This is a genomic window from Methanosphaera sp. WGK6, assembly GCF_001729965.1.
Classification (GTDB): Archaea; Methanobacteriota; Methanobacteria; order Methanobacteriales; family Methanobacteriaceae; genus Methanosphaera.
In genome coordinates this window covers 57,672-173,014 of sequence record NZ_JRWK01000001.1, presented here as the reverse complement: position 1 = coordinate 173,014, position 115,343 = coordinate 57,672, and the positions used below count along the sequence as shown (strand labels likewise).

Annotated in this window: 107 protein-coding genes, 2 tRNA genes and 1 pseudogene (2 of these 110 cut by a window edge); 65 read left to right on the top strand and 45 right to left on the bottom strand. The window is 27.4% G+C overall.

Annotation, left to right across the window (positions count from 1 at the left end; all coding sequences use genetic code 11):
- From NL43_RS00865 to NL43_RS00815, 11 genes are all read right to left on the bottom strand, one after another.
- Positions 1-417, bottom strand: the 5' portion of a protein-coding gene (locus tag NL43_RS00865; RefSeq protein ID WP_069592085.1) for a hypothetical protein. The gene continues 96 nt to the left of window position 1, outside the view; 417 of the gene's 513 nt are visible here — the first part of the coding sequence; the start codon lies at positions 415-417; its stop codon lies off the left edge, out of view.
- 176 nt (positions 418-593) lie between these two features.
- Positions 594-2,210: a thermosome subunit alpha gene (gene thsA, locus NL43_RS00860; RefSeq protein ID WP_069592084.1), complete on the bottom strand. Its 1,617-nt coding sequence runs from the start codon at positions 2,208-2,210 to the stop codon at positions 594-596.
- Between the two features lie 298 nt (positions 2,211-2,508).
- Positions 2,509-5,757, bottom strand: a complete 3,249-nt coding sequence (locus tag NL43_RS00855) for a hypothetical protein (protein ID WP_069592083.1) — start codon at positions 5,755-5,757, stop codon at positions 2,509-2,511.
- A gap of 27 nt (positions 5,758-5,784) precedes the next feature.
- The gene (locus tag NL43_RS00850) at positions 5,785-6,348 is read right to left on the bottom strand and encodes a phosphatase PAP2 family protein (RefSeq protein WP_069592082.1); all 564 of its coding nucleotides are present in this window, start codon (positions 6,346-6,348) and stop codon (positions 5,785-5,787) included.
- A gap of 38 nt (positions 6,349-6,386) precedes the next feature.
- Positions 6,387-7,439, bottom strand: a complete 1,053-nt coding sequence (gene asd, locus NL43_RS00845; protein WP_069592081.1) for an aspartate-semialdehyde dehydrogenase — start codon at positions 7,437-7,439, stop codon at positions 6,387-6,389.
- Between the two features lie 10 nt (positions 7,440-7,449).
- A complete protein-coding gene (gene dapB, locus NL43_RS00840) occupies positions 7,450-8,271 on the bottom strand; it encodes a 4-hydroxy-tetrahydrodipicolinate reductase (RefSeq protein ID WP_069592080.1) in 822 nt (273 codons plus the stop codon).
- 13 nt (positions 8,272-8,284) lie between these two features.
- A complete protein-coding gene (gene dapA, locus NL43_RS00835) occupies positions 8,285-9,178 on the bottom strand; it encodes a 4-hydroxy-tetrahydrodipicolinate synthase (RefSeq protein ID WP_069592079.1) in 894 nt (297 codons plus the stop codon).
- Complete coding sequence (locus tag NL43_RS00830; protein WP_069592078.1) at positions 9,175-10,401, bottom strand: aspartate kinase; 1,227 nt, start codon at positions 10,399-10,401, stop codon at positions 9,175-9,177. Before NL43_RS00830 ends, dapA begins: the two co-directional genes overlap by 4 nt.
- A 195-nt stretch (positions 10,402-10,596) precedes the next feature.
- Positions 10,597-10,779: a 30S ribosomal protein S17e gene (locus tag NL43_RS00825; protein WP_069592077.1), complete on the bottom strand. Its 183-nt coding sequence runs from the start codon at positions 10,777-10,779 to the stop codon at positions 10,597-10,599.
- 39 nt (positions 10,780-10,818) lie between these two features.
- Positions 10,819-11,109, bottom strand: coding sequence for a chorismate mutase (locus tag NL43_RS00820; protein WP_069592076.1), 291 nt, complete (start codon positions 11,107-11,109; stop codon positions 10,819-10,821).
- Between the two features lie 9 nt (positions 11,110-11,118).
- The gene (locus tag NL43_RS00815; RefSeq protein WP_069592075.1) at positions 11,119-12,036 is read right to left on the bottom strand and encodes a shikimate kinase; all 918 of its coding nucleotides are present in this window, start codon (positions 12,034-12,036) and stop codon (positions 11,119-11,121) included.
- A 213-nt stretch (positions 12,037-12,249) separates the two neighbouring features.
- Here NL43_RS00815 and NL43_RS00810 point away from each other — a divergent pair, with 213 nt between their 5' ends.
- The 5 genes from NL43_RS00810 (at position 12,250) to NL43_RS00790 (ending at position 17,475) form a co-directional block, all read left to right on the top strand.
- On the top strand, positions 12,250-12,504 hold the full coding sequence (locus tag NL43_RS00810) for a thioredoxin family protein (protein WP_069592074.1): 255 nt from the start codon (positions 12,250-12,252) through the stop codon (positions 12,502-12,504).
- 159 nt (positions 12,505-12,663) lie between these two features.
- Positions 12,664-13,764, top strand: coding sequence for a cobalt-precorrin-5B (C(1))-methyltransferase CbiD (gene cbiD, locus NL43_RS00805; RefSeq protein WP_069592073.1), 1,101 nt, complete (start codon positions 12,664-12,666; stop codon positions 13,762-13,764).
- A 19-nt stretch (positions 13,765-13,783) separates the two neighbouring features.
- Complete coding sequence (locus NL43_RS00800; RefSeq protein ID WP_069592072.1) at positions 13,784-14,848, top strand: glycosyltransferase family 4 protein; 1,065 nt, start codon at positions 13,784-13,786, stop codon at positions 14,846-14,848.
- A gap of 54 nt (positions 14,849-14,902) precedes the next feature.
- Positions 14,903-16,987 (top strand): DEAD/DEAH box helicase, encoded by a 2,085-nt coding sequence (locus tag NL43_RS00795; RefSeq protein ID WP_069592071.1) that lies wholly within the window; start codon positions 14,903-14,905, stop codon positions 16,985-16,987.
- Between the two features lie 5 nt (positions 16,988-16,992).
- A complete protein-coding gene (locus NL43_RS00790; protein ID WP_069592070.1) occupies positions 16,993-17,475 on the top strand; it encodes a DUF2115 family protein in 483 nt (160 codons plus the stop codon).
- A gap of 366 nt (positions 17,476-17,841) precedes the next feature.
- Here the strand turns inward: NL43_RS00790 and NL43_RS00780 are convergent, their stop codons facing one another.
- Positions 17,842-18,147: a DUF2098 family protein gene (locus tag NL43_RS00780; RefSeq protein WP_069592068.1), complete on the bottom strand. Its 306-nt coding sequence runs from the start codon at positions 18,145-18,147 to the stop codon at positions 17,842-17,844.
- A gap of 38 nt (positions 18,148-18,185) precedes the next feature.
- Positions 18,186-18,803, bottom strand: a complete 618-nt coding sequence (locus NL43_RS00775) for an L-threonylcarbamoyladenylate synthase (protein WP_069592067.1) — start codon at positions 18,801-18,803, stop codon at positions 18,186-18,188.
- Positions 18,804-18,867: 64 nt separating this feature from the next.
- On the opposite strand from NL43_RS00775, the gene pgsA reads away from it, so the two are divergent.
- The 10 genes from pgsA to cca all read left to right on the top strand — a co-directional run bounded on the left by pgsA (position 18,868) and on the right by cca (position 26,931).
- The gene (gene pgsA / locus NL43_RS00770) at positions 18,868-19,446 is read left to right on the top strand and encodes an archaetidylinositol phosphate synthase (protein WP_069592066.1); all 579 of its coding nucleotides are present in this window, start codon (positions 18,868-18,870) and stop codon (positions 19,444-19,446) included.
- Between the two features lie 161 nt (positions 19,447-19,607).
- Positions 19,608-19,850, top strand: a complete 243-nt coding sequence (locus NL43_RS00765) for a DUF357 domain-containing protein (protein WP_069592065.1) — start codon at positions 19,608-19,610, stop codon at positions 19,848-19,850.
- A 1-nt stretch (position 19,851) separates the two neighbouring features.
- Positions 19,852-21,090 carry an NAD(P)/FAD-dependent oxidoreductase gene (locus tag NL43_RS00760; RefSeq protein ID WP_158005532.1) on the top strand — a complete coding sequence of 413 codons (1,239 nt, stop codon included), beginning with the start codon at positions 19,852-19,854 and terminating at the stop codon, positions 21,088-21,090.
- Positions 21,090-21,617: a class I SAM-dependent methyltransferase gene (locus NL43_RS00755; protein ID WP_069592063.1), complete on the top strand. Its 528-nt coding sequence runs from the start codon at positions 21,090-21,092 to the stop codon at positions 21,615-21,617. Before NL43_RS00760 ends, NL43_RS00755 begins: the two co-directional genes overlap by 1 nt.
- Positions 21,618-21,790: 173 nt before the next feature.
- Positions 21,791-22,585 carry a 2-amino-3,7-dideoxy-D-threo-hept-6-ulosonate synthase gene (locus NL43_RS00750; protein ID WP_069592062.1) on the top strand — a complete coding sequence of 265 codons (795 nt, stop codon included), beginning with the start codon at positions 21,791-21,793 and terminating at the stop codon, positions 22,583-22,585.
- A gap of 13 nt (positions 22,586-22,598) precedes the next feature.
- Positions 22,599-23,678 carry a 3-dehydroquinate synthase II gene (locus NL43_RS00745; protein WP_069592061.1) on the top strand — a complete coding sequence of 360 codons (1,080 nt, stop codon included), beginning with the start codon at positions 22,599-22,601 and terminating at the stop codon, positions 23,676-23,678.
- Between the two features lie 85 nt (positions 23,679-23,763).
- The gene (gene thpR, locus NL43_RS00740; protein ID WP_069592060.1) at positions 23,764-24,318 is read left to right on the top strand and encodes an RNA 2',3'-cyclic phosphodiesterase; all 555 of its coding nucleotides are present in this window, start codon (positions 23,764-23,766) and stop codon (positions 24,316-24,318) included.
- A 9-nt stretch (positions 24,319-24,327) separates the two neighbouring features.
- Positions 24,328-24,882 carry a UbiX family flavin prenyltransferase gene (locus NL43_RS00735; protein ID WP_069592059.1) on the top strand — a complete coding sequence of 185 codons (555 nt, stop codon included), beginning with the start codon at positions 24,328-24,330 and terminating at the stop codon, positions 24,880-24,882.
- A gap of 36 nt (positions 24,883-24,918) precedes the next feature.
- The gene (gene cbiT / locus NL43_RS00730) at positions 24,919-25,494 is read left to right on the top strand and encodes a precorrin-6Y C5,15-methyltransferase (decarboxylating) subunit CbiT (protein WP_069592058.1); all 576 of its coding nucleotides are present in this window, start codon (positions 24,919-24,921) and stop codon (positions 25,492-25,494) included.
- 57 nt (positions 25,495-25,551) lie between these two features.
- Positions 25,552-26,931 (top strand): CCA tRNA nucleotidyltransferase, encoded by a 1,380-nt coding sequence (cca, locus tag NL43_RS00725; protein WP_069592057.1) that lies wholly within the window; start codon positions 25,552-25,554, stop codon positions 26,929-26,931.
- Here cca and priS read toward each other — a convergent pair.
- Positions 26,928-27,902, bottom strand: coding sequence for a DNA primase catalytic subunit PriS (priS, locus tag NL43_RS00720; protein WP_069592056.1), 975 nt, complete (start codon positions 27,900-27,902; stop codon positions 26,928-26,930). The two genes, cca and priS, sit on opposite strands and share 4 nt — an antisense overlap.
- On the bottom strand, positions 27,892-29,256 hold the full coding sequence (gene priL / locus NL43_RS00715) for a DNA primase large subunit PriL (protein WP_069592055.1): 1,365 nt from the start codon (positions 29,254-29,256) through the stop codon (positions 27,892-27,894). Before priL ends, priS begins: the two co-directional genes overlap by 11 nt.
- Before the next feature lie 265 nt (positions 29,257-29,521).
- Between priL and metG the strand changes: the two genes are divergently transcribed.
- Genes metG through NL43_RS00695 form a run of 4 tightly spaced genes read left to right on the top strand, consistent with a single transcriptional unit; the run spans position 29,522 to position 34,627 of the window.
- A complete protein-coding gene (gene metG / locus NL43_RS00710) occupies positions 29,522-31,549 on the top strand; it encodes a methionine--tRNA ligase (protein ID WP_069592054.1) in 2,028 nt (675 codons plus the stop codon).
- On the top strand, positions 31,546-33,153 hold the full coding sequence (locus NL43_RS00705) for a DUF530 domain-containing protein (protein WP_069592053.1): 1,608 nt from the start codon (positions 31,546-31,548) through the stop codon (positions 33,151-33,153). The genes metG and NL43_RS00705 overlap by 4 nt, the downstream gene beginning before the upstream one ends.
- A 19-nt stretch (positions 33,154-33,172) precedes the next feature.
- On the top strand, positions 33,173-33,673 hold the full coding sequence (locus tag NL43_RS00700) for a helix-turn-helix domain-containing protein (protein WP_069592052.1): 501 nt from the start codon (positions 33,173-33,175) through the stop codon (positions 33,671-33,673).
- A complete protein-coding gene (locus tag NL43_RS00695) occupies positions 33,674-34,627 on the top strand; it encodes a glycosyltransferase 4 family protein (protein WP_069592051.1) in 954 nt (317 codons plus the stop codon).
- Positions 34,628-34,647: 20 nt separating this feature from the next.
- On the opposite strand, the gene NL43_RS00690 is transcribed toward NL43_RS00695, so the two are convergent.
- Together NL43_RS00690 and NL43_RS00685 are read right to left on the bottom strand one after the other, a co-directional pair.
- Positions 34,648-35,115: a class III signal peptide-containing protein gene (locus tag NL43_RS00690; RefSeq protein ID WP_069592050.1), complete on the bottom strand. Its 468-nt coding sequence runs from the start codon at positions 35,113-35,115 to the stop codon at positions 34,648-34,650.
- A gap of 40 nt (positions 35,116-35,155) precedes the next feature.
- Positions 35,156-35,500, bottom strand: a complete 345-nt coding sequence (locus tag NL43_RS00685; protein WP_143741300.1) for a hypothetical protein — start codon at positions 35,498-35,500, stop codon at positions 35,156-35,158.
- 200 nt (positions 35,501-35,700) lie between these two features.
- On the opposite strand from NL43_RS00685, the gene NL43_RS00680 reads away from it, so the two are divergent.
- Positions 35,701-36,243 carry a hypothetical protein gene (locus NL43_RS00680; RefSeq protein ID WP_069592048.1) on the top strand — a complete coding sequence of 181 codons (543 nt, stop codon included), beginning with the start codon at positions 35,701-35,703 and terminating at the stop codon, positions 36,241-36,243.
- Between the two features lie 23 nt (positions 36,244-36,266).
- Here the strand turns inward: NL43_RS00680 and NL43_RS00675 are convergent, their stop codons facing one another.
- Positions 36,267-37,463: an MnmC family methyltransferase gene (locus NL43_RS00675; RefSeq protein WP_069592047.1), complete on the bottom strand. Its 1,197-nt coding sequence runs from the start codon at positions 37,461-37,463 to the stop codon at positions 36,267-36,269.
- Between the two features lie 256 nt (positions 37,464-37,719).
- Here NL43_RS00675 and NL43_RS00670 point away from each other — a divergent pair, with 256 nt between their 5' ends.
- Both NL43_RS00670 and NL43_RS00665 read left to right on the top strand, forming a co-directional pair.
- The gene (locus NL43_RS00670; RefSeq protein WP_069592046.1) at positions 37,720-38,334 is read left to right on the top strand and encodes a hypothetical protein; all 615 of its coding nucleotides are present in this window, start codon (positions 37,720-37,722) and stop codon (positions 38,332-38,334) included.
- 141 nt (positions 38,335-38,475) lie between these two features.
- On the top strand, positions 38,476-39,546 hold the full coding sequence (locus NL43_RS00665; protein ID WP_069592045.1) for an NUDIX hydrolase: 1,071 nt from the start codon (positions 38,476-38,478) through the stop codon (positions 39,544-39,546).
- Positions 39,547-39,579: 33 nt separating this feature from the next.
- Here the strand turns inward: NL43_RS00665 and NL43_RS00660 are convergent, their stop codons facing one another.
- The 5 genes from NL43_RS00660 to NL43_RS00640 all read right to left on the bottom strand — a co-directional run bounded on the left by NL43_RS00660 (position 39,580) and on the right by NL43_RS00640 (position 44,159).
- Positions 39,580-40,215: an exopolysaccharide biosynthesis protein gene (locus tag NL43_RS00660; RefSeq protein ID WP_069592044.1), complete on the bottom strand. Its 636-nt coding sequence runs from the start codon at positions 40,213-40,215 to the stop codon at positions 39,580-39,582.
- Positions 40,216-40,312: 97 nt separating this feature from the next.
- Positions 40,313-41,200, bottom strand: a complete 888-nt coding sequence (gene pdxS / locus NL43_RS00655; RefSeq protein ID WP_069592043.1) for a pyridoxal 5'-phosphate synthase lyase subunit PdxS — start codon at positions 41,198-41,200, stop codon at positions 40,313-40,315.
- 90 nt (positions 41,201-41,290) lie between these two features.
- Positions 41,291-42,229 carry a carbohydrate kinase family protein gene (locus tag NL43_RS00650; protein ID WP_069592042.1) on the bottom strand — a complete coding sequence of 313 codons (939 nt, stop codon included), beginning with the start codon at positions 42,227-42,229 and terminating at the stop codon, positions 41,291-41,293.
- A 19-nt stretch (positions 42,230-42,248) separates the two neighbouring features.
- Positions 42,249-43,133 (bottom strand): formylmethanofuran--tetrahydromethanopterin N-formyltransferase, encoded by an 885-nt coding sequence (locus tag NL43_RS00645; protein ID WP_069592122.1) that lies wholly within the window; start codon positions 43,131-43,133, stop codon positions 42,249-42,251.
- Between the two features lie 9 nt (positions 43,134-43,142).
- Positions 43,143-44,159 carry a hypothetical protein gene (locus tag NL43_RS00640; protein WP_084790309.1) on the bottom strand — a complete coding sequence of 339 codons (1,017 nt, stop codon included), beginning with the start codon at positions 44,157-44,159 and terminating at the stop codon, positions 43,143-43,145.
- Positions 44,160-44,274: 115 nt separating this feature from the next.
- On the opposite strand from NL43_RS00640, the gene NL43_RS00635 reads away from it, so the two are divergent.
- Genes NL43_RS00635 through NL43_RS00610 form a run of 6 tightly spaced genes read left to right on the top strand, consistent with a single transcriptional unit; the run spans position 44,275 to position 50,425 of the window.
- On the top strand, positions 44,275-44,703 hold the full coding sequence (locus tag NL43_RS00635; RefSeq protein WP_069592040.1) for a DUF1616 domain-containing protein: 429 nt from the start codon (positions 44,275-44,277) through the stop codon (positions 44,701-44,703).
- 37 nt (positions 44,704-44,740) lie between these two features.
- The gene (locus NL43_RS00630; RefSeq protein ID WP_069592039.1) at positions 44,741-45,688 is read left to right on the top strand and encodes an NAD-dependent epimerase/dehydratase family protein; all 948 of its coding nucleotides are present in this window, start codon (positions 44,741-44,743) and stop codon (positions 45,686-45,688) included.
- A gap of 43 nt (positions 45,689-45,731) precedes the next feature.
- Positions 45,732-47,018 (top strand): flippase, encoded by a 1,287-nt coding sequence (locus NL43_RS00625; protein ID WP_069592038.1) that lies wholly within the window; start codon positions 45,732-45,734, stop codon positions 47,016-47,018.
- A gap of 36 nt (positions 47,019-47,054) precedes the next feature.
- Positions 47,055-48,206, top strand: coding sequence for a UDP-galactopyranose mutase (gene glf / locus NL43_RS00620; RefSeq protein ID WP_069592037.1), 1,152 nt, complete (start codon positions 47,055-47,057; stop codon positions 48,204-48,206).
- 56 nt (positions 48,207-48,262) lie between these two features.
- Positions 48,263-49,714 (top strand): flippase, encoded by a 1,452-nt coding sequence (locus NL43_RS00615; protein WP_069592036.1) that lies wholly within the window; start codon positions 48,263-48,265, stop codon positions 49,712-49,714.
- Positions 49,715-49,720: 6 nt separating this feature from the next.
- Entirely contained in the window at positions 49,721-50,425 is a 705-nt protein-coding gene (locus NL43_RS00610; protein ID WP_069592035.1) for a glycosyltransferase, read from the top strand.
- Here the strand turns inward: NL43_RS00610 and NL43_RS00605 are convergent.
- The gene (locus NL43_RS00605; RefSeq protein ID WP_158005531.1) at positions 50,422-51,090 is read right to left on the bottom strand and encodes a V4R domain-containing protein; all 669 of its coding nucleotides are present in this window, start codon (positions 51,088-51,090) and stop codon (positions 50,422-50,424) included. The genes NL43_RS00610 and NL43_RS00605 overlap by 4 nt on opposite strands.
- Before the next feature lie 329 nt (positions 51,091-51,419).
- Here NL43_RS00605 and NL43_RS00600 point away from each other — a divergent pair, with 329 nt between their 5' ends.
- On the top strand, positions 51,420-52,433 hold the full coding sequence (locus NL43_RS00600; protein WP_069592033.1) for a phosphorylcholine transferase LicD: 1,014 nt from the start codon (positions 51,420-51,422) through the stop codon (positions 52,431-52,433).
- Positions 52,434-52,441: 8 nt separating this feature from the next.
- On the opposite strand, the gene NL43_RS00595 is transcribed toward NL43_RS00600, so the two are convergent.
- The gene (locus NL43_RS00595; RefSeq protein ID WP_069592032.1) at positions 52,442-53,059 is read right to left on the bottom strand and encodes a bifunctional 2-polyprenyl-6-hydroxyphenol methylase/3-demethylubiquinol 3-O-methyltransferase UbiG; all 618 of its coding nucleotides are present in this window, start codon (positions 53,057-53,059) and stop codon (positions 52,442-52,444) included.
- A 299-nt stretch (positions 53,060-53,358) separates the two neighbouring features.
- On the opposite strand from NL43_RS00595, the gene NL43_RS00590 reads away from it, so the two are divergent.
- The 10 genes from NL43_RS00590 to NL43_RS00545 all read left to right on the top strand — a co-directional run bounded on the left by NL43_RS00590 (position 53,359) and on the right by NL43_RS00545 (position 66,041).
- The gene (locus NL43_RS00590; RefSeq protein WP_069592031.1) at positions 53,359-54,357 is read left to right on the top strand and encodes an NAD-dependent epimerase/dehydratase family protein; all 999 of its coding nucleotides are present in this window, start codon (positions 53,359-53,361) and stop codon (positions 54,355-54,357) included.
- A gap of 75 nt (positions 54,358-54,432) precedes the next feature.
- Positions 54,433-55,662: a glycosyltransferase gene (locus NL43_RS00585; protein ID WP_069592030.1), complete on the top strand. Its 1,230-nt coding sequence runs from the start codon at positions 54,433-54,435 to the stop codon at positions 55,660-55,662.
- 31 nt (positions 55,663-55,693) lie between these two features.
- On the top strand, positions 55,694-56,827 hold the full coding sequence (locus NL43_RS00580) for a glycosyltransferase (protein WP_069592029.1): 1,134 nt from the start codon (positions 55,694-55,696) through the stop codon (positions 56,825-56,827).
- A 2-nt stretch (positions 56,828-56,829) separates the two neighbouring features.
- Positions 56,830-58,020 (top strand): glycosyltransferase, encoded by a 1,191-nt coding sequence (locus NL43_RS00575; protein ID WP_069592028.1) that lies wholly within the window; start codon positions 56,830-56,832, stop codon positions 58,018-58,020.
- A gap of 118 nt (positions 58,021-58,138) precedes the next feature.
- Positions 58,139-58,822, top strand: a complete 684-nt coding sequence (locus NL43_RS00570; RefSeq protein ID WP_069592027.1) for a glycosyltransferase family 2 protein — start codon at positions 58,139-58,141, stop codon at positions 58,820-58,822.
- 72 nt (positions 58,823-58,894) lie between these two features.
- Positions 58,895-60,052, top strand: coding sequence for a glycosyltransferase family 4 protein (locus tag NL43_RS00565; RefSeq protein ID WP_069592026.1), 1,158 nt, complete (start codon positions 58,895-58,897; stop codon positions 60,050-60,052).
- 146 nt (positions 60,053-60,198) lie between these two features.
- A complete protein-coding gene (locus NL43_RS00560; protein ID WP_069592025.1) occupies positions 60,199-61,317 on the top strand; it encodes a glycosyltransferase family 4 protein in 1,119 nt (372 codons plus the stop codon).
- A complete protein-coding gene (locus NL43_RS00555) occupies positions 61,314-62,504 on the top strand; it encodes a glycosyltransferase family 4 protein (protein WP_069592024.1) in 1,191 nt (396 codons plus the stop codon). Before NL43_RS00560 ends, NL43_RS00555 begins: the two co-directional genes overlap by 4 nt.
- A gap of 12 nt (positions 62,505-62,516) precedes the next feature.
- Entirely contained in the window at positions 62,517-64,910 is a 2,394-nt protein-coding gene (locus NL43_RS00550) for a DUF2206 domain-containing protein (RefSeq protein ID WP_069592023.1), read from the top strand.
- Positions 64,911-64,925: 15 nt separating this feature from the next.
- Positions 64,926-66,041: a glycosyltransferase family 4 protein gene (locus NL43_RS00545; RefSeq protein WP_069592022.1), complete on the top strand. Its 1,116-nt coding sequence runs from the start codon at positions 64,926-64,928 to the stop codon at positions 66,039-66,041.
- Between the two features lie 45 nt (positions 66,042-66,086).
- On the opposite strand, the gene NL43_RS00540 is transcribed toward NL43_RS00545, so the two are convergent.
- From NL43_RS00540 to NL43_RS00520, 5 genes are all read right to left on the bottom strand, one after another.
- On the bottom strand, positions 66,087-68,132 hold the full coding sequence (locus NL43_RS00540) for an Ig-like domain-containing protein (RefSeq protein WP_084790304.1): 2,046 nt from the start codon (positions 68,130-68,132) through the stop codon (positions 66,087-66,089).
- Positions 68,133-68,345: 213 nt separating this feature from the next.
- On the bottom strand, positions 68,346-69,305 hold the full coding sequence (locus NL43_RS00535) for a glycosyltransferase family 2 protein (protein ID WP_069592020.1): 960 nt from the start codon (positions 69,303-69,305) through the stop codon (positions 68,346-68,348).
- A 1-nt stretch (position 69,306) separates the two neighbouring features.
- Entirely contained in the window at positions 69,307-70,551 is a 1,245-nt protein-coding gene (locus tag NL43_RS00530) for a glycosyltransferase family 4 protein (RefSeq protein WP_069592019.1), read from the bottom strand.
- Between the two features lie 87 nt (positions 70,552-70,638).
- Positions 70,639-71,544, bottom strand: coding sequence for a glycosyltransferase family 2 protein (locus tag NL43_RS00525; RefSeq protein ID WP_241776191.1), 906 nt, complete (start codon positions 71,542-71,544; stop codon positions 70,639-70,641).
- A 55-nt stretch (positions 71,545-71,599) separates the two neighbouring features.
- Positions 71,600-71,854 carry a hypothetical protein gene (locus NL43_RS00520; protein ID WP_069592017.1) on the bottom strand — a complete coding sequence of 85 codons (255 nt, stop codon included), beginning with the start codon at positions 71,852-71,854 and terminating at the stop codon, positions 71,600-71,602.
- A 127-nt stretch (positions 71,855-71,981) separates the two neighbouring features.
- On the opposite strand from NL43_RS00520, the gene NL43_RS00515 reads away from it, so the two are divergent.
- Complete coding sequence (locus NL43_RS00515; RefSeq protein ID WP_069592016.1) at positions 71,982-73,091, top strand: glycosyltransferase; 1,110 nt, start codon at positions 71,982-71,984, stop codon at positions 73,089-73,091.
- A 31-nt stretch (positions 73,092-73,122) separates the two neighbouring features.
- On the opposite strand, the gene cobI is transcribed toward NL43_RS00515, so the two are convergent.
- Entirely contained in the window at positions 73,123-73,818 is a 696-nt protein-coding gene (cobI, locus tag NL43_RS00510) for a precorrin-2 C(20)-methyltransferase (RefSeq protein ID WP_069592015.1), read from the bottom strand.
- A gap of 227 nt (positions 73,819-74,045) precedes the next feature.
- On the opposite strand from cobI, the gene NL43_RS00505 reads away from it, so the two are divergent.
- The gene (locus tag NL43_RS00505) at positions 74,046-75,797 is read left to right on the top strand and encodes a helicase C-terminal domain-containing protein (RefSeq protein ID WP_069592014.1); all 1,752 of its coding nucleotides are present in this window, start codon (positions 74,046-74,048) and stop codon (positions 75,795-75,797) included.
- 23 nt (positions 75,798-75,820) lie between these two features.
- Here the strand turns inward: NL43_RS00505 and NL43_RS00500 are convergent, their stop codons facing one another.
- Complete coding sequence (locus NL43_RS00500; protein WP_069592013.1) at positions 75,821-76,987, bottom strand: aspartate aminotransferase family protein; 1,167 nt, start codon at positions 76,985-76,987, stop codon at positions 75,821-75,823.
- Positions 76,988-77,185: 198 nt separating this feature from the next.
- On the opposite strand from NL43_RS00500, the gene NL43_RS00490 reads away from it, so the two are divergent.
- Complete coding sequence (locus tag NL43_RS00490) at positions 77,186-77,617, top strand: peptidylprolyl isomerase (protein WP_069592011.1); 432 nt, start codon at positions 77,186-77,188, stop codon at positions 77,615-77,617.
- Between the two features lie 109 nt (positions 77,618-77,726).
- On the opposite strand, the gene NL43_RS00485 is transcribed toward NL43_RS00490, so the two are convergent.
- The 5 genes from NL43_RS00485 to purD all read right to left on the bottom strand — a co-directional run bounded on the left by NL43_RS00485 (position 77,727) and on the right by purD (position 82,958).
- Complete coding sequence (locus tag NL43_RS00485) at positions 77,727-78,650, bottom strand: DNA glycosylase (RefSeq protein WP_069592010.1); 924 nt, start codon at positions 78,648-78,650, stop codon at positions 77,727-77,729.
- A 42-nt stretch (positions 78,651-78,692) separates the two neighbouring features.
- Positions 78,693-79,619 (bottom strand): hypothetical protein, encoded by a 927-nt coding sequence (locus tag NL43_RS00480; RefSeq protein WP_069592009.1) that lies wholly within the window; start codon positions 79,617-79,619, stop codon positions 78,693-78,695.
- A gap of 8 nt (positions 79,620-79,627) precedes the next feature.
- Complete coding sequence (gene hisF, locus NL43_RS00475) at positions 79,628-80,452, bottom strand: imidazole glycerol phosphate synthase subunit HisF (protein WP_069592008.1); 825 nt, start codon at positions 80,450-80,452, stop codon at positions 79,628-79,630.
- Positions 80,453-80,536: 84 nt separating this feature from the next.
- Entirely contained in the window at positions 80,537-81,442 is a 906-nt protein-coding gene (argF, locus tag NL43_RS00470) for an ornithine carbamoyltransferase (protein ID WP_069592007.1), read from the bottom strand.
- Between the two features lie 199 nt (positions 81,443-81,641).
- Positions 81,642-82,958 (bottom strand): phosphoribosylamine--glycine ligase, encoded by a 1,317-nt coding sequence (purD, locus tag NL43_RS00465; protein ID WP_069592006.1) that lies wholly within the window; start codon positions 82,956-82,958, stop codon positions 81,642-81,644.
- Positions 82,959-83,240: 282 nt separating this feature from the next.
- On the opposite strand from purD, the gene ilvB reads away from it, so the two are divergent.
- The 4 genes from ilvB to ilvN (NL43_RS00445) are packed head-to-tail and all read left to right on the top strand — an operon-like array spanning position 83,241 to position 87,629.
- Entirely contained in the window at positions 83,241-84,914 is a 1,674-nt protein-coding gene (gene ilvB / locus NL43_RS00460) for a biosynthetic-type acetolactate synthase large subunit (RefSeq protein ID WP_069592005.1), read from the top strand.
- Between the two features lie 3 nt (positions 84,915-84,917).
- Complete coding sequence (gene ilvN / locus NL43_RS00455) at positions 84,918-85,418, top strand: acetolactate synthase small subunit (protein ID WP_069592004.1); 501 nt, start codon at positions 84,918-84,920, stop codon at positions 85,416-85,418.
- Between the two features lie 29 nt (positions 85,419-85,447).
- Entirely contained in the window at positions 85,448-87,127 is a 1,680-nt protein-coding gene (locus NL43_RS00450) for an acetolactate synthase large subunit (protein ID WP_069592003.1), read from the top strand.
- 1 nt (position 87,128) lies between these two features.
- Positions 87,129-87,629 (top strand): acetolactate synthase small subunit, encoded by a 501-nt coding sequence (ilvN, locus tag NL43_RS00445; RefSeq protein ID WP_069592121.1) that lies wholly within the window; start codon positions 87,129-87,131, stop codon positions 87,627-87,629.
- Between the two features lie 15 nt (positions 87,630-87,644).
- Here ilvN (NL43_RS00445) and NL43_RS00440 read toward each other — a convergent pair whose 3' ends face one another.
- Positions 87,645-88,325 (bottom strand): Dna2/Cas4 domain-containing protein, encoded by a 681-nt coding sequence (locus NL43_RS00440; protein WP_069592002.1) that lies wholly within the window; start codon positions 88,323-88,325, stop codon positions 87,645-87,647.
- Positions 88,326-88,512: 187 nt separating this feature from the next.
- Between NL43_RS00440 and ilvC the strand changes: the two genes are divergently transcribed.
- Entirely contained in the window at positions 88,513-89,505 is a 993-nt protein-coding gene (ilvC, locus tag NL43_RS00435; RefSeq protein WP_069592001.1) for a ketol-acid reductoisomerase, read from the top strand.
- A gap of 113 nt (positions 89,506-89,618) precedes the next feature.
- Complete coding sequence (locus tag NL43_RS00430; RefSeq protein ID WP_069592000.1) at positions 89,619-90,629, top strand: methanogenesis marker 12 protein; 1,011 nt, start codon at positions 89,619-89,621, stop codon at positions 90,627-90,629.
- A gap of 10 nt (positions 90,630-90,639) precedes the next feature.
- Here the strand turns inward: NL43_RS00430 and surE are convergent, their stop codons facing one another.
- Complete coding sequence (gene surE / locus NL43_RS00425; RefSeq protein ID WP_069591999.1) at positions 90,640-91,410, bottom strand: 5'/3'-nucleotidase SurE; 771 nt, start codon at positions 91,408-91,410, stop codon at positions 90,640-90,642.
- Positions 91,411-91,564: 154 nt separating this feature from the next.
- On the opposite strand from surE, the gene NL43_RS00420 reads away from it, so the two are divergent.
- Positions 91,565-92,419: a restriction endonuclease gene (locus NL43_RS00420; protein ID WP_069591998.1), complete on the top strand. Its 855-nt coding sequence runs from the start codon at positions 91,565-91,567 to the stop codon at positions 92,417-92,419.
- A 163-nt stretch (positions 92,420-92,582) separates the two neighbouring features.
- Here the strand turns inward: NL43_RS00420 and NL43_RS00415 are convergent.
- Positions 92,583-92,654: transfer RNA gene (locus NL43_RS00415), tRNA-Val, on the bottom strand.
- Positions 92,655-92,709: 55 nt separating this feature from the next.
- Positions 92,710-92,781 (bottom strand) — tRNA-Val (locus tag NL43_RS00410).
- Between the two features lie 173 nt (positions 92,782-92,954).
- Between NL43_RS00410 and NL43_RS00405 the strand changes: the two genes are divergently transcribed.
- From NL43_RS00405 to NL43_RS00395, 3 genes are all read left to right on the top strand, one after another.
- Complete coding sequence (locus NL43_RS00405; RefSeq protein ID WP_069591997.1) at positions 92,955-93,521, top strand: hypothetical protein; 567 nt, start codon at positions 92,955-92,957, stop codon at positions 93,519-93,521.
- A 659-nt stretch (positions 93,522-94,180) separates the two neighbouring features.
- A complete protein-coding gene (locus NL43_RS00400) occupies positions 94,181-95,101 on the top strand; it encodes a branched-chain amino acid transaminase (protein ID WP_069591996.1) in 921 nt (306 codons plus the stop codon).
- Between the two features lie 210 nt (positions 95,102-95,311).
- Positions 95,312-96,145, top strand: coding sequence for an undecaprenyl-diphosphate phosphatase (locus tag NL43_RS00395; protein WP_069591995.1), 834 nt, complete (start codon positions 95,312-95,314; stop codon positions 96,143-96,145).
- A gap of 20 nt (positions 96,146-96,165) precedes the next feature.
- Here the strand turns inward: NL43_RS00395 and NL43_RS00390 are convergent, their stop codons facing one another.
- Complete coding sequence (locus tag NL43_RS00390; protein ID WP_069591994.1) at positions 96,166-97,773, bottom strand: bifunctional N(6)-L-threonylcarbamoyladenine synthase/serine/threonine protein kinase; 1,608 nt, start codon at positions 97,771-97,773, stop codon at positions 96,166-96,168.
- 154 nt (positions 97,774-97,927) lie between these two features.
- Between NL43_RS00390 and cobT the strand changes: the two genes are divergently transcribed.
- The 10 genes and pseudogenes from cobT (at position 97,928) to NL43_RS00340 (ending at position 109,953) form a co-directional block, all read left to right on the top strand.
- Positions 97,928-99,001 carry a nicotinate mononucleotide-dependent phosphoribosyltransferase CobT gene (cobT, locus tag NL43_RS00385; RefSeq protein ID WP_069591993.1) on the top strand — a complete coding sequence of 358 codons (1,074 nt, stop codon included), beginning with the start codon at positions 97,928-97,930 and terminating at the stop codon, positions 98,999-99,001.
- A gap of 87 nt (positions 99,002-99,088) precedes the next feature.
- Positions 99,089-99,641: pseudogene (locus NL43_RS00380) on the top strand (XTP/dITP diphosphatase).
- A 96-nt stretch (positions 99,642-99,737) separates the two neighbouring features.
- On the top strand, positions 99,738-100,139 hold the full coding sequence (locus NL43_RS00375; protein ID WP_069591992.1) for a 30S ribosomal protein S15: 402 nt from the start codon (positions 99,738-99,740) through the stop codon (positions 100,137-100,139).
- Positions 100,105-101,475 (top strand): DHH family phosphoesterase, encoded by a 1,371-nt coding sequence (locus NL43_RS00370; RefSeq protein WP_069591991.1) that lies wholly within the window; start codon positions 100,105-100,107, stop codon positions 101,473-101,475. Before NL43_RS00375 ends, NL43_RS00370 begins: the two co-directional genes overlap by 35 nt.
- A gap of 21 nt (positions 101,476-101,496) precedes the next feature.
- On the top strand, positions 101,497-102,693 hold the full coding sequence (locus tag NL43_RS00365; RefSeq protein ID WP_305791257.1) for an aconitase X catalytic domain-containing protein: 1,197 nt from the start codon (positions 101,497-101,499) through the stop codon (positions 102,691-102,693).
- 105 nt (positions 102,694-102,798) lie between these two features.
- Positions 102,799-105,048 carry a DEAD/DEAH box helicase gene (locus NL43_RS00360; RefSeq protein WP_069591989.1) on the top strand — a complete coding sequence of 750 codons (2,250 nt, stop codon included), beginning with the start codon at positions 102,799-102,801 and terminating at the stop codon, positions 105,046-105,048.
- 18 nt (positions 105,049-105,066) lie between these two features.
- Entirely contained in the window at positions 105,067-107,880 is a 2,814-nt protein-coding gene (locus NL43_RS00355; protein ID WP_069591988.1) for a DUF3427 domain-containing protein, read from the top strand.
- Between the two features lie 67 nt (positions 107,881-107,947).
- Entirely contained in the window at positions 107,948-108,682 is a 735-nt protein-coding gene (locus NL43_RS00350; RefSeq protein WP_069591987.1) for a tRNA (adenine-N1)-methyltransferase, read from the top strand.
- Between the two features lie 27 nt (positions 108,683-108,709).
- Positions 108,710-109,624 carry an aspartate carbamoyltransferase gene (gene pyrB, locus NL43_RS00345; protein WP_069591986.1) on the top strand — a complete coding sequence of 305 codons (915 nt, stop codon included), beginning with the start codon at positions 108,710-108,712 and terminating at the stop codon, positions 109,622-109,624.
- 8 nt (positions 109,625-109,632) lie between these two features.
- Entirely contained in the window at positions 109,633-109,953 is a 321-nt protein-coding gene (locus NL43_RS00340) for a cupin domain-containing protein (RefSeq protein WP_069591985.1), read from the top strand.
- Positions 109,954-110,009: 56 nt separating this feature from the next.
- Here NL43_RS00340 and NL43_RS08110 read toward each other — a convergent pair whose 3' ends face one another.
- From NL43_RS08110 to NL43_RS00330, 3 genes are read right to left on the bottom strand one after another with little or no spacing between them, the layout of a single operon-like run.
- Positions 110,010-110,228 carry a cobalamin biosynthesis protein gene (locus NL43_RS08110; protein ID WP_241776190.1) on the bottom strand — a complete coding sequence of 73 codons (219 nt, stop codon included), beginning with the start codon at positions 110,226-110,228 and terminating at the stop codon, positions 110,010-110,012.
- A 22-nt stretch (positions 110,229-110,250) separates the two neighbouring features.
- On the bottom strand, positions 110,251-111,000 hold the full coding sequence (locus tag NL43_RS00335; protein WP_084790299.1) for a cobalt-precorrin 5A hydrolase: 750 nt from the start codon (positions 110,998-111,000) through the stop codon (positions 110,251-110,253).
- Positions 111,001-111,018: 18 nt separating this feature from the next.
- Positions 111,019-111,978: a cobalamin biosynthesis protein gene (locus NL43_RS00330; protein ID WP_069591984.1), complete on the bottom strand. Its 960-nt coding sequence runs from the start codon at positions 111,976-111,978 to the stop codon at positions 111,019-111,021.
- A 767-nt stretch (positions 111,979-112,745) separates the two neighbouring features.
- Between NL43_RS00330 and NL43_RS00325 the strand changes: the two genes are divergently transcribed.
- The 3 genes from NL43_RS00325 to NL43_RS00315 form a co-directional block, all read left to right on the top strand.
- On the top strand, positions 112,746-113,897 hold the full coding sequence (locus NL43_RS00325) for a Cdc6/Cdc18 family protein (protein ID WP_069591983.1): 1,152 nt from the start codon (positions 112,746-112,748) through the stop codon (positions 113,895-113,897).
- Positions 113,898-114,443: 546 nt separating this feature from the next.
- Entirely contained in the window at positions 114,444-114,749 is a 306-nt protein-coding gene (locus tag NL43_RS00320) for a hypothetical protein (protein ID WP_069591982.1), read from the top strand.
- 461 nt (positions 114,750-115,210) lie between these two features.
- On the top strand, positions 115,211-115,343 hold the beginning of the coding sequence (locus NL43_RS00315; RefSeq protein ID WP_084790298.1) for a UPF0147 family protein. It continues 134 nt past the right edge of the window; only the first 133 of its 267 coding nucleotides appear in the window; the start codon lies at positions 115,211-115,213; its stop codon lies beyond the right edge, outside the window.

The following is a 115,343-nucleotide window of genomic DNA, read 5'->3' as shown; positions in this document are numbered from 1 at the left end:
ATGCCCAGGAGCTTCAACTTCCATAGCATATCCATCAAATAATAATAATTTAACTTCAAGTAATGTAAAAAATTCAGAGGTTAAAGTCATTGCTAAATTTAAATACATTTCAGAATCATATACAGGATCCATTAAAAGACATTCCACCATTTCTTTTGTTTCTAAAAATAGTGGAAATTCATGAGATATTAAATCATTAGCCTGTAAATTATCGGCAATTTTATCAAAGGAATCTAAAATTAAATCCACTACTTCTCTTACAATTATTGTTGAAAGTCCTTTTTGTGAGGAACTACCCATATTCAAAAAAGTAACTGGAGTTACTATTTTTAAAGATTCAATTAAACTTACAACTAATTTCTTATATTCTGTTAAATCTCCAAAGAGCATGTCATTAAAATCTAAAATTTTATCCACAATAAATCCTCCTCGATTATATTCAGAAAATAATTCTGATTAAATAAGTATTTGTTAAAAATAAAATATAATAGTATAGTTAATAAAAAAAAAGAAGTTCATGAAATTCATGAACTTTTCCAAATAAGAATCAATATAACTTTGATATTAATCAAGATAAATCTAGATTAACCTAATTACATTGGAGGCATTCCGCCCATACCCATATCAGGTGCACCGCCAGCTGCTGCAGCTGCTCCTTGACTGGATGAAGCTATTACATCATCAATTCTTAAAATCATTTCAGCTGCTTCTGCTGCAGATTGAATAGCTTGTTTTTTAACTCTTTGAGGTTCAATAACTCCAGCTTCTTTCATGTCAGTTACTCCACCTTCAAATACATTTAATCCCATGTATAATGATTCTTCATGTGCTGCTCTTAAGTCTACTAAAGAATCTATACTATCAAGACCTGCATTTTCTGCAAGTGTTCTAGGAACAACTTCTAATGCTTCTGCAAATGCAGTTACTGCTAATTGTTCTCTTCCACTAATAGTTTCTGCATAGTCTTTTAATCCTTTTGCAATAGCTACTTCAGGAGCTCCTCCACCAACAACTACTTTTCCATCTTCTACTGTGGATGCTACTACTCCTATTGCATCATCTACTGCTCTTTCAATTTCATCAACTACATGTGAAGTTGAACCTCTTAATAATAAAGTTACTGCTTTAGGATCTTTACATTCTTTTACAAAAATCATGTCATCACCAGATACTTTATCTTCAGCTACAGATCCTGCATCTCCTAAATCTTCTGCAGATAAATCTTCAATGTTTGTTACAATTTTTGCACCAGTTGCTTTAGCTAATTTTTCCATGTCAGATTTTTTAACTCTTCTTGCTGCTAAGATTCCTGCTTTTGCTAAGTAGTGTTGTGCTAAGTCATCAATTCCTTTTTGACAGAAGATTACATTTGCACCTGCTTCTACTATTCCATCAATCATTTCTTTAATCATGTTTTCTTCTTGTTCGATGAATGCTTGCATTTGTGCTGGGTCAGTTATTCTAATTTCTGCATCTACTTCTGTTTCTTTAACTTCTATTGCACTATTAATTAATGCGATTTTTGCATCTGCAATATTTGTTGGCATACCTGGATGTACTCTTTCTTTGTCTATGATTACTCCTGATACTAATTCAGAATCTTCGATTGCTGCTCCATCTTTGGATTCAATTTTTATTTGTTCAGCATCTACTTTACCATCTTCTTCTACTTGGTTTACTGCACCTACTATGAGTTCTGCTAAAGGTCCTCTTGCTTTTTCGGTTCCTTTTCCAGTCATTGCAGTCATAGCAACTTTTAGAAGTGTGTCTTTATCAGATGAGTCTATTGAAATTTGATCTAATATTTCAATTGCTTTTAATGCTGCTTGTCTGTATCCTAAGGATATGATTGTTGGGTGAATTTCTTGGTCTAATAAATCTTCGGATTTTTTGAGTAATTCTCCTGCAATAATTACTGCAGTTGTTGTTCCATCTCCAACTTCATCTTCTTGTGTTTTTGCAACTTCTACTAACATTTTTGCTGCTGGGTGTTCAATATCCATTTCTTTTAATATTGTTACACCATCATTAGTTACTACAATATCTCCTAATCCATCTACAAGCATTTTGTCCATTCCTTTAGGACCTAATGTTGTTCTTACGGTTTCTGCTAAAACTTTACCAGCTAAAATATTGTTTCTTTGTGCATCTCTTCCTAAGTTTCTTGTTGTTCCTTCAGGTAAGATGATTAATGGTTGTTGTTGTGCCATATTATTACCTCTAATTTTTTATTATAAATTTATTTTTTTTCTAAGTATGATTTTAAAATCATGACTTTTTTTAGTTTAAATTGTTTCATTAAAATATAATTTTTATATCAGTCTATATTCATTACTGAGTTTGATTTAATATAAATACTTTACTATATTTTTCTGTACTGAATACAGAAAAAGATTTGGATAATAAAATTAGTTTAACAATATAACAAAAATATTTAAAAAAAGTATTAAATTATATAATTTTTTTAAAATTAATAAAACCGAAAAAGAAAGAAAAATAGTAGATTAATTATTCAGATGAATTTGTTTTTACCCAAATAATCCTATCACCATCACGTGCTCTTTGATAATATCCTCGTTTTTCTAGTGCTTTGAGTGTTTTAGCAAAATTTTCTTTTTCAAGATCCATAAATCCTAAATCCATCAAATAATCATATAACTCTGTTGCACTTTTTGCATCAGGTACTAATTGATAAATTTGAGATTGGAAACTAGTTAAACCAGGTAATGGTTTAATTACCATTTTATCAAAGTATTCCTTGTACTGAGTGAAATTTGAAATTTGTTCATCTTTATCACTAATTTGTTCAGATAATTTATTAATTTCTTGAATTTTCTTTTCATTATCTTCTTTCAATAACTCTGCCTTTTGAAGATCCGCAGTTAAGGAAGTTATTTGTTGTTCATAATCTGATTTCATATCTGCTTTTTCTAATTCTAACTCACGTAAACGTGGTTGTAAATCTTTAAGTTTATCTAATTCTGTATTTTTATCAGAGAGTAATAACTTATGATCTTCTATTTCTTTATTTTTACGTTCAAGAATATCTTTTAATTCATTGATATGTGTTTGATCATTAGCAAGTTCATCAATATTTTCTTGAAGTTGTTTTTCATTATTCTCTAATTTTTCATTGATAGATTTAATTAAATCATCTTTTTGAGATAACTCCGTAGATAATGCATCCATTTCAACTAATTTTTTATTAGAATCAGCCATATCCACTTTAAGATTTTTTATTAAGCTTTCTTTTTCAGATAAATTAGATTTTAATTCTAAGAACTCTTCATCTTTAAGTTTTAATTTATTTTCTAACCTACCTACTCTTTCATTAATTTCACTGATTAATTCATCTTTTTTAAGTAATGTATCATCCTTAGATTGTATAATTTCTTCAGATTGTATATATTGGTCTTCTTTATCTCGTAATTTAGATTTTACAACATCTAATTCATCACCTAAAGAGACAATATTTTCATTTAATTCCTCAATTTTATAGTTTCTTTGATTTATCAATGAATTTAATTTATTAATTTCTTGATCTTTTTCTTGATTAGCTTCATTATATGTTTCTTTTAATTTGAAAATTTCATCATCTTTAGCTTTAAGTTTATCATCCACAACAATAGAACTTTCAGATAATTGATCATTTAATTGTTTTATTTTCTCTTGAGATACTTGAACATTATTTCTTAAATCATTTATATCATCATTTTTAGATGCTGATTCTTGTTCTGCTGTTTTAAGTAATTTTTTTAGTTGAGATATTTCAATATCTTTTAACTCCAATTTTTGTGGTAATGCTGCTAATTTATCATTTTTATCTTGAACTGTTTTTTTAAGTTCATTTAATTGATCAGCATTATTTATTTTAGAATCTTGATAATTCTTTTTAAGAGTTTCATATTCTGAATCTTTTTCTTCAACTAATAACTTAAGATTATTATTTTCTTGTTCTAATTGATTTATAGATTTATTTTTTTCATCCAATGTCTTTTCAAGATATTCATTTTCAGAAAGTATTTTTTCATTATCATTTGTAAACTTAGTTAAACCTTCATTTAATTCAGTTATCTGAGAAGAAGTTGTTCTTTTTAATTGATTATATTCTAATTTAAGTTTATCATATTCAGCATCCTTATCATATAACTGTTTTTTTGTAGCTTTAAGTTCATCATTTAAATCTAAATTATTTGTTTTTTCATCAAATGTTGAAGAATCAATTTTTAATTTCAAATCAGAAATTTCATTATCTTTTTCAGATAATAATTGTTCTAAACTATCTACTTTAGAATCAATTACATTTTTATCTGTGGTTAAAGATTTTATAATCGTATCTTGTTCATTTAATTTTTCTTTAGTTAAAGATAATTCTTCCCCTACAGATTTATTTAATTTTTCTAAATCACTATAATTAGATTCTAATACTTCATATTTAGCTAAAGTTTTGCTATGTTCTTCTTTTAATGCAATATAATCATTATTTTTATCAATTAAGTCTTTTTTAATTGATTCATTATCCGAATTATTTACATGTTCATCAGATGCAGGTATTTCCTGGAATTTTTCAGTTAATTCTGTAATTTCTGCAGTTAATGATACTATTTTAGTATTAGCTTCTTTTAATTCTTGTTCTTTACTAGATAATTCTTGTTTTAGTATTTTAGTTTCTTCAACTACATTATTATCTTCAACATGTCCTTGATTAAGAGTTGATTTTAGTTTGGCGTTTTCATTTTTCAACTCATTAATTTGAAGTTCAGTTATCCTACTAGAATCTTGTAATCGTTGATAATCTGCTTTTAATGATATTAATTCATCTGATTTTTTTGTAAAATCATCTATTAAAGAATTAATACTATTATCAGAACTAGAAGATACTATATTATCTTTTTCACGTAAATCCTTATTCTCTTGTTCAAGTTGAATAATTTTATTATTGAGTTCATTTACATCAAAATTTTGAGAGCTATTACTTAATTCTAAATTAGTTTTTTCTAAATCTATTATTTTTTGTTCTAAATCATCTATTTTTGATTCATATTCTGTTGTATCAACATTAGAAGAAGCATTGTTTAATTCTTCAATCTGTTCTTCGTATTTTTTAATTTTTTGATCTCTTGATGTAACTTCTCTAGTCAATTGATTTTTTAATGTAGGAATTTCTTTTAATTCTTCATTTTGTCTATCAATAACAGATTTTAGTTGAGTTATTTCAGTTTGAGATGGTTCGTATGATGATTCTTTTTTTAATTTTTCATTTTCTATTTTTAATAGATCTATTTCTTCTTTAAGTTCTTTAGTAAATACATCGTCAACATTACCTTCAACTTCTTTTAAATCAGATATAGTTTGATTTTTTGATGCTACAGTTAGTTCTAGTTCTTTTATTTGATCTTTATATTCTTGAATTACATCTTGGTCTTCAAATGAAAGTACATCATTCTTCAGTTGAGATTCCATTTCTTTTATTTTTAAATCTTTTTCTTTAAGTTGAGTGTCTTTTTCCTGTAATTGAAGTTCTTTTTCTTTTAAGCTAGTTTCCTTTTTACTTACTTCATCGGTAAGTTCACCTATTTTTGCTTGTAAAGTTGAACTATTATTCTCTGTTTGTATTAAAAGATTTTTTACTACTTCATTTGTTTTAATATCTTTATTTTCATCGTTCAATTGTTCTTTAAGACTATTAATCTCTTTAAAACAAGATTTTACTAGTTCTCTCAATTCTTCTGATTCAACATCCTTTAAAAACGCCATAGTGATCACTATTTATATATATTAAATTTAAACTTTTAAAGTTTTTCTACTATTTTTAATAAAATTCATAATTTTTGTATTTTTAAATAAGTATTCGCATAAATAAGATACAATTATTCCTAATAAAAAGCCAACAAACACATCTGAAGGATAATGTACACCTAAATATAACCTAGATAATGCAACTAATATAGGTAATATCATAAAAAATCCCAAATACCCATAATTTCGACCTAATGTAAATGCTAAAGCACTAGCCATTGCAGTATGACCTGATGGAAAAGAAGGATCCGTACCTCTACTAAGAACAATTAATGAAGATAAATCCTGATAAGGCCTAGGTCGTAAAATAATATACTTAATAATTTGTGTAAAAACAAATGTTAATAATAAAGTTACTACTAATATTTTAGCCACTCTTTTTTCTTTTTCATTACCAAACAAATATAAAATTAAGGCAATGAAAAGCCCAGTATCTAATACTCCAAAATATGTTATAATTAAAGCTAGATTATTTAAGAAAAAATTATGAAAAGATAAATTAACAAGTTCTAAGAGTTTTATATCCCAAGAATATAAAATAGAAAACATGATACCACCATGCAGAAAAGAAGAAAAAGGAAATAAAATTATAAATATAATTTTGAAATTAGTTGAGCATTTAAAATTGAAGCTCCTGCAGCTCCACGAATAGTATTATGACCAACTAATGAATATTTAAAACTGTTTTCGAATACATCTTCACGTACTCTTCCTACAGATACACTCATTCCATGACCTGCATCCCTATCCATACGAGGTTGTGGTCTATCAGTTTCTTTTCTAACAATGACTGGTTGTTCTGGTGCAAATGATAATTCTTCTTTTTGAGGTATTCCTTTAAATGTAGACATTGTTTTTTCTATATCCTCTACTGTTAAATCATCATCTTCAAATTCTATTGCAACAGATTCAGTATGACCATCAACAACACCTACTCTATTACAGGAAGCACTAAGTGGGAAATTTGCTTTTTCTACAAGCCCCCCATTAACTTTTCCAAGTAAATGTAATGTTTCAGATTGCATTTTTTCTTCCTCACCACCAATAAAAGGAATAATATTATCAAGAATACCCATTGATGGAACACCATTATAGCCAGCACCACTTACTGCTTGCATTGTAGTAACAGATACACGTTTAAATGTATATTTATCAAATAATGGTTTTAAAGTTAAAGTTAATGCAATTGTTGAACAATTTGGATTTGTTACAATACATCCATCCCATCCCATGACATCTTTCTGTGTTTCCATCATTTCAAGATGTTCAGGATTTACCTCTGGAATAACTAAAGGAATATTTTCTTTCATACGATTAACACTAGCATTTGATGCAACAATAAATTTTTCTGCAAAAGCAGCCTCTACAGGTTCTGCTAATTGTGCAGGTAAAGAAGCAAATACAAAATCTACATCATCACTTATCTCATTAGGATCAGTATTTACTATTTTCATATCCCTTACTTCTTCAGGTATTGGAGTTGTTTGATGCCATGTTACAGCATCTTCATATCGTTTACCTGCAGATTTTTCTGAAGCAGCAACATTTACTATATTGAAATCAGGAATTTGGGATAATAATTGTATAAAACGTTGCCCCACCATTCCTGTTGCACCTAACACACATACATTTCTTACCATTTTTACACCATTATAATCCTAATACATCAAACATGTCTGCAATGTTTTTGTCTTGTTTATCATTTTGATAATTAATAGCTCGTATAACTCCATTAACAAATGCTTGTCTTGTTGAAGCTCTGTGAATAACTTCTATTCTTTCACCATCACCAGCAAACATAACCGTATGATCACCAACTATATCTCCACCACGTACAGCATGGATTCCAATTTCATCTTTTGGACGTTTCCCAACCATACCTTCCCTTCCATAACATGCTGTTTCTTTAAGATTTAAATCAAGATTTTCTGCTACAATTTCTGCTGCTCTTTTAGCTGTTCCGGATGGGGAATCTTGTTTATTATGATGATGTGCCTCAATAATTTCTACATCATATTCCTGACCTAATATTTTTGCAACTTGCCCTACTATTTCAAAAAATACATTTACTCCTGTAGCCATATTAGGTGAAATAACTGCTTTTACATTATTTTCTTTAATTGCTGTGTGCATTACTTCTAATTGTTCATCAGTTAAACCAGTAGTTCCAACTACAACATTTACTCCACATTCAGCACATATTTTAACTGTTTCTACTGCTGCTGAAGCTATTGTAAAATCCACTAATACATCAGGTTGAACTTTTTCTAATTCTGCTTTTAAATCTTGTGAACCAATTATTTTTACACCCATAGTTCCAAGACCTATCTGTTCTCCTAAATCTTTACCCGCTAATTGAGAATTAGGTATTTCTATTCCCATTACTACTTCCATATTTTCTTGTGATTGTACTGTTTTAACAATTTTAGAACCCATATTTCCAGCACAGCCAGTTACTGCTACTTTTATCATGTTTTCATCTCCATTATATTAAATTATGTTCTTTTAAAGCTTTTTTAAGAATTACTTCGTTTTCATCACTCATTTCATTAATTGGCATTCTTAATCCGCCCACATCATTACCCATTAATTTTAATGCTCTTTTTGTTGGTGCAGGACTTGCTTCTATGAATAATACATCCATTATATTAAATAATTCATTTGATAAAGATTGTGCTTTAGTATAATTTCCATTTAATGCACTATTTACTAAATCAGATGTTTTATCAGGTAAGATATTTGCAACTACACTGATTACTCCTCTAGATCCTTGAGCAATCATAGGCAATATTAATGAATCATTACCAGATAATACTGAAAAGTTATCTAGTAAATTATTTTTATCAAGTAAACTGAATAAATGAGCTAATCTATTTAAATCAGGATTTGCTTCTTTAATTGCAACTATATTATCTAATTTTGCTAAATCCGTAATTGTATCTACTGATAAATCAACTCCTGTTCTTGAAGGTACATTATATGCAATTATAGGTATATTTGTAGAATCATTTAGGAATTTGAAATGATTATATAACCCACTTTGTTGAGGTTTATTATAGTATGGTGTTATAACTAATGCACTGTCTGCTCCTGCATCTTCAGAGTATTTTACTAAATCTAATGCTTCTGATGTAGCATTACTTCCTGCACCAGCTATTGTTGTAACTCTACCATCTGCTTGATCTACCATTATATCAATTACTTTTTGATGTTCAGAATGAGTTAATGTTGCAGATTCACCAGTTGTTCCTGCAGCAACAATACCGCTAACTCCACCTGCTATTAAAAAATCAATGAAACTTCTATATTTTTCTTCATCAATATTATTATTTTTATCAAAAGGTGTTATCATAGCAACATGTGTTCCATCTAAATTCATTGTAAAGTCTCCTTAATTAATTTATGTGCTTTATCACCATCATCCCAGTCAACAAATACTACAACTGCTGTTTGACTAGATGATAATTCAACTATATTAATATTATTTTCATGTAATGGTTTTGTTATGCTTGTTATTATGCCTGGAGTATCAATAAAATCATGACTTACTACTGAAATCATTGCAATTTTCTGTCCTAAAGATATTGAACTTAATCTATCGCCTCGTATAACTAAATCATGCAATACTTCATGAGCTTTTTCTGCATCCTTTTCACTGAAGAATAAGGTTATAGAACTCTCACCAGTAGATATTCCATAAATACTTAAATTATTTTCAGATACCTTTTCTGTAACATTAGCAATTATACCTTGTTTATTCATTAAATCTTCGCCAACAACAGCTAATACTGATAATTTTTCTTCTAATTTTGTTATAGTTATAACATCTTCTTCTGAATGAGACGGTCCTATAATATCAGTCCCCTGTACTCTTAAATCACCATATTCAAAACTAATTATCTTCGCTTTTATATTTGGATCCTTATATCTTAATGCATTAGGATGAAGTACTTGTGCTCCATAATTTGCTAAGTCAATCATTTCTTCTACAGTAATTTTATCTAATTTTCTAGCTGTGTTTAATTTACGTGGATCAGTAGACATTACACCCTTTACATCAGTGACTATTATAACCTCATCAGCACCTATACAATGCCCTAATAAAAATGCAGATACATCACTTCCACCCCTACCCAGGGTAGTTACTACACCTTCAAGGTCTCTTCCAAGGAATCCGCAGACTACTGGTATAATACCTTGATTTAATAATTTTACTATGTGTTCTTTTGCTTGTTGTGCTGTCTTTTTCTTATCAATTTTTGCATTTAAATAATTACTATCTGTAATTACTGGCCATTTTTCACTAAATGGATCAATGTATTCTGCTTTAACACCTAATGATTCAATTGTTGCTGCCATTATACGTACACTTTGCATTTCACCCATAGCTAGAATACCTGCTAATTGTTTTTCTGTTACTGTATCACCTATGGATTCATTTACTAATTTTATAGATTCATCAGTAGTCTTATTAATTGCAGAAACTACTACTACTACTTGATTTCCTTGCATGTATTCATTAACAACTGAATTTGCTGCTTTTTTAATTCTTTCACCAGTACCTACTGATGTTCCACCAAATTTCGCCACAACTATTCCCATAAATTCACCTTTTTAATATAAGTAATCTGTTTTTTGACAGGTTATTCTGACAATAAAGTTATTCTTATAAAATATATATGATTTATTTAGTATTAAAAAATATGCAATTTGATAAAATAAGTTTAAATAATTAAATAAAAATTTCAAAAAGTAGATTATTAAAATTTAAAAAAAAGTTAAAGGTCAACAATATAATTATTGTTGTAATAAATGAGTAGCATATCCAGCAATTTGGTTTCTTAAGTGTTTTGTGGATACTGTTGAGTATTCAGCTACTACTTGTTTGTTGTTTTCAAAATCATTATTAAATTTATCACCGTGTAATTCTAATAATTCTTTTGCTGTTCTTTTAACAAATGTAGTTCTTATGTTTCCCATAATCATACCTCCATATTTTAAATATAATAAAAATTAACGTTAATTTAAATATTTTTTCTGCTCTTCTTTACTTATTGTAGCTAATAAATCAAAAATTTCAAGAACTTTTTCTTTATTGATTTCAATATTAACTAATTTTTCATTAATTTTCTCATGAATAATATTTTCTCTAGCAGAATCCAGTAAATCTTTATTAAGACTTTGTTTAGATTTTGCTATATTATAAGAAAGAGATGTACGTTCAATAATTAAATTGAGTATTTGTTCATCTAATGCATCTAGTTTATCTCGAGATTCATTTAATAAATTTTCTGCTTCTTTCTTATCCATATTACCACATTATTTAATAACTACAGCTCCCTCATTATCTGGTTCGGTTTCTATTAATCTACCAGGATACTTTGAAAGTGCACTTTTAATCTCATCAATATCCATTGAGTCATCCACTAAAATAGAGTATGCAGACCCAGTTCCAGATAATCCTGCAGCATTAGCTCCTGATTTTAATGCATCTATTGAAATTTGACTATCCAAATTTAATGCAGCACAATATAAAAAGCCATTTAATGTAAGAGCTTGTTCAATATTCTTATTTATAGCATTGGAAAATGCTATTTCCACAAGTGGTGCTAATGTTTTCATCGCATTAACATCAGACTGTGCAGTATATAAAGATTTGTTTGGGATATATATTAATACTTTCGAATAATCAACAATATAATCATATAAAATTTTTCTCTCATAATTATCAGTTATTTTCCAACCGCCATAAAATGAAGCAGATGCATCATCATAAGATCCAGTTTTAGTAACTCCTACTTCTAAAGAAGCATCAATTCCAATATTAAGGATATCCTCATCAGTAATTAAAACATCATCCCTAGTCATATTAGCTTCTTCCAATAATGCTAATAATACAGCATATACAACCGAATTAGAAGCAGCACTACTACTTGATAAACCAGAACCTGGAGGAATATCCGATTTAGTTTCTACTTTTAAACGAATATTTTTTAAATTAAAATTATCACATTCATTTAACTTATCATAAACCATCTTCACACATAAATCCATAAGAGATGTATCCATATCAGGACTATCTAAACTTTCGCATATTGCTTCTATATCTTTTGATGTATTATAATCTAATACATAAGCATCTGCAGTTACATATAATTTTATTCCGAAAGCAGAACCTTTACCTGTACTTATTGCATTAATTACTGTTGCTGATGCTGGAGAACGTACTTTAACCATTGTATCACATCATTTTATTATATACTATTTAATATCTTTTTTAAGACACATTTATTTATCCATTTTCCATACAGATTTAAAAAAAATAACAAGAAATCACCAAATAAATATTAAATTAGAAAAAATAATAGGACAATATTTAAATACTTTAAAAGTATTTATTATCAACCATAGCAATAAAATAAATAAACCTATCAAAAAGAGGTAATTATTATGACTATAAAATTAGAAGTATTTACATCACAAAGTTGTCCATACTGTCCTATGGCAATAGATGCAGCAGAAAAAGCAGTAGAAGAACTAGGAGATGTTATTGAATTTGAACACCTTGATGTTAATGAAAATATGTCAAAAGTAAGAGAACTTCAAATAATGTCTGTACCTACCGTCGTAATTGACAATGAAGTAGCATATGTCGGAGCACCAGAAGCTGCCGAATTAATTGCAACACTAAAATCAAAATTATAATAGAATAACCTACTTTTCTTTTTTTATCTTTTTAAGTAATCTTTAGAATATTTCCACCGTTTTATATTATATTACCAACATAAATTTAGCTAATTAAAAACAATATACTTATAGAACAAATATTAATAAAAATTTGAATTTTATTATGGAGGAATCAAAATAGAACATCATAAAAATTCAAGTGAAAAATCTGGAATTACAACAGGCAGTGTTGCCACTGCAGCTAGTGTTGCAGCAATACTTAAACTTACAGATAACGCTCCAGAAATAGTTCAAATTTCAGCACCTAATGATGAATTAACTGTTGAAATTGAAGAAACTATCCTACTTACTGAAAATAAAGCTAAAGCTATTGTTAAAAAACCAACATATAATGATCCCGATGTAACAAGAGGAATTAAGATAATATCCGAAGTTACTCTAACCAACTCTGCAGGTGAAATAGAAATTACAGCCGGAGAAGGTGTGGGTAAAATCACCAAACCGGGACTTCAAATACCTGTAGGTGAATATGCAATAAACCCTGTTCCACGTAAAATGATTAAAAATAATGTTAAAAAATATTTACCAGAACATAAAGGTGCAATTGTTAAAATTTCAATACCTGAAGGCAAAAATATTGCTCCAAAAACTATGAATAGCAGACTGGGTATTATTGATGGAATATCCATACTTGGAACTACAGGTATTGCTAGACCCATGTCTTCTAAGGCATATACTGACTCTTTACGAGTACAAATAGATGTTGCAATTGCCAATGGTTATAAAGATTTACTATTTGTTCCAGGGAATATTGGAACAAGAATTGCAAATGAAAAAATAGAAATTGAAGAAGATCAAATTATTGAAATGAGTAATTTTGTAGGTTACATGCTAGAAGAAGCAGAAAAAACAGGAAAAATTAATTCAATCACTATTTTTGGTCATGCTGGAAAATTAATTAAAATAGCAGCCGGAATATTTAATACTAAACAGAGTGTTGCTGATGCTAGAAGAGAAATTATGACAGCATATACATCATTAATTGGAGCAGATACATCAACATTACAAGACATATATAATTGTATTACAACAGAAGATGTTATTAAGATTTTAGATGAAAATAATCTTACGATTCCAGTATTTGAATTAATTGCAGATAAAATCATTGAATTATGTAATCTTAAATACAATATTGAATTTCACGCAGTTATTGTAAAAATGAATGGTGAAATATTAACACCATCAAAAATGAAAGATGTCCCATTTAAATGGAAATAATACAATGAAGTGATATTTTATGAATATATGCATAATAGGCCAATATCCCCCACAAGTTGGTGGTATTGCAACATACACAAAACAATTAAGTGATAAACTAGAAGAAGAAGGACATAATGTATATATTTTAACATATCCTCAAAATATTAAAAGAAAAAAAAATATATTTGAAGCTAAAACTATTAATATTCCAATAATTAGAGGCATTAGTTTCATTTTATCCAGTTATAGCCTATTAAATCAAATTATTGAAAAATACGATATTGATATTGTACATGCAAACTATATAATTCCCCCAGGATTAATAGCCTCATTAATGCATAAAAAAGATGTGAAAATAGTTGTAACTACACATGGATCAGATATAAACATACTACCATCAAATAAAATAATAAAACCACTCATCAAATATACTTTAAAACATTCAGATAATATCTATTTTGTAAGTGAAAAATTAGAAGAAAAGGCATTAGCACTAAACATACCTCAACTTAAAGAAAAATCCAAATTAACTCCAAATACTGTGAACATTCATAAATTCAAACCTATTAAAGAAAATGAAAAAAAACTAAATAAACAATACCACAACCCCTTAGTCATATTTATAGGAAATCTTGTGAAACAAAAGGGATTAATATATTTATTAGAAGCTAAAAAAATAGCAAAAACGAAATATGATTTACTTATATATGGAGAGGGTCCTGAAAAAAAATTATTAGAAAAATATATTCAAGAAAATAAACTAGAAAATACATACTTAATGGGAAAAACAACTACCCCTGAAAAAATAATTCCAGAATCAGATGTCATGGTACTACCTTCCATATCCGAAGGAGCAAGTATTGTTGCACTAGAAAGTATGTCTTGTGGTAAACCTCTTGTAATAACAAATAGTGGTAATATTTCTTCAATTATAACAAACAACGAAACGGGAATAATAGTACCTATAAAAAATCCATCAAAACTATCCGAAGAAATAGATAAACTAATAAAAAACAAAGAAAAACGTGAAAACATAGGCAAAAATGCGAGAAAACTAATTATAGAAAAATATTCTCAAATGAAAATCCCTTACCTTGAGTAAGATTTAGAAAGAAATGAATGATAAAATAACTTTAAAAAAAAGAGAGAGTAACTCATGAGAACAATACATCCCGAAATTCAAAATATTATGCAAAAATGTTATCCATTTATAAAAGAATATAATCCAGCCCAACAAGCAGTTATAGATTCAGGATATCTGGAAAACAATGAAAACTATATTATATCAATACCAACAGCAAGTGGAAAAACTGTTTTAGGAGTATTAGCTGCATTAAAAGTATTAATACAAGGCGGAAAAGTAATTTATGCAGTTCCCCTAATTTCATTACAAAATGAAAAATATAAAGAATTTAAAGTATTTGAACAATTTGGATACAAAGTAGGTAAACATCCATCACGTTCAGACATATCAGTCATGGTTTTTGAATCATTTGATGCATTAACCAGATTTTCAAGAAATATGATAAATGAAATTGATTTAGTTATTTTAGATGAATTTCATATGATTGGCGACTATTCACGAGGTCCTACAATAGAATGTGCAATAACTAGAATAAAAGAACATAATAAAGGTATGCGTATTATAGCACTATCTGCAACTCTACAAAACATGGACGAAATGTCACACTGGTTAGAAGCAGAAGTTGTAACACATGATTATAGACCAGTTCCATTACATAAAGAAGTTCTATGTGCCGAGGAATATGGTACTAAAGACAAAAATAACCTAGTATTTAAAATATTAAACGATTCTTTAGACGATTCATCACAAATGCTAACTTTTGTATCAACCAGAAGATTTACAGAATCTTTAGCTCAAAATATGGCTAAAAAAATATCTAAAAAAATACCTGATGCTAGAAAAGAAATATTTAATGAAATTGCTGAATCCATACTTGATGTTCCCAGAAGAAGTAACTCACAACCAACAGAAGTTTGTTATAAATTAGCAGAATGTATCCAAAATGGAATAGCATTTCATCATGCAGGATTATTTGATAAACAAAAAGAAATTATTGAAGAAGAATTTGTTAATGGAAATCTTTTAATGATTACAGCTACACCTAGTTTAATGTATGGAGTCAATTTACCATCAAAAAATGTTGTTATTAGAGATTATACACGATGGACTGACCAAGGACAAACTAATATCCCTGTATTTGACTATGAACAAATGTCTGGACGAGCAGGAAGACCTGGTTTTGATACAGAAGGATATTCTTATCTTTTAGCAAAAACATATGATGAAGCATTTAACCTTGATGAATATTATATTCATGGAGAAATTGAAGTAACAAATTCTAAATTAATAGATAATGAAGACGCGGTATTAAAACAAATTATTACCCAAGTATCAAGTGGATTTGCAAAAGATATTGAAGACCTTATTGATTTCTTTAATAAAACATTTTATGGATTTCAAATATCCCCTACATACAATACTATGAGTTTTGGGTTTTCTGATGAATCCATAAAATATGAAATATCCAGTGCTTTAGAATATTTAATACATAATGGTATTATACGTTTAAGTCCTTCAGGATTACAAACAACACCACTTGGTACTCTTATTTCAAGAAATAACTATGAAGTTAAAACTGCAGTAAAATTAAAAGACTATTGTAATATGATGGGTGATGAATTTAATATAGGTTCATTGATATATGAAATATCAAAGACACATGATATGCCTAAAATAAATACTAAATTTAAGGCAAATAAAGATAATATTAAAGAAGTTTTAAGTAACCAAGAAGTATTTGTTAGTTTCATATCGAACAGTGAATCTACAGCTGCAAGCTTATTAGAATGGATTAATGAAAGAAAAGAGTATGAAATTGAAAATTATCTTAAAGTATATGCTGCATCTACAAGAAGAGCTAGTTATGAAGCGGCAAATCTTGTTAAATATTTCTATGACATATGTGATGTATTAGGAAATTATAAATTCTTAACAGAAATAGATAAACTTAGTTCTAGATTATATTATGGTGTTAAAGAAGAATTACTTCCATTAGTAATTGGTATAAAACGTTTAGGACGACAACGTGCCCGTGTATTAATAAATACTTTTGGAAATAATTTAGCTAATGTTCAAACGAATGAATTAACCCATATTGATGGTATTGGTGAAAAAACTGCAGAAAAAATCATAGAATTCTACAAAAATAAGGAGTGATGAATATGGAAAAAATTTATGCAAATATGGAACGAAATGAATTACATAAAATGTTAAAAGAAGAAGTTAAACCAATTAGTTTAGAAGAACTATATGCATTATCAACTAAATTTAATGAAGATATTAAATATTTACCACGTGAATATAAGAAAAAATATGTAGAATCTGTTCTTAACGTGATTATTAGTAGATTTGCAATGTTAAAAAATGGTAAAAGAAATTTTGAAGGTAAGTTAACTGAAGAAGAAGCAAATAACATTAATACATTACTTAAACCTAATGATGATATTCTAGAATATATACTAAATATAGTTGTTGTATATGCAACATACCTCATACAAAGACCAGTTCACCTTCCAGGTACTGTATTCCCTGGTGCTGTCAGCATATATTCTGATGGTGAAAATTATTACTGTCCTGTAAAAAAATATCACATAAATAATGAAAAAGCTGTGTGTAGATATTGTATTGCTAGAACTACTGAATAAGTGATATTATGCCTCGAAAAATAGATTTTTTTTGAAGAACAAAACAAGAAAAATAAATCTATTCATGATGAATTAATTAAAAAAGGATTAATTACTCTTAATAACACTTTGAAAAGTGAAGAATATAACTTAAACAATTTAATTTCTGAAACATCACTTTGTTCTACATATCATGATTTAATAAATCCTAAAGATAAAATAAATTCAAAATATCAAAAAAATTACAATCAATCATATCATAATATTGATATAGAACTATATAAACTCAACAGAATGATTAAACATAAAGAACAAATCATTAATTCCGAAATTAATAAAAAAACATTGAAAATAAGTGATAAACTAAAAAATAAATTATGAGGAAATTTATCCTCCTCCTACTCCATCATCACTCATTTCTGATGATATTACTCCATTTATTTCTTCTTTAATATCTTCAACCGATTTTTCTTTGTCCGAATCATTATTTCTTCTTTTCATGTATTTTTCATCAGTAAGTTCAACATAATTTGTGTTATACCATAGTTTTGTTAATTCATCTATACTTATTAACACCCAAGAACCATGTTCATCAGTTTTTATATCAATAACTTCCCCAATAGTTCCAATACTAGTATAAATTATATAAGATCCCTTAGTTATTTCTCTTCCTACTTTATCTGTAACTACCATAAGAATACCTTCTTTAGTATATAGTTTAGAATATGATGTTATAAATTAATTTTGAGAATATTTTTTAGTAAATTATCATCAGCTTGTCCTTTTCTTATTATTTCAGGATATTTCTTTGTTAAATCAATTATTGTTGATGGTTGATTATTTTTTATATTTCCTACATCAATATATGTTTTTATATTACCTCTTAATTGTTTTATAATATCATTAATATTACTAGGAGTTGTTTTATTTGATATATTAGCACTTGTACTTGTTATTGGAAAAGATTTGGTTAGTTCATATGTTATTTCGTTTTTGGGCATTCGAATAGCAATCTTATTTGTGTTTGATATTACTTTAGACTCAAAATCATCATGTTTTTCAAGAAGTAACGTATATGGTCCCGGTAACAATTCTTTCATAATTTTTAAAGTATTATTATCTATATTAGCTAATTTTTTAAGTTGATTCATATTATGAATACATATTGATATTGGCTTATTTAATGACCTTTTTTTTGTTTTAAAAACCTGACATACTGCATTATCATCAAAAATATTTGCAGCTATCCCATATATAGTATCAGTTGGATAAACAATTAAATTTCCATTTTCTAATTCCATTCTTATCTTATTTAATTGTTCTTTATCAGGATTTTTTATTATATTCATTATCTATCCATCTACCGTTTTAATTAATATAGTTATATATAATTTAATTTATAAATAAAATACTATGCTAAATGACAGATTACGACCACAGACTAATAATATTACGGGACAAATAGGTAAACATATACCTCTTAATCCAAACATTGTTACATTAATTGGATTATTTATTAGTTTTTTTGCAGGAGTTCTTTTTGCTTCAGATAATTTAATTGGAGGAGCAATATTTATACTTCTGAGTGGAGTCTGTGATATGATTGATGGAGCTATTGCTCGTTCACAAAATCGTAGAACGAAATTTGGAGGATTTTTAGATTCTACATGTGACCGTTTTGCAGATGCAGCTATTATTATAGGAATTATCTATAGTGGATATGTAAATCCAATTCTGGGAGCCCTAGCAATTCATGCTTCTATCACAGTAAGTTATGTTCGTGCACGAGCCGAAAGTGAAGGAATAACTTGTTCAGTAGGAATTGCTGAAAGAGCCGAAAGATTACTCATAATTGTAGTAGGTTCAATAATAGCCGCTTTAATGGGTGGATCACACAATATAATGTTTTTAACTATAGCATTATTAACAATACTCAGTTATATTACAGTTTTCCAAAGAATATACCATGTATTAGAAAATCTTGAAGATTAAGATAATAAGAAATATTCTTATAATAAACTTATAAATTCTAACCGTATATTTAAAGAAAAGAAATTATTAATTAAATAATAATTTCATTAACTTTTTTTGAAATAATAAATTAAAATAAGATTACATTAATTTTGAATAATAAACTATAGGATGGATTATAAATGAGACCAAAAGAACGTATAGGTAAAGATTTAAGAATTTTTGAAGAAAATATCATAGAAGTAGAAGAAATTGATTTAACAGAAAAGGAACTTCTTGTTAAAGACATGGCTAAGAGATATTATGAAGATACGAAATATTATTTTAAAATAGATGATGAACTAACATCATTTGCATGCATAGCCTATGCTCATGGACTTCTTGATTCTATAAGAATAATGTATGATTTAATAGATGATTCATAGGTTGATAAAGTTGAAAGAATACAATACTGCAATTATTGGTGGAGGAGCTAGTGGTATTTTAGCAGGAATATATCTTGATGATAAAAAAAGCACTATTCTTGAAAAAAATGAAAAACTAGGTAAAAAAATTCTCATCACTGGTGGTGGACGTTGTAATATAACAAATAACAGTACATTAAATGAGTATACTAAAAATTATTATAATTCTGGAAATTACTATAGATCAGCATTTAATTTATTTTTCAACAAAGATATTATAAACTTATTAGAAGATAATGGTTGTAAAACAAAAATTGAAGAGGATAACCGTGTATTTCCAATTACAGATAGCTCAAAAACTGTACTAGATACCTTGATTAAAATATTAGATAATTCAAAAACACAATATAAGTTAAATTGTAATGTAACATCTATAACTAAAGAAGAAAATTTTTTTATAATACAATATAATTCTAAGAAAATTAAAGCTAAAAATGTAATTTTAGCTACTGGAGGCAATTCTTATCCAGAAACAGGATCTACAGGAGATGGTAAGAAATTTGCAGTAGCGTTAGGACATACAAAAACTAAAAATATGGGTGGTCTTTCTCCTATAAAAATACAAGAACAATGGATTAAACAATTACAAGGTATAACATTAGATGTTTCTCTTGAATTTAAAGCTAATAAAAAGTCAATTATTAAAGATTCAGGATCAATACTATTTACCCATAAGGGACTTAGTGGATTTGTAATCATGAATAATAGTATGACTCTTGAAAAATATCTTAGAAAAAATCAGGATGTTAAAGTAAACATAGATTTAGTTCCTGAATATAACTATGAAACTCTTGATAAAATATTACAAGAAGACTTTAAACAACATGCAAATCAAGGACTAAAAAGATATTTACATAAATATCTACCAAAAAATATGGTTGTAATATTTTTAGAACAAATTAATATAAATCCAGAAACTATTCTCAACCAAGTGACAAAAAAAGAACGTGTAAAAATTAGAGATTTCTTAAAAAGAATCACATTAACAGTTACAGCTGTTCTTGAAAATGAAAGTAGAGTTACAAATAGTGGTATTAAACGAAACGAAATAAATCCTAACTCATTTGAATCTAAAATAGTTTCTAACCTATATATAGTAGGAGAACTTATAGAAGGCTGTGGAATATGTGGAGGGTATAACCTTCAAAAAGCATTCTCAACAGGAGTACTTGCAGCTACAACAATAAAAGAGGTTAAATAGTGATACACATTAGCTATGATAGAAAACAATATCAAAAAGACATGATTGATAACATAGAATTATTTGATAATGTTGTTGAATTAGGTTGTCATATTGGAACATCCACTAAAATAATTTCTAGACTAAATCAAGATGGTACAGTATATGCCTTTGACAATAGTCCGGAAAGCATTAGTGCTATGAATAACTTGGGAATTGAATATGGAAATATTGAATTTTTAATGGCTGATGTTAGAGATAAAGACTTATTATATGATTTTACTAAAAAATGTGATGAAATCGATGTATTATGTATTGATTTAGGCGGAGGATATCATCCAGATACTGTTTTTAAAGTATTTTTTTTATGGTCATCTCTTCTTAAACCAAGAGTTACACTAATTAGAAATAGAGGATTAATGGATTTTATTAATTCATCGATTTCAACTGAAAAAATATCATCAAATAAAGGATATTTATCCTCATCATCACAAGAAATAATACCCAATGAACTTAAAACTACTATCAAAAAGTCAAGTTCTAAGTAAATTAAAAAGTTACACTAATAAACATTAGAAAAAATAGAATTGAAACAATTATAAAATTAACAAAGTGTTTAAAGAACAAAATGCAAATAATAAAACATAAATAAAAAAAAATAAATTTTTCAATATAAAAACTTGTCATCAAAGACTATGAAATTAATAAAAAGAGGAATAACATGATTGGAAAGAAAATTAGATTAGAACGAATCATTAACCGTAAAACAGGAAAATGTATTATTGCACCTATGGATCATGGAATCTCAGGAGGACCTATTCCTGGACTTATAAACATGACAAAAACAATTGATGCAGTAGCAAATGGTGGAGCAAATGCAGTTTTAATGCATAAAGGTATGGTAACCAATGGGCACAGAGGATACGGTAGCGATATCGGATTAATAGTACACTTATCTGCAAGTACAGATGTAGGTATTGATCCATACCACAAAGTACAAGTTACAAGTGTTAAAAAAGCATTACAACTTGGTGCAGATGCTGTAAGCGTACATGTAAATGTAGGTTCAGAAAAAGAACCTGAAATGTTACAAACAACTGGTATGATAGCAGAAGAATGTGATGAATGGGGAATACCTTTACTTGCAATGATGTACCCAAGAGGTCCAAAAATTGAAAATGAACATGACCCTGAAGTAGTTAAATTATCCGCACGTGTAGGTGCAGAACTAGGTGCAGATATTGTGAAAACAAATTACACAGGAGATCCTGATACATTCAAAGAAGTGGTAGATGGATGTCCAGTACCAGTTATAATTGCAGGTGGTCCTAAAATTGAAACCGAAAGACAATTATTTGAAATGGTATATGATGCTATAAGTGTTGGTGGAGCAGGAGTAGCTTTCGGTAGAAATGTATTCCAAGCAAAAGACCCTGAAAAAATGACAAGAGCACTTGTTGAAGTAATTCATAACAAAGCAAGTCCTGATGAAGCACTAGAAATATTAAAACAATAAGGGAAGTAACAATATGAAATTTGCATGGATAAGACCAAATGGTACATGGAATGATCGTAAAGATGCTATAGTACATGCATTAGAATCAGGATTTGAATATATTATGGATTTTGATAATGCAGATACTATCAAAGAATTAGGTAATGTTTCCATAATTTCTGACAAAGATGATTCTGCAATAACATTACTTGGAATTAATGAAAAAGTAACTGTAGCAGATGTTAGAAAAGCACAAGCAAAAGGTAAAGAAGTAGCTGCATATGTAGAAATTAATAACAAATCTGATGAAGAATTAGTTTCTAAATTAGGAACTGTTGCAGACTATGTTATATTAAAAGGTAAAAATTGGAAAGTTATTCCTCTTGAAAATATTATCGCTAGCCTTCAAAACCGTAACTCTAAGATAATGGTTGATGTAGCAACATATGAAGAAGCAAAACTAGCTCTTGAAACTATGGAACATGGTTCTGATGGAGTACTTCTTTCTTCAAATGATGGAAAAGAAATAAGAAAATTAGGCGAACTAATTGAAAAAACATCAAAAGAAACCTTTGATTTGAAAATAGCTACTGTCACAAAAGTAGAACCAGTAGGTATTGGTGACCGAGCATGTGTCGATACTTGTTCAATGATGAACATTGGAGAAGGCATACTTATTGGATCATTTGCAACAGGATTATTCCTCGTACATAGTGAAAGCATAGAAAGTGAATATGTTGCTGCAAGACCATTTAGAGTAAATGCAGGTCCTGTACAAGCATATGTAATGACACCAGGAAACAAAACTAGATATCTTTCTGAATTAGAAGCTGGTGATGAAGTTCTTACAGTGAATGCTAAAGGTGAAGCTACAACAGCAATAGTCGGCCGTGTGAAAATAGAAAAACGTCCATTATTACTCATTGAAGCAGAATATGAAGGAGTAAAAATAAGAACATTAGTACAAAATGCTGAAACCATCAGACTTGTAACTGATAAGGGTGAACCTATTTCTGTAGCAAAATTAGCTGTTGGAGATAAACTTCTTGCATACTTCAGTGAAGGTGCAAGACATTTTGGAATGGCAATTGAAGAGCAAATTATTGAAAAATAATTTTTAAAACAACCTCTTTTTTTATTGATAGATTAACTCTGTCAACCTTTTTTTTTATTTTTGAATTTATAAGGGAGATGTATTTATGCGTGCCTTTTTAGCTATTGAATTAAATGACTATTTAAAAACAAATATTAATAAAACACAGCAAATACTCCAAGAATCAGAAAGTGCCCAAATCAAATATGTTGAAAATGAAAATTTACACTTAACACTTAAATTCTTTGGAGATATTAATGAAAGAAAACAAAAACAAATAACTAACCTTATTAACCAAACAACACCTCATTATAATCCATATACATTAAAATTAGCTAAAATAGGAACATTTCCTAATATTACACATCCTAAAGTTATATGGACCGGAGCTAAAGATAAAAATAAAAATACAATCAATATTATAAAAGAATTAGATGACTCATTTAACAAAATAGGATTTAAAAAAGAACGAAATATTATTCCTCACATAACAATAGGACGTGTGAAAGAGATTAAAAATATTACTAAATTAACAGAAACATTAAATAATATTCAATATAATTATCATGGTAAAATGGAAGTAAGTAAAATTTGTCTTAAATCAAGTCAACTCACGCCAAATGGTCCTATTTATAAAACAGAAGCAGAATTTAATTTATAAGTGATGAAAATGAAGATTGTTGTTTGTATAACTGGAGCTAGTGGAGTAATTTATGGAATTAGATTACTTGAAGAATTAAAAAAAGAAAGAATTGAAACTCATCTCGTGATATCAACTATAGCTAAAGATATAATTGAATATGAAACAGAATACACAGTAGATAACGTCAAATCTATAGCTAATTTTAATTATGAAGAAAAAGATCTCAATGCTATAATAAACAGTGGTTCATTCAAATTTGATGCTACAATCATAATACCAACAAGTATGAAAACATTATCTGCAATCAGTAATGGTTATGCAGACAATTCAATAACAAGGGTTGCTGATGTAACATTAAAAGAAAGAAGAACACTTATAATAGTACCACGAGAAACACCACTTAGAACAATCCACCTAGAAAACATGTTAACAATAAGTAAAGAAGGTGGAATTATCTTACCTGCAATGCCCGGATTCTATCATAAACCACAAAATATTGATGAACAAATCAATTTTATATTAGGAAAAATTTTAGACATATTAAATATTGATAATAATTTATTTAATAAATGGAAACAATAGCATTATATAACAAGATAATAATTTAGGAGACTTTATATGTATTTCGAAATAACACCTGATGATGAATTCATGAAAACAAAAAAAGTTCCAGGACCTACAAAAGAAGAAATACGCGCATTAGTAATTAGTAAAGTTAGATTAACTGATGAAGATGTTGTTGTTGATGTTGGATGTGGAACTGGTGGTTTAACTCTCGAATTTGCAAAACGTGCCAAAAAAGTATATAGTATTGACATGAATCCTGATGCTATTACTACAACACGTCAAAATCTTGAAAAATTTGGACTTCAAAACAAAGTAGAATTGATTGAAGAAGAAGGATTAAAAGCACTTGATGAAATTGAAGACTTCACCAAACTCATGATTGGAGGAAGTGGCGGTAATCTAGATAACATTATTGAAACAGGATATCTTAAACTACCTGTCGGAGGACGTATCATCATCACTTCAATTGTATTAGAAACTGCTACAGATAGTGTCCATATGTTAAAAGAATTAGGTGCAGAACCAGAAGTTGTTACTATAAATGTATCACGAGGAACTGTACTTGAACGTGGAGTAATGATGAAAGCATTGAATCCTATTACAATCGTAAGTGCTAAGAAAATATAATATTTTCTTATTTCTACTTTTTTTATAAACATTATTTTAAAAACTAATTTCAATAATATGCAAGGTGATATTATATATAATCAAATATTAAATTCCATAAAACCATCCGAAGAAGAACGAAAAGTATTACTTAGTTTTTCAGATAAACTTCGAAATATTATCCTAGATTATGCTAAAGAAAAAAATGTAACAATAGATTGTAGACTTGTAGGATCTATGGCTAAGAAAACATCACTTATTGATAAAGCAGACTTTGATATCTTTATGACATTTCCCTTAGATTATTCCGAAGAAGAACTTAAAGAATATGGATTAGAATTTGGACAATACTGTATTAACGTTGTAGGTGGAGAATCTGAAAAAAGATATGCTTCACACCCCTATATTACAGGTTTAATTGATGGATTTGAAGTTGATTTTGTACCTTGTTATAATATTAAAGATGCTAATGAACTTAAATCCGCAGTAGATAGAACTATACTCCATACAGATTATGTTCAAAGTCATTTAACTGATGAAGAGGCAGATCAAGTACTACTTCTTAAGAAATTTATGTCATCAATAAATACATATGGTGCAAATTATAAAGTTAGTGGATTTTCTGGATATCTTTGTGAATTATTAATTCTAGAGTACCATACATTTGAAAATGTTATAACTAATGCTGCAAATAACTGGCATAACAAATTTGAAATAGATTTAGAAGAGTATGGTACTTGCTCTAATTATAAAGATCCTTTAATCGTGATTGACCCCGTGGATAAAAATAGAAATGTAGCAGCAGCATTATCTATGCAAAAATTCTCTGAATTCATAGTAGCTTCAAGAAATTATCTTAAAAATCCAAGTGAAGATTATTTTGAAGATAAACATGTTAAAACAAGTGTTGATGAAATAATCCATGAATTTAATAAAAGACAGACGAAATGTTATGTATTATCATTTAATGTTCCAAAATTACCTACAGATGTTATTTATCCTCAAGTAAATAAAACCATGAAATCATTAGAAAAAGTTTCAAAAATGTATGATTTCCGATTACTTGAAAAGGGATATTATATTAGTTCCGATAATGTAGCACATATTCTTCTAGAATATGAAGTAGATAAATTATCTAATGTTAAAATACATCATGGCCCATTAGTTCAAGATGCTAATAATAGTATTAATTTCAAGAATAAGTACCCTAATGCTTATATTCATAATAATAAATGGATTTCATTAACTAACCGCAAATATATTACAGTTCAAGACATGATTACAAACATATTTAAAAAAGAAAATATGAGTATATTAAAACTTGGAAAAAATATAAAAGAAGAAATATTAAATAAATATTTCTTCGAAGAAGTTACAGAATATATTAAAAGTGAAAACACTGAAGATTTATCTAATATTTACATGCACTTATATCCTAACTTCAAATTAGAACGTTAATCTTTACGTTCATATACAAATTGAGGAACTGCATCATCAAATGGATCAAATGTTTCAATATTTTTAATTAAGGTTGATTTCATACTTACTTTTGAATGTAATGTTGAAGGTAATCTTAGAATACGTTTTAAATCTATTGAAACCTTAGTATCTGTAATTGACATATTTGTTCTTGCAACTGCACTTATTAATTTATTAAAACGTATAGGACCAATATTTCCCCTAAACATTCCCCATTGATCATCTTCTAAGAAATATCTAAATTTCAAAGTATCTTTTAATAATTTTACATTAACATTATCTAATTTTGATTTTTCATTTAAATGTAATATTGTGTATTTTGACCATTTTGTGAAATTTTTAGAATATCCATAAGGTATTATGAAGTGTTGTAAATTAGTAAATCCCATTGAATTAGATAAATCGGGTTCTTTTGCACCAATTACATATTGAACTATTTGACCTCTAAGATCACTGGAAGATGTCATTACAGATTCATCAAGAACCCTTACATGATATCCTCTTCCAGAATAAATCATATTTATATTTTTTAAACCTAAATCTTCTTTAAGCACATCTTTTATCATTAAAACTATATCTTTTGCCTGGTTTAGACATTTATCACATACTTCTCCTTCTTTACAATCACATGTTCTTATAGGCACATCTTTTGCATCAACATCAAATACTAATTCAGATTGTTTCCATCCTTTTCTTTGTTTTGGTTTATCATAAAAAGCAACAGAACAGTATGCTGCAAATGGTTGTTTTACTTTCATAAATCGTTTTAATCTCAAAGCATCTGGAAATATTTTATACCTATCATTAGGTCCTTGCCCATAATGATCAAATCCAAATTCTCTACTTGTTAATGAATCTATTATAAAATCAGGAACCTGTTTCACATTCCATTCTTCTTTATAGAATCTTTTACGTTCATAATTTGTTGCAGGTTGTAGTTTAATTTCCATTATTATTCACCTGCTGTGAGCTATTATGTTTATTATTTCGTTTCATTAGTTTTCGTTTACGATTGTAGTAAGTTAGAGGATTTCCTATTTTTTTACAATCCACATTTGGTGTACATAAATTAGACATGTGTAATTTAATTTTTTCACAACTCATTGGTGTGTACCACTGCGTTTCACCTTCATGGTCTATTTTTAAATCAGAATGCATCCCAAAACCTAACTTTGAATTTATATTTATTTTTTCTTGAGGTTGATCCTTAAATAATGGAGGACTACAGGCTTCTGCTGCATCATATATCATAGGGATTACCTCATTTAATGTTATATCCAAAGAATGATCTACTTCAGATATTTTCATATTTTTATCCTCAGAAAATATTCCAGGATACAAACGTGCATATGATATGAATGGTGTTAAAAATAATACTATAGCATCGTTACGCCCTCCACTTTTAATTCCCTGCATACATTTTCTAACACATGGAGGAAATGCTTCTATTTCATAGGACACAGGTTGATTATCATTAAATGTACTTTTTCCTCTTGAACCATATTTTTGTTCTTGGGCTTTTTCTTGGATTTTTTTTAGATTTTTTGCCAAATTATCCATTAATGGATTTGGTTCAACCATCCTTTCAGCCATTTTGGCTACTGTTTGGATATATTGTTTAGTATGTAACATTATTATACTTTTTAATAATTTAGATTTAAAATCAAGCCCACCTGTTACTTCATACATAGACCGGGGATCCCTATGTTGAATTAAATCACCATATTCTTCAATAAAATCTTCATATTCAATTATTAATCTTCCTTGAGAAAGAAGAAGATTATTTAAATCAAATTCACCCATTTCTATTACATCTTTTAAATCAGTCCAATAAATATTATTAGTATCAATTAATTGATTTAATGTGGTTCTAAGAAAATTAGATTGAAAATCATTAGGTTCTGCTTTGAGTCTTTCTAATCGTTGATCAATTAAATCCCTTTCTAATTCAACAACTTGTTTAGCTTCACGACTATCTGGACCAAAACCTATTGCAACTGCTTGACATAATAAATAAAAAGAAACAATATCATATTCATATATTTCTGGATTAAATAAGTATTCATATTCTTTATCATTGAATTTATCTGATTTTTTGGATAAAAACCATTCAAATTTCTTTTCTGCCAATTGTTTTAATGTTTTTGGCAAATTCATTTCATGACCAAATAGTTGTCCTCTTGTATAATTTATGATTGTAATAAGAGTTTCATTTTCTTTATCTAAATTTTCAATTTGTCCAAGATTACTTACAATTTCTTTAGCATCATTACTAAATGGATTTATAAAGGAATTTTTTATCATGATAGTATACTATCTATCATGCATCATAGTAATAATTTATATTATTTTAAGAAACATGATGAAAAAAATCATCAAGAAAAATAAATAAATGAGTAATATCATAAATAAATATTAATTATCTTTTATTAAACAAATCATGTAGTTCAAGTAATAATAATCAACATCCCATGTTGAATTTAATAATAGATAGACAATATAAGTAAGAAATTGTGGAATATCAGCATTATTAAAACTAATATGAAAAATAAGTATGGAGAATAAAAAAATGAGTAAATTATTTATATCATGTGCATTACCTTATGCAAACGGTCCTTGCCATCTAGGACACCTACGTTCCACATACATTCCAGCAGATATATATGCTAGATATAATAGAATGAATGGAGTGGATACTGTAATGGTATGTTCTACTGATGAACATGGAACTCCTATTGCAGTGAGAGCTGAACAAGAAAATAAAAGTCCTAAAGATATTACTGATGTTTATCACGAATTAATTGGAAATGATCTTAAGGCATGTAATATTTCATTAGATAGCTTTAGAAGAACAACGGATGAATTACATTATGAAATGGCACAAGATTTCTTCAAAGACCTTTATAATAAAGGATATATTTATGAAAAAATCATTGACCAATTATACTGTGATACTTGTAAACGTAGCTTACCAGATAGATATGTGGAAGGAATCTGTCCACATTGCGAAAGTGAAGCTAGAGGAGATCAATGTGAAGTATGTGGAAGACATCTGAATCCTACTGACCTTAAAGAACCCCATTGCTTAATATGTGATGGAACTCCACACGTACAACAATCAAAACAATATTACTTTAAATTACATGAATTTGAAGAACCATTAACTCAATGGATTAATAATAACGAAAATTTACCTAAAAATGTTAAAAACTTTGCTAAAGAATGGTTAAATGATGGCCTTAAAGATTGGATTATGACCCGTGACATGAATTGGGGAATTCCAGTTCCCCTAGAAGGAGTTACAGACAAAGTATTATATGTATGGGCAGAAGCATTTATAGGTTATCAATCTTCCGCTGCAACATGGGCTAAAAAACATGGACTCAACTGGAAAGAATACTGGGATGATAAAACCGTGCACTTCATTGGAAAAGATATTATTTATCACCACACAATTTTTTGGCCAAGTATGCTCCTAGGTCATGAATGGAACCTACCTTACTCTGTAGTAGGTGGAGGATACTTATCTCTTGAAGGACGTAAAATGTCAACAAGTAAAGGATGGGTTATTTGGGTAAAAGAATTCCTTGACCAATTTGATAGTGATTTATTAAGATATTACATGGTTATCAATGCACCTTTAAATAGAGATACTGATTTCTCATGGGATGACTTCCAAAGAAGAATTAATAATGAATTAACAGATAATCTTGGAAATTTTATCCATAGAACATTTACATTTACAAATAAATTTTTCGAAGGTAAACTACCTGAACCTGGAAGTTATGATGAAATAGATAAAGAATTTGAAAATAAAATCAAAGAATTACCAGATAAAGTAGCAGATTGTATTGAAAATTTTAAATTCAGAGATGGATTAGTAGAAATAATGGCTTTAACTAAAGAAGCAAATAAGTACTTCAATGATAAAAAACCATGGAAAGCTATGAAAGAAGATTCTGAAAGTGCAAAAACATGCATTTATCTATCCAATCAATTAGTTTATAAATTAGCAATATTATTAACACCTTACATCCCTGAATCAGCACAAAAAATAAGAGATATTTTAGGTATGCCTGTTGAAGATATTGAAGGATTTATGAAATTTGAAAATAGAGAACCAAAAGTAACATGGACTGAATCAAAAGAATTCTTAGAAGCAGGACATGAAATTAAAAAAGCTAAACCATTATTTAATAAAATTGAAGATAAAATAATAGAAGAGCAAAAAAATAAATTATATTCCCTTGAAAACACAGAAAATAATAATGAAGATGAAAATATGAGTGATTTAATTAGTATAGATGAATTTGGAAAAGTACAATTAGTTGTTGGACAAATAAAAGAAGCTGAAAGAATTGATGGATCTAAAAACCTACTTAAATTACAAGTCGATTTAGGAGACGAAATAAGACAAGTAGTTGCAGGACTTGCGAAAAGATATAATCCTGAAGAACTCATAGATAGAAAAGTAATAGTTGTTGCAAATCTTGAACCAGCCAAATTATTCGGTGTAGAATCAAATGGTATGTTACTTGCTACAGACAGTATGGAACTTTTAACTACTGAAGGAAATGTTGGTGAACATATAAAATGAGCGAACTCTTAGTGACACAAAGCGAGAAGTTTCTTAAAAGAATACAAAGAAAACCTATTATTGCCGAAGGTATAGAAGATTTCGATAGTTTCATAGAAATATATGGTTATTTGAAAAATAACCTCTATGAACTACAAAATCTTCGAAATAAAATGGAAATAAGAGGTTTTACCTCACCATATAGTGCTTTGAAAAGATATGGAAAAGGAAATAATTCAAATAACCCTGAAATTATTCCCGATGATGTATATGATCAATCACGACATGCACAATACTTTCGTATCAAAGCATCAAATAAGAAAAACATTCTTGATCAAGTAAAATCTGCTATTTCATCCCATAAAATAGCAATAGGTCACTTAGAAGAATATGCTGAAATCACATGTGAAAAATGTGGTCAAAAATACAAACAAAATACTATCGAAGATATTTTAACAGAAAATGATATCAAAAAAACAAATTGTGAATGTACATGTGGATGCCATGAATTCAAATTTACTGCAAATAAAAGTGGAATTTGCAGACTGGAACTGATTAAATATTTACCATTAGGTGGCGAATATCTTCTTAAACGATCACAATTAACTAATTATAGTTTAGAAGCATATCGTAAGATAATTAAAACTATGCGTCAAGAAAAAAGAGGACGTGTAAAAAGTATAACTGTGATTGCAAAAATTAAAGAAGAGAAAACCGGAAAATGGATTAGTAAAAAAGTAAATATTGATTATGCTGATGAATCAAATTATGAATTAGAACTTCGTAAACGATATGGTCCTAATGTACGTATTGAATTACTTCAATTTCACCATAAAAAACCTTCACTAATAAATGATAAATATGTTCAAAATGCCCTAGCAATAGCTTATTTACAATACTCTGAAAATATTGTGAACCAAAAAATTGATGAAATTATACCACAACACATACAAAATATGGAAAAAATAAATACATATAATAAATTAACAGAAGAAGCAAGACAAGACGCATGTAAACTTGCTAGAGAAGCAGAAGAACGTATCGAATTAGAAGAAGAATTAAAATATGTTAAACTAAAAAAAGCTAATTTAATGAATAAAAATAGAGAAATTGAACGTGAATTAAAAGAAGATCTTGAAAAACAAGAAGATCTTAAAAAACACTTCTATATTGAAACATCAAACACATTAATATTATGGGATATATTCAAATATTATCTCACCACTTCAGAGAACAGACGTAATAATTATTCAGGACCATTCCCTAATCTAAGACCAACATTAGATTCTAATCAAATAAAAGTATTTAATAATATTTTTTCAAAAGATGTTGTTAAATTACTTCAAGATAATGGTGAAAATATTGAAGTCATTCCAAATATGAAAGAAACAATTCAATACAAGTTAGAACTTGAAACAAAACGTAAAAAATTACATTTAAAATCAAATCACGCAGCATATGGTGCTATTGCATTACATAAAAAATCAAATATATCTTTAAACAAAGCTGCAGATTTACTTTACGTAGATAAAGAAGAAGCTGCAAAAGAAAAATCAAATTTACGTAAAATAGAAAAACCATCAACCAATAAAGCTAAAAAATTCTTAGAAATAATAAATAAATAATATTGAAAGGATGATAGCTATGAGTTCCAAAATACATGTGAATAAACCATTATCCTCAAGATTAATTATTGAATTACTTGACGATAATCCTGATCTTGAAGAAATTGAATGTCCTCAGAGTTTATATGAACGAACTTCTGAAACATATATTGATGCTTTAAATGAATTAGGTATTCAGATATCAATTATTGAACACAGAGGACGTCCTCAAAAGTATGATGAAAATTTAAAAGAAGAAATTAATAAAATGATAGATTCTGGTTTAACTCCTAAAAATATTGCAAATCGTCTAAATATTAATAGAAAAACTGTTTATTATCTTAAAAATAAGAAATTAAAACAAGGCCCTAAATCAAAATATTCTAAAGAACTTAAAGAAGAAATTGTTGATTTGAAGAATAAGGGTACTTCTGTGAAGATAATATCATCCATGTTAAATATCCCTGTTAGAACTATTTATTATATTTTACAGAAAGAACGAGAATTAATTAATAAAGAAAAAAATGAAGGAGTGTATTAATTGAATATACCACAACTCCTATTAACATCAAGTGGATGTGGATTAATAGCATTTTTAATTACATTTGCAATTATGCCTACTTTAATCAAAAGATTAAAAAAAGCAGATATTGTAGGGAGAGATATTCATAAGTTAACAAAACCTGAAGTTGCAGAAATGGGTGGAATTGGGATTTTATTTGGTTTTGCTATTTCAATCATGGTGGGAGTTTATCTATATCCTTCATGGCAATCCCAATTAACAATTACACTTATTGTCATATTATTAACTGGAATTATAGGAATAGTTGATGATTTGATAATATTATCTTCAAAAGAGAAATTAATATTACTTTGGATTGCAGGTCTTCCAATAATGTGGGTTACTCCACCAAATATGAGTATTTTTTACATGTTAAGTATTCCTATTGCAGTTTCAATAGCTTCTAATTTAACTAATATGTTAGCAGGCCTTAATGGTATTGAAACAGGGCTTGGTGTTATTGCATTAACTTCTCTTACACTATCTTGTATTATCATGAATAAGTATGATGTTGCTATAATTTCATTTTCAATGCTCGGAGCATTACTAGCATTTTTATTTTATAATAAATACCCTGCAAATGTATTTCCAGGAGACGTTGGAACTTTAATTATAGGTGCTTGTATTGCAATTATTGCTTTTATAGGTAGAGTTAAAATTATAGCATTTATTGTTCTTATTCCCAATATTATTGACGGTCTTCTTAAATTTAGAAGTGCTGGTGTAATGGAACGTCATAAATTTAAACCTACCCAAGTTAAAGAAAATGGAGTATTAGTAGCACCTCCAGGTGGTTTTAATTCATTAATTCGTTCTATTCTAAAAAAACCAATGAAAGAAGCAGAAGTAGTTCATATTATATGGATTATTGGATTAATTTTTGGTATTATTGGAATATTAGTTGCTTTTTTTGCTAAAGGAGTTATTATTTAACTCTAATCTTTTTTTAAATATCACAACCATATAACTGATTTTGTTTTAATTACATATTTATTTGATTTTGTAGGATCATAGAAAATATTACAGGGTGTTGAATTGAATGTTTCAGATACACTTTTTCTAATATAATAGTTAATTCGTGCCCCCACTATATTTTTTTCTGGAGCAGATAGTGCATTACTGTGTGCATATACTTGCAACTCAAGTGTTGTATTATTTTCATATAACTCTATTTTTATTAGTTTTATTTCAGTAGAAGTTAATAGTTTAGGATAATCATTTTGATAATGATTAAATGTATCATTATAATACATTGCATATCCATTTTTATCTATTCCATTTTGAGCTCCAAATTGTGCAGCTGTTAAAATTGTATTTTTTTCAAATTCATCAGATATCATGCTTATTGATGAAATTAAAATAATTATTATTATACTTAACATTAATATATATTCTACTGAGAGTTGTCCTTTATTATTCATGATAATTTAATTATACTTATATTAATTTTTAAAAAGATTTTTAATTTAACTGTATTATATCTATACTTTCATTATTATTAATAATTTTATATGTATTTCCTGGAATTAATATGAAATTTTTTGAAGCTAATTTATTTGATGGAATTATTTTAGAATATGTTATTTGATAGTGACTATTGATATAAACTCCAGAGTGATTTATTTTAACTATATATGTTTCCTGATTAATTTTACTAGGTAAGGTATAACTTCTCGAATAACCTTCATTTTGTATATTAACCTCATTGAGTATTCCACTTAAATCATTAGAAACTATTCGAGCATCCTTTCTATTTTGTGTTTCTTCAATGATAGTTAGTTCTTCTATAGATATTGAAATGACCATTGTTGACAGAAATAAAAATATAAAAAAAACTATTAAAAATTCTAAATTGATTGTTCCTTTTGATTCCATGAAATTAATTATGATTCTTATATAATATAAATTTTTTAAAGATAATCTTTATATACTTTAAATTGTATAATAATAATTGAAAATTTATAAAAAATTTATAAATTATCAAAATAGAAATAAGGAGTACAACTATGTTCCGAAAAACAACACATCCAGAATTATTAATAAAATTCACAGAAGTAACAAATTCTAAAGAATTAGATAATAGAATATATGAATTTGAAAAAAATATGAACGAAAAAGAATATTCTTATTTCCTCAAAGGATCTGAAAATCCATGTATCTACTTCCTAGAATATCAAAATCCAGAAGAATTAATTAAAGAAATAGAATATGATAGAACAATTAACAATAATATAGAACTAATACCAGTATACTGCGTTTTAAACAATATAAATTATATTACATCGACAATATTACGAAAAATACGCCATAAAATTACATACAAGGACACATTTAAAGTTAATATACATTTTGATTCATATAGTGCATTATACACTGAAGAAAAATTAAAAAAAGAATTAACAATATATTTAGAAGAAATAATGGGAATATACTCATCAGAATACGATCCAATGTGGACTATTAATATTTATGTAGTAGGAGATATTAGTGCAATAAATATCAAAAGATCAAAGAAAAATAGAAATAAATTCAGTCATTACAACACATAACTTAATTATTTTTTATTATTTTTTTATTCTAAAATTTCTTTAAGTCTATTTTCTAATAAAATAATCTGATCTCTACTAGTTAAGGTTTTATCTATATCCAAAATAGCTAATATCCTAGAATCCATGATAGATTCAAATCCCATTTTTCGAACATACCCATTTAATTTTTCAAGAAGAACTTTATCATCAATTTTTTCAGGATCTACTCCCAAATAACGAGGAAGTTTATTAGATGATGGAAATACAGACACCCCTCTTATTTTACCCCTAATATTTTGTCTTCTTTCAATAATTGTATCATAATCATCAGCCAAATCAGGATCCATATATGGAACACCCACATCACTAAGTGCTATTACTTTTTCATCTGAGAAAGACAACTTAGTTTCAATTAAATCAGGAGTTCTAGATGCAATTGTTCCACCACTCCTATGAAAACGTGGTCCTTCTCCAACATACAAACCTGCATAAACCATTGCATTTCTAACAGGACTTGCTGCAGTATATGTTAAAATTAATGCTGAAGGTGTTAAATATTCCTTTAATTTAGTGAAAAAATCAACAGAATATAATTCAGGGCACTTAGAAGGACTGAACGGATCCAAAAATACTGCATCATACTCTTTACTACTATTTTCTTTTAAAAAATCCCTAGCATCACATACATGAATATTTATAGTGATATTAGAAGGAATATTACTTAACACTTTATTAAATTGAAGATACCCTTCATCTATCAAATAAGATTCTATTACTTTTTTAATATATCCATGAGATTCACATATATCTGGTATAAATAATGTAGTTGCTAATGTTTCTAAAGATGATTCTATCATATCAATTTCTATTTTAACATTACTATCTTTTAAATAATCAAGTACTGCTGACACATTATACCCAATACCACTGCAAATATCCAATATCTTTATAACATCAGTAATTTCAGATTTTTCTATTAATTTAGAAGGTATTGCAAATTTTTCAAATGCTTCAGTACGTGCCCCATAAGTACTATGCAATGTTTCTGATTCATTATCCCTTTTCCCAGAAGATAATGTATAAGAACCATCATCTGTTTTTATTAAAAATCCTGCTATTTCATCACGATACAATTCTCTTGCATCTTTATGTCCACTCAATTCTAGTTCAAATACTTGTTGTATCAAATTTTTATGTTGCTCTGAAATTTCTAGTCTCGCATTGTCTTGTGTATTATCCATTAATGACACCATATGATACTATTTTTTTAATGAGTATAATACTATTAAAAATAATAATATTCTATTAAAAATTGAATCCCTTACATAACATACTAAATGTAGTTATAATTCTATATATTATTATTAATTTATGAAATAATAAAACTTTAGTAAAAAGATAAAAAAATAAAAATAAAACTGAACATAAAACAAAAATACTATAATTAATTATTATAAGAAGAACATAATAATAAACTAGAAACATCCAGGTGATAAAATGAATAAAAAAGTTATTGGTATATTAGTAGTAATTGCTATAGTACTTCTCTTAGGAATTCCACAATATGAATCATACCAAAATACTTTACTATCTGAACATTTTAATGAAACAATTCAAAATGCAAGTTCAATTGAAACAGAAATCATAAATACAGTAAATGGAATCAATACACAAAACACTACTGATGCAGATGTATTAATAAGTACAATAAACAATGACATAACTCCAAAATACTCTGAAGAATTATTAAGACTCAATGAATCAGGAGTTTCAACAAGTAATGAGACAGAACACAAATATATTGATTTACAAACAAAAAGAATAGAACTAGAATCTAAAAATTTAAATAATACAGTGACCACATTAAATGCACTATCACAATATGTTAAAGGAGAAAAAAGTGCAGAAGATGCTCAAACAGCAATCAATAATGCAAATACACAATCAGCTGATATTAACAACGAATTAACCAAAGTATACTCCGATATAAAAACTTTACTAGAACAAAATCCCGATTTAAATAAAAAATTACATGATTTAAACTTAGAAAAATCATATTATGGAGAAACTAACGTTCAAACACAAAATATTACCAACTCAACTTCTGTTTAATAACCCCCTTTAATCTTTTTTTAAAAAAATAAATTAAATACTAAACAAATAAAACTAAGTTTCAACATAATTTATAAATACTATAGAAAATTAAAAAATAAAAAAACCAAAGAAAGTTAAATGAAATAGGATGTTTAAAATATGAAAACATTTAACATGTATGTTAAAACCATTGTAAGTAGTGAACATGGAAAAATACTACTCATTAAACAAAAACGTATGGATAATAAGCCGAGATGGGACTTGCCTGGTGCCCCACTAACAGAAGAACAAAGTTTTGATGAAACTGTTGTGCATAATATCCAAAAAGAAATCGGATACTCTGTATATCCTGGAAAAATAATAGGTATTTCCAGCCATGTAACTAGAAATATGAAAGATTTATATGTTATCATGGAAGGAACTATTCTAAATGGAGATTTAATTCTTTCAACTAGATACGAAGAATTTGCATGGATTGATATTAATAGAATAGCAGAATACCCATTAGTTCCATGGTTAAATGAATATATCAAAAATACATCAACACCATTCAATGATGTTGCTATAGAAATTAACGACTTAAATGAGAAGAATCTAAGAAGAAGAGAAGTTATTCAAGAAAATATAATAAATAACGCTAAAGAATATACTCATGAAGCAAACAATGAAATATCAGAAAATGTGAAAAACTCATTTTCAATGCTGAAAAATACGATTAAAAGAACATTCCATCCAAAAGAAGCAAAAATAACCAAACCTATACCTAAAAACAATATATACACAAATGAAGAAACTAGTAAAACAAATTTCACAGATAAATTTAACATAATGAAAAAAAATAAACCAGAACATGAAGAAATTATATTAAAAGAATCTACAGATGATATTATAATTGACCGTGAAGATATCATAATTAGTCATGATGAAGATATTGTACCCGATCAAGTTAATAAACCAGTTGCTAAAAAACCCCAAAAAAATTATTTTGATATGAATATAAATCGACAAAATAATATGAAAAAAGAAGAAATTCCTTCAATAACAGTAATACAGGAAAACGAAAAGGTCCCACATATTCGAAAAGAAAAAGAATCTGCTAAAAAAGTTAGTTTCAACTCAGAAAATATGAAAAGAAGCGGATGGAAAGCTAGATTAAATGAAATTAACAGAACTGATGCAAATAATGAGAAAAAAATAGCTCCTCTTCCAAAAGGTAAAAGAAGAAATTAATTCTTCTTAATAAACATCCTTTTTTTTAATAATTTAAATTAAATAAATTCCAAAATTATGTAACACTAATTTTATTGTTTCTACACCAACATACCCTACTGATGCAAAATAAATAAAAGTACCTATTACACATAAATAACCTAATATCATGAGATAAGAATCCTTTTCTAAATTACTTATTGATAATACTAATATAGCTATTGCAGGAATAAAATCTGTAAGTGGTATTGGTAACGGTAAAAATAACACAACAGATAATAAAATTATCAAAATCGAATTAATTTTAAGAAGATACATATTAGATACTAAATTTCCTCTAGGTTTTGATATTTTCTCAATATATTTTAAAAATTTCATTAAAATATTGAATAATTTTTCTACCGTTGATGCATCTAAAACATAATTTGAAGCCTTTTTAGGTAAATACACTGCTTTACCAGATAAATTTGCGAATTCTAATAAAATAATCATTATTCCAAAAGGAGTACTACTTCCTGGAAAAGATATTGGAAATAAAAAAGGAGCTATTAAAATAATCACTAAAATATAATTTCCTTCACTTAATAATTCATTTACCAATTTACCTATAGTTATATTATCAGGAAGTGAGTTTTTGATTTCTTTAAGTTTTTTTGAAGTCCTAATTGGATATTGTTTATTTGAATCCATAAATTCACCAAGGATTTTATAATTACTATGTATAAACTTATATAAATAAAAATAGTTAGAAAAAAGTGTGGGTGAAAAGAAGAAGTTTGGAGAGGAGTTATATGTAATTTCCTCTGTTTTGTAATCTTTCTTCTTCAGGAATTTCATTAATATCTAATCCTGGCATTGCTGCTCCAAGATCTGTTGAAACTTCTGCTATTAAATCAGCATCATCATAGTGTGCAGTTGCATCTACTACAGCTTTTGCTACTAATTCAGGATTTTCTGATTTGAATATACCTGATCCTACAAATACTCCATCTGCTCCTAATTGCATCATTAATGCTGCATCTGCTGGTGTTGCTATTCCACCTGCAGAGAAATTTACTACAGGAATTCTTCCTTTTTCTGCGGTTAATTTTACTAAATCTCTTGGTGCATTGATTTCACGAGCTACTTGCCATAATTCTTCTTCTGTTTTATTTTGAATTTCTCTTATAGCACCTTGAATTGCTCTCATATGTCTTACTGCTTCTACAACATTACCTGTACCTGCTTCACCTTTTGTTCTAATCATTGCAGCTCCTTCATCTACTCTTCTTAAAGCTTCACCAAGGTTTCTTGCCCCGCATACAAATGGAATTGTAAATTGTTCTTTGTCTATATGGAAATCTTCATCTGCTTGTGTTAATACTTCACTTTCATCAATCATATCTACGCCTAATGATTCAAGTACTTGTGCTTCTACAAAGTGACCAATTCTTACTTTTGCCATTACTGGAATATCTACTGCATCCATGATTTCAATTACTTTTGATGGGTCAGCCATTCTTGCTACTCCACCTGCTTTTCTTATATCAGAAGGAACTCTTTCTAATGCCATTACAGATACTGCACCTGCATCTTCAGCAATAGCTGCTTGTTCTGCATTTACTACATCCATAATTACTCCGCCTTTTGTCATTTTAGCGAAACCTTCTTTTAAAACTTTTGTTCCATGTAACATTTTAGTTCTCCTTTAAATTTGATAAATTTTATGAATTCTATATTATATAATACATTATTAGTTTTATAACAATAATTAACTTTGTTATTTTTAATTTTTAAGACTTTTGATTATTTCTGTAATATCAATATCCTCAATATAAGGTATTGCTTCAGTTGCACCAGCCTGTGTTGTTGATTGTGCTGCAATATAACTTCCAATGATTCCTGATTCTTCGAGACTATAATTATTTAATAATCCATATAAGAAACCTGCATTATATGCATCTCCAGCACCTGTTGTATCTACTGTATCTACTTTGAATATTCCTATATTATACTCTTCATTACCTTTTTTGATAAAAGAACCTTTTGTTGATCTTTTAACAACCAATATATCTACTTTTGGATAAATTTCCTGAATTGCTTCTTTTAAAGTTGTTTTCCCAGTTGTTATTAAAAGTTCTGTTTCATTGATTAGTAAAATATCAGTATATTTTAGTAGTTTAGTCATGAATTCAGAACCTCTCTTTACATATAACATTCCAGGATCTAATGCTATTTTTATATCAGAAGATATTTCTTCTAATAATTCTATTTGTGTATTTATAGATGGATCTTCAGGATTTAATCCTACAAACGAAGTTAAATGTAAAATTTTAGTATTTTTAATATATGTTCTATCAATTTCATTATTGGAAATTTTATCATTAATTTTTGGAGTTACGTATAATTTACGATCTCCTTTATTATCTACAAATCCAATTACTTCGCCTGTTTCCTCATTCCCAATTATAAGATGATCTGTATTTACGTTGTTTTCCGTAAGATAATCTAACATCATGTTCCCATTAGAATCATTTCCTACTTTTCCAATGTATCCTGTGTTTAAACCCAGTTTTGCAATACCAATTATTGTATTTGCTGCAGATCCTCCACAAGATTTAGTTTCATAATTGATGAATGTTTCACCATCAGAAGGTGCAAATTCATTAACTTGACATAATCTATCTACGTTTAATGCACCCCATCCTATTATATCAAACTTCATATTACCTAACTCATGAATACTACTCTAAAACATCTTTTAAGTTAAATTTAAATTTACCTAAGTTTCCACCATAATTACCAGCAGATACTTTTATTACACCATCTACTCCATTTAAAGCTTCTATTCCTTTTCTAAGTGATTCTTTAGCAGCTTCAACATTTAATGCATCAATTACTATTTCAGGTATAAAGTTTACTCCATCTTCAACTTTAGATTCATCTCCAATTTTATCTTTTAATGAAGGACAATATGGATGATTTGTTGTTGGACCTATTTCAGGATAATTTGTTTCAACTTTAGATCCTGCAGAACATATATCAAATGGAGTGCATATTCCTTCAACTTCCCCTAGTGCTTCTAATGCTTTGTATCCTGCTTCCAATACTGCTTCTTTTGTATTACAGTAATACCAGAAATTTACTCCCATTATTCCCTCCATACAACCTAATTTTTGTTCTATGTAGAAATCAGGTACACATATAGGTACACGTATCATTGTTCTTCCATATATTTCTTCAGTCCATTCATAACCATCCCCACAATGACCTACATGTTCTGTTGTATCTATATAGTCAAAAGGGTCAATTGATGCATCAAATATTTTTACAAATGGTTTTACAAGTATGTCTTGTCTTATTCTGAATGATAATTCTTTATCAAATTTATTTAAATCTTTTGTATTATACCAAAACTGAATAATTACTCCTGGTCTATTATCAGGAGTTTCTTCTCGTGTTAAGAATTTTTCTACCCCTGATTCAGTTCTTCCAATTACTGTTCCAGGAGTTGCTGATGCATCGTAAGCTATTTTTTCAATAGTTCGATCATCTTCTGCTGTAACAATCATTCTTACACAAGTTCCAGTAAATGCTTCACAATATGTGTCTTCTATTTCGAAATCCATTTTTATCAACTATCCTAAATTTCCTATATTTTTACCACGTACTTTTTCGCGTGTAATTTTAACTTTATCATTGAGATTCTTTTTATTTTCTTCAGTTATTACATCTATAGAGGGTTTACTTAACAATATATTTTGAGTTATTTGATTATTAGTTGATAATCTAAGTATTGATTCTAATGGATCGTCATTATATTCTTTAATAAAATCATATACTCCTTGAGTTCCTTTATTATTAAATATTTCCGCTATAATTGCAAGTATTAAATTATTATCGGATGCTATTGAAATTGAAGCTGAATTTATTGAATGAATATTTCCATTAAATGAAATACTTAATCCACCATTTTCTTTTGCATAAGTTAATGCTTCTTTATCAGTTATACTATCTCCACTATACATGAGATTTTCAGGTTTATACTTATTTTTTTCAATTATATCAAGTATTGCATCTCTTTTTCCTATTCCACCAACAGGTTTTACTGATTCTATAAGCCTATTGATTTCCATTTTAGAAATTACTTCATTGAATATTTTATCAATGTTTTCAAAACTTGAATCAAATAATATATTATCATGAATATCCAACAAAGTATCTTGTTCTTCAGTAGTTAAATCATATTTATCTAATTCAAGTTGTGTTGAATAAGTATTTTCATATATAAAACCCGTTTTATCAGATAATGCTTTGATATATTGATTATAACTAGTACTTACAATATAACAGGGCATAATCTCCATAACATGTTTTATCATTGAAAAAGCACCATCAATCATGAAAATATTATCTTCCGAAAATTCAATTAAATCTTTTTCAGTTAAACCATATGCCTTAAAGAAAGGCAATATTAATTTTAATGTACTTCCAGCAAGATAACCTTCTTTATTACATTCTACTAGCATATCATCATAATTACTTAATATACTAAAGAAGGTTCCACCTTCAGGAATAAAATAATCAGAAATTTCATAGGCATTATCATTTATAGATAATGGTCCTTCACAGTCTGTTACATAAAATTTATCCATTAATATAAACTCCTAAATTAATCATAAAAAGAAATCTTTATAATATATAATTATCTATATAAAAAGATACATATTAAATTATTATTAAGTAAAAACTATTCTAATTAGGTGAATCATGAAATTAGTAGATAAAGTTATTAAAGGTTTACTTGTTACTATCCTCATAGTAGCAATTATATCTGTAATTTATTTAGTGGTGATTCATAATCCCGGAGAGGGCTATACAGAATTCTATATGCTAGACCATAATAATAACACTACAGATTTTCCAACAAATATAACTCAGAATACTATAGAAAAAATAAATATTGGTATTAGAAATCAGGAAAATCAGGATATGAATTATACTGTGAGAATCAGAAAAAATCAAAGTATAATTACACAGTACAATAAAACATTGAAAAATAATGAAGAGAGTTTAACAGCATACTATGTAAGTAGTACTAGAACACGTGGAGATAATCAGGAATTAAATATAGAATTACTGAAAGGAAATATAACTGAACCATATAGAACTTTAAAATTAAGATATAATGTGATTTAAGTATGAGTTCATGAAATAATATATAAGAGGTTAAATAATGAAAGACATGAAATGTATAGTTACAGGTGGAGCAGGATTTATTGGATCACATATTACAGAAACACTACTAAATAATGGAGTATCCAAAGTAACAATAATAGACAATATGTCTACAGGAAAAGTAGAAAATTTAAAAGATTTAGATCATGATAGAATAGAATTAGTTTGTGGAGATATAAGAAATTTAGATTTAGAACCTATTTTCGAAGGTCATGATTATGTATTTCATGAAGCTGCATTAATCAGTGTTCCTGAAAGTGTTAAAAAACCTATTGAAACCAATGAAATAAATATTAATGGATCATTTAATGTATTAAAAGCTGCTTGTGATACTGGTATAAAAAAAGTAATTTCTGCATCTTCAGCAGCAGTATATGGTGAAACAGAAATCCTACCTAATGTTGAAACACTCCCCCTCAAACCATTATCTCCTTATGCAGTTTCAAAAGCAGTACTTGAATTATATTCATATACATATACCCAGACATACCATTTACCAACAACATGTCTAAGATATTTTAATGTATTTGGACCAAGACAAAGTGCACAATCAGCATATAGTGGTGTTATTCCAAAATTTATAAATGCATTGTTAAATGACAAACAACCCATAATTTTTGGTGATGGTACCCAAACAAGAGATTTTATATTTGTAAAAAATATTGCAAATGCTAATTACAAAGCTGCTCTTAGTGATGCGACGGGAGTGTACAATGTTGCTCATGGAAAAACAACTACCATTAATGAATTACTTGAAATTATTTGCGATATAATGAATTATGATTTCAATCCAAAATATATGCCTATGCAAAGTGGAGATATTAAAAATTCAGTAGCAGATATTACAAAAGCTCAAAATTCATTTGGATTTGAAACAGAACATGATTTTAAAAAGGAATTAGAAGAAACAATTCAATTTTATATACATGAATTCGAAAAAGAATAAATTTACTAATTATATTCTTTTTTTATAAAAGTGAGAAACTAATATGCTTTCCCGAATAAAAGGTATTTTAAGAAGACAAGAATACAAAAAAATTCTTGAAAATATGGTCTCATTAACAGGACTTCAATTTGCTAGTTACATATTACCTTTAATTACACTACCCTACTTAACACTAGTACTAGGTCCTGAAAAATTTGGTTTAACCCAATATGCCATTTCACTTATAACTTATTTTCAATATTTAACAGATTATGGATTTAATTTATCAGCAACTAGAGAATTAGCAATTTGTAGAGACGATGATGAAAAAGTATCAGATATATTTAGTTCAGTGATGTTTATAAAGATTATTTTAACTATCATAAGTTTTATAATACTTTTATCAATCATAATATTAATTCCAAAGTTTAGTAATGATGCTAATATTTACTTATTAACATTTGGAATGGTTATAGGGTATGTTCTCTTTCCAACATGGCTATTTCAAGGAATGGAATATATGCGATACACAAGTATTCTTAACATCATAGGAAAAATAATATTTACTGTATTAATCTTTGTATTCATCCATCAGAGTTCTGATTACATATTAGTTCCTGTGATAAACTCATTAGGATTTATTATTGTAGGAATTCTTGGAATATACATTTCACTTACAAGATTTAATATAAAATTAAGAATACCTTCAGTAAAAAGTTTAAAATATCATTTGAAAGAAGGTTGGTCTGTATTCATATCTACCATTGGAATAAATATGTATACTACAACAAATACATTCCTATTAGGCTTACTTACAAATAACACACTTGTTGGATATTATACAATTGCTGAAAAAATAGTTTTAGCAGTGAATGGATTATTAAATCCAATTTCACAATCATTATATCCTTTTATAAGTCGCAAAGTAAATACTGATGATAAAAAAACAAGTATAATTTTTATTAGAAAATTAACAAAATTAATGGCAATTATAGGTGTAATATTATCATTAGGATTATTTATATTTGCAGAACCAATTATAATGATACTATTTGGAAATACATATTATAATTCAATAATAATACTTAGAATATTATCCCTATTACCATTTGTTGTTAGTTTAAGTACCGTGTTTGGTATTGAAACTATGTTAACATTCAATTACAAAAAAGCATTTACATCAATAGTTCTACTTGGAGGCGTTTTAGATATTGTTCTTGGAATATTACTTATAATATTAATGAGAGAGATAGGAATAGCAATATCCTTTGCAATAACCGAAACATTCATAACTATTGCAATGTTCATATTTTTGCAAAGAAAGGGAATTAAAATAATAAATAAAATATAGAAAACACTGAGTTAATATATTTGGAGGATTATAAACGTGGCATATGATTTTATAATTGTAGGAGCAGGAATTGCAGGAATAACTGCAGCAGAACAATTAGCAAATATTCATAATAAAAAAGTACTGTTAATTGATAAACGAGATCATATTGGAGGAAATTGCTATGATTGTTATAATGACGATGGCCTTTTAATCCATAAATATGGACCACATATATTCCATACAGATGACAGAGATGTTTATGACTATCTTTCATTATTCACAAACTGGGATATTTATAATCATAAAATAGTTGGTAAAAAAGAAGATATGTTCATACCATTACCTTTAAACCTAATTTCAATAGATAAATGTTTACCGGAAGATTCCTCAAAAATAAAATCAGCATTACTTAAATTATACAATGTGAATGATAGAATACCACTTTCTGACATTGAAAAGATAGATAATAAATATTTAAAAAAATTTACTGAGTATATTCATATAAATTCTATTAATTATCTTGAAAAAGAATTAGGTAACTCCTATAATTCGTTAGGCCATACAATTGCTGGAAATATACCTATCCAAGTATCCTATGACTGTAGATATTATTTAGATTTATATCAAGGTATACCAACTAATGGTTATACTGCGATGTTTGAAAATATGTTATCCAATCATAATATTACCATTCTTTTAGAAAAAGAGTATGATGAATTAATACATGTTGATTATGAAAATAAAAAACTATACTATGAAGATGAAGAATTTAAAGGAAAAATTATATTTACTGGACAAATAGATGAATTTTTCAATTATAAATATGGAAAATTAGAGTATAAATCATCCATAATAATGAACGAAACTATTAATCAGCAATATTTCCAAAAAAATGCTACAATACTTTACCTTGATGAATACCATTTTACACAAATAACAGAATATAAATATCTAACAGGACAACAATCAAATAAAACAACGATTCAATTTGAATTTCCAATAGAATATAATTCTAATTTTGAAGAAAGAAGCATACCACATCATCTTCTTACTAATAATAAAAATATAGAATTATATGATAAATATAAAGAATTAACTAAAGATTATCCTCAAATAACATTTATTGGACAATTAAATGAATATAAAAAAATAAGTATGGCTACGATAGTAAGAAATGTTCTTGATTTAATAAAAGAACTTGTTTAAATAAAAATAAGAAATTTCATAATTTTTAGAATTAAAAAAGAATAATGTGATTAAATATGAGTACTGTTAAAACATTAGTGAAAAATACAAGTGTATTATTCCTATCACAAATGGTAAGTTATATTCTTGCATTCTTTTATACACTATACTCAGCAAGATATCTTGGAACAACAAATTTTGGTATTATTTCTTTTGCTACTGCAATTTCAGGATTATTTGCTATTTTTACAGACCTAGGTCTTTCTACACTAACAATACGTGAAGTTGCGAGAGATAAAAATAAGAGTGATAAATATTTAGGCAATCACGGAATGATAAAACTAATATTATCCTTAATAACCATGTTAATATTAGTTATCTTTGTTAATATTGGAACATTCAATGAAATAACTAAAAATGTAGTTTATATTATTGGTTCATCAGTCATTATTAATGCATTTAGTGGTACTTTTACTTCTATGTTTAGAGCATTTGAAGAAATGGAATATCAGTCAATATCCGAGATAATTAATGCAGTAGTATTATTTATAGGAATTTTATTCTGTGTATTTACTAAACAATCAGTAATCGCAGTATCATTAGTTTATTTACTAGCATCAATTATTGTATTAATCTATAATTTTACGATGTGTACTAAAAACTATGGATTAATTCATTTTCAAGTTGATTTAAAATTCTGGAAATATTTAATTTACACAGCATTTCCTCTTGCTATTACTAGTATATTTGCATTAATTTCATTTAGAATGAATACAATTCTATTAAATATGTTAACAACTAGTGCACAAGTAGGAGAATATACTGCTGCATTTAATTTAATGCAAGCACTCATATTTATACCAACTGTATATTCAACTGCAATAATGCCAATATTTTCAAAGTTTTATGTTGATAATAAAGATATGCTTGATTATTCCTATAAAAAATCTTTAAAATACTTAACAATAATCAGCGTACCTATATCTATGGGAACCCTGGTATTAGCAGATAAAATCATACTATTTATATATGGATCAGCATATGTAAATACAATTCCTGTATTAAAATTAATCATATGGGCATTACCTGCAATATTTTTAAGTTATATATTGGGAAATAGTATTGCATCAATTAATAAACAACATGAAACCGTTAAAGTTACATTTTTATGTTTGATATTAAGTACTGTAGGGAATTTCATATTAATCAAGTTATCTGGTGGTATAGGTGCTGCATTTATCACTGTTTTAAATGAAGTAAGTATGGTATTATTCTATATGTATATTATGAATAAGTATGGATATTCTGTACCTCTTAGAAGTATACTTGTTAAACCTTTTATTGCAAGTTTAGTTATGGGTATTGTACTTTATATATTAAACCTTGAATTATTCACAAGTGTCATTATAGGAATAATAGTTTACTTTATTAGTATTTTTGCTATTAAAACATTTGATAAGGATGATTTAAACATATTAAAACAATTACTACCTGAAAAGATTAATAAAATAATAAGTAACTATGAGTGATATGTTATGATGAGTATTATTTGTGTATATAACAATATAGAAATACTAGAAAATTACCTCTTGAAAAGTCTTAAAAAACAAAAAGGAGATTATGAATTAATTTTAGTAGATAATAGAAAAAATAAATTTTCCAATGCTGCGAGTGCACTGAATTATGGTGCAAGTAAATCCAAAGGAGAATATCTAGTATTTACTCATCAAGATATTAATTTCATTAATGAAAATTGGATTATAGATACATGTCATAAGATAAAACAGTTAGATAATATAGGAATTATAGGTGTGGCTGGAAAAACTACAGATAGTCTTGTTAGAAGTAATATTAAACAAGGATTAAGTCCAGTTGATGTTTCACCATATAAATTAGATAAAACAGAACTTGCAAGTACATTAGATGAATGTTTATTTATTATTCCACGTGAAATTTTTAATAAATATTTACTTGATGAAAAACAATGTCCTGATTGGCACTTATATTGTGTAGATTATGTGTATAATATTAGAGAAAAAGGATATAATGCATATTTAATTCCAACAGAACTTGAACATAGATCTAAAGGTGCTTCCATGTCTGAAGGTTATTATGAAACATTACCTAATTTACAGAAAAAATATAAAAAAGAGAAATTAATCCGTACATGTATGGGTGATTGGTTTACATTTATTCCAGTGAACATTCAAAGAAGAATTAAAAAGTATAAACCCTATTAATAGTCTATTATGAATGTACAACAATCATCATATTTTGAAATACATTCTACTTCTTCTACTGAAATTTCTTTTTCAAAATGTTTTTCAAATATACCTTTCAAAATCCCTTTTGTAACATTACATGTTGGAAGATTATATTGTAGTTTAAAACATTCATGACACCCGCTGTTTTTGAAAATTAATGGTTCAAAACTACTTATTTTTATTTGACCTAGATTTAGTTCACTGAATTTTTCTTTTATTAACTCCACTAATTCTTCAAGATTTGAATATTTAAATGTTTTATAGATATTTTCACCTATTCTTTGACCTGTTGCTACTTCCAACGGTTCAAGTTGTAATCCATGAACTAATAATATGGATTTAAACTGCCTAAACATCTCTATATATAATTGTTCCTGAGACATGATCTCATTTTCTATTTCAGGTAACTTATAAATTAGTTTATCTGGAAAAATTTCACCTATATAATCTGCATAGATATAAAATAATTTACTACGCCTATCAAGAGGATGTGATTTAAAACTAATTATTCCTTCATCAATTAGATTTTTTAAATGTACAGATATTGTTGATTTAGATTTTCCTGTTGTTTTGACTATTTCAGCTTCACTTACCTGTCCTTCAAGAATATTGAGAATTTGTATTTTTATAGGACTATCCACTATCTTAATTCCTTTTGTAGTAGAATAGATTTTAATTTTTATATTATTAAAATTATTTATAGGCATCATAATTTCTATTCTATTCAATAGATAATATAAATTTTATTCCATTATTTCCACATAAAACTACACAATTATCATAAAAAATGAAATATATTAAATAATAATTTAAAAAAAATATGAAAATTATGCTTAAATTTATTATAAGATAGAACTCCAACTAACTAATTATATACAAAAAAATCACTATATTTGTATATAAATATTTTGAAAAAGAAAATAATAATCAATACATTTAAAGAAAAGAAAATATGAGGAGATTAAAACCTATGGTATTTGTATTATCCAAATTATATCAAATGTTACCTGAAAACATTAAAAATAATCAACATGTAATTGAATTAGTTCAAAAATTTAACAATAATAACAAATTTAAAGAAATAGAATCTCACTACAGAATGCTTGATATGATTTTTGCAAGTTGTGATATAAAAGCAACAGGCACTATGCGACAAATACAATTACTATCTCTTGAATTACTACGTTTATTTGATAATATATGTAGAAAATATAACTTAAACTACTGGTTAGATTATGGAACATTACTTGGTGCTGTAAGACATGGTGGTTTTGTACCATGGGATGATGATATAGATATTGGAATGATACGTGATGATTATGAAAAACTAGTCAAAGTATTTCCTAAAGAAATAGAAAAAATTGAAGGGCTAAAAGAACATATTATAATATCAAAATTAACTAAACCACATGCTGATCTTAACAATACAAATGAATTAGATACATTAAATAATAATACATTTATATTATTTTTCCAATGCGCATATAAGAAACCCTTTGTACACTTTGACGTATTCCCAAAAGATTACATAAAAGATGAAGGTTTAACTAAAACAAGAAACAATATGCAAACAGAACTACAAGTAGAACTTAGGGATAAGATTAGTAAAAATGAATGGACCTTTGAAGAAGGATTAATAAAACAGAATAATAAAATGAAATTCACTCACGAAAAAACTGCTCATGTATCTGATGCAATAGATGGACTGCATAACAATATCCATAATAGAATTTATAAAACAGATTATATATTTCCACTGGATAAAATACAATTTGAAAATTATGAATTCATGTGTCCTCATGATTATGAATCATATTTACCTATTATTTATGGTCAAGAATACATGCATATACCTCATATTGCATTAGATCATAATACAACAGGATTTGTTAAAAATCAATATAATAATGTAAAAAAAGACATGGATAATGGATTTGAAGAAGCAATTAGTTTCTTAAAAGAAATAAATGATAATTTTAAATAATTTAACAATTATTCTTTTTTAGAAACTATTCGTATCAACATAGGATCATCATCCTTATAAACTGCTAATCCTTGACTTTCAAGCTTATAAATAATAGATAATCCATTTTTTTCTAATTTTTCAATAGTATCTTCAAAATCAAGATATCTACGATAATGAGTAGTTACATTTTCATTATCACTAAGTTTTTCCCCTTTATCAAACATGGGATCTTTAATACTACGTACTTCTAAGAAAAATAAACCATTTTTATTTAATTGTGAACCTATCCATTTTAAAACTCGGGATTCTGCTTCTTCAGTAATTGAATGTAGTGTGAATCGTGAATAAATATAATCATATTTCTTTTCAGTGCCCAAATTTGTAAAATCACCTGCTTTAAAATCAAGATTATATAAACTGTATTTATGATTTAAATAATCCATTTCAGTTTCAACCTGATCTATTGCAGTTACTTTTAAATTATTTTTAGCAAAAAATACACTATCCCTACCATTTCCACAACCTAACTCAATTAAAGATTTATCTGGATTTAAAAAACCACGAATAAATTTTGCAAAAGTTGATGGTTCTACAGGATTAGGATTTTCTTTATAGTATTGTTCCCAATAAGATTTATCATTCATAGATAAGTATATGAAAATTATTTTATTTAAAATTTTTATAAATAATGTTAAAATTCTAATTTAGATTTTGAAAACAAGATTAAAATAAATTAATTTAAAAATAAGAGTATTTATTACATAGAATATGTTAAAAAAAATACCATAGACAATCAAAATATCATGAAACTGTTTAAAATAAATTATTTTTATTTATAAGAAAAAAATATTTTAAAATTTAAATAAAACAAAAAAGAAATATAAATTATTAATTAAAAATTCTGTAAAAAAATATATGATTAATAATATAATTGGAGATTTATATGATAGATGTTGCTAGTGCATATGAAGGAGAAACAATTCTTATTACGGGAGGCGCAGGTTGTGTTGGAAGTAATTTAACAAGAAAACTTGCTGAATACAACCCTAAAAAAATAATTATTTTAGATGATTTATCATCTGCTTACACATGGAATATACCAAAATTAGACTGTGTTGAGTTTATACAAGGAGATATTTGTGATGATCAAGTATTAAAATGGGTATTTAAACAAAAACCAGATTATGTGTTCCATTTAGCAGCACATTTTGCTAATCAAAACTCTGTAGATAAACCTGAAAAAGATTTGAAAGTTAATGGATTAGGTATATTAAAAGTTTTAGAACATGCTCAATTAACTGGAGTTAAAAGATTTGTATATTCAAGTAGTGGTTGTGGAGTTTATGGTTTAGAATCAAAAATGCCATTCGAAGAACATGATATTAGTATAAGTTTACATACACCATACCAAGTTACTAAATTACTAGGTGAATTATACACAAATTATTTCCATAATTTATATGATATGCCTATTGCAAACGCCCGTTTTTTCAACGTATTCGGTCCAGGAGAAGTCCCTGGTAAATATAGAAATGTTATTCCCAATTTCATGTATTGGGCAATGAATGGACAAGCATTACCTATAACCGGTGATGGAAATGAAACTCGTGATTGGACATATATTGATGACATCCTACAAGGACTTACCCGTCTAGGCGTAGTGGAAGATGCTATTGGAGAATCAATTAATTTAGGTTCAGGAAAAGATCACCGAGTTATTGATATGGCAAATAAAGTGAATGAATTATGTGATAATCAAGCAGGAATCGCATATAAAGAACGTAGAGATTGGGATGCGAAAAATAAACTATTATCTTCCATAGATAAAGCTAAAAAAATTCTAAAATATAAACCTCAACATACATTTGAAGAAGGTCTTGAGAATACACATGACTGGTTTGTGGAAAACTGGGATAATATTCAAAAAAGTGCAGAATTTTAGATAAGACAACCCTTTTTTACAAATTAGAAGTATACATGAAAATAAATATGAAAAAGAATCCTAATAGTGATAAAAATGAAAATATTAGTAGTACAGGAATCCGATTGGATTAAAAGAAATCCACACCAACAACACCATTTAATGGAATTATTAGGATTAAGAGGACATCAAATACATGTAATTGACTATGAAGTAGACTGGAAAATAGATAAAAAAAATTCAGAATACAAATATAAAAGCCCTAGACAAGAATTTAATAAATATAAAAAAATATACAACACCGAAAATGTTACAGTAATTAGACCACCTCTTATAAAACTACCAGTATTCAATTATCTCTCAATATTACATTACCATAAACAAGAAATTAAACGTCAAATAAAAGAATTTGAACCTGACGTTATTGTAGGATTTGGAATACTAAATGCAAGTATTGCTTCAAAAATAGCTAAAAAAGAAAATATTCCATTTGTATATTACTTTATAGATGTATTACATGAATTAATTCCAGAGAAAATATTCAGAAACCTTGGAAAACGTATGATAAAAAATACAATACGTAGATCATCCTATGTTTTAACAATAAATCGTAAACTTAATGAAACCGCTGCAGAATTAGGTGCAAATCCTCATAAAATGAGTATTATTGGGGCTGGAATAAATCTAAAACAATTTAACTATCAAAAACATAACGGTTATAAAATACGTAAATACTACCATATAAATAATAATGACATCGTATTATTCTTCATGGGCTTTTTATACAATTTTGCAGGTCTTAAAGAATTAGCAATGGAATTAGGAAAAAATAAAGGAAAATACCCCAATATTAAATTAATGATTGTTGGAGATGGTGATTCCTTTGAAGCACTACAATTAATCCAAAAGAAATATAATCTTGAAGACCAAATGATTCTAACAGGACGACAAAAATACAAAATTATGCCTGACTTAATAGGTGCCAGCGACATTTGTATTCTTCCAGCACATCAAGATGAAATCATAATGCAAAACATAGTTCCAATAAAATTATATGAATATATGGCAATGAAAAAACCAGTGATTGCTACAAAATTACCAGGATTAGTTGCAGAATTCGGAGAACAAAATGGTTTAGTCTATATTAATCATGCTGAAGAAGTATTAGAATTAGTAAATAAAAAATTTAATAATAAACGAGAAATAGTCAAAGTAGGATTAGCAGGTTATAATTTTATTGAAGATAATGATTGGCGTAAACTTACAATGAAATTCGAAAGTATATTAGAAGGTTTAATTCTAGATTTACTATTAAAAGACATATAACCTCCCCTACCTATTTATACAGTGATATTTTATGAATATTTTACAAGTTATTCCTTATTTTACATTTAGTCGAGGTGGCGACGTTAATGTATGTTATAATCTTTCAAAACAATTATGTGCTAAAGGACATACTGTTACGATTTTAACAACTACCTTTGAGTATAATGAAGAAGATACTGCATCTATATCTAACCTCACAATGGTACCTATTGAATACAAATTTAATTTAGATTTATTTATTTACTCACCACAAATAAAAGCATGGTTAGATAAAAATATTAAAAATTTTGACATAATCCATTTACATGAACTTAGATCCTATCAGAATAACGTTATAATAGACTATGCTAAAAAATATAATATTCCATATATTGTACAGCCACATGCATCCACCCCAAAACATGTGAATAAATCATTTATCAAAAATATGTATGATATTGTATATGGAAATAAAATTATGCAAAATGCTTCCACAGTAATTGCTGTTTCTGAAGAAGAAGCATATTATGATAAGAAAATGAATGCTAAAAATGTTCAAGTAATTTATAATGGTATGAATCTAGAAGAATACCATGACTTACCAGAAAAAGGCATATTTCAGAAAAAAATTAAATCAAAATATTTATTATATTTAGGCAGACTAGATAAACTAAAAGGAATTAATCATATAATCGAAGCATTTTCGGAACTACCCTCAAAATATAATGAATATAAATTAGTAATTGCTGGAAAAATAACAGACTATAAACAAGAATTAGATCAAATAATAGAAACTAGAAATATTCAAAATAAAATATTATTCACAGATTTTGTTAAAGAAGAAGATAAAATAAGCATATATCATGATGCAGAATTATTTATCAATCCAGTAAAGTATATGGGTGGTGTATCTTTAACAGTTTTTGAAGCAATCCTTTCAAATACCCCAGTTATTGTAACTCCTGAATCAGGAGAACTTATAGAAAAAATAAATGCGGGAACCATAGTAGAATATGGAAACATTACCCAAATAAAAGAAGCAATTATTAATACATTAGAAGATAAAGAAACTACATTAAAACAATTACAAAATGGTCAAAAATACATATATACTCATCTTCAGTGGAATCATGTCACAGATAAAATTATAGAAATATATAAAAAAATTATTGAAGGAGAAATATAAAAATGATGAATATACTATTAATTTGCCATGATATTCCTTCAATGACAGTTGGTGCAACATTACCCATATATCATCTAATAAAAAATCTAGGAAAGACCTATTCAATTAATTTAATTTCATTTAATTCAGAACAATATGATATAACTGAACTCAAACCTTTTTTAAACAAATATACTAATATTAAAATTCCAAAACACCATTCAATAAAAAATCAACTTAAATACACAATGAAAAACATGTTTACTTTGGATAATCTCCATAAACGCAGTTTTCTAAATTATTATTATCATAAAGATATGAGTAAATTAATAGAAAAATCAATAATTAATGAACAATATGACATTATAATTACAGATATGCCCATGGCATTCTATGTTAAAAATACAAACATTCCTAAAATTGTCTATGCCTTTGATGCTGTAAGTGATTATAATTATAAAATGTATACTAAATCAAATACTATCTGGACTAAACTATATTGGTACTTGAATTATCTGAAAATCCATAGATATGAAAAAACATATGATAAATTTAATGCATGTATTGTGGTAAATAAGAAAGATAAAACATTATTAGAAAGATATATTAAAACAAAGATTGAAGTTATACCTAATGGAGTAGATACTTCTTTTTTTAAAAATAATAATGATGAAACAGGGCAAAAAATAGTATTTTTAGGTGATATGAGTACTCCTCCTAATAATGATGCTGTGAAATACTTTATAGATGAAATATATCCACTAATTTGTAAAGAAATAAATATCCCCTTCTATATAGTAGGTCGTAACCCTTCAAAATATATTAAACAGCTAAACAACCATGAAAATATAACCGTTACAGGCTCTGTGGATGATGTTAGACTTTATTTAACACCAGGAACAATATTTATCACCCCTATGATATCAGGTACAGGTATTAAAAATAAAATTTTAGAAGCAATGAGTATGAATTTACCTGTCGTATCAACATCTATTGGGATAAGCGGTATTAATTCTAGAAATTATGAAGAATTTATACTTGCAGACAATAATATTGAATTTAAAAGTGCAATTATAGAATTACATGAAAATATAAAATTAAAAAATAAAATATCATCGAATGCGAGAATATTTGTTAAAAATAATTATTCATGGCAAAAATCTATGAAAAAATTAGAAAAGATTATTAAAAATATAGTGAAAGAACAAAACTAGTTTACACTTGAATTATATATAAGTTACAACATAATTTATAATAATGAAAGATAATCTTATTTAACTAGAAGTCAAATACCTCAAAGATTATCTAATTAAATTAAGGAATGTAATGAATATGAAGGTTTCATTTGTTATACCAGCATTAAATGAAGAAGGAATCGTGGGGAAAACCATAAAAAGTATACCTGTTAAGGAAATTAAAGAAGCAGGATATGAAGTTGAAATAATCGTAGTAAATAATAATTCTACAGATAATACAGCCCAAGAAGCAAGTGATGCTGGTGCCACCGTATTTTTAGAAAAAAATAGAGGATATGGAAATGCATATATTCGTGGATTCAAGGAAGCCACGGGAGATATAATTATAATGGGTGATGCTGATGGAACATACCCTCTTGAACAATCAATGGACTTCATAAAATATATAGTAGAAGATAATTGTGATTTTGTTATAGGCTCCCGTTTTGATGGTACTATTGAAGAAGGAGCAATGCCTGCACTTCATAAATACATAGGAAATCCTATGTTAACAAAAATGTTAAATATTCTATTCCATTCACATTATTCAGACACCCATTGTGGTATGCGAGCTTTTACTCGTGAAGCTATAGATAAAATGGATCTAAAAGCACCAGGTATGGAATTTGCAATAGAAATGGTTATTGAAGCTAGTGAAAAGAATTTAAAAATCAAAGAAGTACCTATTCACTATAAAAAACGTGGTGGTGGCGAAGCTAAATTAAGTTCTTTTAGTGATGGATGGAGACATGTGAAATATATGTTAACACGTAGATTTTAAAATTATAATTACATAACCTTCATTATTATTTTTTTATTATAACATTATTTCTTTTTTTCAGGAGACTTGTTTATGAAAATAGCATTTATATATGATACTGCTTATCCTTGGGTAACTGGTGGTGCAGAACGTAGAATTTTTGAAATATGTAAACGTCTTGTAGCAAGAGGACATGATGTACATATATTTTCATTAGGTTATTGGATGAATTCTAAAGAATTCTATTCACAGACAAATATAACATACCATGGTATTAAATACCATAGTGTTGGAAATCCAATGGAATTATATACTGAAAATAATACAAGATCCATTAAAGAAGCCATATACTATGCATGGTGTGTTTTAACACGTGCAAATTTAAGTGATTTTGATATTGTTGATTGTCAAGGTTTTCCTTATTTTTCATGTTATAGTAGTGCACTTAGAACATTGTCAAAAAAAACAAATCTTGTAATTACATTACATGAAATTTGGAATGATTATTGGTATGAATATATGGGTAAAAAAGGAATATTTGGAAAGATTATTGAAAAAAGTATTCTTTATTTAACTGATAATGTTATCTGTGTATCCCAGTTAACTTACCGAAATATGTTAAAGAATAAAGAACCATCTAATACAACAATTATTGGTAATGGAGTAAATACCAGAGATATAACTTACCTAGAAGCTAGCGATTCATATTGTGATATTTTATATGCAGGTCGTTTAATACCTGAAAAACATGTTGATTTACTTATTAAATCTATAAACAAGGTAGTTAAAGTTCACCCATATGTTAAATGTTTTATTATTGGAGAAGGACCTATGGAAAATGAGTTAAAAGAAATGGTTCACTCTATGAACTTGGAGAACAATGTATTTTTTAAAGGATTTTATGATAATCAGTTAGAATTATATAAGACTATGAAAAGTTCTTCAGTATTTGTATTACCTTCCACAAGAGAAGGTTTTGGAATTGTTGTTATTGAAGCTAATGCTTGTGGTATTCCAGTTATTACTATTAATTCCCCCATGAATGCTTCTAAAGATTTAGTAAACTGTGATAATGGATGGATTATTGAAGATAATTACGAAGAATTAGCTATTTTAATTAATCAATTAATTTCAACAGGAATTTCATCTAAAATTCGTGATAAATGTAGACAATTTGCTAAAAAATATGATTGGAATCATATAACTTCTCTCACAGAACAGTATTATCTAGATATTTTAGAAAATAAATAATCATTTTTCTATTTTTCTTTATTTAATATATGATAAATAGTTTATACATAAAGTAAACATATTAAATGATTATAATTATATATTATAATAATCTTAATTATAAATTCATATATTTGAGTTATTAATAATTTGGTGAGGTTTTATTTTTGAAAATTATTCAAACCCCTGTTAGATTCTACCCATTTATTGGTGGTGTTGAACAGTATGTGTATTATATTTCTAAAGAATTAGTTAAGTATGATAATTGTGAAGTTAAAGTTATTTGTGCAAATGAACCAAGTAATATAGATAGAGAGACGTATGCTAATATAAATATCCAACGCCTTAAATATTTTGGAAAAATTGCTAACACAAACATCACTTTATCTCTTCCAAGTACTCTTTACAAAGAGGACTATGATATTATTCACACACATATCCCAACACCTTGGAGTAGTGATTGGAGTAATATATCCACAAGAATAAAAAATAAACCATTAGTAGTAACATACCATAATGACATAATAGGTACGGGAATTGCCAATACTATAGCCAATATATATAACAAAACTGCATTAAAATTCCTATTAAACAAAGCCAATAAAATTATCATAACACAAGATAATTACATCAAATCACCCCACTTAAAAAATTATAAAGATAAAATAACAACAATCCCCAATGGTGTAGATACAAACCTATTTAAACCTAAAACATGCCCTAGACAAGAAAATCAAATATTCTTCCTAAGCGTACTTGATAAATTCCATAAATACAAAGGACTAGATTACTTATTAGAATCACTTGTTAATGTTAAAAAAAGCATACCCTCCATAAAACTAATAGTAGGAGGACAAGGAGAACTAATGCATTATTATCAAGAAAAAGTGAATAAATTAGGACTTGAAAATAATGTTGAATTTAAAGGATTCCTAACTGATGAAAAAGTTATTGAATATTATGCCAAATCAGAATTATTCATATTACCCTCTATTTCATCACTACAAGAAGGATTCGGTATTGTAGTTCTAGAAGCATTATCTTGTAAAACTCCAGTGATAAGTACAGACATAGTTGGTGTATCAGAGGATGTTGTAAAAACAAATAGTGGTATAATAATACCCCCTAAAGACATAAATGCCCTCGAAGAGGCTATAATTACAATATTAACAAATAAAGAACTACAAAAAACTATGGGTGAAAATGGTAGAAAACTTGTACAAGAAAAATATGAATGGACATCTATTGCAAATAAAATCTACAAATTATATGAGGAATTAATATGAAAATATGTTATATTTCTAATTTATATCCTCCAAACGTTCTTGGTGGAGCAGAAATTATTGTAGAAAAAATGGCATTAGAATTAGTAAAACATGGCCATGAATCCATAATTATTACAACAAGTCCTGACAATGAAAAACATGTTATTAACAGAGACAATACTAAAATATATCAGATAAATACCACTAAGTTATATCCAGTATATAAACAAACCGAAGCCTCAGGATTAAAAAAACCATTTTGGCATCTCTTTGATTTATGGAATAACTCCACTCTTAAAGAAATAAAAAAAATAGTGACTGAAGAAAAAGTAGACTTAATCCATATAAACAATTTTAAAGGATTATCCTTATCATGTTTTAAAGCTGGTAAAGATTTAAATATCCCTGTAATCTTTGAATCACATGATTTCTCATTAATTTGTCCAAGAGCTAACCTTATACGAGGAAATAATACATTATGTCAACAAAGAAATACAATATGTAATCAATATGTTAAAATACAAAGAAAATTACTTAATAATAATGTAGATTTATTAATATCCCCATCAAATTTTATGATTAATAAATTTAAAGAAAATAAGTTCTTTAATAATACAAAAACTGTTAAAATACCATTAGGTATTGATTATGAAAGTGAAAAATCAGAAAAAAATTATAATACACTTAACATCACATATATAGGTTCATTAGGCAAACATAAAGGAGTTCATACACTAATTAAAGCATTTAAAACTATTAAAAATGATTCTATTAGATTACATATCATTGGTAAAGGCTATGAGGAAGAAGAATTTAAACAAATGGCTAAACCAGATGCCCGGATAATATTCCATGGTTTTGTAGATAATAAAAACATTCGTAAGTTTTATGATATGTCTAATATCATAGTAATTCCATCAATATGTTATGATAACTCACCTCTCGTGATTTATGAAAGTTTTAGTACAGGAACTCCTGTAATTGGAAGTAATATTGGAGGAATACCTGAACTTATTGAAGAAAATGTTAATGGTTTTTTATTTGAACCAGGAAATAGTGAAAGTTTAAAAGAGAAACTTTTGAAAGTAATAAATGACAAAGAATTATTAAAGAAACTAGAATCTAATTCAGCGAAAACTCTACCTTCAAATTCCCTAGATGTGATGGTAGATAAATTAATAAGTGAATATTCAAAGCTTTTGAATTAATGGATGATATTTATGGAATTTAGAAATATATTTACATTAAATGACTGGAAATTTAAAGAATTTACATATACAATTATCTTAATCCAAGTTTTAATGTGGATAGTGGGCATTATTTCAGCAAATAACATACATATACCTATATTTAATGATATTATTACATTATTATACTTAGGATTTGTACCTGGAATTATCATATTAAGAATACTTAAATTACATGATCTTGGAAATACATTTACAACATTATTAAGTGTTGGATTAAGCATACTCTCAGTACTACTTGTGGGGCTTTTCATGAATCAAGTGTATCCATGGATTGGACTTACACAACCCATAGAAAATATTCCATTACTGATAACATTTACAATTTATAACACGATTCTATGGATCGTATCATACTACCAAGATCGAGATGCATATTATGTTAATAGTTCTAAATTAAGTTTTGAATTATTATTCTCAAATCAATTTATATGTATTTGTATATTACCATTAATTGCTATAATTGGAGCATATACTCTTCAATATTATGAGAATAATACTATTCAAATAATTTTATTAATATTAATATGTGTTTTAGTTTTAGCTATGGCTTGGGGTTATCTAAAAAAAGAATATTATCATTTAGCACTATTTAGTATTGCAATATCCATATTATACTATAGTGTATTAATCTCTAACCATATTTGGGGATATGACATATTCTTTGAGTATCAATTTGCTACATATGTTATTAAAAATGGAATATGGGATTATACATGGCCTCATGCATATAATGCAATGTTAAGTGTTGTTATGTATGCACCAATATATAGTAAATTATCAGGCATGACTTTAACTTGGGTTTTGAAGTTCATATACCCATTTTTATTTTCATTAATAAGTATTGGACTATATAAGATATTTGAAGAACATACGGGAAGTAAAATTGCATTTATGGCAACATTTTTCTTTATTGCATATAATGGATTTTCCTATGGTTGGATGGTTCAAATGGCAAGACAGCAAATTGCAGAAATATTTCTTGTACTACTAGTATGGCTAATAATTGATAGAAAAATACCACAGAATAAGAGAAAATTATTATTTTTACTATTTGGTGTAGGCTTAATTTTATCACATTATAGTGTTACATATCTCTTCATGTTCATGTTACTTGCTACTATAGTCACATTAACATTAGTAAGTAGTAATTTTGGAAATATAATTAACACTATCTTAATTAAGTTAGGAGCTGAACGAAGGTATTTTGGTAAATATTTCAAAGTAAAGAATCAGACAATTAGTTTACCATTATCATTATTCTTTATAGGATTTATCATTGTTTATTATTCTTTAACTGCAGATAGTAAGCCTATTGCATCATTATTTGATGCACTGAAAATTGTGTCCAAAAATACAAATACTATATTATTTGGAGGTATAATTAATCCCATGGTTCTTTTAACAGGACTTGGCATTCTTATAATACTTCTAGTAATAGGTTATAAAATATATAAAAAAATATCCGCAGATATTGACCCTGAATCAATTACATCATATTCTAAGATTAAAAATAATATAATTAAATTCAAACAAATGAGTTTACGAAGAAAACAAGGAATTATAGTTCTTGTAACTGTACTTACCATCATACATATTTGGTGGCCATTTAAATACATGAATATTGTAAGTATTAATGCCCAGAGAGTTATTTACTTATCAGTTTATTTCATAATAATTGGATTTATAATGAACATTATACGACCAAAATATTTCCATTTTACAAGAGAATATAATACATTTGCAATATTTAACATGGTAATACTTGCATGTGGAATATTTATTCCCGCATTTAGAGGTCAATTAAGTTTACAAAGAATATATGAAGTAACTTTTGTAATATTAGCACCATTTTGTGTAATTGGATTATATTACATATCTACATCAGTACTTGGAGTTATAAAATCATTTAATATTAAACAAAGAACTAAAACTGCAATGAAAGTAATTGGTATTTTTATGGTGGTATTTTTCATATTAAATACAGGATTAATTGATTTAGCTGTTGGACAAACATCTACTCTTCCATTAGACACGTCGATGGATGCACCTCTATTTAGTCAAGGAGAATATGCTGGAGTTGCATGGTTTAATAATTATCATAATAATGAGGATAATGACACTGTGTTCTCAGATGCATTCAGTAACATATTATTATATTGGCTTAATGATATACGAACAACAAACCCTAAAAATATGTCTGATATGGAAGTGGGAAGTTATTTATTCCTTAGATCGCATAATATAAATCATAAAACATTTTTATATGGTAATGGAGAATATATTTCCATTATAGAAGGTATTGATAAATCAAGTAAAATATATGATAATGGAGATTCACAAATCTACAAACGTACATTTAAATAATAAGGAGATCTAGATTTGCCTAAGAAAACAAAAATATTATTTACACATAATACTGCGATGTGGTACAGAATTCCCTTTTTTAAAAAACTTGCAGAAATATATGATTTAAACCTTGTATTTACCCATATTGATGTTATACAAGACATATATGACAATAAAATAGATAAAAAAATAAAAGGACTTGAAGAAGTAAATTATACAACACTTAATAATAAACATGGTTTTGCTAAAGGTTTGATAAAAAAAGCATGCACAAATAATGATTTTGTAATCGGTGGAAGTTGGGATACTATTCAAGAACTAATAGAAAGTATTATTTTATTTTCTATAACAAAAATAAAACAAGAAAAATTTATTATCTGGCGTGAAGATTGGGATTGGGAGAAAGAAAACAATCTGAAAGAAAAAATACTAAATTGTATAATTAAATACTTAACTAATCATGCTGATGCAATAATAGTACCTGGAACCTTGCACAAACAATATTTCCATAATAAACTAGGAGTTTCTGAAGACAAGATACATATCATGCCGAATGTAAGTAATATTTCAGGTATTGATGAAAATATAAAAAAATCAACAAATAATAAGAAAATATTATATGTAGGTCGTTTAATACCCCGTAAAGGAATTAAATACCTCCTAGAAGCATATTCTAACCTAAAAAAAGAAGTGGATAATATTCAATTATTAATTATAGGATCAGGACCTGAAGAAAATTCATTAAAGGAATATGTTAAAGAAAATAATATTAAAAACGTGGAATTCTTAGGACAAATCAAAAATAACGAATTAAAAGAATATTACCAGAGAAGTAATCTTGTAGTAATACCTTCCATAAATAAAGGTATGGGTGATCCCTGGGTATTTGTATTAAATGAAGCAATGTATTATGGTAATCCAGTAATTGCAACCACTGCTGTGGGTGCAGCGCCAGATATGATTAAAAATAATGGATTTATTGTTCCAGAAAAAGATAGTGACACATTATTCAAAGCCATGCGTAAAATAATTACAGATAATGATTTAGAAGAAAAAATGAGTCAAGAATCAAAAAATATAATTAAAAAAGAATTTCAATATACTAATATGATTAATGCTTTTATTAAAACTATTAATTCAATAAAATAAACCCCTATTTTTTATTTTAAAAAAATAAAAAGAAAAATACTATTTTTAACCATTTATATAATCTATTAATGCATCAACTATACTAGTGGCACTTGTTGTATATACATAATCATACCCATGCTCTTTAAGATAAATATCAGGATAAGCTAATCCCTTAAATGAACTGGGACTATAATTATCATCATGTGCTCTTTCAAGAAAATCCAAATCAGTTATATTTTTAGCAGTCCCTGAATATAGAGCAATAAATATTAGCCTGTTTGCTTTTTTTCGCATGAAACTTCTAGTACATATATCATATATTACTCCAGCATCAGACCCTCCAAATATAGACAATTGAACTGCATTATCAGGTAATGATTCAGCCCATATTCCAGTATTATGAGTATTTGGACCTAAACCAACTATAGATACTGTAAATCCCTTGGATTCAAGAATTGATTTGATTGAATTCATAAATGCCTTATCTTTAGTTGAAGTAAATATATTATCCGAGGTTATGTATATCTTACGTGATGTGATATTTGTTGGATGTATAACACTCCAGTTATATACTTTGTTCGTTGATGGAAGATAATTAGATGAAGATACATCAATTATTTTTAAATAAGTGTAGATTATATTATAATATCCAAGTTTTCCATATGTTGTTGTAGCATAAGTAGGAGGCCTATTATTTATTGAATAAAAATTCAATATTTTATTTCCCATTGTAATTATTTCAGATAAACTTAGTTTTCCACCAGTAATTGTATCAATTTGTGAAGTTATTGGAGTATAATCAATATATCTTATAGAACTTGATACATTTCCACTGTTAATATTATTAACCATTTTAATCATTATTGGTAGAAAATCTTCAACACCCATTGTCATAGATCCCACTATAACTTTTGTAACAATATGGTCTGATTCATATTGGTTTCTAAGATAAACTGCTGCTTCCTTAATTTCAGCATAGGTGAATGAAGGACTAGTAATCGTTAATACACCTTTACTACTCACTGTAGAAGAATATATTTTAGATCCAGAATAACTTGCATTTATTGTATAATTTCCAAGACCTAATGAAGAGGTATTATAATTATAATATGCTTTACCATCAACTACACTACCATAGCCTACAGTTTTACCATTTATCTTAAATGCTACTTTTCCACCAGAAATATAATTTTTAGTAGAGTTATCCACAACAGTAACAGTTAATTGAACTAGTTCTCCTTTTAAAACTGTTTTATTACTTATACTCATTTGAGTAGTTCTTGTAATTATTGTAAGATAACCTGTTGCATTAGATTTAGATAAATAAGAATTTCCACTATATACTACAGAAATGGTATAGTTTTTTACGCTTAATCCTGAAGTATTATATGTGTAATATGCCTTACCATTAACTACACTACCATAACCTATAGTTTTACCATTTATTTTAAATGCTACTTTTCCACCAGAAACATAGTTTTTAGTAGAACTATCAATTACAGTAGTAGTTAATTGTACACTGCTATTATAAATGATTATTTTATTATCTACAGTCAATTGTGTATTTCTTGTTATTACTGTAAGACAACCTGTTGCATTAGATTTAGATAAATAAGAATTTCCACCATATACAACGGAAATAGTATAATTTTTTGCAGTTAATCCTGATGTGTTATATGTGTAATATGCTTTACCATTAACTACACTACCATAGCCTACAGTTTTACCATTTATTTTAAATGCTACTTTTCCACTAGAAGCATTGACATTAGTAGTTTTATCAACTACTTTAACTACTAATTGTACACTACTATTACAAGATATTGTTTTATTTTCAACTGTTAGTGAAGATACATGTATAGTAGATGTATTTGTTGATTGTTTTACTGATTTTATGTTTTGTTGTGTATTTAAAGAAGTATTTTCCTTATATTCTGAAAATTTAGATGAAACTCCACTTACATATGGATTTATATTTTCAGAAGTTTTATTAGTTATATCCTGCATATTTACCGCAACTGATGACGTCATATTACCTTCATCATTCGAAACAGTAGTCATTTGACTAGAATCACCTGCAGAAACTACAGAGATACCTATTAATACCATGATTACAAGTATTAATAGTTTTACTCGCTTAATTTTAACAACTCCTGTAAATTATTTGAATGAATATTCTAAATAATTCAATTTTAGTAAAATAATAACATAGCTTCTTTTGAAGTATGTAATCATATTTAAATATTATTTCTTATATAAAAGTATAGATAAATTAATAATAATTATATGAAATGTAATAAAAAAAATAGATGTGAAAAGAAATTAAAATTTGTTTAATACAGCTTTAAAATACAATTTAGATATTTGATATATGTATTTGGGTAGATTTAAATAATAATTATCTTTATGTTTCTTAATAAATTGGAGATTTGTTTTAACATGATTATATTCTGTACGGAAAGTAGAACTCTTATGTCTAGACATACCCACTTTATGCCATATTATTGAATCCATTACAGATACTATCCTATATCCTTTCTTTTTAACAGTAACTGCTAAATCAACATCTTCACAACCAAAGAAGAAACTCGTATCTAAATAAGTCTTAGGAATTGCTTCTGTTTTAATTAGTAATCCTGCACCAGAAACCCAATCACAATCAATAACATTCTTCGAGGTATCATAATAATTCTCATTCATAATACTATGATGTCCCGGATAATGTTCTAGATCAACTACACTACCAATACACCATATTGTATCATGAGATCCCTCATAATCATAATAATAAAATTTAGGGCCAATAATCCCAATCTTATCATCATTTAATGCAACATTTATCATTTTCATTAAGAACTCAGCATCTACAATAGTATCATTATTAAGTAATAACACATAATCAGGTTTATCATATTTTACTGTGTACTCCATTGCAATATTATTTCCTTTTGCAAACCCATAATTATCATAATTTTCTATAAGTAATAATTTTTTTTCATCATATGTAGATGTGTTATCTATTGCTTGTGTTAATTCATCCTCCATCATGTGAATTAATTTTATAGGTTTATTATTCTGATAATTTACATAATCTGTTTTTACTACAATATTTCCTTGAGCATAATCCTTTATTTTATCTATAGAGTCATTTGTTGAATGATTATCTACCACGATTACATTATAATTAGGATAGTCTATTTGGTATAATGATTCTAATGCTTCAAGTGTATCTTCATATCCATTCCAATTTAATAATATTATAGATACTAATGGTTTTGTCATTTTAATCATCCTTTTTATCTAAAATTCTATACAAATGTTTTAATAACCTTTCACCAGCTTTTTCAAGTGTCCAAAAAGATTGAATATATTGAATTCCATTTGAAGAATATTTATTCCATAATGTTCTATCTTCAGATAATTTTATTATTGCTTTTGCAAAATCATCTTCATCTCTTTGAGTTAAAATTCCTGTTTTATTATGAAGTACGGTTTCTCTAATTCCCCCCTCTTTAACTCCAACTACTGGAGTTCCACAAGCCATTGCTTCTAATGGAACATAACCAAATGGTTCAAGGTATGGTGCATACACAACTAATTTAGCTTTATTATATAATCTTATAAGATCCTCATCAGAAATCATTGTAAGAATATCTAATTCTACTTCTTTTTCTTTTGCTAACTCTTTAAGATAGTTCACCCATCCTTCATCACTACTGTTACCTACTACTACTAATTCAGGACGTTTTTCTTTAGGTATGCGTGCTATTGATTTAATTAAAAAATCATATCCCTTTGGAGGAATACAAGTCCCTACGGATAATACATAGTTTTCTCGTTGTAAATTTAATGGTTTGAACATCTTTGTATCTACCCCAATATATGAAACATATGCATTTTTACCATATTGTTTTAATATAGATTCATGACTAAAGTAAGAATTTGCTAATAAATTTTTGGAATATTCTGCAAACTCTAAATCTCTTTCATAATCCCTATTTTCAATATAATTTACAAAATATTGTGCAAATGGTCTTATTATTGGATGATTAAATACACCAATTTTCTTTTTTTGATTATTTACCTTTGTTAATATTTTATCTTTCCGTATAGGTTGTTGACAATAATATACATTTGGTTTTGTTAAATATTTAAATATTACAGGAGTCATTGTAAACTGATCTTGTTCACAATAAACAATATCATATCCAGAATCATTTAAATCTTCTGCAATCTTTTTCTCTGTCTTCATAACATTATTTACAGAAACTTTCTTAATTATTGCTGGAACATAACTAAATATAGAGTATATTTTTTCTCTTATGAAACTAGGTTTAACCTCATATTCAATTATATTACTAACCACATTTTTTAGTGGTAAATATTCTTCATTAGCTGTTTTAGGTATAAATACATCTACAATATGTCCATTACTTGTTAAATAATCAATATATGTATATAATGACCTTTTAGCTCCTCCTGAAGGTAAATTATGAAAAACTGCTATTTTTAATTTTCTATCACCCATGTTCCAATCACCTATTATTTTGTTTAAATTTTAAATATCAGTAATATTCATTATATTAGTTATGTGAATTTTTTATATAAGTAATAATTAATGTTTTAATAATCCATCTTTTAGTCCGTTTAGTAGAGTTTTTGAATATTTTCTATTTTTATTAATATTCATTGTAGCTTCTTTCATTACATACAGGATTATGTAGATAATAAATTGATAGTATTTTAGACCGCTTGTATGACGTTTCATATAGAATATCCTATTACGTGTATGATAATATATACGTGATAATGATTTTATTGATGCACCTTCTTTATGATATATACAACCATAGTCCGAAACTTTAAGATGATATCCATGTTCTCGTACACTAGTAGACCAATCTACGTCTTCCCAATACATGAAGAAATCAGGACACATCATGCCAACATCCAACAACACATCAAGAGACATTAAAATACAAGAGCCTGTGATGAAATCAAAAGTATCTTTCTGGTTTTTCTCTGTGATTGCTCTTGCTTCACCATGACTTAAATCAACTATTCCCCCACCAATAGTTTGTATTTTACTTTTATCCTGATAATAATAATGAGTTGTTCCAACAAATCCCGTATTATCATCCTCTTTTATTTTATCAAGTAATCCATTGACAAAATCAGGAGATACTATTGTATCATTATTTAATAAAAGTATATAATCAGTATTTCTATTATTATATATATAATCAAGAGCTAAATTATTTCCCCCAGCAAATCCTTCATTTTTATCATTTAAAATTAATAATAAATCCAAATCATCTGGTTTTATATAACTTTGAATAGTATTTTTTGTAGCGATATCATACGAATAGTCACTATTATCAAGATATTTTCTAATAAAATCAATAGATTCTTCTTTTGAATCATTATCCACTAAATAAATATCAAAATTTGGATAATTCAATTCTTTTAAAGAATTCAAACATTCAATAGTGTCTTTATGACCATTCCAATTTAACAACACTATTGATACTTTATTGTAAATAATAAAAACCCCTTAAATAATAAAAAAAAGTTAATTATTCGTCAACATCATACTCGACATATTCTGTGTCTACTTCATTATTGTTGTCTTCAACAATATTAAATGTAGGATCAAAATAATTTTTAATTAAATTACCCGTATTTCTTTTAATATTACTCATAGTAGGAGAACTTATAATTTTTTTAATTCCATAACCTACTACTACACCACCTAAAAATACTAATGAGTATTTTCCTATTTCAATAATTTCTTCATCACTTAAATTTCTTAAATCATCGTAATTAGACATTTAAAACAATCCCAGTACTAATTAATTAAACTCTTAATACTATATTTATATAATTAGATTAATATAATTCAATATTAATACATATTGTTTATAAAAAGTATCTTAAAAAATAAGGAGATTTACTAAATTGAAAAAATTTAATTGCATATTTCCAGGACTATACAATTACATTCTAACAAAGGATGTGGGAATGATTCCATATACTTTATCTAAATATTATAATACTACAATAACTACTTATAATAATGATAACTATGAATATATGAATTCTTTACTTCAAAAAGACAATATGCAGCTGGAATTTCTAGAAAAAACAGGAAATGAAAAGAAAGATGTTAAACAATATATTAAAAATAATGCTCAAAATATTGATGTAATTGAATTTTATCATTTAAGATACAGCATTTTACCTTCATACATTTTTACATATAAAATCCATAATAGAAAAGGAAAAATACATCTTAAATTAGATGCTAACAATGACATAATTGATTTTTTAGTTAAAAGAAAAGGAATTATGCCTAGTTTACGTAGAAAACTTGTTAAAATACTATTTAACTACATAGATGTAATTAGTATTGAAACTCTACGAAACTATGAAGTACTAAAGAAAAGTAAATTAGTAAATAATAATAAATTAATGTATCTTCCAAATGGTGTTGTTAAAACTAATGTTAAATTAGAAAAAGAAAAAACAATACTTTATGTAGGTTATATTCAAAAAGAAAACAAATCAATTGATATGCTTATATCAGCTATAAGTAACATGGAATTAAACGATTGGAAATTAGTTTTAATAGGAGAAATCAAGGAAGATATGCAAGAATTCTTTGAAGAAATTTTTAATAAAAATCCAAAACTTAGAGAAAAAATAATATTAAAGGGATATATCTCAGATAAAATAGAATTATCCAAAGAATATGCTAAATCAAACATATATTGTTGTACTTCATTAAAAGAAAGTTTTGGAATATCCACACTAGAAGCAGCATATCATGGAAATTACATAATTTCAACAAACGTAGGTGGATCACCAGACATTATTGAAAAAACAGGATATGGTCAGATAATAGAACATGATGAAGAAATTCTTCGTAAAACTCTAACTAACACTATTAATAACTGGAATAATATAAAACAAAATCCTTATCTTATTCAAAAAATAGTGTATAATTATTTTAGTTGGGATATTATTTGTAAAAAACTAAATGATAAACTTCAAGGAATAAATTTATAAAAATAGATTAAAAAGGTAAAAAATAAAATAATTACTTTTTAAATTTAATTATACTTGTTGAAAAGTATTTTTTATTATCTACAAATCCATGTACAATATTCTCATTTTCCATTGTACAATTTTGTACAGATACTATTTCTTTTTCTCTTGGATCTTTATCTATACATTCTTCTAGCACATCCAAATGTCTTGAAGTTTTCATTGCTACAACAGTATCTGCATAGGGTAGTATTTTTGTTAATCTTTCATCTACTTGAGGCACCACTACCATAATATCATCTTGTTCAGTTAATTGAATTCCAGATCTTGCTGCACATGCGGTAAATGAAGTTATTCCAGGAATTAATTCAACTTCCACCCCTTTTGCTTGTAATCTTGAGGATATATATGAAAATGTACTGAAAACGGTTGGATCACCTAATGTTACAAATACTGCATTTAAACCTGTAGTTAATTTATCAAAGAGCACATTTGTTGCTTCATCCCATGATTTTTCTAATTCCTTCTTATCTTCAGTCATTGGGAATAATGGTTGTAGTATTTCACATTTTTCTTCTCTTTCATCCACTATTCCTTGAACTATATTTAATGCTACACTAGGTTTTCCATTACGTGATTGTGGAGCAAATATAATATCTGTTTCTTTGATAATCCTTGCTGCTTTTATTGTCACTAGTTCAGGGTCTCCAGGACCTACCCCTATACCATATAATTTTCCAATTGTCATACTATCAATTCCTATTAATATTTAAAAAAAAGAATTATAATCTTTAATTTATTAAAAAAATTAAAGTAAACTTAATTTATACGTCGTATTTATTCTTATATTATTAATTTAAGCATTTTAAATATATATAATTTTAAAAAACTTCTAAAAAAGATTAATCCAACATTAAACCAAAATGGAAATAAAAAAAAGAGGGGATTTTAATAAAATAAAAAAGAAATATAAACATTATGAATACAATATTTTGTCCAAAATGTGGAATGATAAAAAATAAGTGTATATGTTCAGATAAACCCGAAGAACAACATTCACTCCTTACAAGACCATCCACAGAAGAAAAAGAAGAATTACAACGTCAACATCCAGATATAGATGATGAAATCATTGAAAACTTCCCATTTAAAGAATCAAGACATAATCAATTAGAACTAATTACTGAAATATTAAATGCTTTCGAATCAGATAAAAGATATGTTATACTTGAAGCAGGAACAGGTACTGGAAAATCAGCCATTGCTGCAACACTTGGACAAATTTTACAACCCGCATATATTCTTACAATGACAAAACAATTACAAAGACAATATGCTAATGAATTTGGTTATGCACAAGTAAAAGGACGAAACAATTTTTCATGCCTAGATAGTGGAGCTTTAAACTCTTGTGATCAGGGAACTTGTCAGACAATAAGAACAGGACAAGAATTTACCTGCCCATATGGTATAAAAATGGAACAAAACAGACAAAAAGATTTAAGAAAAGACACAGGAGAAACATTCTATAACACGCCATTCACATTCAAATCATCTGAAAAATGTCCTTACTGGAGTCAAAAAGCAGATGCAATCAAAGAACCCGTAGCATTACTAAATTATGATTATGCATATCTTGAACTAAATTATGTACAACACTTCCAGAAACGTAACATAATGATACTAGATGAAGCACATAATATTGAAGACAAAATAATGCATAAATTAGAACTTAATCTCTACAACAAACAATTACAGAAAGATGTAAATCAAGTAATTCCAAAAGACATGAAAAATTATACTGATATTAAAGACTGGATTGCATTTCTAGAAGCAATATTTGATTCATATAATGCAATTAACACAACCACACTAACTAAACAAAAAGGAGATCGTATCGAACATACTAAAAGAAAAATTAAAGAGATTACTGAAAACATAAAAAAAGATCCTGAAGATTGGGTTGTATCACCCGAAGAAGATATGGTCTCATTCAAACCCCTGAAAATAGACAGATATGCAGAAAAAACACTTTTCCAATATGCAGATAAAGTACTATTTATGAGTGCAACAATTCTTGATAAAGATTTATTCTGTAACTGGCTAGGTTTAGATCCTGAAGAAGTATATTATATTAAAAGTGAAAGTCCATTTAAAAAAGAATACCGACCAATTCACATGCACCTAGTAGGACCAATGTCTAAAAGAGCTCTTTGGCATACAGCACCTAAAACCATACCAGTACTTAAAGAAATACTTGATAAACATAAAAATGAAAAAGGATTAATCCATACTAACAGTTACAAATGTCAAAATTATATTATGGAGCATATAAGAGAACAAAGACTACTTTCACATACATCTAAAACAAGAGACCAGACATTAGCTGAATTTGAAAAATCAAAAAATCCTTATGTCCTTGTTAGTCCCTCTATGAGTGAAGGTGTTGATTTACCATACGAAAAATGTCAATTCCAAGTAATATACAAAGTACCCTACCCATATCTTGGAGATAAACAAATAAATGAAAGAAAAAACATTGACCCCCAATGGTATGCATATAAAACTATAATGACACTGATGCAGGCATATGGTCGTGGAATGAGAGCAGAAAATGATCATTGTGATACATATATTCTTGATAAAAATATACAAACAATATTAAGAAATAAAATGTATAGAAAACTAATCCCTAAATTCTTTAGAGAAGCCATTACAACAAAATAAAAAAAAAGTAGAATATAAGAAGTTTATGGTAATATTTCATCAATAACTTCTACTACTTTGTCCAATTCTTTTTTTGTGATTATAAGTGGTGGTACAAATCTTATAACAGAACCATTTGCAACATTAATAAGTACTCCTTTTTCTTGAGCTTCAGCTACTAAATCACCACATTGATAATTTACTTCAACACCAACCATTAAACCACGACCTCTTATATCCACAATACAGTCATGTTTTTCTCTTAAAGCTTCAAGTTTTTCAAGGAAATATTTACCATTTTCATATGATTTTTCTACTAACTTTTCATCTTCATATATATCAAGTACTGTTGATGCTACTGCACATACAAGTGCAGTTCCACCAAATGTAGAAGCATGAGTTCCTGGAGTAAAAGCATCTGCTACTTCTGCACGGGCAAGGACAAGTCCCATTGGTAATCCACCAGCTACTGCTTTAGCACAGGTTGTTATATCAGGTACTGTATTAGTTAATTCTGAAGCAAATAACTTACCAGTACGTCCAAAACCAGTTTGAACTTCATCAAATATTAAAAGAATTCCTTTTTCATCACATAATTTTCTAAGTTCGGGTAAATAATCTTCATCAGGAACTCTTACACCACTTTCTCCTTGTATTGGCTCTACAAGTACTGCTGCAGTATTTTCAGTTATTGCATCTTCTATTTGTTTAATATCATTATAGTCCACATGTATAAATCCTTCAGGAAGTGGTCCGAATCCTTTCTGATATTTAGGTTGTCCCGTTGCAGTGATTGTTGTGAGTGTTCTTCCATGGAATGAATCATTCATTGCAATAATTTCACTTTTACCCGTGTATTTACGTGCTAGTTTTATTGCTCCTTCATTTGCTTCTGCACCACTGTTACAGAAAAATACTTTATCATGAGGTGAAAGTTTAACTATTCTTTCAGCGTAACTTGCTTGTTCCTCAGTGTAGTAAAGATTTGAAACATGAATAAGTTTTTTTGATTCTTCAGTCAGTGTTTCAGTAACTCTTTTGTGAGTGTGTCCAATACTATTTACTGCTATACCTGCAACACAATCAATATATTCTTTTCCTTCTTTATCATATACTATACTACCATGAGCATGATCAATTACTAAATCATAACGTCCATAGCTGTGCATAACATATGTATCTAATGTGTCTTTTACTTCGTTAGTATTCAAAGAAATAAACCTCCATAAAAATTAAAATTATGTTAAATTATAAAAATAATGAATTAATTTTATTAACTTATTATATAATTAATAATTTATTTCCAATTAAGTATAAAATTTACGAAATAAAAGAATATAAAAAGACCATAATTATAAAAAGAGGTATCTATAAAGCTTATTACATAACTAAAAAGTTAGGTGAAATACATGAAAAAAGCTGTTATAAAAACAGATAAAGGTGACATTACAATAGAATTATTCCCTAATGAAGCACCTGGAACAGTAAAAAATTTTGAAGAATTAGCAAATAAAGGATTTTATGATGGTCTCACATTCCACAGAGTAATACCAGACTTTGTAATACAAGGTGGATGTCCTAACGGAAATGGAACCGGTGGCCCAGGTTACACTATTAAATGTGAAACTGAAGGTAATCCACACAGACATGGAACTGGAGCATTATCCATGGCACATGCTGGAAAAGACACTGGTGGAAGTCAATTCTTTATAACACACAGTCCACAACCACACCTTGATGGAGTTCACACAGTATTCGGACAAGTAATTGAAGGTATGGAAGTTGTTTATGAAATTAGACAAGGCGATGTTATAAACACTATAACTGTTGTTGATGAATAAATAAAAAAAATATTATATATTATAAAAGACATAAAATAAAATAGAATTTATGTAATATTTATTCTGACCCCTCACCTCCCTAAAAATACATTTCTTTTGTGTTATTTTTTTAGATATTTTTTAATTTATCCATTAAGCCAGATGAACGTGCATAATTAAATAAATATAATTGTACATAACCTGCATAGCACCCAAATTTATCTTGTGCAAAATTCATTATTTTTTTATTTGACGGTTTTTGATTCTTGAAATAAAGATATGTTGTTATTCTATTAATCCACACATCAACTGGATATGCCTCAGGTTTATTATATCCGTATAATAATATACAATCAGCTACCTTTGGTCCAACACCCTCTAATTCTATAATTTTATTAAATGCACTATTATAATCCATATTATTAATCATGTTATGAAAATTTTTTTCTGACAATATTTTCTTTGTTGAATTTAACATGTATGAACTTCTATAGCCTACTCCAAATTTTTTCAAAGTTTCTTCAGGTATTTTCAAAAAAGTTTCTTCTTTTGGAAAAGTAAAACCGGATTCATCATCAATACTTACTTTAACACCCATACTTTCTTTTATAGATTGTATTGAATTAGTCCACCTTTTTATAGAATTATTAGCAGAACATATAGATGACATTATACATTCATATGGAAATTGTGCTTTAAATAACCGTAAACCTTTATTAAACTTATAAATATTATTTAATTCACTATTTACATCTAAATAATTATATAATTCATTCAAATCATAATCCAAATCAAAGATGTAGTAAATTTTATCTAGAAGTTTATCTTCATCAACATAGTCTTCACATACATAGTCAATAATTAAGGGTTCATTAAGATTATTTTGAGTTAAATTAATTAAAATATTTTCATTATCAATAGATATTACCTCATGATAAGTACCATTTTCATATTTAAATGGAGGTTGACTTGTTTGACCAGAATTAATTGTTAAATTTAAGTCAAAATCTCCATAATAATCATTATTACTAATAATAAGTTGATTTTTAACCATGAAATCACTGCATAAATATTAAATTAAAAAAAGTTAAAGAAATTATTCTTCAGGAAATCCAATTTGTTTTCGTTTAATCCATTGAATTCCATCTTCTTGAGTTATTACTGCAACATCTATTGGTCCACCCACACCCTGTATTTCACCATTATCCATGTTAGTTCCATCAGCAAATCTTTGAATCATTTCTGTTGATTTTATTAGAAAAACAGCTAAATCTATTGCATCTTGAAGTGTTAATAATGGCCAAGGAATAGTGTATTCAACTCCACGTAATTGTTTTATTAATTCATCTTGTGGTGTTGTTGCTAATACTTTTTGAAATATAGGTGTATTCATTATTTTTTTATCATATCCTATAATCATACGTGCAACAAGATCGCCCTGACCAATCCATACACATCCAAAATCATTAGTTTTTCGTTTTAGAATAACTTTTCCAGGAATACATAATTCATATGTCTCAGATAAACCATTTTTATTAAATCCACTTACAAGTAAATTTATTGGTTCTGCATTAAGATGTCCTTCCTCGATTCTCCCATTAGGTTGTTTTATTCTGAAATCTATTGCATCATTTACTTTTTCAAGAGATAATACTTGTGCTCCATTATGTTGTGCGTCTATTTTTAATTGTTGAGCAGACATTTCAAGTTGTTGTTCCCATGGATATTTTTTATTAAGATAAGCATGTAATTGTGTTGCAATCTCTTTTACAGTTAAATTTTTCTGATTTGTAGAGTTACAATAATCTTCCACATATTTTGACACATTTTTTTGAACACCCGTATTATCTGCGAAAAATGCTAAACCTGCTGTTCCAACAAGTATTCTATTATTTATTGCAAATAACTTATATGCATTATTTGTAGAGATTCTCGTCATTTGACTAGTACTTCTTTGTGTTTGTCGACTATCAGAGGCCATCACTATTCCTTCAGGAGTAGTAATATTTACTATCAATGTCATATTTTTCCTCATATCCTCATAGGTATATTTTTCTTTTTAAGATATTCTTTTACTTCAGGTATGGGGTATTCATTAAAATGGAATATACTTGCTGCTAATGCTGCATCTGCTTCCCCTTTATTAAATGCATCATAGATGTGTTGAGGATTTCCTACTCCTCCTGAAGCAATAACAGGTATTGTTACATTTTTACTTATTGTTTTAGTTAAATCTAAATCATAACCTACTTTTGTACCATCCCTATCCATACTAGTTAATAATATCTCACCAGCACCTCTTTCTTCACATTCAATAGCCCATTTAACAGCATCTATTCCTGTGAATTCACGTCCACCATAAATACTGCAATCAAACCAACAATAACCATCATCTGTTTCAACAATATAATGTTCATCGGATTCTGATGGATTTTCAACATATCTTCTTTTTGCATCTATTCCTATTACACATGCTTGACTTCCAACGTGTTCTGATGCCCGGTTTATTAGAGAAGGATCTTTAATTGCAGCAGTATTTGTTGAACATTTATCTGCTCCTGCTTTTAACATGTTTACATAGTCTTTTACTTCACGTATTCCCCCACCAACACATATTGGAGTAAATACATTTTCAACTGTTTTTTTAATTACATCAGCCATTGTTGATCTTCTTTCATGAGATGCAGTTATATCTAAAAATACTATTTCATCAGCCCCTTGTTCATAGTATTTTGTTGCTAATTCCACAGGATTTCCAGCATATCTTATTTGTTTAAATTCTACACCTTTTACTACTCGTCCTTCTGGTACTTGTAAATCACAATCTAAACAAGGTATTATTCTTTTTGATAACATATCACTTCAACTCTAAAAAAAATATTATTCTAAATTGTAGGTTATATAAAAAAAGGGAAGGGTTTAAAAAAATATATTATTTTTTTATTCTTTTAAAATTGTATATAATATTGCTTTTTGTGCATGTAATCTATTTTCTGCTTGATCCCATATTGCTGATTGAGATGAAGTCATAACATCATCTGTTATTTCTTGATCACGTATTGCTGGTAAACAGTGCATTACTATTGCATCTTCTTTTGCTTCAGATAATAATTGTTTGTTAATTTGGTATGGTTTAAATATTCTTTCCCTTTCTTCTTGTTCTTCTTCATCACCCATACTTACCCATACATCAGTGTATAGTACATCTGCATCTTTTACAGCTTCATGTATGTTGTGTTCTATGCTTATATTAGCATTAGTTTTTTTAGCTTCTTCTTTTGCTAATTCATATATTTCTTTATCTGGTTCATACCCTTCAGGACATGCAACAACCATATCCATTCCAACATATGCTGAAGCTAATAATAGAGAATTACATACATTGTTTCCATCCCCTATGAAAACTAATTTTCTATTGTAATCACCCTTATATTCTTTTATAGTTAATAAATCAGCAAATGCTTGACAAGGATGTTCTTTATCAGTTAATCCACTTATGATTGGAATAGATGCATAATCTGCTAATTCTTCAACATTTTCATGTTTTTTAGCCCTTATCATTATACAATCTAAAAAACGAGATAATACTCTTGCAGTGTCAGGTATTGGTTCTCCTCTGTTTAACTGTAAATCTTTACTTGATAAATATAATGGAGTTCCACCTAATTGATGCATTCCAACTTCAAAAGATACTCTTGTTCTTGTTGATGATTTTTCAAAAATCATTCCTAAATATTTATCTTTGAGTGGTTTTTCTGTTATTTTACCTGATTTTAAATCTGATGCTATATCTAATATTGTTTTAATTTGATCTTTTGCATCAGTCATTGATAATAATCTATCCATTTTAATCCTTCCCTAATTAAAAAAATAATTTACTCTTAATATTTTTATTCAACTAATAATAAATAATATATTTATTTGTTTTTGGTATTTAAAAAAGATTATCTTTTTTAGTGATAGATAATGTGAAAAACAATAAATTATGAAGATATTTATAAAAAAAGTAGATTAATAATTAATTAAAAAATAGAATAGAGTTAGATTAAGATCTAACTTCTTTCATATGTTCCATTTTTTCATTTAATAGTTCTTCAGTAGCTACATCACTTCTATGATATACCTCTCCATCTATATGTTTCATTGCAGCTTCACATACCTCTTCTGCTTCTTTAATAGTATCCCTTACTGCTAAAATTGCTAATGCTCTTGAAGAAGTTAAGTACACATCATCATTATCATCTGCATATACTGCAGCATAATATACTTGTGCATCATCCTGATTAATTTTATCTTCACATACTTTAACAATTGTATCATTTGCTGTTGTATTTGGATATTTATCTGGAACTACATATTTACATACAGAAGCTTTATTACTAAATGCGGCAGTGTCTAATGTTCCATTAACAATTTGTTGAGATATTTGAGCTAAATTAGAATCAAGTAATGCTAATACATTCATTGATTCAGGGTCTCCAAATCGTGCATTATATTCAATTACTTTTGGTCCGTCTTTACAAAGCATGAATTGTCCATAAAGTATTCCTTTGTATGGTTCTGCTTCCTTTGCTATTGCATCAATTGTTTGTTTCATTATAGCAACTGATTCATCATAATCTTTTTTAGTTAAAAATGGTAATAAATGATTTTTATCAGAATAAGAACCCATTCCACCAGTTATTGGTCCTTTATTTCCTTCAAATGCGTGAGGATGATCTTGTGCTGCAGGCATTGGAATTATATGTTCTCCATCAACAAAAGCTTGTATTGTATATTCTTCACCAACTAATAATTCTTCAATCACTACACCTTCAAATCCACCCATCTTCTGATCAAAAATTTCTTTAACATATTCTTTTGCTTCATTATTATCCTTTAATTGATCACCAACAATTTTAACTCCTTTTCCACCTGTTAATCCTATTGGTTTTACAACTACCGGTTCATCAAAACTATCAATAAACTTATATGCATCATCTAATTCATAAAATGTACCATATTTTATTGAACCTGCAATATTATAGTCTTCAAATAACTTTCTCATGAATGCTTTATTGGTTTCTATTTGTGCTGCTGCTTTTGTTGGTCCTACTGATAAAATACCTTCATTTTTTAATTCATCTACAATTCCTTTTTCAAGAGGAGCTTCAGGTCCAATGAACGCTAATTCAACACCATTTTCTTTAGCAAATTTAATTATTTCTTCAAAATTAGATTCATCATTTACCATGTATTTTTCAGATACTGCTGCTAATCCAGGGTTTTTTCTTCCCATATATGTGTATACTTCAGCATTTTTATTTAATGCTTTTGCTATTGCATGTTCTCTTGCACCGCTACCTACTACTAATATTTTCATTATATAATCACGTCCTGAAAGAATAAGAGGTGTGTTTCATCCTACTTATCATAAATTACTTAATTTTTTAGTAATGTTTTATTAATTATTATATATTATTTTCATTTTTATTATTTTTATTTATACAAAAATAATTTAGTTTGTATAATTAGTCTATAAATAAATTAAATTTAGTGAGTTTAATACTTATTTTTAAATAAAATATAATTCTTATGAAGTATAAATATTATACATATTAAAATATTTTATAAGATTTATTAATGTAAAAAAATTGGTGTTAAAATGAAAGGTAGTGAACTATTAATTGAAAAACTTAAAGAAAATGGTATTCATACTATCTTTGGATATCCTGGAGGCGTATTGTTACCATTTTATGATGCACTTTGTGAATCAGATATTAATCATATATTAGTAAGACATGAACAAGCAGCAGCACATGCTGCAGATGGATATGCAAGAGCATCAGGTGAAGTAGGAGTGTGTTTAGCAACATCAGGTCCTGGAGCAACAAATATCATCACAGGAATTGCAACTGCCCATATGGACTCTTCACCAATAGTAGCACTTACTGGACAAGTAGCAACAGATTTAATAGGAAAAGATGTATTTCAAGAAGTAGATACAATTGGAATTACTATGCCTATAAGTAAACATAGTTATCAACCACGTACTGCTGATAAAATAGCTGAAAGTGTAGATAAAGCATTTTACATTGCTTCTACAGGAAGACCAGGGCCTGTAATTATAGATTTACCTAATAATGCACTTAAAGAAGAAATAAATCTTGATAATATTAAAAGAGATACTACAACACCAGGTTACAAACCTACAACTAAAGGACACCCAAAACAAATTAAAAAGGCTATTGAACTAATAAATGAATCTAAAAAACCCCTCATATTAGCAGGAGGAGGAGCTATTCTTTCAAATTCATCAAAAGAATTAATTAAATTTGCAACATTGACAAACATACCTATAGCTACAACATTGATGGGAAAAGGAATAATATCAGAAGACCATCCTTTATCACTAGGAATGATTGGAATGCATGGTATTGCTTCAACAAATATAGCTTTAACAGAATGTGATTGTTTAATAGCAATAGGTTGTAGATTTTCTGATCGTAGTGTTAGTAACATTACAGAATTTGCAAAAAATGCAAAAAAAATTCAAATTGATGTAGATCCTGCAGAAATAGGTAAAACTATAAAAATAGATGTACCTATAGTAGGAGATGCGAAAATCACATTAACTGAACTTATTAAAAAAGTTGAAGTTCCTGATAGAACCATTTGGACCAAACATCTTACACAAATTAAACAAGAAAACGAAGAAAAAATAAGTTATACAAATATTCCATTAAAACCTCAAGAAACAATAAAAGAAATAATGGAAGCAATAACTCCTGAAACAATCATTACTACAGATGTAGGGCAAAATCAGATGTGGATGGCACATTACTATAAAACAAGAAATCCAAGAACATTCATATCATCAGGAGGACTTGGAACAATGGGTTTTGGATTACCAGCAGCAATAGGAGCACAAATAGCAAAACCAGATGAAAATGTATTATCTATTGTAGGTGATGGAGGATTCCAAATGGTATCCCAAGAATTAGCTACAATTAAAGAAAACGATCTTCCAATTGTAACATGTATTCTTAATAACAGATATCTTGGAATGGTAACACAACTTCAAAAATTATTTAACAAACATGTATATGCTACTAAACTAACAGCTACTCCTGATTTTGTGAAATTAGCAGAATCCTATGGTATAAAAGGAGAAAGAGTAGAAAAACCAGGAGAACTAAGAGAAACTATTGAAAATGCATTGAAATCAAGAGAAGCAACAGTTATTGATGCAGTAATAGATTCTACAGAACTATTACCTATTGTACCACCTGGCCTTGGACTTGAAAATATGAAAAAATTCAGTAATATGGAGGAATAACAAATGGGAAAAACAGATAAACATACTATAAGTATACTAGTAGAAAATAAGCCCGGTGTATTACAAAGAATATCTGGATTATTCACAAGACGAAACTTCAACATAGACAATATAAGTGTTGGAAAAACAGAAGACACAACAATATCTCGAATAACCATAAGAACAACAGGTGATAACCAAATATTAGAACAAATAACAAAACAATTGAATAAATTAGTAGAAGTAATAAAAGTACGAGAACTAAAACCAGAAAATACTATTAAAAGACAATTAGTTCTTATGAAAGTACATGCAGCTGATGAAACAGTGAAAACAGAAATTATACAATATACTAAAATATTTAGAGGACATCTTATTGATGTAACACCAAAATCAGTGATAATACAAATCACAGGAGATCATTCTAAAATAACAGCATTTACAGAACTAATGAAACCATATGGTATAAAAGAACTAGCTAAAACTGGTGTAACTGCAATAAATAGAGGAAATAAAACATTATGAATTAAAAAAAAATAAAAGGAAGTTTAAATATGAATGGAAGTGAAGCACTACTAAAAAAACTTAAAGAAAATGGTACAGATACCGTGTTTGGATACCCTGGAGGAGTATTACTCCCATTATACGATTCAATATATGATTCTGACATAAGACATATTCTTGTAAGACATGAACAATCAGCAGCACATGCTGCAGATGGATATGCAAGAGCATCAGGAAAAGTAGGCGTATGTCTTGCAACATCAGGTCCTGGAGCAACAAACCTTATTACAGGAATTGCAACAGCTAATATAGATTCATCACCAGTAGTTGCATTAACAGGACAAGTTACCACAGGAATTATAGGTACTGATGCATTTCAAGAAGTAGATACTATTAGTTTAACCATGCCTATAACTAAAGAAAATTTTCAACCAAGAACATCAGATAAATTACCTGAAATGATTGATGAAGCATATCATATCGCATCAACAGGTAGACCAGGAGTAGTGGTAGTAGATTTACCTAAAGATGTTCTAGAAGGTGAAGTAACTGAAAAGGATATGAATAAAAAATTCAAATTACCTGGATACAAACCAACAACTAAAGGAAACAAAAGACAAATCACCCGTGCAATTGAAACTATAGAAACTTGTGAAAAACCAATAATTCTCGCTGGTGGCGGAGTCATATTAGCTAATGCATCAAAAGAACTAATTACTTTTTCAAAATTAGCAAATATACCTGTAGCTACGACATTAATGGGGAAAGGATCAATACCTGAAGATGATGAATTATCATTAGGTCTTCTTGGAATGCATGGTCTTGAATCAACTAATAATGCTGTAACAGACTGTGATTGTCTTATAACAATTGGTTGTAGATTCTCTGATCGTACAACAGGAAAAATTTCTGAATTTGCACCGAATGCTACGAAAATACAAGTAGATATCGATCCAGCAGAAATAGGTAAAAATGTAAAAATTGACATACCTATTGTAGGAGATGCAAAAGTAATATTAAAAGAATTTATTACACAAATAGAAAATCCTAACAATAATGATTGGACAACAGACATCATATCAAAAAGACAAGCATATAAACCTAAATTAAAATTTAATACTGTGCCATTAAAACCTCAAGAAACAATAAAAGAAATAATGGAAGCAATAACTCCTGAAACAATCATTACTACAGATGTAGGGCAAAATCAGATGTGGATGGCACATTACTATAAAACAAGAAATCCAAGAACATTCATATCATCAGGAGGACTTGGAACAATGGGCTTTGCATTACCAGCAGCAATAGGAGCACAAGTAGCAAAACCAGAAGAGGCAGTTCTTGCAATTGCAGGAGATGGAGGATTCCAAATGGTATCCCAAGAATTAGCTACAATACATGATTATGATCTTCCAATTGTAACCTGTATATTAAATAATAGATATCTTGGAATGGTATATCAATGGCAAGTATTATATTATAACAATAGAATATCCCAGACAAAATTAACACCTACTCCCGATTTTGTGAAATTAGCAGAATCCTATGGTATAAAAGGAGAAAGAGTAGAAAAACCAGGAGAACTAAGAGAAACTATTGAAAATGCATTGAAATCAAGAGAAGCAACAGTTATTGATGTAGTAATCGATCCTTCAGAACTATTACCTATGGTACCACCTGGTGAAAAAATTACAAAAATTGTTGGAGAATATAAAACAGAGGATGATTAAAATGAATGAATCACAGAAACACACCATAAGTATACTAGTAGAAGACAAACCCGGTGTATTACAAAGAGTATCTGGATTATTCACAAGACGAAACTTCAACATAGACAATATAACTGTTGGAAAAACATCAAATCCCAGTATATCTAGAATAACCATAAGAACAACAGGAAATGAACAAGTAGTAGAACAAATAACAAAACAATTGAATAAATTAATTGAAGTACTGAAAGTAAGAGAATTACAGCCAGAAAATACAATAATAAGAGAATTAATGCTTGTGAAAATAAATGCTCCTGATGAAAAAACGAAATCTGAAATTATACAATACACTGATGTTTTCAGAGGACATATTATTGATGTGACCCCAAAATCATTAATTGTAGAAATAACAGGAGATATTTCAAAAATATTAGCATTTACAGAATTAATGAAACCATATGGTATTAAAGAAATGGCTAAAACTGGTGTAACCGCATTAACAAGAGGAAATAAAATATTATAACCTCTTATTACTATTTTATTGAGCATTAGGACAATTTTCATTAAATCTACATGATTTACATTTATTTGGATTTTTTGTAGGTATAAAATCATCAATTCCTTTAATTAAATTTTGCACATGTTGTATTACTTCTTTTATTTTTTCTTCTTCCTCATGTGTAAATTCTTCTTGCCAAAATACATCCCCCGTATCTCTATTTCTTAGAGCTCCAAATATTTTCATATTTTTATCTATAGAGTATTTGAATGATAAACAATATGCAAAAACTTGATTTATCATAGATCTATATGCTTTCGTTCCAGGTTTATCATCTATTATAATAACATTACCATTATTAAATTGTATTTCATCGATGAATCCCCTAATACCTAGTTTTTCATTAATTACAAAAAATTCTCTTGAAATAACTTCATGAGTTTCTGATTCTGTTAGAATATCTTCCATAGACATTTTAATAGCATCTTTTTTAAATTCATCCTCAAGTCTATTATGTACTGCAGTTCCTTGTAACATTGCTTTCGTTGCTTCTACTTCAATATGTTGAAAATTTTCAAGATAAATCGAATATTCACAGAAATTTTGTGTATTTAACCAACTTATTGGAAAATTAGGAGTATTATTAAAAATTTTAACTTGTTTTATTGTTGGATGATTTCTACCTTTTGGATAATTGTATTTTAATTCATATGATTTCATAATAACACCAATATTATTATTTAATATAACTGTGCGTTAATATATAATTAATTTGATAAATTTTAAAATGAAGAGAAGGAATAAGTTCTATAAACTATGAAAAATAGTTTATATTAATTATAATAAATCTAATACTGTACAAATAAATCTATATAGAATTTATAAAATTAAAGGAGTACTCGATAAAATGAAAGTATATTACGACGACGATGTAACTACAAACATATTAGAAAACAAAACAATTGCTGTAATTGGATTTGGAAGTCAAGGAAGAGGACAATCACTTAACATGCACGACAGTGGATTAAATGTTATTGTTGGTTTAAGAAAAGGTGGAAGTTCATGGAAAGCAGCTGAAGCAGAAGGATTAACTGTTAAAACAATTGAAGAAGCTTCCAAAGAAGCAGATATTATCCACATATTAATCCCTGATGAAATCCAAAAAGACGTTTACGAAACACAAATTAAAGATAACCTCGAACCAGGAAACACAATTTCATTCTCTCACGGATACAACATACACTTCAACCGTATAAGAGTACCTGAAGATGTAAACATAACAATGATTGCACCTAAAGCACCAGGATCAAAAGTAAGACAAACATACCAAGAAGGATTTGGAACTCCAGGTTTAGTAGCTATTGAACAAGATGCTACTGGAGATGCATTTGACATTGCTATAGAAATGGCAAAAGCAGTAGGTCTTACAAGAGCAGGTGTTATTGAAACCACATACAGAGAAGAAACTGAAACTGACTTATTCGGAGAACAAGCAGTTCTTTGTGGTGGATTAACTGCACTTATCCAAGCAGGATTTGAAACATTAGTCGAAGGTGGATACAAACCAGAAATGGCATACTTCGAAACTTGCCACGAAATGAAACTTATCATTGATTTAATCTATGAAAAAGGATTTGGAAACATGTGGCATGATGTAAGTAACACTGCAGAATTCGGTGGACTCACAAGAAGAGACAGAATCATAACTGAAGAAGCTAAACAAAACATGAAAGACATCTTAAGAGAAATTCAAGATGGTACTTTTGCAACAGAATTTGCAGTAGACTCTGCTACATCCTACCCTAAACTCTTAACACAAAGAAGATTAGAAGGAGAAAAACAGATTGAAACTGTTGGTAAAAACTTAAGAACCGCATGCGGATTAGAAAAAGAAGAATAGGTTTATAACCTATTTTTTAAATTCTTTTAATCACCATCTACATGAAAAAAACTAATTTTATAAAAAAAAATATTTTAATAATTTATATTAATCATACATTTAGGAGAAATAAAATGAAATACTATATGGGTATGGATCATGGAACAACTGCTGTTTCCTTTGAAATTATTGATAAATATAAAGAAGAAATAGCTTATTTTAAATTAAATCGTGAAAAACTATCAAAAAATGAAATTTCATTTAAAGACACTGTGAATAATTATATTGATATAAATAAAATTGAATTATTAGCTATGACTTATGCAATGGGTGATTATATATCTGAAATTACTCCATTAGATAAAGTTGAAAATAAAGGTATTAAATCAATTCAAGGTGCTGGTAAAATTACGGGTGGTGGAAGTAATGTCTATGAAGATATATTGTCATCAAATATCCCTGCAGTACTTATTCCAGGATTACATTCAGAATGTGATTTTTTAGATAAAAGATTTAGAGCTAGTTATTCACATTGTGCTAGTTCTGAAAAAGTTAGTCTTTCTTATTATGCATTTAAAAAAACAGGCTGGAAAAATATGATTATTGCAGACATTAGTTCTAATACTGTTTGTATACTTGTTGAAAATGGAATTATACGAGGAGCTATTGATGCATGTCTTGGTGCTATGGGATTTATTCATGGCCCACTTGATTTAGCTATGATTAGAGACATTGATTCTGGAAAAAGAAGTGCTAATGAATGTTTTTCACAGGCAGGAATATCTAAAATTGCAGAAGTTAATTCTAAAATCAATAATGTTAAAGAAGATATTCTTAAAAAAGCTGTAAATAATGATGAAAAAGGAATTCTAGCTATTGATTCATTAGTTATGAGTGTTGTGATGGAAATATATGGATTATATGGTATTATGGAAACAAATATTGAGGGTATTGTTCTTACTGGTTCTGGTGGATGTATGAAGGAACCTATTAACATAAGTAATATGATTAAAGAAAAAGTTGAACGTATTGCTCCTATTCAAGTTCTTACAGATAAAAGTGGAGCTATAGGTAGTAGTTATATTGCATATGATATTAAAAAAAATAATTTAGATAAAATAATGGGAATTAATGTTATCAAATAGTTTTTAAGAACTATTCTAACCATTTAGATATATCTATATCCATCCCCATATCTGTCGAAATTGGCGTAACCACAGGTTTATTTAAAACACGTAATGTGTGAACATCATTTCCAATTTCATCTTCCCCTATTAAATCACCTACAATCCAATAATACGGATGTCCATAAGGATCGACTCTTTTTTCAACATCTGTTGAATACATTCTTTCAGCTAAATTTGCTTGAACAATATCATCAGATACAGGATTTACAGGTATATTTAAATTAAGCACACTAACTCCTTCAGGCATTCCATATTCTATTACTTTTTTAGCGAATTTTCTAAGTATTCTTTCAGCATTTGTAAAATCTATTTCCATTACACCATCTTTAAATTTTAAATCTTCCCTTATTACTTGTAATGACACTGCTATAGTTGGTATTTTAAAAGATGCTGCTTCAAAAGTTGCTCCTAACGTCCCAGAAGTTGTAATTGATTTTGATAAATTTTCTCCAAGATTAATACCTGATATTATTAAATCAGGTTCCTCATCCAATATACCTTTTGAACCTAATATAACACAATCAGTAGGCGTTCCTGTTACACTATACCCTTCAGAACCATCATTTAATTTCATTTTTGTAGCTCTTAATGGTTTCATTAATGTTATAGCATGACCTACACCACTTTGTTGTGTTACTGGTGCTACTATTGTTGTTTCTCCAAGATCTTTAACTGCATCTCTTGCAGCCAGTATCCCCTTAGACATTACTCCATCATCATTAGTTATTAAAATTTTCATGATAGTATATTTGATAATTATATCTTATTAATTTTTTAAATAGATAATATAAGAATAGTTAAATTATAATACATGAAATTATAAAATATAAATCAATACAAATAATATTTATTAATTTAGATAAATTATCATAAATAATAACGAGGGAGAAACTTTGGAAAAAGAACGATTAGTAGATTTTATTGCCACAATTATGGAAGATAGTGGTTTTAAAATTAAAAAGAATTATCAAGTAGCTAATCAAGTAATTGATATTTATGGAATTCTTGACACAACGGTAGGTAATGTTGGAGTTGTAGTTGCTTGTAAAAACTATGAAGAACCATGGAAAATAGGATTAGATGTTCTCAAAGATATGGAAAATGCAGCAAGAGCAACCAAATCATCAAAAATAATTATATTCACAACAAGTAGCTTTACACATGGAGCTGCAGTATATGCTCAGAAAAGAAACATGAAATTAGTGGATAGAAAAGGATTAATGAAAATAGCTAAAAATTATGCATCTAAACGAACTATTGTAACAGAACCTATTATTGATGAAGATGATTATGATTATGTTAATACAAAACCTGCTAGCTTAAATCCAAGAGGTAGTAATAATTCACATAACCCTTTTTCAGGACGAAAATCTAAATTAAATGATAGAAATACTAGGAATGATTATCAATACAATAATACTATAACAAGTAGACCTAGAAATTATTTGAAAACTAGCTCTAGAAGTGTACAGAATAATCTTCCTAATTTAAATGGAGTTTTAGACTTTTTTACTAATCACCATATGGTTTATTTAGTAGTACTTTTAGTCATTGCATCATTAGTATCATATTTATTTAATATAATTACATTAGGTCCATGGACAGGTTTAGGTAAGATTGTTACAAGTGCTATTATTTGTTTTGGTGGATTATTACTAGTAGATAGAAATTTATCCGATGTGTTATTCAATGGATTTATAATATTCTTTATTTCAATAATCATATCCATTGTAGTTTTAACTGTGTAATTCCAAGAAATTTCTCCTAAAAAAACCTTTTTTTACTACTTTTTTATTTTATACAACCAGTTTAGTAAATCAATAAATAATTTTTTTAAAATATCAAGCAAAATAGCTTTTTAAAATAAAATAATATAATAATTTTCTGAAAAATAGTCATTTTTAAATTGAATGGGCCGGAGGAGATTTGAACTCCTGATCCCCTCCTTGTAAGGGAGGTATCATACCCCTAGACCACCAGCCCATAAAAAAATCTGGTAATACTAATTATAATACTAAATTAAATTATTTAAATTAAATGGGCCGGAGGAGATTTGAACTCCTGATCCCCTCCTTGTAAGGGAGGTATCATACCCCTAGACCACCAGCCCATAAAAAAATCTAGTAGTTCTAATTAAAGTACTAATAATTATTTTATTAAAAGTAGTATATAAATATTTGGGTATATTTCATGAAAAGAACATTATTAATAAGTAACATAATCTTTTAATATAACAATACAGTTATAATAATAATATTACTATTAAAGAATTGGAGAAAAATAATGAATATAAAGATAACTTTACTTTGTCTTTTTGTTATTTTTTCTATAGGCACTATTAGTGCAGCAGAAGTGACATATGATGATGAAAGTGCTCCTTGTTATGCATGCAACTCTAGTGACTGTAATTGTTCAAATTCATGTTTATGCAAAAATCATGATTATAAAACTATAACAAAAAATGACAATAAAATAAGAAACAATGAAGGATGTTATTATTGTAATGAATCCTGCAACTGTGTAGATAGTTGTTCATGTAAACATTTAAGAGAAACATCTAATACATCCTCTTCAGAAAACACTATACTTAATTGGTGGAATAATTTCATAAACTATTTGAAAAATATAACTCATACAAATAATAATACAAATGAACATATAACTAACAATACAACCGAATTTAACAATACCACCAACAATAATACAACAGAACTTAATGATACAATAGATATTCAAAACACGTCAGAAGATACAGATACTGAAACTACTGAAGATAGTTCTAGTTCAAGTTATTCTGAAAATTCTGAAATCTCAAGTAGTTCATCTTCATATTCTAACTCACCTGCATAGACAAGAATAATCTTGTCTTATACTTTTTTTTAAAAAACTATACTGATTCATAATTCTTAAAATAAAGTTTATAATTAAACAATATACATATATTTAAAATATTTTAGATTAATTTATAAAATTTTATATCATGAAAAATAGATAAAATACTATTAAAAAAACTAGTGAAAATAATTATGAGTCATTCACCAAGATAATTAAAATAACTGAATAACAACAAAATCAACTTAAAACCTGCAATTAACATAAATCAACAAATTAAACTAAGTATTTCAATAATATATAGAATAAAATTATTTAAAAACAATACATAGAATTATAATAAAAAAGGTGGAAAAATAATTTAGACCATGTTAAAGGTTGTAATAATTGTGAATTTAGGTATTTATGCAGTGATTGTAGATTTTTAGAAGAAACTATTGCTTCTATAGTTTATCTCTAAACTTTTATACCATTATTTGAGATAGTTTCTAAGTTATTTTTTTGATATGGATGATTTATTTCTATCTAGTTTACTTTGTTGTATGGCTAGTCATTATCTTAAATTATAATTCATATGGTTTAAGTTTTTCGAAAAGAACTATGAAAAAATATTAAAATAGTTATATTATAACTTAGAAATATTATATTATATAAAAAAATTTAAAGGAACGAATAAAATGGCTTTTGATGAAACAGGAAAAATTTGGTTCAACGGAGACTTAGTAGATTGGAAAGATGCACAGATACATGTTATGTCTCACGTAGTTCACTATGGAAGTAGTGTATTTGAAGGTCTTAGATGTTATGATACAGAAAACGGACCAGCAGTATTTAGATTAAAAGATCATATGCAAAGATTAGAAAATTCAGCAAAGATATATAGAATGGATATTCCATATACTGTTGATGAATTATGTGAAGCTGTTAAAGATACAATTAATATAAACAACATACGTTCATGTTACATTAGACCTATTGTTTACAGAGGATACAAAGAACTTGGTGTATATCCATTAAACTGTCCATTAGATACTGTTATTGGAGTATGGGCATGGGGACAATATCTTGGAGAAGATGCATTAGAACAAGGGATTGATGTATGTACTTCATCTTGGAGAAAAATGGCACCCGACACTATGCCAAACCTTGCTAAAGCTGGATCAAACTACATGAATTCACAATTAGCTAAAATGGAAGCAACAGCTAACGGATACAAAGAAAGTATTATGTTAAATTACAATGGTGAAATTGGAGAAGGTTCCGGTGAAAACTTATTCTTAGTAGAAGATGATGTATTATACACACCAGATATCGGTTCATCTGTACTAAAAGGTATAACTAGAGATACTATTATAACTATTGCAAAAGACCTTGGTTATGAAGTAAGAGAAGAACGTATTCCTAGAGAAAGATTATACATTGCTGATGAAGTATTTTTCACTGGAACAGCTGCAGAATTATCTCCAATAAGATCTGTTGATAAAATTAAAATAGGTAAAGGAAAACGTGGAGCTGTAACTAAAAAAATACAAGATGCTTTATTTGACATATTAAACGGTAAAGTAGAAGATAAATATGGCTGGTTAGACTTTGTTTAGATAGAATATTATATTCTATTTTATTTTAACTTCTTTTTTGAGATTAATTTTTTATTATAGATTTTATTTTACAACATTATTTATACTACATATAACATATATTATGTAATATATTTTTTACATCATGAATTATTTAGAAATAGCTAAAGAATTTTTATTATTCATAAAACCATAAATATAATATAATAACTTAAAAAATAAGGTGATAACTTGCTAGACATAATTAGTGCAATTATTCTAGGAGCTGTACAAGGAATTAGTGAATTTTTACCAATCAGTAGTTCAGGACATCTTGTAATAATACCACACCTATTGGGTGTTGAAACAGGACTTGCCTTTGACACAATACTACACATAGGTACATTAGTTGCTATATTTACTTTCTTCTGGAATGATATTGTTAATATAATAAAGGGATTTATCATTAGTTTAATAAATCTTACAGAAGGAAAAGATAAATTTATAGAAGGCTTACAAAAAGTACCTGAAGAGAGATTTGCATGGTTAATTATAATTGCAACAATACCCACTGGAATTATGGGTGTATTATTTAAAGATGCAATTGAAACAATATTTAGAGGAACTGTATTTGTAGGTATTTTCTTAATAATTACAGGACTCATATTATATTACTCTGAAAGACATTCTTCAGGAAATATTACAGAAAAAAATATGTCCTTTAAACAAGCAATTATCATAGGTATTTGTCAAGGATTTGCAGTTCTTCCAGGTATATCCCGATCAGGTTCAACTATTGCATCAGGATTATGTCTTGGACTAAACAGAGAATATGCTGCTAGATATAGTTTCTTATTAAGTCTACCTTCAGTAATAGGTGCAGGTCTAATACAAGTAAAAGACATTGCAACAATTGATGCATCAATTACTGTTTTAATTGCAGGATTTGTATCTTCAGTAATATTTGGATACTTATCAATTAAATTACTTATGAAAATGATAGAAGGTTGGAGTTTAGACGTGTTTGCATACTATTGTTGGATAGTTGGAGCACTGACAACTATACTTTCAATAATTTTCATATAAACATTAAAAAAAGAGTTTTTTTAGAGGTATCTTCCTCTTTTTTCTATTTCATCTATTTTTTTAACTACATCATTACTATTATAACCATCCAAGAACCAGTTGAATAATTCTTCAGATTTTTCAGGAATAATTGTTGTTAATGACTTTTTAAATACTAATAAATCAGTACCTTTATCTTCAAGAAGATTACTGTATTTTCCCAATCCAAAATCAATAAATATAGAATTATTTTCTTTTATTAGAATATTAGCAGTTGTTAAATCCCCATGAATAATTCCACCATCATGCATTTTTGAAACCATTTCACCAATATTTTTAAATAATTTCTCCAAATCAGTATTTGAATCTAGAATTACATCATGTAACGGAGTTGCATCAATTTTTTCCATGATTATACTTTTATTAATTAAATCTATAGAGTAAATATAAGGAGTTCTTACACCATATTTCTTACAGTCTGCTAATAATTTTACCTCTTCTTTTGTTCTTTCAAGCCGTAGTTTTTCATCTATTTCACTAATTCTGTAATTCTTTTTAACCCTATTTTTTATAATTGCTTCTTTATTACCCCATTTAGACTCAATTATATCTGCTTCTGCACCCTTAAATGCAATATTACTTGGAAGATTTATATTGTGTTCAATTTTGTTTTTAATCCATGTTACTTCCACTTGGTCTGTCCTATATTTTGGATTAATATAACTATGTTCTATTCCTGTTTTTCCTGCTTCATATGAAAGTAATCCTAAACGTGCAATCATTGAACCATTATCTCCACAATACTTCATTGGTGGCATGTAAAAATCAACATAATGATCTTCACACATTACTTGTAGCATTTCACGTAGCTTACTATTTGCTGCAACTCCACCACATAATAATACTTCATCTTTACCTGTGTAACTTAATGCCCTTTCAGTTACTTCACAAAGCATTGCAAAACAAGTTTCTTGAAAACTATTACATATAATATCTAAGTCAACACCCTGATTATATTTTGTAATAGCACTAGTTAATATTCCAGAAAAGGATAAATCCATTCCTTTAACAACGTAAGGTAGTTTTATTGTTTTATCAGTGTTTCTTGCATGTTGTTCAACGATAGGACCTCCTGGATGACCTAATCCGATATCTCGTGAAAATTGGTCAAGACAATTCCCTATTGCTATATCTAATGTTTCACCAATAATTCTATACCTACCAGATTCATAACTGATAATTTGAGTATTTCCACCACTAGTATATAATGTAACAGGATCTTTTGCACCTGTTGTTAGTTTTCCTATTTCAACATGCCCAATACAATGATTTACACCAATTAAAGGTACACCAATATTTTGTGAAAGACTTCTTGCAGCTGTAGCTATTGTTCTTAATGCTGGTCCTAAACCAGGCCCCTTTGCAAAGGATACTAAATCAATATCATTTATTGATAAATTTGATTCTTCAAGTGCATCATTAATAAGAGGTACAATATGTTCTGCATGGAAGTTAGCTGCTTCTCTTGGATGAATACCTCCTGTTTCAGGATATAATTGGTCACCACATGTAGCAAGTATATTACCTTCAGAATCAACTATACCTATACCTGTTTTTTCAGCAGTTCCTTCAATTCCTAGACAAATCAAAAAAAGTTCTCTCCTATTCAATTTTAATTATAGTAATAATTCATAATCATTATTATATTTAAATACAATACTTAATAATACAATAAGATTTCTAATAAAAATATTATATTAGAAAAATTACCCTATAAAAAAACAAATTAAATACGTGAAAAATATGTACAAAAATATTAAAGTATTTGGATCAGATGAACAAATGAAAACAGTTGAAAGTATAGAAAATAGTGTATTTCTATGTGTATTATCAAATACAGCAATCTCCAAAATTCCACACTTAACTGGAGCTGGAGGACCTGAATTTACATCATACACCCCTGCTCTTGACGTGGAAGTTATTTTAAGAGACGAACCACTTACACTTCCAGAAATTGCTAGTACTGCAAGTGATGAATTATCAGCACCATCTCCAGCAATACTTACAAAATCTACAATAGATTTATTAAATGTACCTTTCATTCCAATTAATGCTGGATTAGAAATTATTCCTAAAGTACCATGTATTGATCTTCAAGGAACTCCTGGAGGAGATTTAAGAGAAGGAAAAGGTGTTGAAGATGCTGAAAGATTATTTATTAATGCAAAAGAAGTAGGTTCAACTATAAGTAAAATCACAGATCATATAATGATAGGAGAATCAACACCTGCAGGTACAACAACAACACAAGCAATTCTCACAGCATTAGGTTATGATGTTAGAAACAAAGTAAGTGGATGTATGACTACAAATCCACATGAATTAAAAAATAGTGTAGTAGATGCTACTCTTGAAAAAAATAATGTTAAACCAGGTGATCTTAAAGATGACCCATTTAAAGCAGCTGAAATTGCTGGTGATCCTACAATGGTTGCTGTTGCAGGTATTGTAATGGGTAGTGATGTACCTGTGACACTTGCTGGTGGTACTCAAATGGCTGCAGCATGTGGTATTATTAAAGCTTTAGATCCTGACTTTGATTTTAGCAGAATATGTGTAGCTACAACAGCATATGTTGCAAATGATGAAACATCCAACATATTAGATATATTTGGACAAATTTGTGATATTTCTATTTATGCTGCTGACCCTGAATTTGAAAAATCAACAGAAGAAGGATTAGTAAACTATACTAAAGGATGTATTAAAGAAGGAGTTGGTGCTGGAGGAGCAATGTTTTATGCATTCTTAAAAGGTATAAGTCCAGATGAATATAGAGAAAAAACAGAAGAACTAACAAGAGCTAACTTTGAATAAACCTCTTTTATTTCTTTTTTATAAGGATATATTTAATCAAATAAACCTACACAAAAAGTATCATGTATAACTAATATACCTATTACCATGAAAGTAACATTTATTACTGGTAACGAACATAAAGTTAAAGAGGCAAGAGGTATTTTTGAAAAATTTGGTATTGAAGTTAACCATGAAAATCCAGGTTATCCTGAAGTTCAAGGTTCAATAGAAGAAGTAGCTGCATTTGGTGCAAAATATGTTGCTAATTTACTTCAAAAACCAGTTATAGTAGATGATACTGGCTTGTTTATAAGAGCCCTTAATGATTTTCCAGGAACATATTCATCTTATGTTCAGGATACTATAACCAATAAGGGAATTTTAAAATTATTAGAAGATGAACAAGACAGATATGCTGAATTCAGGTCATGTATTGGTTACTGTGCACCCAATTGTGAACCCAAGACTTTTTTTAGGCACTGTCTCTGGTGAAATTTTATCAGAAGAAAAAGGTAATAATGGATTTGCATACGATCCACTCTTTTATGTTGAAAAATATGATAAAACATATGGAGAGCTTACCACTGATGAAAAAAATGAATGTTCACATAGAAGAATATCTATGGAAAAATTTGCTAAATGGTATTCTGAAGAGTGAATAATTTATTAAAAATTATTATATTATATAAATAAAAAAATATTTTTTTAAATATAATATAAACTACTTTATAAAATTTATATGGAGAATTAAAATATGGCAAACGCACCTGAATGGGTAGAACAAACCTCAGAAGAAATTGAAGAATTAATCGTAAAATTACACAAAGAAGGACAAAGTACAAGTCAAATTGGTATCACATTAAGAGACCAATATGGAATTCCAAGTACAAAAACAGTAGTTGGAGAAAAAATCACAGACATCCTTAAAAGAAATGGAACAGACTTTGAATATCCTGAAGATTTATTAAACTTAATCAAAAGAGCAGTAAACATAAGAGAACACCTCGAAGAAAATCCAAAAGATATTCACTCCAAAAGAGGATTAATTAAAATTGAATCTAAAATCAGAAGATTAGTAAGATACTACACAGCAAACAATGTTCTTCCTGAAGGATGGAGATATGATCCAAAAACAGCAGCTTTACTTGTTAAATAGAGCTGATGAAGCTTGTGATCTTCTTAGATCACATATTGAAAAACAGCACGTTGTGAGAATTATCTCTCACAATGATGCTGATGGACTAACTTCTGCTGGAATTTTTGCTAATGCAATAAGAAAAGCAGGAGGAAGATTCCATGTTACAATATTACCACGTCTTAGAGACAGTAATGTTAAAGAACTTAACAAATCACGATATAAACTATTTATTTTCTCAGATATGGGAAGTGGAAATTTAGAAAGTATTTCAAAACTTAAAGGTGATGTTATTATTGCAGATCACCATCAAGTTCCAGAAGGTGTTGACCCTGAAATACAATCTGATAATAAACAAATGATTCACGTAAATCCTCATATATTTAATATTGATGGAACCAAAGATGTTAGTGGTTCTGGACTTTCATATTTATCAGTACATGGTTATGAATACTATGAACTAGCAGGACTTGCATTAACAGGTGCATATGGTGATATGCAGTTTAAAAATGGTCCAACTGGAATAAATAAACTAATTTTAGATGAAGCAGTAGAAAATAAGACTATGGAAGTTAAAGATGATTTAAAACTTGCATATTCAAATACCCAGCCAGTATCTAAAGCAATTACATATACATATACTCCAGTTCTTAAAGGATTATCTGGAAATGTAGAAGAAACTAATACTTTCCTAGATGAACATGATATCCCTAAAGATAAATTATTAAGTCAATTATCACAAGAAGAATATGAAACTCTTAAAAATGAGCTCATCTCCATAAATGATGAAATATATGGTGAAACTTATACTATTCCTAATATAAGAAGAGAATTAACAAATATTGAAGAATATGCTAATTTATTAAATGCATGTGGTAAAAATAAAGAATATACTGCAGCATTAAGTATTCAATTAGGAAAATATAATCAAATGGATTATGCAGAATCATTATTATCTAAGTACAGTAGTAGTATGCAAAATGGAATTGAATGGATAAAAAGAGAAGGTAGTATTCAAGAAGAAAATATCCAATATATTTACACTGAAGATAAGGAGCAGAAAAAAGTAGCTGCTGCTGTAAGTAGTATTGGTATTGAATTAGGCATATTACCAGATAAACCTATATTAAGTCTTATGAAGATGGATAATCTTATTAAAGTATCTTCAAGAACCACCGATAATATGATTGAAAAAGGAGTGAATCTTGGTGTTATAATGAACCAAGCATCACAAAATTTTAATGGAAGTGGTGGAGGACATAATATAGCAGCTGGTGCAACAATACCTGCTAACCAAATGGATAATTTTATTCATTTAGTTGATGAAATGGTTGATTATCAAATAAATAATAATTAATAAGGAAGTTAAGTGGTGAATATGCAGCTTACGAAATATGAAGAAGATATGTATAATGGTGAATATGGAGAAGGTAAAGCTGAAAGTATGGAAATATTAGTAAGCTTAGGAAAGATATATGATGCTGAAAAAATGATTCCTATTACTTCAGCACAAGTATCTGGAGTTTCTTATAAAACCATTGGAGATGCAGGATTAGATTTTGTAGTTGATTTAGGTAAAAAAGCAGATGTAACCTTGGAAACTATGTTAAATCCAGCTGGTGTAGATATTGAAAACTGGAAAGAATTAGGTTTCAGTGAAGAATTTACTGAAAAACAAATTAAAATCATAGAAGGTTATGAAAGTATTGGTGTTATGAGTACATGTACATGTACACCATACCTTATAGGAAATGCTCCTATGCTTAATGAACATGTTGCATGGTCTGAATCATCTGCAGTGTGTTATGTTAATAGTGTTATTGGAGCTAGAACTAACCGTGAAGGTGGACCAAGTGCATTACTTGCAGCTATAGTTGGTCGAACACCTTATTATGGAAATCATATCCCTGAAAATAGAACTGCAGACATAATTTTTGATGTGGATTATGATTTTACAACGGAGGCTGAAATTGGAGCACTAGGTTATCATGTTGGACAAATAGTTAATGATAAAAAACCATACTTTAAGCTTAATAATAATCCTGGAAGAAATAATCTTAAATTATTAGGAGCTGCACTTGCTTCTAGTGGTGCTGTTAGTTTATATCATGTTGAAAATATTACTCCTGAAGCTAATTTTGCTAAAAGTCAGGATTCATTTGAAGAACTTGAAGTAGTAAGTCTTGAAAAATCTGATATAATAGATACAATTGAAAAACTAAGTACAACTGATAAAACACCAGATTTAGTCTGTTTAGGATGTCCTCATGCATCTATTACTGAAATACAAAAAGTAGCTCAACTTATTAAAGGTAAAAAACTTAACAAAGATTTATGGATTTGTACATCAAAAGCTATTAAATCAATAAGTGAACAATGTGGTTATCTTGATATTATAGAAGCTGCTGGAGGAAAAATAGTTTCAGATACTTGTATGGTAGTAGCACCCGTGGAAGAACTTAATTACGATGTTATTGGTGTTAATTCAGCGAAAGCAGCAAATTATGTACCAAATATGGGTAATTTAGATGTTGTGTATGATACTGTTGAAAACCTTATTGATATGATAACATGAATTAATATAAAAACTACTTCACCACCCTTTCTTATTTAACTTTTTTAAAACATTTGTTCATTTATAGTATACTTAATAATAATTTAAAACAAAAAGAATAATAGCATGAATAATTGGATAGAACATGAATATATAAATAAAGAAACTATAGAAGGCAGAGTTTATCAGCAAAGTCTTGCTATGAGTGTGCTTAATAAAGGAAATACTATGATTATAGCACCTACAGCTATGGGTAAAACTGTAGTAGCAGCATTAATTTCTGCTGAAAGACTTAAAAATTTTAAAGATAGTAAAATTCTCATATTAGCTCCAAGTAAACCACTGACATTACAACATGAACGTAGTTTTAATGAATTTCTAAATACATCCATTGCAAGTCTAACAGGAAATGATAAGCCAAGTGATAGAAAAAAACTATGGGAAGAAAACCAAGTGATATGTGCTACTCCTCAAACTATTGAATCAGATATAATTTCTAGAGAATATGATTTTAAAGATGTATCACTTATAGTCTTTGATGAATGTCATCATGCAGTTGGATCTTATTCTTATGTATATATTGCTCAAAAATATGTACAACAGGCAAAAAATCAATTAATATTAGGTTTAACTGCTAGTCCTGGATGGGAAGAAAAGAAAATTAAAGAAGTTTCACGTAATATTTATGTTAATGAGATAATAATTAAAAGTGAAGAGGATCCTGATGTTGCTCCTTATTTTAAACAAGTAGAAACAAAATGGATAAAAGTAAAGCTTAATAAGGAACTTCAGGAAATTAAAGATTTAATTAATGAAACCTTGAAAATGAGGCTTAGAACTCTGAAAAAATTAGGTATTATTGATTCTATTGCTAAACCATCAAAGAGAGAAATTTTAGTAGAACAAGCTAGATTACAACAGAAAATTGCATCAAGTAGTATGCCTAAAAAAGAATATTTTACAGGAGTTTCTATATTAACAGAAGTTATTAACATAATGCATTCACAGGAATTACTTGAAACACAAACTATTACAACATTAAATAATTATTTTAATAAACTAGAAAAAAAGAAAACAAAAGCTGCAAAATCACTGAAAAATGATTATAAATTTAATAAAGCAGTTATGCTAACTAGGAAATATGTTGAAAAAGGAATTGATCATCCTAAAATGACACGTTTAATAGAGTTAGTTAATCAAATTCTTAAAGAAAATCCTAATAATAAAATAATAGTATTTAGTCAATTTAGAGATACTACTAAGAGTATTTATGGTAAATTTAAAGAAAATGATATAAAATCATTGCGTTTTTATGGTCAAGCCTCAAGAGATAATGATAAAGGATTAAGTCAAAAGAAACAAATTGAAACTATTGATGCATTTAAAAATGAAGATTATAATGTATTAATATCAACGAGTGTAGCTGAAGAAGGAATTGATATACCTTCAGTAGATTATGTTATATTATATGAACCTGTTCCATCAGAAATAAGGATGATTCAAAGAAAAGGAAGAACAGGACGTAAACATCAAGGTGAAATGTTTATATTAATGACTAAAGGAACATTAGATGAATCATATTATTGGTCTAGTCAAAGAAAAGAAAGAGCTATGAAAAATAACATTTATAATTCATATAAAAAAAATCATTACACTCTTGATAACTATGTTGCAGCAAAAGAAGATGTTACCTCATATAACTTAAATACTGAAACAACAGATGAAGATGCTGAAGCTGTAATTTATGTTGATTATAGAGAGAAAAATTCAAATATTTTACGTGAATTAGATAAGATAAAATGTGAAATTAAAGTAAAAAGTATGACTATTGGTGATTATCAAATAACTGATGATATTATTATTGAAAGAAAAACTGTTGAAGATTTTAGTAAATCAATAACAGATAAAAGATTATACCAGCAAGCTAAAGAATTAGCTAGTAATTGTAGTAAACCCTTAATGATAATCGAAGGAGAAAACATTTATCATTCATTCCTTCACCCAAATGCTATAAGAGGAGCACTTGCATCTATAGCACTTGACTTTAAAATACCAATTATTCAAACTCAAAGTGAAACTGATACTGCATTTATGCTAAAAAGAATTGCATTAAGAGAACAAGATAAAGATAATAAAAAACCAGTGAGTATAAGAACACAATCAAAACCAGTTACATTACCAGAACAACAATTATTTATAACAGAAAGTCTACCAGGAATAGGACCAGTATCTGCAAAAAGCTTACTGAACCACTTTAAAACTGTAAAAAACATAGTTAATGCTTCAAAAAATGAATTAAAAGAAGTTGAAGGTATTGGTGAAAAAACTGCAACAAATATTATTGATGTAACACAACGAGAATTTAAAGAACAATAAATAGAGAAGGGAAATGAATTGTCTGATTCTAAATTTATATTAAATAATTCAAAACACAATATGAAAGTACTTAGCACTATTCAAAATGAACTACATACCTGTGATGAATTTTATATAAGTGTAGCTTTCATTACAGAAAGTGGTATAACTCCTCTTCTTCAAAATTTAAAGGAATTAGAATCTAATAACATAAAAGGTAAAATATTAACAACCGATTACTTATTTTTTAGTGAACCTAATGCACTTAGACGATTAAATAAATTAAACAATATTGAAGTTAAATTATATTCTGTTAATGAAAAAAAATATGGATTTCACACAAAAGGATACATATTCAGAAAAAAAGATGAATATAATATATTAATTGGAAGTTCTAATCTTACACAAAACGCATTAACTATTAATAAAGAATGGAATCTTTTAACATCCACCAGTTCAAGTGAAGATTTAAATAAAGAAATTATTAAAGAATTTAATGAATATTGGGAAGATGCATTTGAATTAAATGAATGTATTGATGAATATAGTAAATTATATGAAGAAAATTTAGAAATACAGATGAAATCTTGGATTAAACCCGCACCTCCCAAATTTAAACCAAATAATATGCAGAAACAATTCATTATAAATTTAAAAAAAATAATTGAAAAGGGACATAAAAGAGGATTACTTATTAGTGCAACAGGAACTGGTAAAACATTTGCTTCCGCATTTGGTTTGAAAAGTATTAATCCTAAAAGAATTTTATTTCTAGTTCACCGTGAACAAATCGCAAAACAAGCTATGGAAACCTATGAAAGAATATTCAGTGATAAAAATATGGGTTTATTATCAGGAAATGAGAAGAATTATTATTCAGATTTCCTATTTAGTACTGTTCAGATGATGTCAAAGGAAGAAGTTTACTCTAAATATGATAAAAACTATTTTGATTATATTATCATTGATGAAGTTCATCGTGCTGGAGCTAAAAGTTATCAAAAAATAATGAATTATTTCACTCCAAAATTCTACCTAGGAATGACAGCATCACCAGATAGATCAGATGAAATTGATATTTATGAATTATTTAATCATAATATTATCTACGAAATACGATTGAAAGATGCATTAGAAGAAGATATGCTTTGCAGTTTTAATTATTTTGGAATTACAGATGAAGCTGTAGATGTTAATGATATATCAGATACTAGAATAAACAATATAATTGAAAATATAGAATATTATGGTTACAATGGAAAACGTGTGAAAGGATTAGTTTTTTGTAATAATAAAATTAATGCAAAAATATTATCAGATGAATTTAACAAAAGAGGGTATAAGACTATTAGTTTAACTGGTGATTCAAGTCAAAATGAACGAGAAGAAGCCATTGATAGACTTGTATCAGATGAACACGTAGATTATCTTGATTATATATTTACTGTAGATATATTCAATGAAGGTGTGGATATTAAAGAAATTAATCAGATTGTAATGCTTCGTGAAACTGAATCAAGTATAATCTTTATTCAACAATTAGGTAGAGGTCTTAGAAAGCATGAAGACAAAGATTATGTTGTTGTACTTGATTTTATTGGAAATTATAAAAATAATTTCATGATACCTGTCGCATTATCTGATGATACAACCTATGATAAAGATTATCTTCGTAAATTCATGATTAATAGAAATAACTTATTAATTGGTAGTTCTACTATTAATTTTGACAAAATATCTGAAGAAAGAATATATAACTCAATAAATAAAGCTAAATTTAATAATTTGAATTTTATAAGAACAGAATATTTGAAACTCAAACACAAACTAGGTCATATACCAACATTGTATGATTTTTATAAATATAATCAATTAGATCCAATTTTTATAATAGATTGTATGAATCATTTAAATTCATTGAAAACTAATAAAACCTATCCTTTTTTAGTTGCAAAAATAGATTCAGACTATAAATATACATTTAATGATTGTGAATCATTATATATCCAATTTATAACTCAAAAAATAGTTAATAGTAAAAGACCTCATGAATTACTTATATTACAAATAATTATTAACAATAATACACTCGAAATAGATGATTTTGAAAAAATATTAAGTGAAAAATATAATATTGTAAAGGATATGAATACCATAAAAAGTGCATTGAGAATTCTAAATAAATCATTTTACAAACCAAGAGAATACACTATGTATCAGACAGTAGAATTAATTAATCAGAACAAGAACACTATTCAAATAGCAGATAAATTCAAGAAATTATTAAAAAATAATGAATTTAATGATAATATACATGATTTAATACAATTAGGATTAAAAAAATATGAAAAACAATACAATGAATTTAGAGATAACATGCATTTCAAGTTATATGAAAAATATTCGAGAGCTGAAATAGCAAAACTATTGAATTGGCCAGAAAAAGATGCTATTTATGGTTATGTTATAAAAGAAAATATTAATAATGAAAAAACATGTCCTTTCTGTGTTACTTATGATAAAACAGAAAATGATAGTGAAAGCACCAGATATGTAAATAAATTCTATGATAATGAAACATTAAGTTGGATGGCGACAAGTTCTCGAACATTTGAATCTAAAGATGTTAAAGAAATTTTAAATTATGAAGAAAATAATATGAAATTCTATTTATTTATGAAAAAAAATAATGATGAAGGAAAAGATTTCTACTACTTAGGTCCAATTATACCTACAGAACCCACAGAGACTAAAGTAAAAATTAAAAATGGTGTTGTTAAAGATACTGTTAATTTTAAATTAAAATTAAAATATCCTGTACGTGAAGACATGTATGAATATTTTATAAAATAATTTAAGAATAAAAAAATTAGATAAAATAATAAGATTTATTAATCAATATAATATCAAGGGATAAAATATGAAGATAATAGTAGACAAGAAAAACAGGAAATATATAGTACAGGACAAAGAATTCCATACAGAAAAAGGAGTTATACCTGAAGAAGATATAATTAATGCTAAAGTAGGTGATGTTCTTGAAACTCATATGGGTAAGAAATATACTGTAATAGAACCAAATATTAATGATTATATTGATTTAATGAAAAGAAAATGTTCTATTATATTGCCCCAAGATCTTGGATTAGTTATAGGTTTTACAGGTATAGGTTATGGTAGTAAAATTGTAGAATCAGGTACTGGTGCTGGAAGTAGTCTACTATTCTTTGCAAATATTGTAGGTCCAAAAGGTCATGTTTCAAGTTATGAAATAAGAGAAGATTTTGTTAAAATAATTCAAGAAAATATTGAAGGTACTGATTTTGAGAATATAACATTATATAATCAAGATGTTACAGAAGGTTTTAAAGAAGAAGATAACTCTATAGACTTAGTTTTCCTTGATTTACCAAAACCAGGTGATGTTATTGAAGATAGTTATAGAATTCTTAAAACAGGTGGTTTTATAGCTGTTTATACGCCATATGTGGAACAATTTCAAATTGTTAATAAAATATTAGGTAAAACAGGTTTTAAACATATAACAATCAGAGAAGGTAATGTGAGAGAACTTGAAATTAAAAATAATAAAACAAGACCAAATAGTAGAATGGCTGGTCATACAGGCTATATTACATTTGCAAGAAAATTATAATGAAAAAATCTGAAAAAGGGGAATAGTATGAGTTTTAGTTTAAAAAATATAATATCAATAAGAGACTTTAAAAAAAGCGATGTGGATTATATATTAAAACTTGCTGAAGAAATGGAACCTATAGCAAGATCAGAACAAGTTTCTCATAAAAAGGATGGGAAATTATTAGGTGTAATGTTTTATGAACCATCAACACGTACTAGATTATCATTTGAAACTGCAATGAAACGATTAGGTGGAGATGTTGTTGGATTTAATCAGAAACAAGGTACAAGTGTTCAGAAAGGAGAAGTTCTTTATGATACAGCACAAATTATTTCACAATATTCTGATGCTATAGTTTTAAGACATGATATGGAAGGTGCTGCCAGATTCATATCAAATAAAGTAGATATTCCTGTTATAAATGCTGGTGATGGAGCAGGTCAACATCCAACACAAACTTTACTTGATTTATATACTATAAAAAGAACTAGAGGAGATTTATCTAATTTAAAAATAGCATTAGTAGGTGATTTGAAGTATGGACGTACAGTTCATAGTTTAGTATATGCATTAGCAATGTTTAAAGCAGAAATTGTATTTATTTCTCCTAAAGAATTACAAATGCCACCAGAAATTCTTAAAGATTTAGAAAAATTAAATTGTAAATTCACAATTAAAGAATCATTACTTGAAAATATTGAAGATGTTGATGTTATATATATGACTAGAATTCAGAAAGAAAGATTCCCAGACCCTAAAGAATACTTAAAAGTAAAAGGAAGATATGCATTAACTGCTAAAAATTTAGAGAATTCTAATAGTATCCTTATGCATCCACTACCTAGAGTTGATGAAATTAGCTTTGATGTGGATAACCTTAGTAATGCTATGTATTTTAAGCAAGCATTTTATGGTGTACCAATAAGAATGGCACTACTTGATTCTATTATAAAATAGGTGATTATATGAATAACATGAAATCAACAGTATATAATATAGAAAACATAGTTGACTATCAAGAAAAAGCAGTTGTAAGTAAAGAAATTATTAAAAAAGAAACAGGTACAATAACAATCTTTGCATTTGATAAAGATGAAGGGCTTTCTGAACATACAGCCCCTTTTGATGCTATGGTTCAGGTAATAGAAGGAATATTAGAAATAAAAATAGATGGTAACTTAAACATACTTAACAAAGGAGATATGATTATAATGCCAGCAAATATTCCACATGCATTATATGCAACTGAAAAAGTTAAAATGATTTTAAGTATGATAAAATCATAAAAACTTCTTTTTTTAGAAACTTGAAAAAATCAAGAAGATATATTTCAAGTGTAAATTTAATTATTCACTGATACTGCTATTGTTACCCCATTATATGCTGTTTTTTTAAAGATTAAATGTGAATTTTCACCATTACTTATTAAACAAACCGGTTCACAAACTCCTTTTACTCCAAATTGTTTCATAACAAAATCAGATTTAGAGCATTCATCATTTTGATAATTTTTTATAGAATCCATGGAAATTATTTTTAATTCTTTGTTAAATAATTTCATATTATCCAGAATTCCTTGTTCATTAGCTTTTACATCTGCTGTTGCAAAAAAAATCTATACGATTCACAGGAATTTCAAGTAAATTACATGCTTCTAAAATAGCATGATTAACTTTTTCACTTGCAATATTCCTTCTTGCACCTATTCCCATAACTAATGATTTAGGTTTTAATATAACATCATGTCCATTTATTGATGAACGGATTACATCTATTTTATCATCAATATGAATATTATAAGAATTTTCAATATCTTTTGATAAAATAAAAGAAAATTTAGAAGGTAAATATAAATCAACTAGTTTATTATCCACTAACGCTTTATTGATAAATTTAATATTTTTATGATTTTCTAGAGAACAGTAAAAACGTTTTGCTATTGAATCAATACCTATTTTATTATTAACATCAGTAGATGTTGTTATTACAGGTGTTGAATTAATTATAGAAGCTATTTTTAGAGTTAAATCATTTGCTCCACCAAAATGACCACTTAATAAACTTATTGTGAAATTAGCATTATCATCAATAAGTAAAACAGCAGGATCAGATAATTTTGAATTAACATGAGGTGCTATAGAACGTATCATAATACCTGAAGCCATAATCCCAATTATACAATCAAATTCATTGAAAATATTTTTTACTGTCTCTTTAACATTTTTATGGTATTGTTCTACATATAATATCAAAGGATTATTATTTAAAGAATTATATAATTTATCTGAAATTAATTTTCCTTGATTTGTTACTGATAAAATTGCTATTTTCATTATTAATCACCTATAAATTTACATTAAAAATAATAAACCTATGAAGTATATTATAAAAATGGTTATTATGAATAAAATTGATGTTACCTTAGTTATATTAATTGCTTCAGTTATTTTTTCACCATTTAATTCATCAGTTCCATAACCTAACTCATAAACACCTTCTTTAGTTAAAGTAATGTTTAAAGCTCCGGCTGTTGCTGCCATAGAATAACCACTATTAGGACTTGGTGTTTTTAGAGCAAATTCTTTCATGATAAAGTATGATTGTTTGTAATCATATCTTAAAAGAAATGCTGCAAGTATTATATAATAACCAGTTATTCGTGCAGGAATATAATTTAATACATCATCTAATTTTGCTGGATAACGTCCAATATTAATTAATTCTTTTGTTTTATAACCTAACATTGCATCCATGGTATTTGAAACTCTATATATTACAGCTATTGGAATTGCAATAATCATTGAAAATGGAAAAGCAAAAACTGCTGTATAAAATAAAGGTGCAGTTATACTATCAGTTATATTTTCAGATAATGTTTCAATTGCAGCAGAAGTTATGCGAGATTCTGTTAATTCTTCTGTATTTCTACTTACAAGATATGACATTGATTTTCGTGCTTTATTTATATCAGTAGCAAGATCTTTTTGAATATCTCTAACAGATTTTATTAGGAAATTAATTGAAAATGTTGTTGATAAAATCAAAGAAGCTACAATTATATATACCCAAATATTCACAAACAAGGATAGTATTATAATGAAAAAGGTTATTGTTGTAAATACAAAGTTTGTTGTTAAAATAATTAATAAACCTGAAAACCTTGTTGGAGGTAAATAATTTTTTAACTTTGAAATAACATTTCCCATATAAATTACTGGATGTATTTTATTTGGAACTTCGCCTAAAAGTAAATCTATTAAAACGGATAACCATATTATGGAAATACCATAAATTAAATTTTCATATATCATTATTATTATATTATTTTTTTAAAATTAATATAATAGACATAGATTTCAAGTGTAACAGAAGTCATGTCTGAAAAAAATGAATAAGTGAGACATAGATTTCAAGTGTAATTTTTTTTTGTCAAGAAAAAAATTAAACAGTAAGAGGTATATTTCAAGTGTAAAAAAAATATTAAGAAAAAATAGAATATATAGACATAAATTTCAAGTGTAAAAAAAAATTTTCTGAAAAGATAAAAAAAAAGTAATGGTAAATTTCAAGTGTAAAAAAAATATAAAAAATTAAAAAAGTATTACTATAATACTTTAAAGTATTTTTGTATTACTTATTTTGATAAAATTTTTGATAAAAAAAATTTTAATTAAATAAATTTAAATTAAAAATAAATATTTATTATTTATTTATTTATTATATTATTATATTATTATTATTTATTTATTATATTATTATTATATTATTATTTTATTATTATTTTATTATTATTTTATTATTATTTTATTATTTTATCTATTTTTTTTATTTAATTTAAATTTTAAAGAATATTTAAAAAGTTATTCTTAAAATAAAGAGTTTTTTACACTAGCAAAACATCTCTTTTTCAAAAAATTTTAGGGGGTATCCCTTTTAAGTTACACTTGCAACAGAGGTCTCTCTCTCTAAACCTTTTTATACTTTAATATAGAAATATTAAATTAATAATTTTACACTTGAATTTCTAGTATTACAAATCTATTTATACTTGAAAATCAACTTATGTAAAGGTGATTATATGAACATTTTCCAAGAACTCAACGAAAGAAAAACAATATTCAAAACAAAAAAATACTTAGATCATCGTTTTATACCAGAAACTTTACCTCACAGGGATGAAAAAATAGAATCCATAGCTAAATACTGGGTTGAAGCATTAAATAAAATAACACCTCCTGATGTTACAATTTATGGAAAAACTGGAACTGGAAAAACAGCTGTAACATTATATGCTAAAAAACAACTAGAAGAAATTGCTGCTAAAAAAAATCTTAATATTCGTATTGAATATATTCGTTGTACTGATTATAATACTGAATATCAAATTCTAGCACGATTATGTCAACAACTTGGAAAACCCGTACCTTATAGAGGTTGGACTAAAGCAGAAGTTGTTAATACATTTAGAAATTTATTTAAAAAGAACATTCTTGGTGAAGATTTAATCTTAATAGTTATTTTAGATGAAATTGATGTTATCTTAAAAAATGATGGAGATAATATTCTATACACCTTAACACGTACTGATAATGTGGCTATAACTTCTATTAGTAATTATGTGGATTTTAAACGTTTCATTAAACCAAAAGTAAAAAGTAGTTTACGTGATAGAGAAATTGTATTTCCACCATACAATGCTCAACAACTAATTGATATTCTTAGAGAACGTTCAAATGTATCCTTCCATGAAGGTGCTATATCTGATGGAGTAATTGGATTATGTTCTGCATTAGCTGCAAAAGAAGAAGGAGATGCACGATATGCTCTTGATTTACTTAAAACTTCTGGAGAAATTGCAGATGAAAAAGGTGTTGATGTTATAGAAGAAGGTTTTGTTAAAGAAGCAAAAGATCGTATTGAACATAATAAAATTATCGATGTTGTAATGACATTACCTATTCAACAACAAAAAGTACTTGAGGCAATCACATATCTTACTCAAAAACATGAAGAAATTACATCTGGCTTATTATATGATGTTTATCAAGATTTAGCTAAGAATGATAAAGTATCTTATAGAAGACTTTTTGATTTTATTAATGAATTAGAAATGCTTGGATTAATATCTGCAAATACTATTTCTAGAGGACGAGGTAAAGGAAGAACTAATATTATTACCTTACAATGTGATGTTGATTTAATTGATAAAGCATTAATCTACAAAGATTAATTTGTTATTACTTATTTTTTTTTATTTTTATTTCTTTTTACACTTGAAATATATGACTTAAAATTTTTCATAATATTTACATTTGAAATACTTCTTTCAATTTTTTGACAATGTAAAAAATTATGTGGTTTCGGTGTGAATGAAAGTTTACACTTGAAATGATTCAACTTCTTTTTTTCATAGAATTCGTATGAAAATTTTTATTATAATCATTTTGTTTTATTTTAAAATTATTTTTTAAGGTTATTTTTGTATAATATTCTTTTATAGTTTACATTGGAAATAGTTCTCTTCTGATTTTTCTTAAAATTAGAAAATAAAATAGTAAAGTTGATATAAGACGAGGAACTTATATTTAAACATGTATCCAACTAAACAAAGCTCCTTTAATAGTATATTTGTCGATAAACAACTTAAACTTTACAATTTTTTTGAAGAGTTAAATAAAAATAGTTTTTCATACACTTATTTTTACAATTGATAGACCCTTTTATCATAAAAAAGTAATTACATTATTTAAACAAGAGCATGTTTTTTTTGTATTGAATGTTCATCAAAAAAAAGTTATTAAAAAATGGATTTATTACAAGAAATTTAATTTTATTAAATAAAGGAAAAGAAAAATGTAAAATTCAAATATATGAATGTAAACATTGTGGTAAAACATTCAACACAGATTTAACAGGATTTATTGATGAAAATAAAAATATAACTAAACTATTACTTGAAAAAATACTAAAATTATTTGTAATATATGGATCTAGCATCTATAAAATCCATTATTACCTAAAACAAGAATATAACATTGAAATACCACATCAAAGTATAGAAAATACCCATAATAAACTATAAAAAAGAAACTAAATGAAATACTAGACAATAAAGAAGACGTACCACAAGCAATCAAAGATATAATCATAGATTTCATAAGACCATACTTATCTAACTTAACTTATGCACTTGAAAATAAAAATATAGAAAAAACAAGTAATAAAATAGAAAATATGTTCCAAAAACTATTTTCAAAACACATAAAAGAAGAATGAAATCACAAAAAGGAATTTTAAGTAGATTCCAACTGAGAATTGATTATTAGGAAGAAAAACATGGAATAAAATAACGACCCACATAACTTTTGACAGAGCCATTTTTATATATTATTAATAATATAATTATTATAACAGACTTTATAAAAATTAAATATAATTATTTAAGAACAAATATTATCTTTCGTTTATCATAAAGATAATTGAATATTACATTTATTATTTAACAAAATTTTTTTAAATAGAATTTATTTAGGGAGTGTAATTATGAGTGACATAATGAATAATGAACAAATATTTGGAAATTGTATTGAAATTTTATCACAAATTATCAATGATACAAGTGTACCAAGAAATATAAGAAAAGCAGCAGAAGATTCAACAACTCTTTTAGGTAAAG

Excerpts from the sequence above, each read along its gene's own strand:
- NL43_RS00320 (WP_069591982.1), top strand. The coding sequence starts at position 114,444 with ATGTTCATCAAAAAAAAGTTATTAAAAAATGGATTTATTACAAGAAAT.
- cbiT (WP_069592058.1), top strand. The coding sequence starts at position 24,919 with ATGTATTTCGAAATAACACCTGATGATGAATTCATGAAAACAAAAAAA.
- NL43_RS00405 (WP_069591997.1), top strand. The coding sequence starts at position 92,955 with ATGAATATAAAGATAACTTTACTTTGTCTTTTTGTTATTTTTTCTATA.
- NL43_RS00855 (WP_069592083.1), bottom strand. The coding sequence starts at position 5,757 with ATGGCGTTTTTAAAGGATGTTGAATCAGAAGAATTGAGAGAACTAGTA.
- NL43_RS00550 (WP_069592023.1), top strand. The coding sequence starts at position 62,517 with ATGGAATTTAGAAATATATTTACATTAAATGACTGGAAATTTAAAGAA.
- NL43_RS00795 (WP_069592071.1), top strand. The coding sequence starts at position 14,903 with ATGAGAACAATACATCCCGAAATTCAAAATATTATGCAAAAATGTTAT.
- ilvN (WP_069592121.1), top strand. The coding sequence starts at position 87,129 with ATGAATGAATCACAGAAACACACCATAAGTATACTAGTAGAAGACAAA.
- cobI (WP_069592015.1), bottom strand. The coding sequence starts at position 73,818 with ATGACAATTGGAAAATTATATGGTATAGGGGTAGGTCCTGGAGACCCT.
- thpR (WP_069592060.1), top strand. The coding sequence starts at position 23,764 with ATGCGTGCCTTTTTAGCTATTGAATTAAATGACTATTTAAAAACAAAT.
- NL43_RS00360 (WP_069591989.1), top strand. The coding sequence starts at position 102,799 with ATGAATAATTGGATAGAACATGAATATATAAATAAAGAAACTATAGAA.
- NL43_RS00400 (WP_069591996.1), top strand. The coding sequence starts at position 94,181 with ATGGCTTTTGATGAAACAGGAAAAATTTGGTTCAACGGAGACTTAGTA.
- NL43_RS00635 (WP_069592040.1), top strand. The coding sequence starts at position 44,275 with ATGAAATTAGTAGATAAAGTTATTAAAGGTTTACTTGTTACTATCCTC.
- NL43_RS00610 (WP_069592035.1), top strand. The coding sequence starts at position 49,721 with ATGATGAGTATTATTTGTGTATATAACAATATAGAAATACTAGAAAAT.
- NL43_RS00705 (WP_069592053.1), top strand. The coding sequence starts at position 31,546 with ATGAGCGAACTCTTAGTGACACAAAGCGAGAAGTTTCTTAAAAGAATA.
- asd (WP_069592081.1), bottom strand. The coding sequence starts at position 7,439 with ATGGTAAGAAATGTATGTGTGTTAGGTGCAACAGGAATGGTGGGGCAA.
- NL43_RS00685 (WP_143741300.1), bottom strand. The coding sequence starts at position 35,500 with ATGGTCATTTCAATATCTATAGAAGAACTAACTATCATTGAAGAAACA.
- NL43_RS00600 (WP_069592033.1), top strand. The coding sequence starts at position 51,420 with ATGGTATTTGTATTATCCAAATTATATCAAATGTTACCTGAAAACATT.
- NL43_RS00570 (WP_069592027.1), top strand. The coding sequence starts at position 58,139 with ATGAAGGTTTCATTTGTTATACCAGCATTAAATGAAGAAGGAATCGTG.
- dapA (WP_069592079.1), bottom strand. The coding sequence starts at position 9,178 with ATGAATTTAGATGGAACACATGTTGCTATGATAACACCTTTTGATAAA.
- thsA (WP_069592084.1), bottom strand. The coding sequence starts at position 2,210 with ATGGCACAACAACAACCATTAATCATCTTACCTGAAGGAACAACAAGA.
- NL43_RS00590 (WP_069592031.1), top strand. The coding sequence starts at position 53,359 with ATGATAGATGTTGCTAGTGCATATGAAGGAGAAACAATTCTTATTACG.
- NL43_RS00810 (WP_069592074.1), top strand. The coding sequence starts at position 12,250 with ATGACTATAAAATTAGAAGTATTTACATCACAAAGTTGTCCATACTGT.
- NL43_RS00490 (WP_069592011.1), top strand. The coding sequence starts at position 77,186 with ATGAAAAAAGCTGTTATAAAAACAGATAAAGGTGACATTACAATAGAA.
- NL43_RS00830 (WP_069592078.1), bottom strand. The coding sequence starts at position 10,401 with ATGGGAATAGTTGTGGCGAAATTTGGTGGAACATCAGTAGGTACTGGT.
- NL43_RS00530 (WP_069592019.1), bottom strand. The coding sequence starts at position 70,551 with ATGGGTGATAGAAAATTAAAAATAGCAGTTTTTCATAATTTACCTTCA.
- pdxS (WP_069592043.1), bottom strand. The coding sequence starts at position 41,200 with ATGTTACATGGAACAAAAGTTTTAAAAGAAGGTTTCGCTAAAATGACA.
- NL43_RS00330 (WP_069591984.1), bottom strand. The coding sequence starts at position 111,978 with ATGATATATGAAAATTTAATTTATGGTATTTCCATAATATGGTTATCC.
- priS (WP_069592056.1), bottom strand. The coding sequence starts at position 27,902 with ATGGAAATTAAACTACAACCTGCAACAAATTATGAACGTAAAAGATTC.
- NL43_RS00825 (WP_069592077.1), bottom strand. The coding sequence starts at position 10,779 with ATGGGAAACATAAGAACTACATTTGTTAAAAGAACAGCAAAAGAATTA.
- NL43_RS00735 (WP_069592059.1), top strand. The coding sequence starts at position 24,328 with ATGAAGATTGTTGTTTGTATAACTGGAGCTAGTGGAGTAATTTATGGA.
- ilvN (WP_069592004.1), top strand. The coding sequence starts at position 84,918 with ATGGGAAAAACAGATAAACATACTATAAGTATACTAGTAGAAAATAAG.
- NL43_RS00700 (WP_069592052.1), top strand. The coding sequence starts at position 33,173 with ATGAGTTCCAAAATACATGTGAATAAACCATTATCCTCAAGATTAATT.
- NL43_RS00660 (WP_069592044.1), bottom strand. The coding sequence starts at position 40,215 with ATGGATTCAAATAAACAATATCCAATTAGGACTTCAAAAAAACTTAAA.
- NL43_RS00450 (WP_069592003.1), top strand. The coding sequence starts at position 85,448 with ATGAATGGAAGTGAAGCACTACTAAAAAAACTTAAAGAAAATGGTACA.
- NL43_RS00535 (WP_069592020.1), bottom strand. The coding sequence starts at position 69,305 with ATGACAAAACCATTAGTATCTATAATATTATTAAATTGGAATGGATAT.
- NL43_RS00555 (WP_069592024.1), top strand. The coding sequence starts at position 61,314 with ATGAAAATATGTTATATTTCTAATTTATATCCTCCAAACGTTCTTGGT.
- NL43_RS00565 (WP_069592026.1), top strand. The coding sequence starts at position 58,895 with ATGAAAATAGCATTTATATATGATACTGCTTATCCTTGGGTAACTGGT.
- NL43_RS00580 (WP_069592029.1), top strand. The coding sequence starts at position 55,694 with ATGAATATTTTACAAGTTATTCCTTATTTTACATTTAGTCGAGGTGGC.
- NL43_RS00850 (WP_069592082.1), bottom strand. The coding sequence starts at position 6,348 with ATGTTTTCTATTTTATATTCTTGGGATATAAAACTCTTAGAACTTGTT.
- NL43_RS00780 (WP_069592068.1), bottom strand. The coding sequence starts at position 18,147 with ATGGTAGTTACAGATAAAGTAGGAAGAGAAATAACTAAGGGATCTTAT.
- NL43_RS00640 (WP_084790309.1), bottom strand. The coding sequence starts at position 44,159 with ATGGATAAATTTTATGTAACAGACTGTGAAGGACCATTATCTATAAAT.
- NL43_RS00430 (WP_069592000.1), top strand. The coding sequence starts at position 89,619 with ATGAAATACTATATGGGTATGGATCATGGAACAACTGCTGTTTCCTTT.
- hisF (WP_069592008.1), bottom strand. The coding sequence starts at position 80,452 with ATGTTATCAAAAAGAATAATACCTTGTTTAGATTGTGATTTACAAGTA.
- NL43_RS00675 (WP_069592047.1), bottom strand. The coding sequence starts at position 37,463 with ATGGATAATACACAAGACAATGCGAGACTAGAAATTTCAGAGCAACAT.
- purD (WP_069592006.1), bottom strand. The coding sequence starts at position 82,958 with ATGAAAATATTAGTAGTAGGTAGCGGTGCAAGAGAACATGCAATAGCA.
- NL43_RS00485 (WP_069592010.1), bottom strand. The coding sequence starts at position 78,650 with ATGGTTAAAAATCAACTTATTATTAGTAATAATGATTATTATGGAGAT.
- NL43_RS00595 (WP_069592032.1), bottom strand. The coding sequence starts at position 53,059 with ATGAATGATAAATCTTATTGGGAACAATACTATAAAGAAAATCCTAAT.
- NL43_RS00630 (WP_069592039.1), top strand. The coding sequence starts at position 44,741 with ATGAAAGACATGAAATGTATAGTTACAGGTGGAGCAGGATTTATTGGA.
- ilvC (WP_069592001.1), top strand. The coding sequence starts at position 88,513 with ATGAAAGTATATTACGACGACGATGTAACTACAAACATATTAGAAAAC.
- NL43_RS08110 (WP_241776190.1), bottom strand. The coding sequence starts at position 110,228 with ATGAAATTATTTAACAAAGAATTAAAAATAATTTCCATGGATTCTATA.
- NL43_RS00745 (WP_069592061.1), top strand. The coding sequence starts at position 22,599 with ATGAAATTTGCATGGATAAGACCAAATGGTACATGGAATGATCGTAAA.
- NL43_RS00370 (WP_069591991.1), top strand. The coding sequence starts at position 100,105 with ATGATCCAAAAACAGCAGCTTTACTTGTTAAATAGAGCTGATGAAGCT.
- NL43_RS00615 (WP_069592036.1), top strand. The coding sequence starts at position 48,263 with ATGAGTACTGTTAAAACATTAGTGAAAAATACAAGTGTATTATTCCTA.
- NL43_RS00670 (WP_069592046.1), top strand. The coding sequence starts at position 37,720 with ATGAATAAAAAAGTTATTGGTATATTAGTAGTAATTGCTATAGTACTT.
- NL43_RS00375 (WP_069591992.1), top strand. The coding sequence starts at position 99,738 with ATGGCAAACGCACCTGAATGGGTAGAACAAACCTCAGAAGAAATTGAA.
- cca (WP_069592057.1), top strand. The coding sequence starts at position 25,552 with ATGCAAGGTGATATTATATATAATCAAATATTAAATTCCATAAAACCA.
- NL43_RS00520 (WP_069592017.1), bottom strand. The coding sequence starts at position 71,854 with ATGTCTAATTACGATGATTTAAGAAATTTAAGTGATGAAGAAATTATT.
- pyrB (WP_069591986.1), top strand. The coding sequence starts at position 108,710 with ATGAGTTTTAGTTTAAAAAATATAATATCAATAAGAGACTTTAAAAAA.
- NL43_RS00585 (WP_069592030.1), top strand. The coding sequence starts at position 54,433 with ATGAAAATATTAGTAGTACAGGAATCCGATTGGATTAAAAGAAATCCA.
- NL43_RS00665 (WP_069592045.1), top strand. The coding sequence starts at position 38,476 with ATGAAAACATTTAACATGTATGTTAAAACCATTGTAAGTAGTGAACAT.
- NL43_RS00575 (WP_069592028.1), top strand. The coding sequence starts at position 56,830 with ATGATGAATATACTATTAATTTGCCATGATATTCCTTCAATGACAGTT.
- dapB (WP_069592080.1), bottom strand. The coding sequence starts at position 8,271 with ATGATAAAAGTAGCAGTAACTGGCTGTGCTGGAAATATGGGTTCTAAA.
- NL43_RS00690 (WP_069592050.1), bottom strand. The coding sequence starts at position 35,115 with ATGAATAATAAAGGACAACTCTCAGTAGAATATATATTAATGTTAAGT.
- NL43_RS00350 (WP_069591987.1), top strand. The coding sequence starts at position 107,948 with ATGAAGATAATAGTAGACAAGAAAAACAGGAAATATATAGTACAGGAC.
- NL43_RS00650 (WP_069592042.1), bottom strand. The coding sequence starts at position 42,229 with ATGAAGTTTGATATAATAGGATGGGGTGCATTAAACGTAGATAGATTA.
- NL43_RS00645 (WP_069592122.1), bottom strand. The coding sequence starts at position 43,133 with ATGGATTTCGAAATAGAAGACACATATTGTGAAGCATTTACTGGAACT.
- pgsA (WP_069592066.1), top strand. The coding sequence starts at position 18,868 with ATGCTAAATGACAGATTACGACCACAGACTAATAATATTACGGGACAA.
- NL43_RS00540 (WP_084790304.1), bottom strand. The coding sequence starts at position 68,132 with ATGGTATTAATAGGTATCTCTGTAGTTTCTGCAGGTGATTCTAGTCAA.
- NL43_RS00765 (WP_069592065.1), top strand. The coding sequence starts at position 19,608 with ATGAGACCAAAAGAACGTATAGGTAAAGATTTAAGAATTTTTGAAGAA.
- priL (WP_069592055.1), bottom strand. The coding sequence starts at position 29,256 with ATGATAAAAAATTCCTTTATAAATCCATTTAGTAATGATGCTAAAGAA.
- NL43_RS00325 (WP_069591983.1), top strand. The coding sequence starts at position 112,746 with ATGAACATTTTCCAAGAACTCAACGAAAGAAAAACAATATTCAAAACA.
- NL43_RS00625 (WP_069592038.1), top strand. The coding sequence starts at position 45,732 with ATGCTTTCCCGAATAAAAGGTATTTTAAGAAGACAAGAATACAAAAAA.
- NL43_RS00340 (WP_069591985.1), top strand. The coding sequence starts at position 109,633 with ATGAATAACATGAAATCAACAGTATATAATATAGAAAACATAGTTGAC.
- NL43_RS00680 (WP_069592048.1), top strand. The coding sequence starts at position 35,701 with ATGTTCCGAAAAACAACACATCCAGAATTATTAATAAAATTCACAGAA.
- argF (WP_069592007.1), bottom strand. The coding sequence starts at position 81,442 with ATGGATAGATTATTATCAATGACTGATGCAAAAGATCAAATTAAAACA.
- ilvB (WP_069592005.1), top strand. The coding sequence starts at position 83,241 with ATGAAAGGTAGTGAACTATTAATTGAAAAACTTAAAGAAAATGGTATT.
- metG (WP_069592054.1), top strand. The coding sequence starts at position 29,522 with ATGAGTAAATTATTTATATCATGTGCATTACCTTATGCAAACGGTCCT.
- NL43_RS00480 (WP_069592009.1), bottom strand. The coding sequence starts at position 79,619 with ATGACATTGATAGTAAATATTACTACTCCTGAAGGAATAGTGATGGCC.
- NL43_RS00750 (WP_069592062.1), top strand. The coding sequence starts at position 21,791 with ATGATTGGAAAGAAAATTAGATTAGAACGAATCATTAACCGTAAAACA.
- surE (WP_069591999.1), bottom strand. The coding sequence starts at position 91,410 with ATGAAAATTTTAATAACTAATGATGATGGAGTAATGTCTAAGGGGATA.
- NL43_RS00820 (WP_069592076.1), bottom strand. The coding sequence starts at position 11,109 with ATGGATAAGAAAGAAGCAGAAAATTTATTAAATGAATCTCGAGATAAA.
- NL43_RS00815 (WP_069592075.1), bottom strand. The coding sequence starts at position 12,036 with ATGGTTAAAGTACGTTCTCCAGCATCAGCAACAGTAATTAATGCAATA.
- NL43_RS00790 (WP_069592070.1), top strand. The coding sequence starts at position 16,993 with ATGGAAAAAATTTATGCAAATATGGAACGAAATGAATTACATAAAATG.
- cobT (WP_069591993.1), top strand. The coding sequence starts at position 97,928 with ATGTACAAAAATATTAAAGTATTTGGATCAGATGAACAAATGAAAACA.
- NL43_RS00335 (WP_084790299.1), bottom strand. The coding sequence starts at position 111,000 with ATGAAAATAGCAATTTTATCAGTAACAAATCAAGGAAAATTAATTTCA.
- NL43_RS00775 (WP_069592067.1), bottom strand. The coding sequence starts at position 18,803 with ATGAATATAATAAAAAATCCTGATAAAGAACAATTAAATAAGATAAGA.
- NL43_RS00365 (WP_305791257.1), top strand. The coding sequence starts at position 101,497 with ATGCAGCTTACGAAATATGAAGAAGATATGTATAATGGTGAATATGGA.
- NL43_RS00800 (WP_069592072.1), top strand. The coding sequence starts at position 13,784 with ATGAATATATGCATAATAGGCCAATATCCCCCACAAGTTGGTGGTATT.
- NL43_RS00440 (WP_069592002.1), bottom strand. The coding sequence starts at position 88,325 with ATGAAATCATATGAATTAAAATACAATTATCCAAAAGGTAGAAATCAT.